At 64.9% G+C, this 111,502-nt stretch carries 107 protein-coding genes and 1 tRNA gene (1 of these 108 cut by a window edge); 55 read left to right on the plus strand and 53 right to left on the minus strand.

Translation table 11 applies throughout. The features are described 5' to 3' along the window. Positions 1–192 precede the first annotated feature (192 nt). The 8 genes from AC3A6F_RS18840 to AC3A6F_RS18875 all read right to left on the minus strand — a co-directional run bounded on the left by AC3A6F_RS18840 (position 193) and on the right by AC3A6F_RS18875 (position 8,024). Positions 193–2,199: a helicase-related protein gene (locus tag AC3A6F_RS18840; RefSeq protein ID WP_487683414.1), complete on the minus strand. Its 2,007-nt coding sequence runs from the start codon at positions 2,197–2,199 to the stop codon at positions 193–195. Between the two features lie 225 nt (positions 2,200–2,424). Beyond that, positions 2,425–3,417: a lipoyl synthase gene (lipA, locus tag AC3A6F_RS18845; protein WP_487683416.1), complete on the minus strand. Its 993-nt coding sequence runs from the start codon at positions 3,415–3,417 to the stop codon at positions 2,425–2,427. A gap of 24 nt (positions 3,418–3,441) precedes the next feature. After that, positions 3,442–4,149: a lipoyl(octanoyl) transferase LipB gene (lipB, locus tag AC3A6F_RS18850; protein WP_487683418.1), complete on the minus strand. Its 708-nt coding sequence runs from the start codon at positions 4,147–4,149 to the stop codon at positions 3,442–3,444. A gap of 121 nt (positions 4,150–4,270) precedes the next feature. Next, positions 4,271–4,537 carry a DUF493 family protein gene (locus AC3A6F_RS18855; RefSeq protein WP_123068407.1) on the minus strand — a complete coding sequence of 89 codons (267 nt, stop codon included), beginning with the start codon at positions 4,535–4,537 and terminating at the stop codon, positions 4,271–4,273. Between the two features lie 48 nt (positions 4,538–4,585). Then, complete coding sequence (locus AC3A6F_RS18860; RefSeq protein ID WP_487683421.1) at positions 4,586–6,523, minus strand: DUF6600 domain-containing protein; 1,938 nt, start codon at positions 6,521–6,523, stop codon at positions 4,586–4,588. A 135-nt stretch (positions 6,524–6,658) separates the two neighbouring features. Continuing rightward, the gene (locus AC3A6F_RS18865) at positions 6,659–7,297 is read right to left on the minus strand and encodes a LysE family transporter (protein ID WP_147933631.1); all 639 of its coding nucleotides are present in this window, start codon (positions 7,295–7,297) and stop codon (positions 6,659–6,661) included. 128 nt (positions 7,298–7,425) lie between these two features. Beyond that, positions 7,426–7,713: an HU family DNA-binding protein gene (locus AC3A6F_RS18870; RefSeq protein WP_005664253.1), complete on the minus strand. Its 288-nt coding sequence runs from the start codon at positions 7,711–7,713 to the stop codon at positions 7,426–7,428. An 89-nt stretch (positions 7,714–7,802) separates the two neighbouring features. Then, a complete protein-coding gene (locus AC3A6F_RS18875) occupies positions 7,803–8,024 on the minus strand; it encodes a BrnA antitoxin family protein (RefSeq protein WP_487683424.1) in 222 nt (73 codons plus the stop codon). Positions 8,025–8,242: 218 nt separating this feature from the next. Here AC3A6F_RS18875 and AC3A6F_RS18880 point away from each other — a divergent pair, with 218 nt between their 5' ends. Beyond that, positions 8,243–9,184 carry a DUF808 domain-containing protein gene (locus tag AC3A6F_RS18880; RefSeq protein WP_487683426.1) on the plus strand — a complete coding sequence of 314 codons (942 nt, stop codon included), beginning with the start codon at positions 8,243–8,245 and terminating at the stop codon, positions 9,182–9,184. A 48-nt stretch (positions 9,185–9,232) separates the two neighbouring features. On the opposite strand, the gene AC3A6F_RS18885 is transcribed toward AC3A6F_RS18880, so the two are convergent. Beyond that, a complete protein-coding gene (locus AC3A6F_RS18885) occupies positions 9,233–9,706 on the minus strand; it encodes a hypothetical protein (protein WP_487683428.1) in 474 nt (157 codons plus the stop codon). A gap of 36 nt (positions 9,707–9,742) precedes the next feature. On the opposite strand from AC3A6F_RS18885, the gene AC3A6F_RS18890 reads away from it, so the two are divergent. The 3 genes from AC3A6F_RS18890 to AC3A6F_RS18900 all read left to right on the plus strand — a co-directional run bounded on the left by AC3A6F_RS18890 (position 9,743) and on the right by AC3A6F_RS18900 (position 12,804). Continuing rightward, positions 9,743–11,035, plus strand: coding sequence for an SDR family oxidoreductase (locus tag AC3A6F_RS18890; RefSeq protein ID WP_487683430.1), 1,293 nt, complete (start codon positions 9,743–9,745; stop codon positions 11,033–11,035). Further along, positions 11,035–11,499 carry a DUF2269 family protein gene (locus tag AC3A6F_RS18895; RefSeq protein WP_487683433.1) on the plus strand — a complete coding sequence of 155 codons (465 nt, stop codon included), beginning with the start codon at positions 11,035–11,037 and terminating at the stop codon, positions 11,497–11,499. Before AC3A6F_RS18890 ends, AC3A6F_RS18895 begins: the two co-directional genes overlap by 1 nt. Positions 11,500–11,778: 279 nt before the next feature. Beyond that, positions 11,779–12,804 carry a zinc-dependent alcohol dehydrogenase family protein gene (locus tag AC3A6F_RS18900; protein WP_487683436.1) on the plus strand — a complete coding sequence of 342 codons (1,026 nt, stop codon included), beginning with the start codon at positions 11,779–11,781 and terminating at the stop codon, positions 12,802–12,804. Here AC3A6F_RS18900 and AC3A6F_RS18905 read toward each other — a convergent pair whose 3' ends face one another. Beyond that, entirely contained in the window at positions 12,805–13,590 is a 786-nt protein-coding gene (locus AC3A6F_RS18905) for a glutaminyl-peptide cyclotransferase (RefSeq protein ID WP_487683439.1), read from the minus strand. It lies immediately after the preceding gene. A gap of 67 nt (positions 13,591–13,657) precedes the next feature. Further along, positions 13,658–13,999, minus strand: a complete 342-nt coding sequence (locus tag AC3A6F_RS18910) for a DUF6644 family protein (RefSeq protein ID WP_487683442.1) — start codon at positions 13,997–13,999, stop codon at positions 13,658–13,660. Between the two features lie 34 nt (positions 14,000–14,033). Here AC3A6F_RS18910 and AC3A6F_RS18915 point away from each other — a divergent pair, with 34 nt between their 5' ends. Beyond that, positions 14,034–14,162 carry a hypothetical protein gene (locus AC3A6F_RS18915; protein ID WP_487683445.1) on the plus strand — a complete coding sequence of 43 codons (129 nt, stop codon included), beginning with the start codon at positions 14,034–14,036 and terminating at the stop codon, positions 14,160–14,162. On the opposite strand, the gene AC3A6F_RS18920 is transcribed toward AC3A6F_RS18915, so the two are convergent. Continuing rightward, positions 14,146–14,490, minus strand: coding sequence for a DUF6152 family protein (locus AC3A6F_RS18920; RefSeq protein WP_487683447.1), 345 nt, complete (start codon positions 14,488–14,490; stop codon positions 14,146–14,148). The genes AC3A6F_RS18915 and AC3A6F_RS18920 overlap by 17 nt on opposite strands. A 146-nt stretch (positions 14,491–14,636) precedes the next feature. Here AC3A6F_RS18920 and AC3A6F_RS18925 point away from each other — a divergent pair, with 146 nt between their 5' ends. After that, entirely contained in the window at positions 14,637–15,161 is a 525-nt protein-coding gene (locus tag AC3A6F_RS18925) for a GNAT family N-acetyltransferase (protein WP_487683450.1), read from the plus strand. On the opposite strand, the gene AC3A6F_RS18930 is transcribed toward AC3A6F_RS18925, so the two are convergent. After that, positions 15,118–16,491 carry an MFS transporter gene (locus tag AC3A6F_RS18930; RefSeq protein ID WP_487683453.1) on the minus strand — a complete coding sequence of 458 codons (1,374 nt, stop codon included), beginning with the start codon at positions 16,489–16,491 and terminating at the stop codon, positions 15,118–15,120. The genes AC3A6F_RS18925 and AC3A6F_RS18930 overlap by 44 nt on opposite strands. 49 nt (positions 16,492–16,540) lie before the next feature. After that, a complete protein-coding gene (locus AC3A6F_RS18935; protein ID WP_487683456.1) occupies positions 16,541–17,662 on the minus strand; it encodes an ROK family transcriptional regulator in 1,122 nt (373 codons plus the stop codon). 111 nt (positions 17,663–17,773) lie between these two features. Between AC3A6F_RS18935 and AC3A6F_RS18940 the strand changes: the two genes are divergently transcribed. After that, a complete protein-coding gene (locus tag AC3A6F_RS18940) occupies positions 17,774–20,290 on the plus strand; it encodes a TonB-dependent receptor (protein WP_487683459.1) in 2,517 nt (838 codons plus the stop codon). Positions 20,291–20,294: 4 nt separating this feature from the next. Next, entirely contained in the window at positions 20,295–21,434 is a 1,140-nt protein-coding gene (locus AC3A6F_RS18945; protein ID WP_487683462.1) for a YdcF family protein, read from the plus strand. Between the two features lie 7 nt (positions 21,435–21,441). Here the strand turns inward: AC3A6F_RS18945 and AC3A6F_RS18950 are convergent, their stop codons facing one another. The 4 genes from AC3A6F_RS18950 to AC3A6F_RS18965 form a co-directional block, all read right to left on the minus strand. After that, on the minus strand, positions 21,442–22,203 hold the full coding sequence (locus AC3A6F_RS18950; RefSeq protein WP_487683465.1) for an SDR family oxidoreductase: 762 nt from the start codon (positions 22,201–22,203) through the stop codon (positions 21,442–21,444). 28 nt (positions 22,204–22,231) lie between these two features. After that, positions 22,232–23,047, minus strand: a complete 816-nt coding sequence (locus AC3A6F_RS18955) for an SDR family NAD(P)-dependent oxidoreductase (protein WP_487684169.1) — start codon at positions 23,045–23,047, stop codon at positions 22,232–22,234. Positions 23,048–23,239: 192 nt separating this feature from the next. After that, entirely contained in the window at positions 23,240–23,893 is a 654-nt protein-coding gene (nfsB, locus tag AC3A6F_RS18960; protein WP_487683469.1) for an oxygen-insensitive NAD(P)H nitroreductase, read from the minus strand. A 47-nt stretch (positions 23,894–23,940) separates the two neighbouring features. Beyond that, positions 23,941–24,948, minus strand: a complete 1,008-nt coding sequence (locus AC3A6F_RS18965) for a zinc-binding alcohol dehydrogenase family protein (RefSeq protein WP_487683471.1) — start codon at positions 24,946–24,948, stop codon at positions 23,941–23,943. A gap of 110 nt (positions 24,949–25,058) precedes the next feature. Between AC3A6F_RS18965 and AC3A6F_RS18970 the strand changes: the two genes are divergently transcribed. Continuing rightward, entirely contained in the window at positions 25,059–25,982 is a 924-nt protein-coding gene (locus AC3A6F_RS18970) for a LysR family transcriptional regulator (RefSeq protein ID WP_487683474.1), read from the plus strand. Here AC3A6F_RS18970 and AC3A6F_RS18975 read toward each other — a convergent pair. Both AC3A6F_RS18975 and AC3A6F_RS18980 read right to left on the minus strand, forming a co-directional pair. After that, positions 25,979–27,271 (minus strand): Xaa-Pro dipeptidase, encoded by a 1,293-nt coding sequence (locus tag AC3A6F_RS18975; RefSeq protein ID WP_487683477.1) that lies wholly within the window; start codon positions 27,269–27,271, stop codon positions 25,979–25,981. The two genes, AC3A6F_RS18970 and AC3A6F_RS18975, sit on opposite strands and share 4 nt — an antisense overlap. Positions 27,272–27,343: 72 nt before the next feature. Next, entirely contained in the window at positions 27,344–27,961 is a 618-nt protein-coding gene (locus AC3A6F_RS18980) for a LysE/ArgO family amino acid transporter (protein WP_487683480.1), read from the minus strand. Between the two features lie 95 nt (positions 27,962–28,056). On the opposite strand from AC3A6F_RS18980, the gene AC3A6F_RS18985 reads away from it, so the two are divergent. After that, complete coding sequence (locus AC3A6F_RS18985; protein WP_487683483.1) at positions 28,057–28,950, plus strand: LysR family transcriptional regulator ArgP; 894 nt, start codon at positions 28,057–28,059, stop codon at positions 28,948–28,950. On the opposite strand, the gene AC3A6F_RS18990 is transcribed toward AC3A6F_RS18985, so the two are convergent. The 6 genes from AC3A6F_RS18990 to tssE form a co-directional block, all read right to left on the minus strand. After that, on the minus strand, positions 28,875–29,342 hold the full coding sequence (locus tag AC3A6F_RS18990) for a hypothetical protein (RefSeq protein WP_487683486.1): 468 nt from the start codon (positions 29,340–29,342) through the stop codon (positions 28,875–28,877). The two genes, AC3A6F_RS18985 and AC3A6F_RS18990, sit on opposite strands and share 76 nt — an antisense overlap. A gap of 121 nt (positions 29,343–29,463) precedes the next feature. Then, positions 29,464–31,725 carry a PhoX family protein gene (locus tag AC3A6F_RS18995; RefSeq protein WP_487683489.1) on the minus strand — a complete coding sequence of 754 codons (2,262 nt, stop codon included), beginning with the start codon at positions 31,723–31,725 and terminating at the stop codon, positions 29,464–29,466. A gap of 247 nt (positions 31,726–31,972) precedes the next feature. Beyond that, positions 31,973–32,380, minus strand: coding sequence for a DUF2750 domain-containing protein (locus tag AC3A6F_RS19000; RefSeq protein WP_005664212.1), 408 nt, complete (start codon positions 32,378–32,380; stop codon positions 31,973–31,975). Between the two features lie 117 nt (positions 32,381–32,497). After that, positions 32,498–33,616, minus strand: coding sequence for a type VI secretion system baseplate subunit TssG (gene tssG / locus AC3A6F_RS19005; protein WP_487683492.1), 1,119 nt, complete (start codon positions 33,614–33,616; stop codon positions 32,498–32,500). Then, complete coding sequence (tssF, locus tag AC3A6F_RS19010; protein ID WP_487683495.1) at positions 33,580–35,421, minus strand: type VI secretion system baseplate subunit TssF; 1,842 nt, start codon at positions 35,419–35,421, stop codon at positions 33,580–33,582. The genes tssG and tssF overlap by 37 nt, the downstream gene beginning before the upstream one ends. Before the next feature lies 1 nt (position 35,422). Further along, complete coding sequence (gene tssE / locus AC3A6F_RS19015; RefSeq protein ID WP_487683498.1) at positions 35,423–35,962, minus strand: type VI secretion system baseplate subunit TssE; 540 nt, start codon at positions 35,960–35,962, stop codon at positions 35,423–35,425. A gap of 158 nt (positions 35,963–36,120) precedes the next feature. Between tssE and tssK the strand changes: the two genes are divergently transcribed. The 5 genes from tssK (at position 36,121) to AC3A6F_RS19040 (ending at position 41,370) form a co-directional block, all read left to right on the plus strand. Then, positions 36,121–37,473, plus strand: coding sequence for a type VI secretion system baseplate subunit TssK (gene tssK / locus AC3A6F_RS19020; RefSeq protein ID WP_487683501.1), 1,353 nt, complete (start codon positions 36,121–36,123; stop codon positions 37,471–37,473). Positions 37,474–37,503: 30 nt separating this feature from the next. Further along, positions 37,504–37,767, plus strand: a complete 264-nt coding sequence (locus tag AC3A6F_RS19025; protein ID WP_487683504.1) for a PAAR domain-containing protein — start codon at positions 37,504–37,506, stop codon at positions 37,765–37,767. A 4-nt stretch (positions 37,768–37,771) separates the two neighbouring features. Further along, positions 37,772–39,010 (plus strand): hypothetical protein, encoded by a 1,239-nt coding sequence (locus tag AC3A6F_RS19030; protein WP_487683507.1) that lies wholly within the window; start codon positions 37,772–37,774, stop codon positions 39,008–39,010. Next, positions 39,007–40,506, plus strand: coding sequence for a hypothetical protein (locus AC3A6F_RS19035; RefSeq protein ID WP_487683510.1), 1,500 nt, complete (start codon positions 39,007–39,009; stop codon positions 40,504–40,506). The genes AC3A6F_RS19030 and AC3A6F_RS19035 overlap by 4 nt, the downstream gene beginning before the upstream one ends. Positions 40,507–40,632: 126 nt before the next feature. Continuing rightward, positions 40,633–41,370: a DNA-binding protein gene (locus AC3A6F_RS19040; protein WP_487683513.1), complete on the plus strand. Its 738-nt coding sequence runs from the start codon at positions 40,633–40,635 to the stop codon at positions 41,368–41,370. 171 nt (positions 41,371–41,541) lie between these two features. On the opposite strand, the gene mqo is transcribed toward AC3A6F_RS19040, so the two are convergent. The 7 genes from mqo to AC3A6F_RS19075 form a co-directional block, all read right to left on the minus strand. Then, entirely contained in the window at positions 41,542–43,131 is a 1,590-nt protein-coding gene (gene mqo / locus AC3A6F_RS19045) for a malate dehydrogenase (quinone) (RefSeq protein WP_487683516.1), read from the minus strand. Positions 43,132–43,632: 501 nt separating this feature from the next. Beyond that, entirely contained in the window at positions 43,633–45,729 is a 2,097-nt protein-coding gene (locus AC3A6F_RS19050) for a putative bifunctional diguanylate cyclase/phosphodiesterase (protein WP_487683519.1), read from the minus strand. Between the two features lie 147 nt (positions 45,730–45,876). Next, positions 45,877–47,283, minus strand: coding sequence for a flavin-dependent monooxygenase QhpG (gene qhpG / locus AC3A6F_RS19055; protein WP_487684172.1), 1,407 nt, complete (start codon positions 47,281–47,283; stop codon positions 45,877–45,879). Positions 47,284–47,288: 5 nt separating this feature from the next. Next, the gene (locus AC3A6F_RS19060) at positions 47,289–48,689 is read right to left on the minus strand and encodes a radical SAM protein (protein WP_487683521.1); all 1,401 of its coding nucleotides are present in this window, start codon (positions 48,687–48,689) and stop codon (positions 47,289–47,291) included. Continuing rightward, a complete protein-coding gene (locus AC3A6F_RS19065; protein ID WP_487683524.1) occupies positions 48,686–49,495 on the minus strand; it encodes a hypothetical protein in 810 nt (269 codons plus the stop codon). The genes AC3A6F_RS19060 and AC3A6F_RS19065 overlap by 4 nt, the downstream gene beginning before the upstream one ends. Further along, positions 49,488–50,909 (minus strand): hypothetical protein, encoded by a 1,422-nt coding sequence (locus AC3A6F_RS19070; protein ID WP_487683527.1) that lies wholly within the window; start codon positions 50,907–50,909, stop codon positions 49,488–49,490. The genes AC3A6F_RS19065 and AC3A6F_RS19070 overlap by 8 nt, the downstream gene beginning before the upstream one ends. Before the next feature lie 13 nt (positions 50,910–50,922). Next, positions 50,923–52,290 carry a ferritin-like domain-containing protein gene (locus AC3A6F_RS19075; RefSeq protein WP_487684175.1) on the minus strand — a complete coding sequence of 456 codons (1,368 nt, stop codon included), beginning with the start codon at positions 52,288–52,290 and terminating at the stop codon, positions 50,923–50,925. Positions 52,291–52,648: 358 nt separating this feature from the next. Here AC3A6F_RS19075 and AC3A6F_RS19080 point away from each other — a divergent pair, with 358 nt between their 5' ends. Beyond that, the gene (locus AC3A6F_RS19080; protein WP_487683530.1) at positions 52,649–53,488 is read left to right on the plus strand and encodes a heme-binding protein; all 840 of its coding nucleotides are present in this window, start codon (positions 52,649–52,651) and stop codon (positions 53,486–53,488) included. Here AC3A6F_RS19080 and AC3A6F_RS19085 read toward each other — a convergent pair. The 5 genes from AC3A6F_RS19085 to AC3A6F_RS19105 form a co-directional block, all read right to left on the minus strand. Beyond that, positions 53,478–54,356: a pirin family protein gene (locus AC3A6F_RS19085; RefSeq protein ID WP_487683532.1), complete on the minus strand. Its 879-nt coding sequence runs from the start codon at positions 54,354–54,356 to the stop codon at positions 53,478–53,480. The genes AC3A6F_RS19080 and AC3A6F_RS19085 overlap by 11 nt on opposite strands. A 103-nt stretch (positions 54,357–54,459) precedes the next feature. Next, positions 54,460–55,335: a helix-turn-helix domain-containing protein gene (locus AC3A6F_RS19090; protein WP_487683535.1), complete on the minus strand. Its 876-nt coding sequence runs from the start codon at positions 55,333–55,335 to the stop codon at positions 54,460–54,462. 5 nt (positions 55,336–55,340) lie between these two features. Further along, positions 55,341–56,705 carry an alginate export family protein gene (locus AC3A6F_RS19095; protein ID WP_487683538.1) on the minus strand — a complete coding sequence of 455 codons (1,365 nt, stop codon included), beginning with the start codon at positions 56,703–56,705 and terminating at the stop codon, positions 55,341–55,343. A 1-nt stretch (position 56,706) separates the two neighbouring features. Next, the gene (locus AC3A6F_RS19100; protein ID WP_487683540.1) at positions 56,707–58,473 is read right to left on the minus strand and encodes an amidohydrolase; all 1,767 of its coding nucleotides are present in this window, start codon (positions 58,471–58,473) and stop codon (positions 56,707–56,709) included. Positions 58,474–58,620: 147 nt separating this feature from the next. Then, a complete protein-coding gene (locus AC3A6F_RS19105; protein ID WP_487683543.1) occupies positions 58,621–59,490 on the minus strand; it encodes a LysR family transcriptional regulator in 870 nt (289 codons plus the stop codon). A gap of 127 nt (positions 59,491–59,617) precedes the next feature. Here AC3A6F_RS19105 and AC3A6F_RS19110 point away from each other — a divergent pair, with 127 nt between their 5' ends. Beyond that, positions 59,618–60,364, plus strand: coding sequence for a glucose 1-dehydrogenase (locus tag AC3A6F_RS19110; RefSeq protein WP_487683546.1), 747 nt, complete (start codon positions 59,618–59,620; stop codon positions 60,362–60,364). Further along, a complete protein-coding gene (locus tag AC3A6F_RS19115; protein WP_487683549.1) occupies positions 60,364–61,212 on the plus strand; it encodes an NAD(P)-dependent oxidoreductase in 849 nt (282 codons plus the stop codon). The genes AC3A6F_RS19110 and AC3A6F_RS19115 overlap by 1 nt, the downstream gene beginning before the upstream one ends. Positions 61,213–61,275: 63 nt before the next feature. Here the strand turns inward: AC3A6F_RS19115 and glmS are convergent, their stop codons facing one another. Beyond that, positions 61,276–63,105 (minus strand): glutamine--fructose-6-phosphate transaminase (isomerizing), encoded by a 1,830-nt coding sequence (glmS, locus tag AC3A6F_RS19120; RefSeq protein ID WP_487683552.1) that lies wholly within the window; start codon positions 63,103–63,105, stop codon positions 61,276–61,278. A gap of 162 nt (positions 63,106–63,267) precedes the next feature. Here glmS and AC3A6F_RS19125 point away from each other — a divergent pair, with 162 nt between their 5' ends. Next, positions 63,268–63,738 carry an Lrp/AsnC family transcriptional regulator gene (locus AC3A6F_RS19125; RefSeq protein WP_487683556.1) on the plus strand — a complete coding sequence of 157 codons (471 nt, stop codon included), beginning with the start codon at positions 63,268–63,270 and terminating at the stop codon, positions 63,736–63,738. A gap of 124 nt (positions 63,739–63,862) precedes the next feature. Here AC3A6F_RS19125 and glmU read toward each other — a convergent pair whose 3' ends face one another. Next, complete coding sequence (gene glmU, locus AC3A6F_RS19130) at positions 63,863–65,239, minus strand: bifunctional UDP-N-acetylglucosamine diphosphorylase/glucosamine-1-phosphate N-acetyltransferase GlmU (RefSeq protein WP_487683557.1); 1,377 nt, start codon at positions 65,237–65,239, stop codon at positions 63,863–63,865. Between the two features lie 40 nt (positions 65,240–65,279). On the opposite strand from glmU, the gene AC3A6F_RS19135 reads away from it, so the two are divergent. The 4 genes from AC3A6F_RS19135 (at position 65,280) to AC3A6F_RS19150 (ending at position 67,769) form a co-directional block, all read left to right on the plus strand. Further along, complete coding sequence (locus AC3A6F_RS19135; protein WP_487683559.1) at positions 65,280–66,158, plus strand: DUF6279 family lipoprotein; 879 nt, start codon at positions 65,280–65,282, stop codon at positions 66,156–66,158. 69 nt (positions 66,159–66,227) lie between these two features. Continuing rightward, positions 66,228–66,869 (plus strand): 16S rRNA (guanine(966)-N(2))-methyltransferase RsmD, encoded by a 642-nt coding sequence (gene rsmD, locus AC3A6F_RS19140; RefSeq protein WP_487683561.1) that lies wholly within the window; start codon positions 66,228–66,230, stop codon positions 66,867–66,869. A 122-nt stretch (positions 66,870–66,991) separates the two neighbouring features. After that, a complete protein-coding gene (coaD, locus tag AC3A6F_RS19145) occupies positions 66,992–67,492 on the plus strand; it encodes a pantetheine-phosphate adenylyltransferase (protein WP_487683564.1) in 501 nt (166 codons plus the stop codon). Between the two features lie 16 nt (positions 67,493–67,508). Further along, positions 67,509–67,769 carry a YfhL family 4Fe-4S dicluster ferredoxin gene (locus tag AC3A6F_RS19150; protein WP_123067682.1) on the plus strand — a complete coding sequence of 87 codons (261 nt, stop codon included), beginning with the start codon at positions 67,509–67,511 and terminating at the stop codon, positions 67,767–67,769. Positions 67,770–68,421: 652 nt separating this feature from the next. Here the strand turns inward: AC3A6F_RS19150 and AC3A6F_RS19155 are convergent. Further along, positions 68,422–68,706 (minus strand): hypothetical protein, encoded by a 285-nt coding sequence (locus AC3A6F_RS19155; RefSeq protein WP_123067681.1) that lies wholly within the window; start codon positions 68,704–68,706, stop codon positions 68,422–68,424. Between the two features lie 149 nt (positions 68,707–68,855). Here AC3A6F_RS19155 and AC3A6F_RS19160 point away from each other — a divergent pair, with 149 nt between their 5' ends. Next, a complete protein-coding gene (locus AC3A6F_RS19160) occupies positions 68,856–69,809 on the plus strand; it encodes a LysR family transcriptional regulator (protein WP_487683568.1) in 954 nt (317 codons plus the stop codon). A gap of 100 nt (positions 69,810–69,909) precedes the next feature. Here the strand turns inward: AC3A6F_RS19160 and AC3A6F_RS19165 are convergent, their stop codons facing one another. Further along, complete coding sequence (locus AC3A6F_RS19165; RefSeq protein WP_005664065.1) at positions 69,910–70,365, minus strand: Lrp/AsnC ligand binding domain-containing protein; 456 nt, start codon at positions 70,363–70,365, stop codon at positions 69,910–69,912. Positions 70,366–70,577: 212 nt separating this feature from the next. On the opposite strand from AC3A6F_RS19165, the gene putA reads away from it, so the two are divergent. Together putA and ald are read left to right on the plus strand one after the other, a co-directional pair. Next, positions 70,578–74,225: a trifunctional transcriptional regulator/proline dehydrogenase/L-glutamate gamma-semialdehyde dehydrogenase gene (gene putA / locus AC3A6F_RS19170; protein WP_487683573.1), complete on the plus strand. Its 3,648-nt coding sequence runs from the start codon at positions 70,578–70,580 to the stop codon at positions 74,223–74,225. Between the two features lie 98 nt (positions 74,226–74,323). Further along, the gene (ald, locus tag AC3A6F_RS19175) at positions 74,324–75,439 is read left to right on the plus strand and encodes an alanine dehydrogenase (protein WP_487683576.1); all 1,116 of its coding nucleotides are present in this window, start codon (positions 74,324–74,326) and stop codon (positions 75,437–75,439) included. On the opposite strand, the gene AC3A6F_RS19180 is transcribed toward ald, so the two are convergent. Further along, on the minus strand, positions 75,409–76,203 hold the full coding sequence (locus tag AC3A6F_RS19180) for a 5'-methylthioadenosine/adenosylhomocysteine nucleosidase (RefSeq protein WP_487683579.1): 795 nt from the start codon (positions 76,201–76,203) through the stop codon (positions 75,409–75,411). The two genes, ald and AC3A6F_RS19180, sit on opposite strands and share 31 nt — an antisense overlap. A 1,277-nt stretch (positions 76,204–77,480) precedes the next feature. Between AC3A6F_RS19180 and AC3A6F_RS19185 the strand changes: the two genes are divergently transcribed. From AC3A6F_RS19185 to AC3A6F_RS19265, 17 genes are all read left to right on the plus strand, one after another. After that, positions 77,481–78,320: an alpha/beta fold hydrolase gene (locus AC3A6F_RS19185; protein ID WP_487683582.1), complete on the plus strand. Its 840-nt coding sequence runs from the start codon at positions 77,481–77,483 to the stop codon at positions 78,318–78,320. A gap of 87 nt (positions 78,321–78,407) precedes the next feature. Beyond that, positions 78,408–79,178, plus strand: coding sequence for a sulfite exporter TauE/SafE family protein (locus tag AC3A6F_RS19190; protein WP_487683585.1), 771 nt, complete (start codon positions 78,408–78,410; stop codon positions 79,176–79,178). 209 nt (positions 79,179–79,387) lie between these two features. Then, positions 79,388–81,319: a tRNA uridine-5-carboxymethylaminomethyl(34) synthesis enzyme MnmG gene (mnmG, locus tag AC3A6F_RS19195; protein ID WP_487683587.1), complete on the plus strand. Its 1,932-nt coding sequence runs from the start codon at positions 79,388–79,390 to the stop codon at positions 81,317–81,319. Next, positions 81,316–81,966: a 16S rRNA (guanine(527)-N(7))-methyltransferase RsmG gene (rsmG, locus tag AC3A6F_RS19200; RefSeq protein WP_487683590.1), complete on the plus strand. Its 651-nt coding sequence runs from the start codon at positions 81,316–81,318 to the stop codon at positions 81,964–81,966. Before mnmG ends, rsmG begins: the two co-directional genes overlap by 4 nt. 122 nt (positions 81,967–82,088) lie before the next feature. Further along, positions 82,089–82,859: a ParA family protein gene (locus AC3A6F_RS19205; RefSeq protein ID WP_147934952.1), complete on the plus strand. Its 771-nt coding sequence runs from the start codon at positions 82,089–82,091 to the stop codon at positions 82,857–82,859. Positions 82,860–82,882: 23 nt separating this feature from the next. Further along, positions 82,883–83,761: a ParB/RepB/Spo0J family partition protein gene (locus AC3A6F_RS19210; RefSeq protein WP_487683593.1), complete on the plus strand. Its 879-nt coding sequence runs from the start codon at positions 82,883–82,885 to the stop codon at positions 83,759–83,761. A 375-nt stretch (positions 83,762–84,136) separates the two neighbouring features. Then, complete coding sequence (locus AC3A6F_RS19215) at positions 84,137–84,472, plus strand: ATP synthase subunit I (protein ID WP_487683596.1); 336 nt, start codon at positions 84,137–84,139, stop codon at positions 84,470–84,472. Between the two features lie 4 nt (positions 84,473–84,476). Continuing rightward, positions 84,477–85,310, plus strand: coding sequence for a F0F1 ATP synthase subunit A (gene atpB / locus AC3A6F_RS19220; RefSeq protein ID WP_123068508.1), 834 nt, complete (start codon positions 84,477–84,479; stop codon positions 85,308–85,310). Positions 85,311–85,395: 85 nt separating this feature from the next. Next, positions 85,396–85,641: a F0F1 ATP synthase subunit C gene (gene atpE, locus AC3A6F_RS19225; protein WP_005664041.1), complete on the plus strand. Its 246-nt coding sequence runs from the start codon at positions 85,396–85,398 to the stop codon at positions 85,639–85,641. 77 nt (positions 85,642–85,718) lie between these two features. Further along, positions 85,719–86,189, plus strand: a complete 471-nt coding sequence (locus AC3A6F_RS19230) for a F0F1 ATP synthase subunit B (RefSeq protein ID WP_123068509.1) — start codon at positions 85,719–85,721, stop codon at positions 86,187–86,189. 2 nt (positions 86,190–86,191) lie between these two features. After that, on the plus strand, positions 86,192–86,725 hold the full coding sequence (locus AC3A6F_RS19235; RefSeq protein ID WP_487683600.1) for a F0F1 ATP synthase subunit delta: 534 nt from the start codon (positions 86,192–86,194) through the stop codon (positions 86,723–86,725). Between the two features lie 68 nt (positions 86,726–86,793). After that, positions 86,794–88,335 carry a F0F1 ATP synthase subunit alpha gene (gene atpA / locus AC3A6F_RS19240; RefSeq protein WP_487683603.1) on the plus strand — a complete coding sequence of 514 codons (1,542 nt, stop codon included), beginning with the start codon at positions 86,794–86,796 and terminating at the stop codon, positions 88,333–88,335. Positions 88,336–88,391: 56 nt separating this feature from the next. Further along, on the plus strand, positions 88,392–89,267 hold the full coding sequence (gene atpG / locus AC3A6F_RS19245) for a F0F1 ATP synthase subunit gamma (RefSeq protein WP_320468512.1): 876 nt from the start codon (positions 88,392–88,394) through the stop codon (positions 89,265–89,267). 43 nt (positions 89,268–89,310) lie between these two features. Then, positions 89,311–90,714: a F0F1 ATP synthase subunit beta gene (gene atpD / locus AC3A6F_RS19250; protein ID WP_123068513.1), complete on the plus strand. Its 1,404-nt coding sequence runs from the start codon at positions 89,311–89,313 to the stop codon at positions 90,712–90,714. A 31-nt stretch (positions 90,715–90,745) separates the two neighbouring features. Continuing rightward, complete coding sequence (locus AC3A6F_RS19255; RefSeq protein WP_005664028.1) at positions 90,746–91,168, plus strand: F0F1 ATP synthase subunit epsilon; 423 nt, start codon at positions 90,746–90,748, stop codon at positions 91,166–91,168. 120 nt (positions 91,169–91,288) lie between these two features. Then, entirely contained in the window at positions 91,289–93,319 is a 2,031-nt protein-coding gene (locus AC3A6F_RS19260; RefSeq protein ID WP_487683607.1) for a DUF4214 domain-containing protein, read from the plus strand. Positions 93,320–93,398: 79 nt separating this feature from the next. After that, a complete protein-coding gene (locus AC3A6F_RS19265; protein WP_487683610.1) occupies positions 93,399–95,093 on the plus strand; it encodes a serine hydrolase in 1,695 nt (564 codons plus the stop codon). Between the two features lie 23 nt (positions 95,094–95,116). On the opposite strand, the gene AC3A6F_RS19270 is transcribed toward AC3A6F_RS19265, so the two are convergent. Continuing rightward, positions 95,117–95,743 (minus strand): peptidoglycan recognition protein family protein, encoded by a 627-nt coding sequence (locus tag AC3A6F_RS19270; RefSeq protein ID WP_487683613.1) that lies wholly within the window; start codon positions 95,741–95,743, stop codon positions 95,117–95,119. Positions 95,744–95,854: 111 nt separating this feature from the next. Here AC3A6F_RS19270 and AC3A6F_RS19275 point away from each other — a divergent pair, with 111 nt between their 5' ends. After that, positions 95,855–96,277: a CoA-binding protein gene (locus tag AC3A6F_RS19275; protein WP_487683615.1), complete on the plus strand. Its 423-nt coding sequence runs from the start codon at positions 95,855–95,857 to the stop codon at positions 96,275–96,277. Between the two features lie 71 nt (positions 96,278–96,348). Continuing rightward, entirely contained in the window at positions 96,349–96,933 is a 585-nt protein-coding gene (locus AC3A6F_RS19280; RefSeq protein ID WP_123068518.1) for a glutathione peroxidase, read from the plus strand. Positions 96,934–96,937: 4 nt separating this feature from the next. Here AC3A6F_RS19280 and AC3A6F_RS19285 read toward each other — a convergent pair whose 3' ends face one another. Then, the gene (locus AC3A6F_RS19285; protein WP_487683618.1) at positions 96,938–97,375 is read right to left on the minus strand and encodes an acetyltransferase; all 438 of its coding nucleotides are present in this window, start codon (positions 97,373–97,375) and stop codon (positions 96,938–96,940) included. A 173-nt stretch (positions 97,376–97,548) separates the two neighbouring features. Between AC3A6F_RS19285 and AC3A6F_RS19290 the strand changes: the two genes are divergently transcribed. Next, complete coding sequence (locus AC3A6F_RS19290; RefSeq protein ID WP_147934944.1) at positions 97,549–98,160, plus strand: OmpW/AlkL family protein; 612 nt, start codon at positions 97,549–97,551, stop codon at positions 98,158–98,160. 206 nt (positions 98,161–98,366) lie between these two features. Here the strand turns inward: AC3A6F_RS19290 and pabB are convergent, their stop codons facing one another. From pabB to argB, 5 genes are all read right to left on the minus strand, one after another. After that, on the minus strand, positions 98,367–100,184 hold the full coding sequence (gene pabB, locus AC3A6F_RS19295) for an aminodeoxychorismate synthase component I (RefSeq protein ID WP_487683621.1): 1,818 nt from the start codon (positions 100,182–100,184) through the stop codon (positions 98,367–98,369). Positions 100,185–100,194: 10 nt separating this feature from the next. Then, the gene (gene slmA / locus AC3A6F_RS19300) at positions 100,195–100,773 is read right to left on the minus strand and encodes a nucleoid occlusion factor SlmA (protein WP_487683624.1); all 579 of its coding nucleotides are present in this window, start codon (positions 100,771–100,773) and stop codon (positions 100,195–100,197) included. A gap of 7 nt (positions 100,774–100,780) precedes the next feature. After that, positions 100,781–101,527, minus strand: a complete 747-nt coding sequence (locus AC3A6F_RS19305) for a pyrimidine 5'-nucleotidase (protein ID WP_123068523.1) — start codon at positions 101,525–101,527, stop codon at positions 100,781–100,783. 104 nt (positions 101,528–101,631) lie between these two features. Then, positions 101,632–101,706: transfer RNA gene (locus tag AC3A6F_RS19310), tRNA-Thr, on the minus strand. A gap of 40 nt (positions 101,707–101,746) precedes the next feature. Continuing rightward, complete coding sequence (gene argB, locus AC3A6F_RS19315) at positions 101,747–102,676, minus strand: acetylglutamate kinase (RefSeq protein WP_123070878.1); 930 nt, start codon at positions 102,674–102,676, stop codon at positions 101,747–101,749. 121 nt (positions 102,677–102,797) lie between these two features. On the opposite strand from argB, the gene AC3A6F_RS19320 reads away from it, so the two are divergent. Then, on the plus strand, positions 102,798–102,989 hold the full coding sequence (locus tag AC3A6F_RS19320; RefSeq protein ID WP_487683629.1) for a cysteine-rich CWC family protein: 192 nt from the start codon (positions 102,798–102,800) through the stop codon (positions 102,987–102,989). Positions 102,990–102,993: 4 nt separating this feature from the next. Here AC3A6F_RS19320 and AC3A6F_RS19325 read toward each other — a convergent pair whose 3' ends face one another. Together AC3A6F_RS19325 and AC3A6F_RS19330 are read right to left on the minus strand one after the other, a co-directional pair. Continuing rightward, on the minus strand, positions 102,994–104,064 hold the full coding sequence (locus AC3A6F_RS19325; protein WP_487683631.1) for an extracellular catalytic domain type 1 short-chain-length polyhydroxyalkanoate depolymerase: 1,071 nt from the start codon (positions 104,062–104,064) through the stop codon (positions 102,994–102,996). 99 nt (positions 104,065–104,163) lie between these two features. After that, the gene (locus tag AC3A6F_RS19330; RefSeq protein ID WP_487683634.1) at positions 104,164–104,643 is read right to left on the minus strand and encodes a hypothetical protein; all 480 of its coding nucleotides are present in this window, start codon (positions 104,641–104,643) and stop codon (positions 104,164–104,166) included. Positions 104,644–104,794: 151 nt separating this feature from the next. On the opposite strand from AC3A6F_RS19330, the gene AC3A6F_RS19335 reads away from it, so the two are divergent. Both AC3A6F_RS19335 and AC3A6F_RS19340 read left to right on the plus strand, forming a co-directional pair. After that, positions 104,795–104,989, plus strand: coding sequence for a DUF1289 domain-containing protein (locus AC3A6F_RS19335; protein ID WP_487683637.1), 195 nt, complete (start codon positions 104,795–104,797; stop codon positions 104,987–104,989). A gap of 90 nt (positions 104,990–105,079) precedes the next feature. After that, positions 105,080–106,033, plus strand: a complete 954-nt coding sequence (locus tag AC3A6F_RS19340; protein WP_487683640.1) for an NAD(P)H-dependent flavin oxidoreductase — start codon at positions 105,080–105,082, stop codon at positions 106,031–106,033. Between the two features lie 72 nt (positions 106,034–106,105). On the opposite strand, the gene AC3A6F_RS19345 is transcribed toward AC3A6F_RS19340, so the two are convergent. After that, positions 106,106–106,690 carry a hypoxanthine-guanine phosphoribosyltransferase gene (locus AC3A6F_RS19345; RefSeq protein WP_487683643.1) on the minus strand — a complete coding sequence of 195 codons (585 nt, stop codon included), beginning with the start codon at positions 106,688–106,690 and terminating at the stop codon, positions 106,106–106,108. A gap of 128 nt (positions 106,691–106,818) precedes the next feature. Here AC3A6F_RS19345 and AC3A6F_RS19350 point away from each other — a divergent pair, with 128 nt between their 5' ends. From AC3A6F_RS19350 to AC3A6F_RS19375, 6 genes are all read left to right on the plus strand, one after another. Then, the gene (locus tag AC3A6F_RS19350; RefSeq protein WP_487683646.1) at positions 106,819–108,636 is read left to right on the plus strand and encodes an aminopeptidase P family protein; all 1,818 of its coding nucleotides are present in this window, start codon (positions 106,819–106,821) and stop codon (positions 108,634–108,636) included. Between the two features lies 1 nt (position 108,637). Then, complete coding sequence (locus tag AC3A6F_RS19355) at positions 108,638–108,898, plus strand: hypothetical protein (RefSeq protein ID WP_487683649.1); 261 nt, start codon at positions 108,638–108,640, stop codon at positions 108,896–108,898. 30 nt (positions 108,899–108,928) lie between these two features. Then, positions 108,929–109,672 carry an MgtC/SapB family protein gene (locus tag AC3A6F_RS19360; RefSeq protein WP_147934933.1) on the plus strand — a complete coding sequence of 248 codons (744 nt, stop codon included), beginning with the start codon at positions 108,929–108,931 and terminating at the stop codon, positions 109,670–109,672. Between the two features lie 81 nt (positions 109,673–109,753). Continuing rightward, positions 109,754–110,332: a DUF924 family protein gene (locus tag AC3A6F_RS19365; RefSeq protein WP_487683652.1), complete on the plus strand. Its 579-nt coding sequence runs from the start codon at positions 109,754–109,756 to the stop codon at positions 110,330–110,332. 1 nt (position 110,333) lies between these two features. Then, positions 110,334–111,164: a Rossmann-like and DUF2520 domain-containing protein gene (locus AC3A6F_RS19370; protein ID WP_487683654.1), complete on the plus strand. Its 831-nt coding sequence runs from the start codon at positions 110,334–110,336 to the stop codon at positions 111,162–111,164. A gap of 24 nt (positions 111,165–111,188) precedes the next feature. Next, positions 111,189–111,502, plus strand: the 5' portion of a protein-coding gene (locus AC3A6F_RS19375; protein WP_123070890.1) for an MAPEG family protein. 64 nt of this gene lie beyond the right edge of the window; the window shows 314 of its 378 coding nt (coding positions 1–314); the start codon lies at positions 111,189–111,191; the stop codon falls past the right edge of the window.

A 111,502-nucleotide genomic window follows, 5' to 3' on the forward strand; every position in this document is an offset into this window, starting at 1 on the left:
CTTGACCCCGGTGCAGTACAGGGTCAAGCACACAGGCAGCGCTTAGAACTAGTGTCCGACTTTCGTGTAGCAGTTCACTGCGCGGGAACGACGGTCTTGAGGCTGGCTGAAAAGCATACACAGCTACTGTTCACACACTGCCCCGGCACGTCGTTCCCGCGCAGGCGGGAACCTAAGTTCTGAGCGCCGCCATCAACGCCTACGCCCCTCCTGACGCTTCCCACCACCCTGCTTTCCACCCTGCCGTTTGCGTGCCGCCGAATTCTGCTGCTGCAGCACCGCATCGACCCGCTCCGCCGCCTCGCGCGCCAGCTCCTGGGCCAGCTCGATGCTCGGGAAATACTCCGGCTCGCGGTAGCCCAGCCAGGCATAGGCCGAATACACGCGGCAGGTATCCTCGACTTCCTGCAGGTTCATGTAGAACAGGTGCTGCGGATTCGGATTCGGCTGCAGCTTGACTACCTTCTTCTTGGCCAGCGACAGCGCCCAGTGTTCCCAGGCGCTTTGCAGCACCGGCACGCGGCTCGAGATCGGCACCAGCGACAGCATGAACTTTTCCGCCACCGACAGCGGCAGCGTGTCCAGCCATTCGGCGCGCTCGTTCTGTTCCTCGGTGATGCGCGGATAGAAGAAGCCGTCCGGCACGTCGATATTGTGCACGAAGCGTTTCAGGAGCTTGACCAGCGAGGTCTCGCCGGTCACCGCCGCGATGCGGTGCAGCTGCTCGAGCGAAGGCGCGACCGCAAAGCCAGTGGCGGCCACCGGCGGGATCTTTTCCTTCATGAGCGCGCGCATCACCTGGTGGGTGTCGTCGTCGTAGCCGGCGACAAAGCCCTCCTCATGCACGCCATAGCGCCCTGCCCGGCCCGCGATCTGCCTGGCCAGCGCCGCCGAAATCTCTTCTTCCTCGACGCCGTTGTACTTGACCGCGGTGGTCATCACGATGCGCGCGATCGGCATGTTCAGGCCCATCGCCAGCGCGTCGGTGCCCACCACGATATCGGCCTGCCCTTCGCGGAAGCGCTCGGCCTGGGCCCGGCGCACCTCGGGCGACAGGTTGCCGTACACGGTCGCCACCGACAGGCCCTTCTCGGTGATCATGTCGCGCCACATCAGGACCTCGCGCCGCGAGAAGCAGATCACAGCGTCGCCCCGGCGCAGGTTCGAGAGCTTGCGCACGCTGGTCGGCTCCATCGACAGCGGCCCCATGCGCTTGAGCACGTGGACTTCGAGCGGCACCTCCAGGCGCTCGGCCAGCGCCTCGATCGCGCGCCGTGCTTCCACCGCGCCGACCAGGTACACGACGTTCGCCGGCGCGCCGCACACGGCGGTGGTCCAGGCCGCGCCGCGGTCGCGGTCGGCCAGCATCTGGATCTCGTCGATCACGGCCACTTCCACCGGCGTCTTCGTGTCGAGCATCTCGACCGTGCTGGCGACGTGGGTCGAGCCCTCCACCAGGCGCCGCTCCTCGCCCGTGATCAGGCTGACCTTGACCGGCTCTCCATGCGGACGCGCGGCCTGCAGGCGCTCGTAGTTTTCCAGCGCCAAGAGGCGCAGCGGCGCGAGATAGACGCCGCTGCCGGCCTTGGCCAGCGCTTCCATCGCGCGATGGGTCTTGCCCGAGTTGGTGGGCCCCAGCAGCGCGATGAACTTGCGCTGCATGCGGCTGGCCACCTCGAACGAGCGCGGATACTCGGCCAGGTTGATGCTTTCCTTGGTGCGCGCAGCATGGCGTTCCTCGGACTCACGCTCGGCGGCGTGGGTCAGGCGCTGCGAGATGCGCTGGAACACGTACTCGGCCGGCTCGGAGGTTTCCAGTTCATCGAGCACGTCGAGGAAGGTCATCGGATCCCAGCCGAATTCGTCAGCGTCCTCAGCGATGTCGCGCACGAATTCCTCGGTCTCGGCGTGCAGGCGCTGCAGGTCCGCTTGGTCCGTGCGTTCTTCGATCAGCTCGCGCCGCGCCAGCAAATCCATCTTGCGCCACTTGCTCGGCTTGGCCAGTACGCCGCGTCCCGGCACCAGGCGGTAGGGCACGCGCAAACCTTCGTACCTCACCTCGCCCGAAAAGCGCAGGAAGACGCGGCCTTCCATCTTGACCAGTTCGATGCCGCGCGCGGCCAGGCCGAGTTCGCGCTCGAGAAAGGCGTCGTCGGGTTCAGGGTTGTCAGCGGGAGGTATAACTGGGTGATCGCTCATGGCTGGAAGCTGGATATCTGGTTGGCCTTACTATATCGCGCTGGCGCCGGAGACATCGTTCGGATGCCATCGACCGTTAGCGCAAAAACGTCGTCCCCGCGAAGGCGGGGACCCAAGTGCTTCGAGCAGCCACTGACATCTGTCCAGGTGGTTTGCTCGAGACTTGGGTCTCCGCCTGCGCGGGGACGACGTGCGTACTGAAACTTTACTGCTGCGACGAGGTGCTTAAGCAGCCACGCCCGCGTTATGCGCCTGCTGGTCGGCGTGATACGACGAACGCACCATCGCGCCCACGGCCGCGTGCACGAAGCCCATCTCGTACGCCTTCTCTTCGAACATCTTGAAGACGTCCGGGTGCACGTAGCGGCGCACCGGCAGGTGCGAGTTGGTCGGCGCCAGGTACTGGCCGATGGTGAGCATGTCGATGTCGTGCTCGCGCATATCGCGCATCACTTGCAGGATCTCTTCGTCGGTCTCGCCCAGGCCGACCATCAGGCCCGACTTGGTAACCGCGTTCGGGTACATCTTCTTGAAGTCGCGCAGCAGCACCAGCGAGTGCGTGTAGTCGGCGCCCGGACGCGCTTCCTTGTACAGGCGCGGCACGGTTTCCAGGTTGTGGTTCATCACGTCAGGCAAGCCGTCGGCGAAGATGTTCAATGCTTTTTCGAGGCGGCCGCGGAAGTCCGGCACCAGCACTTCGATCTTGGTGTTCGGCGAGGACGCGCGGGTCTTCTGGATGCACTCGACGAAATGGCCGGCGCCGCCATCGCGCAGGTCGTCGCGGTCGACTGAGGTGATCACGACGTAGGACAGGCGCAGGTCGGCGATGGTCTTGGCCAGGTTGCCCGGCTCATTCACATCCAGCGGATCCGGGCGGCCGTGGCCGACGTCGCAGAACGGGCAGCGGCGGGTGCACTTGTCGCCCATGATCATGAAGGTCGCGGTGCCCTTGCCGAAGCATTCGCCGATGTTCGGGCAGGACGCTTCCTCGCACACCGTCACCAGGTTGTTGGCGCGCAAGATGTCCTTGATCTCGTAGAAGCGCGACGAGGCGGTGGCGGCCTTGACGCGGATCCAGTCCGGCTTTTTCAGGCGCTCGACGTCCGCGATCGGCACGATCTTGATCGGGATGCGCGACGTCTTGCTGGCGCCTTTCTGCTTTTCGCTGGCGTTGTAGGCGGATGCGGAGGCGATGCCGGTGTCGATTTCGGAAGTCATTTGGCTCGTTGCCCCAGAAGGGCGTCAGTTGGTTTGTTCGGTTCGGACTTGGCTGGGTTCGATCTGCGGGCTGACCTGCTGTCCGAGATGCAGGGTCAGGGCCTGGGCCAGCGCCTGCTGGACATCCGCCAGCGGCGCCTCGACGCCCATGGTGCGCATGTCGACCGTAGCCAGTCCCGAATAGCCGCACGGGTTGATCCAGGTGAACGGGGCCAGGTCCATGCCCACGTTCAGCGATACGCCGTGATAGGTGCAGCCGTTGCCGCGCACCTTGAGGCCGAGCGCGGCGATCTTGGCGCCCTTGCGCGGGCCTTCGGCGATATAGATGCCGGGCGCGCCGGCGATGCGCTCACCGGCCAGATTATACGCCCCTAATACATCGATCACTGCCTGTTCGATTTTTTCCACAAACTGGCGCGCGTACAGCTTGCCGCCTGGCTTGTTGCGGCGCAAGTCCATCAACAGGTAGATCACGACCTGGCCCGGGCCGTGGTAGGTGACTTCGCCGCCGCGGTCGGTCTGGACCACCGGCACGCCCTGCGGCGCCAACACGTGGCCCGGATCGGCGCCCAGGCCCAGCGTGAACACGGGCGGGTGCTCGACGATCCACAATTCGTCGCGGGTCTCGGGCATGCGCGCGTCGGTGAAGGCGCGCATGGCGGCGAAGGTGGGTTCGTAGTCGGCACGGCCGAGTTCACGGACGAGCGGCGCGGCGGGGTGGGTCGAAGACATGGAATCGGGGCGAGGCATCAAACCATAGTATGGACAGCCCCGTCATTATAAGCCAGCACGATGGGGCGTGCCTGCTGAACAGGCAGCCCGGCCCGCCGCTTATCGATATGGCAATGCGCCCTTACAGGACCATCTTGACCATCGGGTGGGTCGACAGGGTGCGGTACACCTCGTCCAGCATCTCGCGGCTGGTGGCGGTGATGGTGACGGTCAGGCCGGTGTAGTTGCCCTTGGCCGAAGGACGGGTTTCCAGCTTGCCTTCGTGGAAAGTCGGATCGAGCTGGGTCACCAGCGCGAGAATGGTGGGAGCGAAATCGATGTGGGTCGCGCCCATCACCTTGATCGGGAATTCGCTCGGGTATTCGATGAGGGATTCTTTCGGGTCCATGACTTAATCCTGTGTAAATGCGCATTGTAGCCAATGCCGGCGTTTTCCTCAGCGTTCCTGCACGCGCTGGCCGCGCGCATCGGTATGGCCGCGCTGTTCGGCGTTGCCGCGCGGGGTGAACGCGGGCGTGGAAGGTTGCGGACGCGGCGCGGGCGGGGCGACCATCTGCGGCGGCGGAGCGGGACGCGGCGGCGGGGCGGCCACCATCTGCGGCGGCGGACGCACGTCGGGCCGCGGCATCGGGCGTGGCTCGGGACGCGACTCGGGACGAGAAAACGCCGGCGCCGGATTGGTCGTCATGGCCGGCGGCCGCTGCTGCTGCTGCTGCTGCAATTGCTGGCTGCGTTCGGCCCGCTCGCGCATGCGGTCGCGCTGCTCGCGTTCGCGTTCGGCGTGGCGCCCGAAGCTCATGCGGTCGGCCTGCATGCGGTTGTCCAGGTCGCGCTGCATGCGGTCGCGTTCTTCCTGCTGGCGCACGACGCGCTCCTGCTGCTGCAGGCGCTCGCGCGACAGGCGCTCGTTGCTCTCGCGCTGGCGCGCCATCGGGTCCGGCTCGGGACGGCCGCGATCCTGCACGAAGCCGTCGCGCGTCACCCTTTCGGTCTCCAGGCGCTGGCGCACCTCGCGCCGCTCGATCAGGTCGCGCCGCGCGTCGTTCCCGCGGTTCCAGTCGGCGCGCGCCACCAGCGGCGGCGGCGGGGCGCTGCCCTGTCCGCGCGGCAGCGCGAAGTTCGGGCGGTCGGGACGCGGCGCGCGCGGCACGACCACCGGCCCACGGCCGCCGAAGTGCTCGCGCGGCACCACGGTCAGGCCGTGGTGTCCCGGCCGTTGCTGGGCCGCGCGGCGGGTGGCGTGGCGCCAGTCGTTCAGGCGCCGCAGGCGCTCGTTGGACAGGCGGTAGCCGGGCACGTAGCGGTCGTAGGGGCTGAGCGGATACCAGCCATGCGCGTGCAGGTTGTGCGAGGCGAAGCCGACGCTCCAGTTGCCGCCGCCGACCCAGCCGACCAGCGCCGGCGACCATACCGGCCGCCGCTCGAGGCGGCCCGGGGCCCAGGCCCAGCGGTTGTGCACCTGCACCCAGCGGCCGTAGTGGAAGGGCGCATAGCCCCATGGTGCGTTGTCGACCCAGGTCCAGCCCCAGGGAGCGATATAGCTCCACTGGCCGTCGCGGTAGGGCGTCCAGTCGGATGCCACCACGGTCGGCGTCCACAGGCTGCCGTAGTCTGAATGGGTGCTCCAGCTGCCATGGCGGTCGAGTTCCTCGTAGCCGGTCATTTCGGTGCCGATGTAGCGCGAGGACTGCTCGGCCACCAGGGTCTGGTCGCGCGTGAGGGCCCAGTCGTCGAATTCGTCGCGCCGCGCCTGCAGGGTGCGCACGTCCTCGTCGCGTACCTCGGCGCTGCGGCCGGCGCGCACGGTCAGGCTGGCGCCGGCGCCGTCGACCTGCGCCTCGCCATCGAGCACGCTCACCACGCTGGTATCGGGCACGCGGTCGGCATCCACGCGCAGGCGGCCCGGCTGGGTCAGGCGCACGGTCGCCTGCGCCGTGCGCAGTTCGAACTCGGGCGCCACCTCGCTGTTCATGACGCGGATGCTGGCGCTGCCGAAGTGCAGGCGCAGGCGCAGGCTGTCGTCGTCCAGTTCGGTGAGCTCGAGCGAGCTGTCGCCGTCCAGGCGGATCGAGGTGGAACCGATGCGGATCTCGGTACGGGCGCCGGGCGAGGTCGTGATGAGGTTGCGGGTGGTGACCGGCCAGTTGACCACGGCGGCGCTGCTCTCGGTGCCGACGTCGCCTCCAATTTCGACCTTGCCCTGGACCAGCGAAACGCGGCCCACCCGGCCCGGCGGCTCGGTCTCGATGACACCATTGCCAGCCGCCTCGACCTGGCCCGGCGGGTCGGTCTGGATCACGGTCTGCGCGGACGCGCAGGTGGAAAACGCGGCCAGAGCGAGCAGGGCGGCGGTATGAAAGCGGCGGTGGGTCATGACATGCTCCAGGATGGAACGCGGACGGGGTGGCTCAGCCTCATTACAACGCTCGAGCTCCCGCATGGACAACGCGGGTTACACAAAGTTGCATCTGCCGGCGTAACAGAAATAGTAGCCGGCCTCATGGCGCATTCAGGCCGGCTGGCGCTTGACGAAGAATAGCATCGAGCCAATCAGGACCAGCACTGCGCCGAACACGCGGTTCTGCAGGCGCATATGACGCGGATCGCGCATGAAGCGCTGCATCGAGGCGGCCAGGGCTGCGTAGCCGTGCATCACGATCGAGTCGATCGCCACCATGGTCACGCCCAGGATTGCCAGCTGGGTGAGCAGCGGCGCATCCTTGGAAATGAACTGCGGCAGCACGGCGACCATGAAGATGATGCCCTTCGGGTTCGTGGTATTGGTGAGAAAACCGGTCAGCACGCGCTTGCCGAAGGACGGATGCGCTTCCAGGCCGGCGGTCGACGCCGTCGGTCCCGGCGCCGGGGCGGCGCGCCACTGGCTCACGCCAAGGTAGATCAGGTACAGCGCGCCGATCACCTTGACCGCCGTGAAGGCGACCGAGGATGCCAGCAGCAGCGAACCGACGCCGGCGCCGGCGATGACCAGCACCAGGACCAGGCCCAGTTGCAGGCCGAGGACGGTTGCGCTGGCCTTCTTGAGGCCGTAGGCCAGGCCATGCGACATCGACAGGACCGCGCCGGAACCGGGCGAAATGGCGATCAGCGAACCGGCGATGACGAAGGCGATCCAGGTGGCGAAGCTCATGGCGGCGAAAAAATGAAAAGGTACTGCGGAGGAGGAGCGGGGAACTACGGCGGAGACGACAGACAAACGGCAAATTCAGCCAGCGCGTGCGACCCGCGAACGGGCCGCGACGCGAGGCCGGGTACTGATTACTTCTTCTTGGTCGGGTTGACCGCTGCCTTCAGGGTCGCGCCAGCCGAGAAACGCGGGCTCTTCGATGCCGCGATCTTGATCACTTCGCCGGTGGCAGGGTTGCGGCCCTTGCGTGCGGCGCGCTTGGTCACCGAGAAGGTGCCGAAGCCGGTGATGCCCACCGTGTCGCCTTTTTTCAGGCGCTCGGTGATGATCTCGATGATGGTGTTCACGGCGTCGCCAGCGGCAGCGCCCGACATCTCGGTGCGCTTCGCGAATTCTGCGATCAGTTCGCCTTTTTTCATAAATCCCTCCGGGGTTAAAAGAGCGGGAAGATTAGCATAAATATTGCTATATGTAATGCCGCGCCCCGAGGGAAATTTGAAAGGAAGCCTTATGCGACGCCAGATTCGATGACCGGACCGTTCAAACGGTTGCGCAACGCGGCGTTGATCAGGGTCTGGTAACCGGTGCCGCAACGCTCGGACAGGTTGCGGAATTCCTTCAGCACCTCGTCGTCGAGGTAGATCGTGATGCGGGTCTTGCGCTTCGGCGGGCGGGCGCGGCGAACCGGAGCGGAAGTAGAAGCGGCAGGCTGGATCGACTCGGTATTCATTGGATGATCTCCTTCGTTGGGGGGACGAGGCTGCAGTGCCGCAACCTTCAGCGTTGCACTATACGTATGCAGACCGCCGGTTACCCGCCAAAAGCGACGAGATGCAGATTTCCAGGCATGAAACGCAAAAAGCCGCGCCGAACGGTGGCGCGAACCGTGTAGCCGCCGATTTGCGGCTCGGTTAATATCGTGTCAACTATATGTGAAGGAGCACTGTCATGGCTGGAGCAAGCTTACTTACCTTGTTGGACGATATTGCCACCATCCTCGACGACGTGGCCGCGATGAGCAAGATCGCGGCCAAGAAGACCGCGGGTGTGCTGGGCGACGACCTGGCGCTCAATGCGCAGCAGGTCACCGGCGTGAAGGCCGATCGAGAACTGCCGGTGGTGTGGGCGGTGGCCAAGGGATCGATGGTCAACAAGGCGATCCTGGTGCCGGCCGCACTGGCGATCTCGGTCTTCGTACCCTGGCTGATCACGCCGCTCCTGATGATCGGCGGCGCCTTCCTGTGCTATGAGGGCTTCGAGAAACTGGCCCATAAATACCTGCACGGCGCGCAGGAAGAAGAGCAGGCCAAGGCCCAGCACAAGGCGGCGATCGCCAATCCCCAGGTCGACATCGTCCAAATGGAGAAGGAAAAGATCAAGGGCGCGGTGCGCACCGACTTCATCCTGTCGGCCGAGATCATCGTCATTTCGCTGGGCACCGTGGCCGGCGTGGCGCTCGGCCAGCAGGCGGCGGTGCTGGTCACCATCGCGGTGGCGATGACGATCGGCGTCTACGGCCTGGTGGCGGCCATCGTCAAGATGGACGACGCCGGCCTGTACCTGAGCCAGAGCCAGAGCGGCGCCGCGCGCAGCCTGGGCAAGGGCTTGCTGGCGACCGCGCCGCGCCTGATGAAGGTGCTGTCGGTGGTCGGCACCGCCGCCATGTTCATGGTCGGCGGCGGCATCATCGCGCACGCGATCGAAGCCGTGCACCACTTCTCGCAAGGCATTGCCGCCTCGCTCACCGACATCCCGGCAGTGGGTCCGGTGCTGGCTTTCCTGGCGCCGATCCTGGTCGACGCCCTGGTCGGCGTGCTGGTGGGCGCCATCGTGCTGGCGGCCGTGATGCTGGTGCAGCGACTGCGCGGCAAGAAACTGGCAGCACACTAAGCCTCATGCGTGGGGTCGGCCTCGCTGACCCCACGCTCGTCGCCGCCACTACCGTGGCGGCTGATCCTTGCGCGTCAGGATCGCCCCGATCGCCAGGCCAATCGCAAACCCCACATACACCACGCCCAGCGCGTTGCGCGACATGCGCTTTTCATACCCCGGCTGCAAGGCCCTTGGGGTCAGCTTGTAGTCGGTAAACGCGGCGAATGCCGACGTTGCCGCCGAGGACGCGGCGATGGCCATTGGATTCTTCCCGTCCATTACGCCTCCCAGCGCGCGTTCGAACACGAAGGACCAGAAAGTCGCGCTGGCATGGTGGATCAGGTAGCCGGGCACCGTGTAGCGCAGCGAGAAACGGTCGCGATAGCCTGCTTTCTGACCATGGACATAGTGACTGACGGCATTGGTTGGTGCAAAGGAGCTGCCGGACTGGATCTTGCCGACGAGGGCCATTGCCACCGTCGAGAGCACGCTCGAGGTCGCGCCAGAAATGAGTGCGCGCTGTAATGCCGTATTTTCCATACAATCCTCTTTTACTTGATGTGAAGGGAAGCACGGATGCGGATTTTGCTGACGGGCGCAAGCGGTTTCATTGGGCAACATCTGCTACAGGCCTTGCTCACCGAAGGGCACCACGTCGTGTGTGCGCTGAGAGCACCCGAAGCGAAGCTGCCGAAAAGCGATGACCCACGCCTGAGCTATATCCACGCCGATTTTTCTAAAGATACCGATAAAGCGGCCTGGCTGGCGCGCCTGTCGCACGTCGACGCCGTGATCAACACAGTGGGCATTTTCCGCGAAAGCGGACGCCAGGATTTCGCCCGCCTGCACCGCGACACGCCGCGCGCGCTGTTCGCCGCCTGCGCCGAATCGCACGACGTACAGATGGTGATCCAGCTGTCGGCACTCGGCGCTGACCGCGATGCGGCGTCGCCCTACCACCTGTTCAAGCGCGACGCCGACGACTACCTGGCCAGCTTGCCGCTGCGCTCCTACATCGTCCAGCCATCGCTCGTCTACGGCCGCGACGGCGCCAGCGCGCGCACCTTCCGCAGCCTGGCCAGCATGCCGCTCACCCTGCGCTTCGGCAGCAAGCCACAACTGGTGCAACCGATCCACGTCGATGACCTGGTACTGGCCATCGTCGGCCTGCTCAAGCACCGCCTGCCGATGACGCCGGGCGCCGGAACCTCGATGCGGGTGCCGCTGGTGGGGCCGCAGGCGATGCCGTTCACCAACTATCTCGGCCTGCTGAGATCAACCATGGGCATGGGGCGCCAGCGCGTGCTGCCCCTGCCAGGACCGGTGGCGCGGCTGGCGGCCGCCATCCTGCCAGGTTCGCTGATCAGCCGCGATGCGCTGAGCATGCTGGACCGCGACAACACGGCCGACGTCATACAGACGGCGGTGCTGCTCGGCCATCTGCCCCGCGCGCCGGATGAATTCATCGGCGACCCGGACGGCGAACGTGCGCGCGCCAAGCTCGGCTGGCTGCTGCCGATGCTCCGCTACAGCATCGCGGCGGTATGGATCCTGACCGCGATCGTGTCGTTCGGCCTGTATCCGGTCGAGGCCAGCTACGCGCTGCTGGCGCGCACCGGCATCTCTCCCGACCTGCAGCCATGGATGCTGTATGGCGCCGCCACTTTCGACCTGCTGCTGGGGCTGGGCATCCTGTTCCTGGCGCGGCGGCGCTGGCTGTGGCTGGCGCAACTGGGCCTGATCGGGTTTTATACGATCGTGATCGCGGTCAAGCTGCCCGAATTCTTGCTTCACCCCTACGGGCCGCTGACCAAGAACCTGCCGATGCTGGCCGCGATCTGGCTGCTGTACCAACTCGAGGAAGAATAATGGATTACGTGGTGCTGAAATGGCTGCACATCGTCTCGTCGACGCTGCTGTTCGGCACCGGGATCGGGTCGGCCTGGTACATGCTGTTCGCGACCGTCAGCCGCGACGTGCGCGCGATCGCGGTGGTGGCGAAATACGTCGTCATCGCCGACTGGCTGTTCACGGCCACCACCGCCATCCTGCAGCCGCTAACCGGTTTCTATATGGTTTATCTGGCCGGCTATCCGCTGCACAGCAAGTGGCTCATGTGGTCGATCGTCCTGTACGCGATCGCCGGCGCCTGCTGGCTGCCGGTGGTGTGGCTGCAGATCCGCATGCGCGATATGGCGGCGGAGGCGGCGCGGCGCGATACGCCCTTGCCGGCGCTGTACTGGCGTTACTTCAGGATCTGGGTGACGCTGGGTGTGCCGGCGTTTGCGGCGTTCATCGTGATTTTCTGGCTGATGGTGGCCAAGCCGATGTAGCGGGAGCCGTCTGCATTTTCCTTATAAAAATATCTTTTGCGCCATCGCCCATCCTCCCCAGGCGCCCATGCCGAAAGCGATTAGCCCGGATACCACGAGTACAGTTTTAAGCAATTTCCAAGCTGCTTGTTCTTCCATTTTCTACCTCTGCGAGTTGCAACCAAGAATCTAAATTTATCATCAAAGCGTGCGCCCGGCAAACACGACTAGCGAGCGTCCCGGCCTCGGACAGCCGCGTACAATGGCCCGCGTACCGTTCAACCAGAAGGGGATTTACGCATGCAGGCTTACCAGATTCTTCACGGCGCAAACATCGACGGCCTCCAGTGCATCGACTACCCTGAGCGCGACCTCGGACTGGGCGAGGTACGCATCCGCGTGCATGCCGTCTCGCTCAACTACCGCGACCTGATGGTCGCCAGCGGCAACTACCTGGTCTCGGTCGAGGATCCCATCATCCCGTGCTCGGACGGCGCCGGCGAAGTGCTGGCGGTCGGTCCCGGCGTGACGCGGGTGCAGGTGGGCGACCGCGTGGCCGGTTCCTTCTTCCCGCACTGGCTGGAAGGCGGACCGACGCCTGACAAGGTGCGTCACGGCCTGGGCGGCGATATCGACGGCATGCTGGCCGAAGAAGTCATCCTGCACGAGGACGCGCTGGCCATCGTCCCGGCCAGCCTGTCCTTCATCGAGGCGTCCACCATGCCGTGCGCCGCGGTCACCGCCTGGAACGCGATCTTCGTCTCCAGCAACCACGTCAAGCCGGGCGATACCGTGCTGCTGCTGGGCACCGGCGGCGTCTCGATCCTGGGCCTGCAACTGGCGCGCGCGGCGGGCCTGCGCACCATCGTCACGTCGTCCAGCGACGACAAGCTGGCGCGGGCGCGCGCGCTTGGCGCCCATCACACGATCAATTACCAGGCGATTCCCGAGTGGCACGACGAAGTGCTGCACCTCACCCATGGCGCCGGCGCCCAGGTGGTGCTGGAAGTAGGGGGCAAGGGGACGGTGAACAAATCGGTGTCGAGCGCCGCGATGGGCGGGACGGTCGCCGTCATCGGCGGCGTCAGCGGCTTCGGCGGCGAAGTCAATCCGGCCTCGCTGCTGGCCAGCGCCAAGCGCCTGGTGGGCATCTATGTCGGCAGCCGCGCCATGCTGGAAGACGTGATGCGCTTCGTGGACGTGGGCGGCGTCAAGCCGGTGATCGACCGCGTGTTCCCGTTCGGCCAGGCGCGGGAGGCATATCGCCACATGGCGTCCGGCGCGCACTTCGGCAAGGTGGTGATCGACGTCACCGACCGACCATAGTTATTTCCTGAGCTTGGGCACCAGCTCGATCTCGAACAGCTTGGGCCACAGCTTGCCGGTGACGAACAGGCGCTTGCCCTTGCTGTCCCAGGCGATGCCGTTGAGGACGGCGTCGACTTCCCTGGTGCCGCGCTGGTCTGGCGGCAGCAGGCCGGTCAGGTCGATCACCCCCAGCACCTTGCCGCTGTCAGGGTCGATGCGGGCGATCAGTTCGCTGCCCCAGATGTTCGAATACAGCTCGCCATCGACCAATTCCAGCTCGTTCAGGCGGTCTACCGGGCGGCCCTCGGCCATCACCTGCACCCGGCGCAGCTCCTTCATCGTCTTCGGATCGAGGATGCGGATGAAGGAACTGCCGTCGCTCATGTACAGCTGCTTGGCATCGCTGGCCAGGCCCCAGCCTTCTCCCTCGTACTTGAAACTCTGCTTGAGCTTGAAGGTCTTGAGGTCGAACACATAGCCGACCTGCGAGGTCCAGGTCAGGCCGATCAGGTGGTTGCCCACCGCGGTCGATCCTTCGCCAAACACCTCCTTCGGCAAGTCGGCCTTCTGCACCACCTTGCCGGTCTTGAGCTCTACCTTGCGGATCGTCGAACGGCCATACTGGCCGGTGCTTTCGTACAGGTGGCCGTCGCGGTAGAACAGGCCTTGGGTAAAGGCCTGGGGATCGTGGGGGTAGGTATTCTTGACGACAAAGCCATAGACCGGCAGCGCGGCCTGGGCGGCGCCGGCGCTCACGCAGGCGATGGAGCAGGCGACAGCGAAGGTGGAGAACTGTTTGAGCATCGTGATTGGCTGAAAAAGCGGCAACAGACTGTAGCACGATAGCCGCCGGTTCGCGGTCGAATGCGCATCAGACATAGGCCAGCAAGCGCCCGCAGGCGATCACGGCGATCCAGAGCAGCAGTGACAGCGCCGCATGCAGCCTGGCCCAGGCCGGCACGGCATCCGCCCAGCGGGCCGCCCCGCGCCAGGGACCGGCGTGGAAGATGAGAGCATTCACGCCGGCCGCGACGACCAACGCCAGCTTGAGCAAGAAGACCTCGTTGTCCAGCAGCTCGGGCTGGGTCGAGAACATCAGCGAACCACTCGGCACGATCAGCAGCAGGCCGAACCAGGACCAGGGAAGCAGGTGGCGCGCCAGCGCCTGCACCGGCAGGCTGCGGCCGAAGCCGAGCAGGCGCAGATCGAACATCGCCGCCGCCCCCACCAGCACGGTGAAGCCGACGATGTGGACGATCTCGACGATCGGATACAGCCAGGCGTCGTCGCGCAGGGCCTGGGCCAGCGGCGTCGAGGCGGCCCAGGCGGCCGCATCGTGGACAACACCCGACGCGCCGCTCAGCGCAGCTCCGTGACCTTGTCGCCGACGGTGATGCGCTCGGCGCGCAGCTCGTTCGGCTTGCTGCGGTTGGGATAACCATAAACGGTGACTTCGCCGCCGACCGCCAGCATGTCCTTGGCCAGCCCGCGGGCTTCCATGCGGCCCGGCGGGGCCAGCACTACAACCCAGGTCTTGTCCGGCGTTTTGAGGCGCACATAGCCGTGGGGCTGCTGGTAAGCGGATTGCTCGATCGTGCCCGTCAATCGCTTGGGCTGCTTGGCATCGTATTCGCTCCAGCCGTGATGGGCGGAAGCGGTGGCGGCCACAACGGATAATACGGTGGCCAAGAGTGTGCGTTTCATTGTTCTCCTCCGGGGTGAAGAAATCCATGATGCATATGGCAAGCATATCCTTGAACAAGGAAAGACGCGCGCACGGCTGTTCGCCAGAAGCGACCCGGACTGCCGGGTGTAGTATGCATTTATTGCCATTGATCAAGGAGACGCCCATGCCATCGCGCCGCCCGGCTACCCAGGCCGACCTGTCGACATTATGGGAATTGCGCACCCGAGCGGTGCGCGCCGGTTGCGCCGCCCATTACCCGGCCGCGGTGATCGACCTGTGGTGCGCCGCCCCGGCGCCCGCCTCGCTGCCGCTGCTGGTCCAGGCCGGTGGGGCCGTCGTGGCAGAGCAAGACGGGCGTATCGTGGGCTACGCCGTGCTGAACCTGGATACCGGCGAACTCAATGCCGCCTTTGTCGAGCCGAGCCACCAGGGCCGCGGCATCGCCCTGCAACTGCTGCAGCAGCTGGAATCGATGGCGTGCCAGCGGGGCCTGCCCCGCATGTTCCTGTCGGCCTCGCTCAATGCCGTGCCGTTCTACGAACGCGCCGGCTTCCTGTCGCTGCGCGAAGAATTGTATCGGCACCGTTGCGGGGTCGACCTCAAGTCGGTGTTCATGGAAAAGCTGCTGAGCCGTGCCGGGCCGACTACATCGCCTGGCCTTGGCGCGCCAGGCGGCGCAGGCCGTTGACGCGGCGTACCCGCGCATGCATCGCGTGGCCGATGTCCAGCCGCAGCAACACCAGGATCGCGATGCATGAACCCAGCACGGGCACGCCGAACGCCAGTGCCTTGAGTCCCAGCACGACAGCCGGCGCCTGGACGGCGCCCGGCACGTAGCCCAGTTGCCCGAGCGTCCAGCCGATCGTCGCCAGCGCGGCCATGCCGCCAGCCTTGAGCAGGACCAGAATGGCGGCGAACGCCGCCGTCTCGCTGCGCTCGCGGTAACGGAACTCCGAAAAGTCGACGATGTCCGCCAGGATCCCCCAGGGCAGCATCGCTACACCGGCCACACCGACGCCGGCCAGTGCCGCGCATGCCAGCAGCAGCGCCTGGTGTTCGCCGGCGCATGCGAACAGGACGATGCCGGTGGCGGCCACGCCATGGCTCAGCGCCAGCAGCGTGGTCTTGTCGTGGCGCGGCACCAGCGAAATCCACAGGGTGGCGCCGGCGATGCCGCTCAGGGCCAGCGTCAGGAGCACCCGGCTGGCGAAGCCGGCATCGTGCAGCACATAGGTGCACAGGTAGAGCAGGGTCTTGCCGAACATCGGGATCGCGAAGCCGGTCACCACCGCCACCACTGCGATCGCGCCGAACAGGCGGTCGTGCCTCGGCCACCATCCGCTGGCCACGGCCTGCCGCGCAAGCGCACCGCGCGGCTGGCCGGCGGCGCGCGACGACCATGCCGCCAGCAGCAGCGTCGCGCAAAACAGTATGCCCGCCCACAGGCCCAGCCATGCCATGCGCACCGGGGCCGCCGGTCCCGCCGCGGCATTCATCGACGGCGCGATCACGGTGGCCACCACCACGCTGGCGGCGGCGCTGAACAGGGTGCGATAACCGGAAGCCCGGCCGCGCGCGTGGCTGTCCACGGTCACCCGCGCCAGCAGGGCGTTGTGCGGCACGTCGATCAGGGCGTAGCTGCCGCGCAGCAGCAGCAACAGCGTGGCGATGAGGAGGAAGCCTTGCGCCTGCAAGAACGGCAAGGCGTACAGCGCGCCGAATGCACAGGCGCAGGGCAGGACGCACAGGGCGATCAGGCGCGGGTAGCCGATGCCATGCCGGTCGGCGTGCGATGCCAGCATGCCGGCGCCGATATCGAACGCCAGGTCGCCCAGGAAGACGATCAGCATGAGCAGGCTGACCTCTGCCGCGGGCATGCCGATGATGTCGGTCAGCAGGAACAGCAGCGTGACATCGATGCTGCCGAGGAAAATCGCCTTGCCGAAATTACCCGATGCGTAGCCGACGACGTGGCGGTCGCGGTTCAGCTGGGCGGCGCATGCGCGAAGGTCTGGCATCCTGCGAGGATAGCCGGCTCAGATGACAGCCTGATGTCAGCGCACGGCGCTAACCCGCTACCAGCGTCGTCGCCGCATGGATCGGCAGCAGCGCGGCGCCCAGTGCGATGGCGCTGCCGCCCAGCGCCGAGATGCGGATCTGCCCCGGCCGCTCGGCGGGCCAGCATAGCGGCATGGCATTCAGGCGCTCGGCCAGGCGCGCCACCACCGAGGCCGGCAAAGGACTCGAAAACACGATGTCTTCGGGATCGAACCAGGCGATCGCACTGTTGACCAGCACTTCCAGCTGACTGGCGGCGCGGTCGAGCCAGCCCTCGACGACCGCCTCGAAACCTGCCGTGATCTCGTCGAAACGGGCAACCGACTCGATGCCGCAGCCGGCTTCGCGCAGCACCGCCAGCAGGTCCAGCGTGCTCGGACGCGGCAGGTGGCCTGGATAGAGCATCCCGATTTCACCTGCGCCGCCGAAACCGCCCTTGACCAGTCGCCCATCCTCGATCACACCGGCGCCGATGCCGTAGCCGAGCAGGATCACGACCACGGTAGCCGCCTTGCGCCCGGCGCTGCTCAGGTAGTACTCGGCCATGGCAGCTGCGTTGGCGTCGTTCTCCAGCAAGACCACCGTGCCGAGCGCCTCGCCCAGCATCTGCCCCAGCGGCACGTCGTTCCAACCGGGCAGCTCCTTGACCGTATGCCACGAGTCGCCCGTGCGTGAGCGCGGCGAACCGGGCAGGCCTACGCCGATGCCGAAGAAGCGCTGGCCCAGCAGGCGATGGCGCACGCCGAGTACGTCCAGGTGTCGTTGCACGATGGCGGAAAATTCGGCCGGGTTCGGCGTGCCGATCTGTTCGCTGACGAGCGCGATGATCTCGCCCGAGAAGTCCACCAGGGCGATCTCCAGCACGCCCTTGTGCACCGTCGCGCCCGCGGCGAAACCACCCTGGGGCGAGATGCCGAGCGGGATGGTCGGTCGGCCGCGCGTGGGCGCTTCAAGCGCTTCCCGTTCTTCCACCAGGCCCAGGCTGATCAGGTTGTGCGACAGCTTGGTCAGTGCGGAGTTGCTGACCTGCAGGGACAGCGCCAGTTCCGTGCGCGGCATCGGGCCTTTCATGCGCAGGTGCCAGAGCAGGCGTTTCTCTTCCGAGGGCAAATGCAGGCGCGCAGCTTTCATCGTCCAGTCCTCGTCTTTATGGATTTTATTTATTTTACGAGTAATAAATAATCCGGTCAAAAACGCTCCGTATTCTGCTCATGTTGACTTTATCCCATCCAGGACGACTCCATGATCAAGACAAGAATGACCCTCGCGCTGCATTGCGCACTCGGCGCCCTCGCGGTGCTCGGCCCCTGCGCAGCAGCCCAGGAAGCCCCTGCGGCGGCAACCCCGGCGCCGGCCGCCAGCCAGGATGCCGATGCCGTCAGCGATGCCCAGGTGGTGGTGGTCACCGGTTCGGCGCGCCCGCAGCGCCGCTTCGACGTGTCGTATGCGGTGAACTCCCTGTCGCAGGGCGACATCCAGAAACTGGCGCCGCTGAACATGGCCGACCTGCTGGGCAAGATGCCCGGCATCCAGGTCGAGGCCACCGGCGGCGAAGTGCAGAACGTGACCCGGGTGCGCGGCATCCCGACCGACGACGGCTACGCCCTGTTCCAGCAGGACGGGCTGCCCCTGATGACCGAGATTAACGGCTTCTTCTTCCGCGGCGACAGCATGAACCGCTACGACCTGATGACCAGGAACGTGGAAATCGTGCGCGGTGGCCCGGCGCCGATCTATGCCAGCCAGGCCGCCGCCATCGTCAACAACACCACCGTCACCGGCTCCGAGAAAACCATGGGCAAGGCCCGGGTCACGGTCGGCACGACGGGCCTCAAGCGCCTGGACGCCTACCAGTCGGGCAAGATCGACGACAAGACCTATTACGCCGTCGGCGGTTTCATTCGCGAGGACGATGGCCACCGCGACAATGGCTTCCCGAACGACCGCGGCGGCCAGATCCGCGCCAACATCAAGCACGTAACGGACACCGGCACCTGGAAGCTGAGCGCCAACTACCTGAACGACCACAACACCTTCTACCTGCCGATCCCGGTCTCGGATCCGCGCAACCCGGCGGTCTCGCTCGACCGCTACATCGATTATTTCGACGGCACGATGAATTCGCCGTCCCTGCGCAGCGTGCCGCAGCAATACCTGAACGGCGCCGGCGCCTTGCAGACCGAAACGCGCGACCTGGCCGACGGCCGCCACCTCGAATTCGGCAACCTAGGCCTGCAGTACGAGGGCGACCTCGGCGCCTGGCAGCTGTCGGCCAAGGCTGGCGCCACCCGCGGCAAGCTCAATTTCGACGCCTTCTATTCGACCTCGAACCCGGCCGACCCGACCACCTTCGCCAACGGCTTCATGAACTCCGCCAGGGCCGCCTTCGGGCCGGTCGCGCGCCTGGGCTATGCGGTCGCCGGCAGCAAAGGCGCACAAGCCTATGACCCGGCGAGCGACTCGGGCCTGGTGATGCAGGGCCAGTACCGCGCGATGGGCGCCACCTTCTATTCGCACCAGGCCGACGTCAACCTGACGCGCACCTTCGAGACCGGCATCGGCAGCCATGACGTGAAGGCCGGCTTCTATGCCAGCGCCTACGGCACCACCACCAAGTCGGTGTACAACGACATGCTGATCGAGGTGAAGGGCCGGCCGCGCACCCTCGACCTGGTGGCGTATTCGGATTCCGGCGCGGTGCTCGGCTCGGTCACCGACAACGGCGTGCTGCGCTACACGACGACCCTGAACCAGGGCGACGTCGAAGCGCGCATGGGGGCGCTGTACCTGAACGACACCTGGACCGTGAACGACCAGCTGCGCCTGGATGCCGGCGTGCGCACCGAGCGTTACCGCTACGACGGCTACGCGCTGCTGACCGCGCAGGCCAACCTGGGCGACGGCACGACCCTGGCCGACGACACCACGCGCCGCTTCACCGGCGAGCGCCAGTCACACGTCTACAAGCCGCGCACCACCAACTGGACCCTGGGCGCCAACTACGACTTCACCGCGAACCTGGGCGGCTACGCGCGCGTGTCGCACCTGGAAGTGCCGCCGACGATGAACGTGGCCTCGTCGGTCGACCCGCTGGTGCTGACCACCAAGGCCGACCAGTACGAGGTCGGCGTCAAGGCCAACTTCGGGCGCTCCTACCTGTACGTGACCGCCTTCCGCACCAACTTCGATCCGCTCAACGCCTCGTTCGTGGCCTTCAACCCGATCACCGGCCGCAACGACCAGACCGTGCCGTTCTACGGCAAGGCCGTGGTGCAGGGCGCCGAGGCCGACGGCGCCTGGTACCTGACCGACCGCTTCGTGGTGAACGCCTCGCTGACGGTGCAGGAACCCGAATACCGCGACTTCGCCAGCGCCACCGGCGCCGACCCGTCGAAGATCATCGGCAACCAGCTGATCCGCCAGCCCAAGGTGTTCGGCAACATCCGCCCCAGCTACAGCTTCGGCATCGCCGGCAACCAGGTCGACGTCTACGGCAGCGTGGCCTATATGGGCAAGCGCTACGTCGACTTCTTCAACGCGACCGAGCTGCCTTCCTTCCACACGATCGGCGCGGGCGTGACCGTCACGCGCGGCGACTGGCAGTTCCAGCTCACCGGCGACAACCTGACGAACGAAAAAGGCCTCACCGAGGGCAATACCCGCACCGACGCCCTGGCGGGCCAGGGCACTAGCGTGGCGATCTATGGCCGTCCGGTGTTCGGACGCAGCGCACGCTTCTCCATCAGCAAGGCTTGGTAACACGATGATCAAACATCTCATGCTCACGGCAGCGCTGGCTGCCGCACTCCCCCTGCACGCCGCACCGGCGGTCGACCGCCACTGGTCGCTGATGGCGGGCCGCATGTTCCCGCTGGTGACCTCGATCCAGCCCGAGCGCGCGCCGGCCGCCCTGGCCGCCGTGCTGGAGCAACGCAGAAAGCGCATCGACGCCTGCGAGCTGGCGCCCAAGTGCCTGCTGCTGGCGGCCACCTGGACCGATGCCGACATGGATGCGGTGGCGGCTGCCGTGCCGGCATCCGGCAAGCCGCCGGGCATGGCCGACGACGGCGCCCGGGCCCAGGTGGTGCGCGAACTGCGCGGCCTGAACGCCGTGCTGCAGACCTATGGCTTCGGCACGCAATCGCGCTATCCGATGATCGACGGCCCCGTCGAGAAGGTCGACGGCGCCGGCTTCAAGGCATCGGTGGCGGATGCCATCTGGCTGGCCGACGCCGGCAAGCACGACCCTGCGGTGCGGCTGGACCCCAGCATCGCGCTGGCCATCGCCCTGATCGACGCCAACGAGCGGCGCGACGCCGTGCTGTTCGAGCCGCTCGACCAGGCCCACAACGCGGCGCCCTTCGCGCTGGCCAAGAAGACCGACTGGCAGCGCTACCGCTACTCGGCGATCATCATCCCCGGCGTCGGCCCCGAGAATCCGGCGCTCTCGATCAGTGCGCGCAGCAAGCTGCACCTGCAACTGGCGGCGCGCCGCTTCGCGCAGGGCGACGTGGCCTTCATCATCACCAGCGGCGCCGCCGTGCACCCGAAGGGATCGACTTATGTCGAGGCGGTGGAGATGCGCAGGACGCTGGTCGAGCGCTTCGGGATTCCCGCCGAGCGCATCGTGATCGAACCCTATGCGCGCCACACCACGACCAATCTGCGCAACGCCACCCGACGCCTGCACGCGATGGGCGCGCCGCTGGACAAGCCGACGCTGGTCGTCGCCAATTCAAGCCAGAGCCGCTACATCTCGAGCCCCGAGTTCGCGGCCCGCAATCCGGCGGAACTCGGCTACGATCCGGGCGCCGTCGGGCAGCGCCACTCGCCGTACGAGGTGGAGTTCACGCCGTCGGTGCGCTCGCTGCGCGTCGATCCGTGGGATCCGCTCGATCCTTGACCGGTCCTCAGTGCGTCGGAATCGGGTTCGCCGCCAGGTAAGCATTGAACTCGTTCACCAGCTTGTGTTCGCCCGGCCCCGCGTTATCCCGCATCGGCTGGGCTGACTCCACCACCACTTCTTCCTTGCCGGTCGCAAGACCCGCCATGGTCTGGGCGATGAAATCTGCCAGCGGCATGGCGCGCGGATCGTCGCCCTTGTGGATCAGATCGGTGTTCACCCATGGCGGGGCGATCTCCTGCAAGGTCACCGAGGTATCGCGCAGCATGAAGCGCTGCGACAGCGTGTACGAGTGCAGGGCCGCCTTGGTGGCCGAATACACGGCGGTCGAGGCCAGCGGCACATAGGCCAGCACCGAGGTGTTATTAATGATGGTGGCGCGCGGCTGTCGTTTGAGGTGGCCCAGCAGCGCGGAACTCATGCGGATCGGACCGAGCAGGTTGGTGGTGACGGTGGACAGCATCACGTCTTCGTCGACCGCCCCGGCCGCATCGTCGAAGGGCATGATGCCGGCGTTGTTGACCAGGACGTTGAGGTTCGGGAAGTCCTGCGTGAGCTGGGCCGCGACCTGTTTGATGCTGGCGGGGTCCGCGATGTCCAGCTCGACCGCGTGCATGCCCGGATTGGCCTTCACCACCTCGTCCAGCAGCGCCTTGCGGCGGCCCGCGACGATCACGGTATTACCCAGCTTGTGGAAGGCTTCCGCCAGGCCGCGGCCGATGCCCGAGGTGCCGCCGGTGATGAGGATGGTGTTGTCGTTCATTTGCATGGTGTTCTCCTTGAATTGATGATGACGTTCAGGCGGCTTCAGTCAGGGCAACGCTGTAGCGCGGCGCCGGCCTGGTGTGCGACAGGTTCGGCCCCAGTGCGCGGCGGGCGTTCTCGAAGGCGTCCCAGTCGGCGCTGTCCGGCAGCGCCGGGATGGTGATCACTTCTCCCTGATCCAGGCCGGCGAGGGCGGCGTCGACCATGTCATTCACGGGCATCACGATCTCTTGCGGCAGGTGCGCGACCGGCACGCCGGCGTGGTCCCAGAATTCGGTGGCGGTGGCGCCCGGCAGCACGGCCTGGACCCGGATGCCCTTGGCGCCGACTTCGTGCTGCAGCGACTGGGTGAGTGCCAGCACGAAGGCCTTGCTGCCGCCGTAGGTGCCGTTGAGCACCTCGGGAGCGACGGCGGCGATCGACGAGATATTGATGATGGTGCCCTGGCCGCGCGCCACCAGGCGCGGCACGACGGCGCGCGTCAGGCGGGTCAGCGCCGTCACGTTCAGGGCGATCATGCGATCGAGGTCTTCGACGCTCGAATCGAGCATGCTGGCGGTGGCGCCCAGGCCGGCATTGTTCAGCAACAGGGTGATCGCGGCATCGCTTGCCAGGCGTTCTTCCACGCGGCGCAGGTCGGCGCCTTGGGTGAGGTCGGCGGCCAGGATGTCGACCTTGCGGCCGGTCTCGGCGCGCAGCCGGGCGGCGACCTGCTCGAGGCGCTGCTGGTTGCGCGCCACAAGCACCAGGTCGTAGCCGCGTTCGGCCAGGCGTTGGGCGTAGCGGGCGCCGATGCCGGTCGAGGCGCCGGTGATCAGGGCGGTGGTAGCTTGTGCGGTCGTGGCAATGTCGTTCTCCTTGTTGGTGTTTCCTTGTCGATGAAAACAGTCTACGGAGTTGGAGCATGGCCCGTTGGCCGTATATCCCTCTATTTAAGCCATCATGCGTGCTACTGAATCCGGGAGCAGGACGCAAAAAAACGGCGTGCATCGCTGCACGCCGTTTTCACAAGCCACCCGCAGGTGGCAGAGGTCACACAATCAGATGAAGGTGAAGGTCGCTTCCTGCGTCAGGCGCGATTTCGGCAGGCCGGCATTGAAGTCGCTTTCCGACGAATAGCCGAAGCTCACCAGCACCAGGCTGGTCAGGCCTTTCGCATTCAGGCCGAACTCCTCGTCCAGGATCTTCTGGTCGAAGCCTTCCATCGGGGTCGCGTTGATCTCGAGCGTGGCCGCGCCGAGGAGCGCCGTGCCCAGCGCCAGGTAGACCTGCTTTTCGAGCCACTGCGCCACGTCCTTGCCGCCGAAGCGGTGCTGGTGGACGTAACCACGGCGACCGGCGTCCTGGCCGGCACGTGCGGCGGCGTCGCGGAAGCGCCCATCGCGCTGTTCCTGGTCCAGCAGGGCTTCCAGGTGCGCGTCGTCCATGTCGATGCGCGAGCACAGCACGATCACGTGTGACGCATCAAGGATCTTGGCCGCGTTATAGGAATAGCCGCCCTGGGCCGCCTTGGCGATGCGCGCACGGCCTTCCGGCGTGTTGGCCACGACGAAGTGCCACGGCTGCGAATTCACCGACGACGGGCTGCTGCGCAGCAGGTCGTACACTTGCTGCATCACTTCTTCGGGGATGCGGCGCTCTGCATCGTAGGCTTTGGCGGTATGGCGTTTCTGTGCGGCCGACAGGATATTCATGGTGCTCCTTCTGATGGTCAATCCAACGATCTTAAGCGATCTGAAACTTAAAAGTTTTCGAGCACGATTTTGCCGATCGCGCGGTTGCTCTCGATGAGAGCATGGGCGCGACGCAGGTTGGCGGCATTGATCGTGCCGAAGTGCTCGCCCAGCGTGGTGGTCAGGGTGCCGTCCTCGATCATCGCGGCCACCCGGTTCAAGAGCTTGTGCTGGCGCACCATATCGGCCGTTTCGAACATCGAGCGGGTGAACATCAGCTCCCAGTGCAGCGAGATCGACTTGCGCTTGAGCGGCACCGCGTCGAGCGTGGCCGGATCGTCGATCAGCGCCAGCTGGCCCTGCGGCGCCAGCGCTTCGATGATGTCCTGGTAATGGCGGTCGGTGTGGGTCAGGCTGATCACGATATCGACGTTGGCAAAGCCCAGTTCTTCGAGCTGCGGCTGCATCCGGCGGGTGTGGTCGACCGTATGGTGGGCGCCGAGTTTGGTCACCCATTCGCGGGTGGCGTCGCGCGAAGCGCTGCCGATCACGGTGAGCTTGGTGAGCCGGCGCGCGAGCTGGGTCAGGATCGAACCGACGCCGCCGCTGGCGCCGATGATCAGCAGCGACTTGCCTTCACCGCCGCCTTCCGGCACGCGCAAACGGTCGAACAACAACTCCCAGGCCGTGATCGAGGTCAGGGGCAGGGCGGCCGCTTCGGCGAAGCCGAGATTGGCGGGCTTCTTGCCGACGATGCGCTCGTCGACCGTCTGGAACTGGCTGTTGGAGCCGGGGCGGACGATCGAGCCGGCATAGAACACCTCATCGCCAGGCGCGAACAGGGTCACGCTGGCGCCGACGGCGCGCACGATGCCGCTGGCGTCCCAGCCCAGCACGCGCGGCTCGCTCACGGCGGAACCCTGGCGGATCTTGGTGTCGACCGGGTTGACCGAGACCGCGCGCACTTCGACCAGCAGATCGTGCGGGCCGGTCAGCGGCATGGGCAGTTCGGTGTCGACCAGGGCCTGCGGGTCGTCAATGGGCAGGCCGTGTTGGGTATAGACTATCGCTTTCATTTTCTTCTCCAGGAATAAAGTGGGGGCAATACAGTGACAACGATTCTAGAGAAGAGCCGCGCCGCGAAACAGCGCCACCGCAGGGTTTCACTTTCACTGTGGGAGAGAAAATGATCCGCCTCGACGACCTGTCGCTGTTCGTGCGCGCCGCCGCCCTGGGCAGCTTTTCGCAGGCCGCACGCGAAGTGAACCTGCTGCCCGGCCAGGCCAGCGCGGCGATCCAGAGGCTGGAGCGCGAACTCGACGTGCGCCTGTTCGCGCGCTCGACGCGCAGCCTGCGCCTGACCGACGAGGGCAAGCGCTACCTGCCGTTTGCCCAGGATGCGCTGCAGGCGCTGCGCGACGGCCATGAGGGCATGCGCGGCGAGAACGCGTCCCTGACCGGCACCTTGCAGGTGGCGGCGCCGTCCGACTTCGGCCGCAACGTGCTGCTGCCGTGGATCGCACAGTTCCGGCGCGCGCACCCGGGCCTGGACATCCAGCTCCTGGTGTCGGACCAGGTGGCGGACGTGTTTCGCGATCCGGTCGACATCGCGCTGCGCTACGGCCAGATCGACGACGCCAGCTTCATCGCGCTGCCGGTGGCGCCAGAGAACCGGCGCGTGCTGATCGCTTCTCCCGCTTACCTGGAACAGCATGGCCGCCCGCAAACGCTGGCCGACCTGGCCTCGCACTGCTGCCTGGCCTACCGCCTGCGCGGTCGCATCTATGATCGCTGGTGCTTTCCACTGCCTGAAGGAGACCAGGTGGTGCAGGTCAAGGGGTCGCTGGTGAGCGACGACGCCGACGTGGTGCGGCGCTGGGCCGTCGCCGGCGAAGGCATCGCCTATAAATCCTGGCTCGACGTCTGCGCCGACGTGGCGGCGGGCAGGCTCGAGGTGGTCTTGCCGGAAGTTCCCGGCGAAGCCACCCCCTTGAACCTGGTGTGCCCGCACCGCAAGCAGTTCTCGTTTGCGGTGAAGCTGCTGCACGCGCTGGTGAAGGACCGCTGCGCTCCGCTGTTGGAACCCCTGGAGCGCCTGGGCAGTCTTTAGATCGCGCCGCCCTTGACGACGGCGCCGCCCTGGATCACGACCGCCGGGGCTTCCAGCAGGGTGACGTCGACCGTCGGATCGCCCTTCACCGCCACGATGTCGGCATAGCGGCCTGGTTCGACGACGCCGACGTCCTTGCGCGCCAGCGCCTCGGCCGCGTTGACGGTGGCGGTCTGGATCGCCTGCAGCGGCGTCATCCCGTACTGGACCATGACGGCGAACTGCTTGGCGTTGCCGCCGTGCGGGTGCACGCCGGCGTCGGTGCTGAACACCATCTTGACCCCGGCCGCATGCGCCTTCCTGAAGTTCTGGCGCTGCAGCTCCGTCACTTCGCGGTCCTTGCGCAGATTATCTTCCAGCACGCCGTTCTTCTTGCCCTCGGCCGCCGTGTAGCTGCCGTTATAGATGTCCATGGCCAGCCAGGCGCCGTGTTTCTTGGCGAGAAGGATGCCTTCGTCGTCGATCAGGCTCGCGTGCTCGATCGTATTGATGCCGGCGCGGATTGCATCCTTGATGCCGGCCGCGCCGTGGGCGTGGGCCGCCACCTGCAGGCCCCACTGGTGCGCTTCTTCCGCAGCGGCGCGCAGCTCGGCCAGGGTCATCTGCTGCTGGCCCGGTTCGGTATTGCGCGAGAAGACGCCGCCGGTGGCGCAGACCTTGATCACCTGGGCGCCGTACTTGCGCAGTTCGCGCACCGACTTGCGGACTTCGTCCGGGCTGTCGGCGTTGTACTTGTTCTTCTCTTCCATCGACGGCGGGAAGTAGGTGCTGTCGCAATGGCCGCCGGTCGCGCCGAACGACCAGGCGGCCGGCACGATGCGCGGACCGCGCACCTTGCCGGCGGCGATCGCCTGGCCCAGGCCGACGTCGTTCCAGTCCGAGGCGCCGAGATTGCGCACCGTGGTGAAGCCCGCATCCAGCGTCTTGCCCGCATGGGCCACGGCCAGCGCCGACCAGAAGCGGTCGTTGTATTCCAGGCCCTTGTAGCCGCCGTAGGTCGGGTCGGAATCGAGGTGCACGTGCATGTCGATCAGGCCGGGCAGCAGGGTCATGCCGGGCAGGGCGATGCGGGTCGCGTCGGCGGCGGCCGGCGTGGCGGCATCCGGCTTGAGGCTGACGACCTTCCCGTCGCGCACCAGGATCTCGGGGTTCTGGATCATGCGGCCGCTCTTGACGTCGAGCAGGCGGTCGGCGGTGATGATCACATCCGCAGCATGGGCGGCATGGACGGAACAAAGGCCGGCGGCGGCCAGGCACAGGGAGAGGACGTTCAGGGTCAAGCGGTTCAAGCAGCCTCCGGGCGGTGGATGGGTAAATGGCAACTTTACACCGATAAGCTTGCCGTCCATCCACTATTTTGCTCAACTGTCTATCAGCAGCAACGCCGCCAGCACCAGCATCATGGCGCCGGTCAGCGCCTCGAACACCCGCCACACCGTCGGCCGTGCCAGCACCGGGGCGAAGCGCTGGGCGCCGACGCCGATCGCCGTGAACCACAGGATCGAGGCCGTGATGGCGCCGAGCGCGAAGGAGCTGCGTTGCTCGGCCGCCAGGCTGCTGCCGACGGCGCCCAGCAACACCACGGTGTCGAGATAGACGTGCGGATTGAGCAGCGACAGCGCCAGCACGCTCGCCAGCGCCGCGCCGAGGGTCTGCGCCTGCGCCGACGGGTCGGCCGCCAGCGAGGCGCCGCCGCGCAGGCTGCTGCGCCAGCAGCGCAAGCCATACCAGATCAGGAAGGCGGCGCCGCCATAGCGCGCCACCGCCATCAGGAGCGGCGACGCTTCGATCAGGGCGCCCAGGCCGGCGGTGCCGGCAGCGATCAGGATCACGTCGACCACGATGCAGGTGAGCACTGTCGGCAGCACGTGCCGGCCGCGCACCGCCGTGCGCAGCACATGGGCGTTCTGGGCGCCGATGCCCATGATGAGGCCGGCGCCCAGGACCAGCCCCTGTAGATAAACCTGATGCGAGAACATGGCCGCCTCCTTCGTGAAAGCGCCACTATCCCAGCCCGGCGGGCTTACTTCAATTATATTCATGATTATTCAGGTTACTTAAGAAAATCTAATTCATGACCATCGATCCCCGCCGCAGCGCCGCCTTCCTGGCCGCCATCGATTGCGGCAGCCTCGAAGGCGCCGCCGCCCAGCTCAAGGTGACGCCGTCGGCGATCTCGCAACGCATCGCGGCGCTCGAGCAAGAGCTGGGCACGCCGCTGCTGGTGCGCAGCCGTCCCTGCCGTCCGACCGCGCCCGGCACGCGGCTGCTGCAATACCTGCGCCGCTCCACGCTGCTCGAATCGGAATTTTTGGCCGGGATGAAGGATGACCCCGGCCCGGCGCGGGTCACGCTGGCCGTCAACAACGACACGCTGGCTACCTGGCTGCTGCCGGTGCTGGCGCCCATCCTGGATGCGGAAGGCTTACTGGCCGAATTCGTCCTCGACAACCAGGGCCATACCTTCGCGCTGCTGGAGGGCGGCCACGCGGTGGCCTGCATCTCGGGAGAGACCGAGCCGATGCGCGGCTGCAGCGCCAGCCCGCTCGGCGTGATGCGCTACCGGATGGTGGCATCGAGCGACTTCGCGCGGCGCTGGTTCCCGGACGGGATGACGCGCACGGCGGCCCAGCGCGCCCCGTTGGTGGTGTTCGACCGCAAGGATGCGATGCAGTCTTCTTTCTTGCTCACCCACTTCGGCCTGCCGGACGGCGCCTATCCATTCCACTACGTGCCGGCCAGCGATCCCTTCGTGCACGCGGTACGTTACGGCATGGGCTACGGCATGCTGCCGGAGGAGCAATGCGGCGCGTTTCTCGAAAATGGAGAACTGGTCGACCTGGCCCCGGACTTGTTCCACGACGTGCCACTGTACTGGCACGCCTGGCGCATTCAGCCGCCGCGGCTGGAGCGCATGGGGATGTCGCTGGTGAAGGCGGCGCGCGGCGTGCTGCTGCCGCTCGCCTGAGCGACCGGCCACCACTCTGCCACGCCCCACAGCAGCTCGGGGACCAGGAACAGCCACAGCACCGGCAGATCCGCATTCAGCATCGCCCAGCCGATCCAGAACGCGAACAGCAGCCGTCCGAGGCCGTCGAAGCGGCCCAGGCGCAGGCTCGGTTCCTTCAGGCGCACGGCGCACCACAGCAGCACCAGGGTGCCTAAGAGAGAGGACAACAACAGGTGCAGCGGCGCGAACGGCGGCAGCGGCGCGCCGCCCAGCCACACGTTCAACGCCGACAGCCGGTCGAGCAGCAGGGCAAAGGTCCAGGGCGTGGCGAAGGGCAGGATCTGGATGACGTCGTAGGCGGCGCTGGCGCGCGCCAGGCGCAGGTAGGTCGATAGCGGCAGGGCAGGCATGGCGGCTCCTCGTTGGTCGGTCCGCTCGATGCTGACATGGCGCGGCCCATCGCGTCTTGCGCGCCATAAAAGGAAAGGGCCGGCTGCTTGCGCAACCGGCCCAATCCGGCCTTACGTCAGATTACGAACCGATGCGGCCACCGTCGTTCTTGGTGATGACCAGGGTCGCCGAGCGCGGACGCTTGCCGGCGCCGTAGCCCGCGTTCGCCGGCCACTGGCTGGTGTACTTGCTGGCATCGCCGATGTTCGCGGCGGCGGTGGTCTCGCCCGGGTGCTGGATGTTGACGAACAGCGCCTTGCCGTCCGGGGTCTCGGTGATGCCGGTCAGTTCGCAGCCGACCGGGCCGACCAGGAAGCGCTTGAGCGTATCGGCGCTGGCGGCCTTGCCCACGAAGGTGTCGACGTTCAGGGTCGAGCCGTCGGTCTTCGGATAGCTCAGGGAAACCTTCTTGCCATCGCCCACCTTGCCCGGCAGGCCGGCCACCATCATGCAGTTGGTGACGTCGGTGTAGGCGCCATCGTCGGTCTGGAACCAGCAGATGCCGGTCGAGGTGCTGAAGGCCAGGCCGTCCGGGCTCGAGAAGTCCTGGTCGTTGGTCAGGCCCGACAGGTTGATGCGGGACGCATCGGCGGCGGCTTCGGCGCCGAACAGGTAGACGTCCCAGGCGAAGCTGGTGGCGGTCGAACCGGCGGCGTCTTCACGCACGCGGATGATGTGGCCGTTCGAGTTGCCCAGCTGGGCGGTGGTGCCCTTCATGTCGGTGTACGAACGCGGGTTGGCGGCATCCGGGGCGACCTGGCTCGAGCTGCTCGGCTCGACGCGGCGGTTGCTGTTGTTGGTCAGCGTGTAGTAGATCTCGCCGTTGGCCGGGTTCACCGCGCACCATTCCGGACGGTCCATCTTGGTCGCGCCGACGGCGTCGGCGGCCAGGCGGGCGTTGACCAGCACGTCGGCCTGGTCGGCGAACTTGTAGGTCGCGTAGCCGGCGATGGCGGCGTTGGCGATGGTCAGCTCGATCCACTGGCCCTTGCCGTCGGCGTTGAACTTGGCCACGTACAGCTTGCCGCTGTCGAGGTATTTGTCGCCGGTGGCGATACGGTCGGCGGCGACCGAGTCGGCCGGGTTCCACGGTGCGGTGGAGACGAATTTATAGATGTATTCGCCGCGCGAATCGTCGCCCATGTAGACGGCCAGGGGCTTGCCGGCTTCCAGGCGGCCGAACGAGGCGCTTTCGTGGGCAAAGCGGCCCAGCGCAGTGCGCTTCTTGATCGCGCGGGTCTTGTCGTAGGCGTCCATCTCGACGATATAGCCTTCGCCATTCAGTTCATTGCGATAATCGTCGCTGCCGTCCGTCGAGGTGCCCTTCTTGCTCAGGTCCCAGCGCTGGTACTTGTCGTCGGCGCCGCCGGTTTCCCAGCCGTGACGCGAGGCTGCGCCCTGCGACATGCCGTAGCGGTTGAGCGAAACGACGCTCTTGTCGCCGCGCGCGGCATTGTCGGTCGCCGAACGGGTGAAGTAGCCGGCCCAGTTTTCTTCGCCCGACAGATAGGTGTTCCATGGGGTGCGGCCAGTGCCGCAGTTGTTGATCGTGCCGCGGAACTTGGTGCCGTCCGGCGAGTATTTGGTCTTGACCAGGGCATTGCCGCGCACAGGGCCCGACAGCTGGACTTCGGTCTGCTGGTGCACGCGGCGGTTGAAGGTCGAACCCGACAGGTATTCCCATTTGCCGCTGTTGCTGCGCACTTCGAGGACCGACAGGCCGTGCAGGGCCATTTCCTTGTCCACCTCGGCGGCCGGGCGTGGCAGCGCATTGGTGCCGCCGTTGGCGTGCACGAAGTACGACGGCAGGCCTTCGTTGGTGGTGGCTTCGTGGTTCATCGCCAGCAGGCCGCGGGTGGCGCCGCTGGTCGAGACGCCGCCGGTGTCGGACAGCGAGAAGAATTCCATGCCGTCGTGGTGGTCGCCCGCGCGGTTTTCGAAATCGGTGTCGGTGCCGTCGTTCTTGAAGGCCGGGGTGCTGCTGGTGAGCGGATCGCCCAGCGCGTACAGGACGGTGGCGGTATAGCCGGCCGGGACGACCACTTTATCGGCCAGGCTCTTGCCGACGGCGGTGAAGCCGAGCAGCTTTTCGACCGGCGCCGGCGGCGGGTTGGTGCCGGTAGGTGGCGGCGGGGTGACAGGATCGTCGTCCGAACCGCCGCAGGCGGTCAGGCCGAAGCTGCCGAGCAGGGCGGTCGCAGCCGTTGCGGCGCCGCCGCGCAACATGCTGCGGCGGCTCAGGCGTTTCTGGAGAACGTCGCTGAAGTGTTCGTTCGACGAGTTGTTCGAATCGACATCATCATGTTCGGCAGGGATGCGGGCGAAATCGGTCGGCTTGTTCACGGAAGTGGATCCTGTTTTTTAGTGTGGGAAAGGAAAGCCACTGCATAGTAGTAAGGCAAGATGACGACTCCGTGACAGTTTGGTCACAGTTTGATGACACTGGGGCGGCGCGAGGGCCAGGAGGCGGTGGACAGCGTCAGCAACGCCGGGCTCGGGGTCGGGATCGCCGGCAACGCGCTGGAAGTGGTGGTGTTGTTGCTGGGGGGGAGAAGGTGAGGACGATACGGTATCCGGTCCGCATGCGCAATCAGGTCCGGCGCAGCTCGTCCTCCAGGTCGCCGATCAGCTGGACCACGCTGGGCGTGATGCCCTTGTCGCCCGGGGTGTAGAACACACCTGGCAAGACCCGGTCTTCTTCCAGCTGCGGCAGCAGTTCGTCGATCAGTTCCTCGAGCGAGAAGGCCTGGGCGTCATAGCCGTCCCATTCGTATTCGGCGCACAGGCTGGCGTAGTCGCTCGCCGGCCACATCGGAAACACCAGGGTGCCGTCGTCGGTCTTGGCCAGGGCCCAGCCGTCCTGGTACAGCCCCCACACCTCGCGCGCGTCGGCGACGCGCTTGATGAAGTACTCGTAGCGTTCCGGCCCCGGCAGCGTGACCACGGCGGCCAGCTGCTGGCCGCCCAGCTTGATCGCCGAGATGATACGTTCGCTCATCACCATTCCCGTTCATTGAGGCGCAAAGCCTGACATCATCAGGATACGCCATCGGGCGCCGGTGGGTGCGTTCGACAGGAGCTCAAGGGGAGCGGGATGCCCGACCGGCCTGGGTGTTCAGGCCGCGTTCAGCTCATAGCGCACGTCGTGGCGGTCGCCCGGCGGGGCGTCCAGCACCAGGAAGGCGTCCCAGCCGAGGCGGCCGGGATGCAGGTCGTCCAGCGTGGTGTTGTGGACGTCGGCGGCGCGCAGGACCACCTCGACTTCGTATTCGAGCGCGACGCCCGTGAACAGCGCCAGCACGCTCCCGAGGGCCCGCGCCGCCAGGCCGCCCGGCAGGAAGCCCTGGAAGCCGGCATGCCCCAGCGGCCCCACCACCAGGCGCAGGCGCAAGCTGCGCTGCCAGACGCGCGCGCCGGCGATCGCGCGCGTGCCGAGGACGGCGCTGTCCTGGCCCAGCGTGGTCTGCTGCGCCGGCGGCACGTCGTACCAGGAACCGATGAACTGCTCGGCCTCGACCTGCTCGCCGAAGTATTCCGACAGCACCCGCGCCAGCTGCACGGCGGACACCGATTGATGCCGGATCGCGGCCGCGAAATACCCGATCGATTCGTCCAGCACGGCGCCGTCGGCTTCGCCGGCCAGGCGCCGGCGCAGCGCGGCGTCGCCCAGGCCGGCCAGGGACAGGAGCAGGGGCAGGAAGGCATCCTGGCCGTTCAGCTGGTACTTGAACGGCAAGCGGTACTTGCGCCAGGCGCCGTAGAACAGCGCCAGCGAGCGGTTCGAGAACGCGTCCAGGAAGGCGCGCGGGCCGTCGTCCTCGTCTTCGTTCTTGTGGCGCGCCCCGTGTTCGGCGATGCGCTCGGTGTAGTGGGCCGGCAGCACGCCATGCCCGCCCAGCAGGCCCATGAAGGCGGGAGTCAGGTGCACATGGCGCAAGGTTCCTTCGCGCACCGCCTCGCCCAGCGCGGCGGCGTCGATCGGCAGCTCGAAGGGCATGCCGACCTCGAGGTCGCGCAGCTCGGGCTCGATGGCTTCGATCTGGCTGGCCGGGAAACCCAGGGAGAGGGTGTTCCGGAACCGCAGCATGTCCGCCACCAGGCCATGCGGCCCCCGCCCGCGGCGCTTGAGCCACAGCTCGAGCACGCGCACCGCCTGGAAGAACTCGAAGCGCCACGGCTCGCGCAGCAGGCGTTCGATTACAGGAGACTCAGTTCTCCGCTTCTCGGCCCGCATCGCAGCAGCTCCTCTCCGGATTGGTGGGACACGATCACCAGCTGGGTGAAGCTGTTGGCGTGCACGTACAGCGCCAGGAAGCGCTCGACGATGTGGGCGAAGGCATGGATGCCGCTCCCCACGAACGCCTCTTCATCGATCGCGATGCGCACTTCGACCCCGCGCACCAGGCAGTTGAAGGGGTTCCCGGACAGCCAGGCGCTGGTGGGCGTATAGGCGATCGCATTGACGCCGCCGACCTGGCGCGTCGACGCCGCCGAGCGTGGCAAGTCGTGCAGGGCCAGCATCTCGCGGAAGGCGTCGACGCCGCCGTCTGCCAGCGACAGGTGGTTGAGCGAGAGCAGCGAGATCAGGCGCCAGTGCGCGCTGCGTCCGCGCGAGAAGCGCCAGGTGGGGCTGGGTTTGCGCAGGAAGGCAATCTCGCGCACGCCCGATCCGCCTTCGAGGAACAGGTCGCCGCCCGGCTGGCCGTAGCTGAGCAGCTGCGGCAGGTCGCGGTTGGTGCAGGTCAGCTCCAGGTTCAGGGTCGTGGTCTCGACGTCGGCCGGGTCGAAGTCGATGTCGACGATCGAGATCTGGGTCTCGAAACCCGGGCTGCGCTCGGCCATCGTGTCGTCGCGGCGCATGGCCCAGTAATGCCCGTTCTGCTCGGGCGTCTGCGCATGCTTGAGCGAATAGAAGGGCTGGAACCGCACCACGGTCTCGCCCTGCGGCGTCTGGCGCACCAGGTTGACTTCGTCGATCGCATTGACCTCGTAGGCATAGGCGCGGCGCGCATCGGCCAGCACCGGATAGCTGGCCGTGGCATGGGTCAGGCGGATCGGTTCGCCGCGCTGGGCGAACAGGTTGATCACCGGCGTGCAGCCCGCCACCAGGTTGTTGGTCGACAGGGTGGACAGCATGCGCGCCAGGTTCGCGTCGCTGCGGATCCCGTTCAGGGCCAGGTGCACGGTAAGGCGGCGCGTGCCCGCGGGCAGGCTGCGCGCCAGCAGCGCCAGGTCGAGGTCGACGAAGTTGAACTTCTCGGGAAAGCAGAAATATTCGGTCAGCAGGCGGTAGGCGGTGTGGGAGCGGGCCGGGAAGTCGATCAGGGCGTCGTCCTCGACGAAGCCGGCGGCGCGCACCGGCAGCGCTGGCAGGGCGATCCAGTGGCCGCCCTCGGGCTGCACGTAGGCCGCGACCGTGCGCGCCAGCAGCGCGTCGCGCAGGGCCGCGCAGAACGAGGGTTCGCCATCGAGGAACAGGCGCAGCGCCGGCAGGTCGATCGCCTCGAGGCCGCCCCCATCGCAGACGACGTTCAGGGACAGGCTGATGCTCGCGCTGGCGCCGGGCGGCAGGCGCACCGCATCCGGCGCGTGAATGATCGGCGAGAACACCGCACGGTTCAGGACCAGCGGCGCCATCGCGACCGGGTACACGGTGCGGAAGATGCAAGCCACGCCGCGCACCGGGCGCGTGGTCAGCTTGGTGCCGCGCGGGATGGTGTTGACCGTGGTCTGCTGCCTGGCCGCGGCGGCGACATCCAGGTGCGCGATGGAGCACGATGGAAAGGGCCGCAGGTAGTGCGGATACAGCACGTCGAACAGCGCCTCGGTGAACTCGGGATAGTCGTCGTCCAGGCGCTTGGCGATGCGGGCGTTCAGGAAGGCGAACGACTCGATCATGCGTTCGGTATGCGGGTCTTCGCATACCTCGCCGCTGATCAACAAGCGGCCGGCGATGCGCGGATAGCGCTCGGCGAATTCGCGCAGGTTGCGCCGCAGGTAGGCCAGTTCGCTTTCATAATAGGGAAGCAGCTGGTCCAACTCAGGCTCCCGCCGCCGTGGATGATGCCGATGATGCCGCGCCGGCGGCATTGCCCGCGCCCGCGCGGCCGGCCTTGCGGATGCTGTACTGGAGCGTGGACGGCTGCAGCACGGCGTCGAAATTGACCGGCTCCTGCGACATGCTCCCCACCAGCACCGCCGTGATCGAGAAACTCAGGCGATTGACCGAGGGCGCGCCGCCATCGCCCTGCATCTCGAGCAGCGCCTTCACGTTCTGCAGCCGCGGCTCATGGCGCGCGATGGTCTTTTCGATGCAGGTGCAGATGTGGGCGCGGTCAGTGGGACTGGACAGCGAACGGTCGGCGAAATCGCACAGCCCATAGCCGACCATCGACTGGCCGCATTCGGCAAAACCGACCAGCGCGCCGTCCTGGATGGTCGAGCGCGTGTTGAGCAGCGCTTCGAGGTCGCGCGCCACCGCATCCTTCAGTTCCTCGACGTTCAGGCGCGCGACCACCACGCCATTGCGCAGCGGCTGGCCGAGCAGGCGGTCGAACAGGTCCGGCGTGAATCCTTTCATCGATCCCCCCTCGTTGGCACACGCTGGTGTTGCGAACTGAAAACCAATCGCATGTTGCCACGATGTTCAGCGCCAACCTTTGATCAAGTTCACATGCGCAACAGCATCTCGTCGTTATCGTTTCCTTTCGCACAGAACAAGGTGAAGGAACGACAGCCATGACCAGCAAAGTTCTCTGGGGCGAAGGTCTGCTGCTGCGCCCGCAGCACTTCCAGCGCCAGGACGCCTATCACGAGCATTGCCTGTACAAGGGCGTCAAGGCGGCGCATCCGTATGCATGGGGGGTCGACGGGCTCGAGATCGACCGCGAAGCCCTGGCCAGCGGCATGCTGCGCGTGCTGGGACTATCGCTGCGCTTCCAGGACGGCGAGCTGTATGAGGCGCCCGGCCTCGACGAGCTGCCCGGCACCGTCGACCTGAGCGGCCTGCAGCAGTCGGTGCAGGCCGTGACGTATTACGCGGCGCTGCCGGGACTGAAGCCCTTCAACGCCAACTTCGTCCAGCCGGGGCAAGTCGCCACGCAGTCCGCCGGCACGACACGCTTCATCCAGGCCAACGAGGAGACGCCCGACCTCTACACGCAGGCGGCGCCGGTGCAGCTGGCCTACCTGAAGCGCGCGCTGCGCCTGGTGTCCGAATTCGAGCCGCGCGACGCCTACATCCACTTTCCCCTGCTGCGCGTGCGAAGAAGCGCCACCGGCGGCTTCGAGCTCGATCCGGCGCTGGTGCCGCCGTCGATGTCGCTGGGCGCCGCCCCGGCCCTGTTCCAGCAGCTGCGCCGCCTGCTCGACGCGCTGCAGGCCAAGGTCGGCGCGCTGTACGGCCACCACCGCGAGCCGACCCGCAACGTGATCGAATTCCGCTCGGGCGACATGTCGTCGTTCTGGCTGCTGCACACGGCCAGTTCGGCCTACGCGACGCTGTCGCACCACTTCAACCAGCCGGCGCTGCATCCCGAACGCGTGTTCGAGGCGCTGCTGGACGTGGCCGGCGGCCTGATGACCTTTTCCAAGAACTGGACGCTGTCCGACCTGCCTTCCTACCAGCACCACGATCCCGGTCCCGCCTTCGCCAAGCTGCACCAGATCATCCGCGAGCTGCTCGACACGGTCATCTCGGCCAAGTACTTCGGCATCGCCCTCAACGAGGTGCGGCCCTGCTACCACATCGGCATGCTCGACTCGGGCAAGATCGACGACGACACCACCTTCTACATCGCCGTCTCGGCCGACATCCCGGCGGTGGAACTGGTCGACGTGGCGCCGCTGCGCTTCAAGGTCGGCGCACCGGACGACGTCGAGAAATTCGTGCTCTCGGCCATGCCCGGCGTGCGCCTGCAGTACACGCCGCAACCGCCGGCGGCGATCCCCGTACGGCCCGATACCTGTTACTTCATCCTCGAGGCGAAGGGGCCGATGTACGAGCGCATGCTCAAGACGCAGTCGATCTCGATCTACGTCCCGGCCGGCATGAAGGAGCTCAGGCTCGAGCTGCTGGCGGTGATGTCCTGAGCGATGTCGTGAATAAAAGGGAGAACAAGCATGGCAGGAGCACTGATCAGACTCGGCGACAAGACCTCGCACGGCGGCGTCGTGCCGGAAGCCTCGCCCAACAGCGATATCGACGGCGTCGGCATCGCCCGCATGGGCGACAGGACGAGCTGCCCCAAGCACGGCCCCGGGCCGATCGTCGAAGGCGATGCGACCCTGATCGTCGACGGCAAGGCGGCGGCGCGGCATGGCGACAAGACCGCCTGCGGCGCGACGTTGATCGCCGGCCAGCAAACCACCATCGACCAGGTCTGAGCCCATGTCAACCACCACGACCACGGCAGCGCCGTCCCCAGGATGGTTCACCCGCATCGGCGGCAGGCTGCTCGCGCGCCAGCCTGTCGCGCAGGCCGCCGCCGCGCAGGCAGTGCAGCAGGATGCCGTCCAGAAACGACCTTGCCCGACCTTGTCCATCCTCGCCGGCGCGCTGCGCACGCCGCACGGCGCCTCCGCCGACGAACTGGGCGCCGCGCTTGCCGCCAACAAGGTCGATGCCGACCTTGACCGCGAACTGGTCGACGACGACGGCTTACCGGTCATGAGCGCACGCTGCGAACAGGCCGGGGATGCAGCGGTGCGTGAAGAGATAGCCGACTGGCTGGACAGCTACGCCACGCCGGCGCCGCGTTTCAGCGACGAGATGTGGCGCGCACTCGTCCTTGGCACGGCGGTGCTGCGCGAGCTGGCCGACCGCGCGACAGGGCTGCCGGTGCCAGACGAAGGCACGCCTTTCATGCTGCAACTGGCCCTGGCGCTGCCGGATGACTGGCAGATGGAACAGCGCCAGGCGGCGTCGATGTGGTGCAGGCAGGTGCTGGCGCAGGCTGGCTGGCCCGCAGCCCGCATCGACGTGACCGAGCTGGCAGCCCCGGCGCCGTTCATTGCTAGGCTTGGGCAGCAAGCGGAAAGAGCGTCGACACCCGCCGCGACGATCCTGCTCGCCTTCTGCTCCCACGTCGGCCAGGAGACGGTCGACCACTGGTCGGCCAACGGCACGCTGTTCACCTCCTTTCACCCACGCGGCCGTATCCCCGGCGAAGGCGCGGCCGGTCTGCTGCTGGCGCCGGCCGCGGACGGGGCCGGCATCGCGCACGTCAGCCTGGAAGCCGACGCCTGCGATCCCGCATCCACCAGCCTCAAACGCCTGTCGGCACAGCGCCTGAACACGCTCGCCGGGCGCCTGCTGCAGGGCACGGCGATCGCACCGGCCGCCATCGCGATGGTCGTGGCCGACACCGGCGCCGACACGCGCCACACGCTCGAACTGATGGAGTTCGGCGGCGCCACCACGCCGCACCTCGACAACGCCAGCGACATCGTCCGCCTCGGCCCGGCCTGCGGCGCATGCGGCGCCGTGCCCTTCGTCGCCGCGCTGGCGCTGGCCGCGCATGCCGCGCTCGAACACGATGCGCCGCTGCTCTGCGTGGGCAACGCTACGCCTGACTTGCGGGCGCTGGCCCTGGTCCGCCCCGCACCCAAGCCGGAGGACACGCCATGAGCTCAGCCTATTACGTGCCGTCGGGCCGCCTGCCGGCGCAGGCGATCGTCGCGACGGCCGCCTGCGCGCTGTTGGTCGTGATCCCGGCCTGGCTGTATGCCTGGCTGACGATCCACTCGCCGCTCGTCCTGCTCAACTGGTTCGCCATGGGCGTCTTCGCGGTCGTCATGGGCGTGTCCGCGCGCCAGGTGGCGCGCCAGGCGAAGGCGCGCCACCCCATATGGATGGGCCGATTGGGCCTGGCGATCGGCGTCGCGGGCTGGTACGCCCACTGGGCCGCCTGGCTTGCCATCGCCGACGCCGGCAGCTTCGCGTCGCTGCTCGCGGCTCCCCTGGACATGTGGCGCTTCGGGATGCTGCTGGCCGAGAACGAAGTGCGCCACGTCGCGGGAATGCGGATCGAGGGCAGCGCGCTCGTCGCCAGCTGGATCGTCGAATTCATCCTGTTGGCCACCTTGCCCCGCTCGCTGGCGCGCGGCGCGGCCGAAGAACCGTTCTGCGAGCTGACCGGCGGCTGGGCGACGCCGTTCGAGCTGCCGCGCAGATTCGCCTGGATCGACGAACCCGACGTCGCCGTGCACCGGTTTGAGACCGAGCCCGGTGAACTGTTTTCGATCCTCGGCGCCGGCGTCGAGGCGGACGCCGCACGCTACAGCGCGGTGACGCTGTACCGCACCGAAGGCGACCCGTTCGTCTCGATCGACAATGTGCAGGTCGAACGTGGGGAAAAAAAGGACAAGAAGACCACGCGACCGGTCATCGCCTACCTGCGCCTGCCGGGCATGGATGCCGAACGGATCGTTGAAGAATGCAGCGCACCGGCCGCGATGGAAACCGGACAGGCGCCGGCCGACCCGCCGGAACTGGTCGACGCCATCGACCATCTCGGCGCCGGCCGCCTGGAGGAAGCGCTGGCCGGCGCCATGCCCCATGTCGCGGCCGCCCGGGACGGCTTGCGCATCGATGCGATCCGCCTGTGCGGGATGGCCAGCGCGCGCCTGGAGCGCTGGACCGAATCGCAGCGCTACTGGGATGCCTTGTGCGACGAAGAGCCGAGCGCCTTCAATGCCATGCAAACCGGATGCTGCTGCGCCATGACGGGCGACACTGCGCGCGGCGAAGAATGGATCGCCTGGGCGCGCGAACGCAATGCCACGTCGCGCGAGATGCCGGACCCGCAGATCGTGACCAGCTTCATCTCGGCCCTGACCCAGTCCGGCCAGGCGGCGCGGGCGATGCCGTATCTCGAGCAGATACGCGCGCTCTACACGGGCCTGGGCTGCCTTGACGCGACCTTGCTGTTCGTGCGCCGGGTGCCGCTGTTCGGCACCTTCCTGCAGAACAGCCTGCCCATCGTCCGCGCCGTGCTGGGCCAGGAGGACGGGCGTGCCTGGTACGCGGCGATGCTGCCGCATCTCGACGGCCCGGGAAACGAGACACTGGGCGCCTGGCTTGACGAGAATTTTGCCACCATGACATCTACAAATCCGGCCTAGGCCTCGGATAGCGGCAAATCCGCGACACTCGGCCGCATCGTGCGATGCTTTCGAGCAACTAAACCACCGTCTAGCGTATGATGGACAGCCCTACAACGAACATCCTCACGCGGTATGAAAACGGATATGGCACACCTGGACGTGACGCTCGGCGACGTCATCGAGGCGGCCGACACGCTCCAGAACGACAAGCGGCAAGTCACGATCGAGGCGGTGCGCGGCCTGATCGGCGCTGGCTCGACCAAGACCATCCACCAGCACCTGGCCACCTGGCGCGCCAGCCATGCGAAACCGGTCGAGACGCCCAGGGCCGAGATGCCGCCCGAGCTGCTGGCCGAACTGGGCCGCTGGGCCCAGCAGTATGCGCAGGATGCCGGCGCCGGCATGCGCGATGCGCTGGCACGCGCCGAAAGCGATATGGATGCGCTGCTCGAGGCGGGTAATGAACTCGAATCCGAACGCGACGGCCTGAACGCCGAACTGAGCGATGCGCGGGTCGCGCGCGAGCAGGCCCAGCTGATCGCGGACGAGCGTAACGAAGAGATCGAGCGCCTGACGGCCGAGCTGCGCAATGCGCGCCAGATCGCGGCCGACGCGCTGGTCGGCAAGGCCAAGGATCAACTGGCGATCGACGGCAAGGATGCCCAGCTGGCCGACCTGCGCCAGCAGCTCGAGCGCAATGTGGCGGCCACCGCGGGCGAATCGGATGCGCGCCTGCGCGCACAGATGGAGCTGATTGGCGTCACGACCGAACGCGACAACCTGGCGGCCGAGGTCAAGGAATTGCGCACCACGCTCGACAACTCGCGCACCGAACGCAGCAATCTGCGCGCTGAACTCGAGACCCTGCGCGCACGCAAATAAGAAAAACCAGTTGGCATAAAAAAGTCGTCCCCGCGAAGGCGGGGACCCAAGTTTGCAAGAGCTGTCGAAATGCTTGCAGAACTTGGGTCCCCGCCTTCGCGGGGAGTCGTTACTGCCAGTGGCAGTAACGACGTGTTTACTGCAGCGAAAACTCAATCGCTGCCTACACCATTACTCCTGCGTTGCCGCCGGCACATCCAGCGTAATCGCCTTCAGGCCCAGCGCAGCGCTGCTCTGCTGGCGGATCTGGTTGGCGAAGGCCGGGTCGTCGTTCAGGTGACGGCCGTACGAAGGAATCATTTCGTGCATCTTCGCTTGCCATGCAGGCGTTTCCAGCTTGTCGCGGAAGGCCGATGCCTTGAGCACCTTGAGCATGATCGGCGCGGCGGTCGAAGCGCCGGGCGAGGCGCCCAGCAGGGCGGTCACGGAACCATCAGCCGAGGAAACGACTTCGGTGCCGAACTGCAGCAGGCCACCTTTCTTCGGGTCGTCCTTGACGATCTGGACGCGCTGGCCGGCGTTGACCAGTTCCCAGTCTTCCAGCTTGGCTTCCGGCAGGTACTCACGCAGGGTGGCCACGCGGTCTTCCTGCGAGTTCATCACCTGCTCGACCAAGTACTTGGTCAGCGGGATGTTGTCGATGCCAGCCTGCACCATCGGACGCACGTTACCGGTGCCGATCGAGGCCGGCAGGTCGACCCACGAACCGTTCTTGAGGAACTTGGTCGAGAAGGTCGCGAACGGTCCGAACAGCAGGGCTTTCTTGCCGTCGATGATGCGGGTGTCGAGGTGAGGCACCGACATCGGCGGCGAACCGACCGAAGCCTTGCCGTACACCTTGGCGTGGTGCGCTTCGATCAGCGCCTGGTTGGTGGTCACCAGCCATTGGCCGCCGACCGGGACGCCGCCGTAGCCCTTGGCTTCAGGAATGCCGGTCTTTTCCAGCAGCGGCAGCGCGCCGCCGCCGGCGCCGATGAACACGAACTTCGCGCTCACGGTCTTGAGCTGGTTGTCCGCCAGGTTCTTGACGGTCACGTTCCACAGGCCATCCTTGCCACGCTTGATGTCTTCGACCTGGCTGCGCAGGTTCAGGGTCATGCCATGGGTGCCGGTCAGGTGCTTGACCATGCTGCGGGTCAGGGTGCCGTAGTTGACGTCGGTACCGATGTCCATGCGGGTCGCGGCCACTTTCTGGTTCGCGTCACGGCCATTCATGACCAGCGGCGCCCACTTGCGGATCGTCTCGTGGTCTTCGGTGTACAGCATGCCCTTGAACAGGTTTTCCTTTTGCAGCGCGGCGTAGCGCTTGCGCAGGTAGTTGATGTTGTCGTCACCCCAGACAAAGGCCATGTGCGGCACATTGTTGATGAAGGTGTTTGGCGCGCCCAGGTATTCCTTCTTGACCTGGTAGGCCCAGAACTGCTTCGAGATCTCGAACTGTTCGTTGATGTCGACGGCCTTCTTGGTCTCGATGGTGCCGTCCGGCATTTCGGGCGTGTAGTTCAGCTCGGCGAAACCGGAGTGACCGGTGCCGGCATTGTTCATCGCGTCGGAGCTTTCGGCCGAGACCGAATCCATGCGCTCGAACATCTCGATCGTCAGTTCGGGATCGAGTTCCTTGAGCATGGTGCCGAGGGTGGCGCTCATGACGCCGGCGCCGATCAGGACGACATCGACCGGCTTGTCATTGGAAGGAGCGGGCGCTTTGCTGCAAGATGCAACGATAAAGCAAGAAAGGACAACTAGAAGCGAGGTACGCATACGAGTATCACCTGAAAAATGTTTGCGATGGCCTGGCATGCAATCAGATTTAAAAAGTTCAACGGCTCGGTAAAGGAACGTTTCCACACCGCCTGCTGGCGGTATCGATGCACCGATAAGGAACGGGTTGTCGGGACCTGTCGCGATCCTGGAGAACAGCAACAAAACTCGGCAACCGACGCATAGCGAAGGCGAGGCAACGGTGAACTGGATGACAGTCAAACCGGCCTTGCAGGCAACACGGATATGACGCGCTGACATGGATTGTCAGGCAGGCCAGTCGATATCCCTGGCGTCCATTGAGCGGGAAGTCCTATAGAGGACTGAGCGGAGTATAGCCCAAACAAATCAGGCTTGCGCGGACCACTGTCGGTAAACGTGGCCGTCTCAGTATTCGACCTGTGGCGAACTCAGTAGTAGTACCGAGTTCGCCTTGGCGGAACGGCATCATGTGGCGCCGGCATGGCGTGACGACGAGCGCAACCGGCCCGCGCCGTCCAGTCAGACCACCGGCCAGTCGAGCCGCTGCATCCGGTTCTCGGCCGCTTCCGGACGCCCGAACAGATAGCCCTGGAAGTGCGAGCAACCTTCTTCCATCAGGCGCCGCAATTGCTCCTCGGTCTCCACGCCCTCGGCCGTCGTCTCGATCAGCAGGCTGCTCGAGAGGCCGGTGATGGCGCGGATGATCGCCATCGCTTCCCGGCTCTGTCCGATCTCTTGCACGAAGGACTTGTCGATCTTGATCTTGTCGAAGGGGAAGGAGCGCAGATAGCTCAGCGAGGAATAGCCGGTGCCGAAGTCGTCGAGCGAAATGCGCACGCCCAGCTTCTTCAAGGCCTTCAGGGTGCGGATATTGCCGTCGCTATTGTCGAGCAACACCGACTCGGTGATCTCCAGTTCCAGCCGCTCGGCCGCGAGGCCCGAATCGGCCAGCGCCAGCGCCACCATGCTGACCAGTTCGCTGCTCTTGAACTGGATCGGCGACAGGTTGACGGCGATCGTTTCGCCATTGGTCCAGGTCGCCGCTTCCTGGCAAGCGAGGTTGAGCGCGCGGGCGCCGAGTTCGTGGATCAGGCCGGTTTCTTCGGCGATCGGAATGAAGTCGATCGGTGCGATCGGACCGCGTTCCGGGTGGTGCCAGCGCATCAACGCCTCATAGCCCGAGATGCGGTTGCCCGCCTTCTCGACGATCGGCTGGTAGTGCATCTGCAGCTCGCCGCGGTGCAGCGCGCGGCGCAGGTCGATCTCGATCTGGCGCCGCACCCGCGCCGCCGCCTCCATCTCGGGCCGGAACACCTCATGGCGGTTGCGGCCGTTGCGCTTGGCTTCATACAAGGCCATGTCTGAGTACTGCAGCAATTGCTCGGCCGTGTTGCCGGCGGGCGTGGACAGCGCGATGCCGACGCTGATGCCGACCGCGAAGCTGTGGCCGTCGATCGAGAACGCCGGCGCCACCGCCTCGATCAGGCGCTGCGCGGCCTGCTGCGCTTCTTCCAGGCGCTTGATGCGCGGCAGGACCACGGCGAATTCGTCGCCGCCCAGGCGCGCCAGCGTGTCCTGGTCGCGCAGGCATTTGCGCAGGCGGCTGGCCAGCATCAGCAGGATCTTGTCGCCAAAGCCATGGCCGTAGGCGTCGTTGATGTTCTTAAAATTGTCCAGGTCGAGGCACAGGATGCCCACGCCGGAGCCATCCTCCGCGCTGGACGCGAGCGCATTGTTGAGGCGTTCGTTGAACAGGTTGCGGTTGGGCAGATTGGTCAGGCCGTCGTGCTGCGCCATGTGGTGGATTTGCGCATAGGCGGCCAGTTCGTCGGTCACGTCCTCGGTGATGATCAGGACGTAATCGCCCTCGCCATTGGGCTGCTTGCCCGGCACCGTGCGGCTACGCAGGCTGCGCGGGCCGACCGAGGTCTCCACCAGCACGGCGTCGTCCAGCCCGACCCTGGTGGGCGCCGCATGCGCCGTCTGGCGCTCGACGTAGTCGGCCACGCTCGGGCTCAGGCAATCGCCGACGGGCAGGCCCTTCAGGTCGACATAGGCCTGGGCGAACAGGCGCTGCGCCTGCTGGTTGGCCAGCAGGATGGTGCGCGATGCGACGTCCAGCACCAGCACGCTGGCCGGGATGTTGGCGATCACCGAATCGAGGAAGTCCGACAGCGACGCCATCTGGCGGCTATAGGCTTCGGCCAGCTCCTTGGCCTCGACCAGCTTGCGCTGCTGCTGGTGGCGTTCGGTGATGTCGCGCGTGATCTTGGCAAAGCCGACCAGGGCGCCGTCGTCGCCGCGGATGGCGTCGATCACGACGTGGGCCCAGAACGCGCTGCCATCCTTGCGCACGCGCCAGCCCTGGTCTTCGAAGCGGCCGGTGCGGGTGGCGATCTCGAGGTTGATGTCGGGCAGGCCGGCGTCGCGGTCCTCGGCGCCGTAGAAGCAGGCATAGTGGCGGCCGACGATCTCGCCGGCGCTATAGCCCTTGGCGCGTTGGGCGCCGGCGTTCCAGCTGGAGACGACGCCGGCGGGCGTGAGCATGTAGATGGCGTAGTCGACCACCCCCTGGACGAGCAGGCGGTACATCAGGTCGGGGTTCTCGGTGTGCATGGCGTGACGATGAAATCGGAGCACCGGGCAGGCGCGGTGCGGCGCCCCTGGTGACGTGGACGCGAAGGCGGTCAATCAGGAAGCCTGACTATACAGGATTTAGTTCTTTAAAGAACTATCCAGGGTGCGCGAGCAACACAGAACGGCTCAGGTTTCGTGCACCAGGCGATGCGCGCACAGCCAGCCTGCGATGCGCGCCGCTGTCGCGGGCGGCATCGTGGCCGACCAGATCGCCATGGCGCTGCTTAGCCAGGGCGTGGCGCGCAACACGTCGAGCAGCGGCGCAACTTCGGCGCCGTCAAGAAAGGCCACCGGCCGCGCCAGGCTGGGATGGACGAGGGCGCGCCGCAACTGGACCCGGTCGTCCACCACGCAGGGATGGTCGACGATGGCGAGTTGTTCGCACAGGCGGATCCGGCCCGGCGGCAGCGCGCTGACGGCGGCCAATGGGGGCTCAGTCTCGCGTTCGGGCGCGTGCCCGGAAGGCGCACGCCGCACGCGCCAGAACGCATGACCGTCGTCGGGCCAGGCCAGCGCGTAATAACGCCGTGCCCAGGCCGCGTGCATCGACACCGCCTCGGCCAGGCGCTCGTCATGAAAGCGCCGGGCCAGGCTTTCGGCATTGGCGTCATCCAGCACGGTATGGGCGGCCACCGCGCTCTGCAGGGCGAAGCGCATCGCCTTCTCGACGCCGCTGGACGACAGCGGATCGATCGAGAACGCCGCATCGCCGGTCTTGATGAAACCCGGCTGCCAGCTCGCCGCGTCCTGCCCCGGCGTCGCGGCGCAGGCGCACACCGCCTCTGGACGCAGCACGCGGGCGGCGGCCGCGAACAGGCGGCTGGACGCCAGTTGCGCATGCAGCCAGTGCGCCGGCCCCAAGGCGCGCACCGCGCGCGGATCGGTGAACGCCATCACCCGGAAGCGTCCGTCGGGCCGGCGTGCGCCCCATAGCCAGCCATCGGGACGCGCTTCCACCAGGTTGGCGCGCGGCCCGTCTTCGAGGTCGCTCCAAAGCGCCAGCATGGCCGGCGCGGTGGCGCTGCGCGCGCCGCCCTGGCGCCCGCGCGCATCGACCACCAGGCGCGCCCGCACGATCGTGGTCCCGTGCGGCGCCGCCACGCTTGCCCGCCAGGCGCCGGGCGCTCCATCCAGCCGTTCGAGGCGTTCCAACTGCGCCGGCGCCAGGCAGCGGCCGCCGCGCGCGGAAACAGTCTCGAACAACAGGCGGTCGAAGTCCGCGCGGTCGACCATGGCGTTGCCGTGGGCGGCATCGCGCACCTCGGGCCGCTCGCTTTCCCAGGCGATGAAGGCCGGCGCGCGCGCGTGCGCCAATGCCTCGACCTGGGGGCCGACACCGAGCAGCGCGACGATATTGGCGATGCCCGGGGTCAGCGATTCGCCCACATGCGGGCGCGGCGGCGGCGCCCGTTCGAGCAGCGTGACGCGGTGGCCCAGCTGCAGCAGGCGCAGGGCGGAGCAGCAGCCGGCCGGGCCGGCGCCCAGCACCAGCGCATCCGTCTCGATCGCCTGCGCATCCACGCTGCCGTCCACGATCGTCAATCGAAGGCGCCGGGCGCAAGGCGGCCCAGCCGCCCGTGGGCCCCGATCGTGTAATGCAGCCAGCCGCGGATGTAGTCGCAGGCCTGGCGGCCGCGCGCCAGCACCTCATGGTGACAGCCGCCGCCGCACAGATAGCGCGCCCAGCAACCGCCGCAAGGCTGCTGCGTGTGGACGTGGCGCTGGGCCAGCCAGATCGCCTGGCGCCCGCGGTCGATACCGTCCGCCAGCGTGCCGAACTGGCCATCGGGGTCGCCCACGAAGCGGTGGCAGGCCGATATCGCGCCGTCGGCCGCCACGCCGAAATACCCGGCGCCGGCGCCGCAGGGATAGGGGCGGTGGGTGCCGCGCTGCAGCTCGCGCAGGGCGGTGACCATGTTCAGGAAGGGATAGCGTTCGCCGCGCAGCACGTGGCGCTCGAAGGCCAGGCCGCAGGCGATCATCGCTTCGAGCATCTGCTCCAGGCGTTCCGGACCCAGCTCGTCCTCGCCATTCGGCGCGCGCAGCAGCGGAGAAAAGCCGACGCTATGGAAACCCATGCCGATGAAGGCGTCCAGGCTCGCGGCCAGGTCGAGGTTGAACGGGGTGACCGTGACCCGCGCCGACACCTGCATGCGGCGCTGGCGCGCCAGCAGTGGCGCCACGCCGGCCATCACGCGCTCGAACGACCCCTTGCCGTTCTTGAACGGGCGCAGCCGGTCGTGCTGGGCCGGCAGGCCATCCAGGCTGACGGTGACGGCAAAGCCGTGCTGTTCGAAGAAGTCGGCATCGTCGGGGCGCAGCAGGGTGCCGTTGGTGGTGACCGAAAAGCCGATGGCGACGCCGCGCTGGGCGGCCCTGGCAGCCGCATAGGTGGTGGTGGCGCGCAGCACCGGGCGGTTGCTGAGCGGCTCGCCGCCCATGAAGGCGAGATTCACCCGCGCGCCCGGCGCCGCCCCGTCCAGCAGGCGATCCACCGCCAGCGTGGCGACGTCCTGCGTCATGGCGGTGGCGGCGCCGCCGAAGCTGCCCTGCTGGGCATAGCAGTAGGTGCAACCGAGATTGCACTTCTGGGCGATCGCCAGCGACAGCGCGTGCGGCGCCATCGGCGCCAGCGGCGTGTCGTCGATCGCGGGCGGCGCCTGCAGGCCGGCGGCCGCCAGCTGGCGCGCGAGCGCCGCCTCGTCGCCCCGCGCCAGCGCCGCCTGCAGCGCATCGCGCTGGGCCGCGCCGAGCGCATACAGGCGGCTGCCGTTGGCGACCAGCAGCTGGGCCCCGTCCTCGTGCTCGAGCAGGTGCAGCTGCGGGCTGCGCGGCCGCGATTCGCGCATGCTGCGCGCGGCCAGCAGGCGCGCCAGCGCGGGCTCGGCGAGATGCGGGGCGCCCGCGCCGACGTCCGCCTCGATATCGACCGCACTCACGATACGTCGGCGTCGCGGCCGCCGATGATGAAGCGCAGCGCGCGCTGCCAGTCCGCGAACAGGTCGTCGTAGGACAGCAGGCGCGAGTCTGTCCGATTGTCCGGCACGTATTCGCCGCTGCGCTCGCGCGACATCCACATATCGCCGCGGCTGGTGCCATTGGCGGTCGGCTCCACGTTCACGTAGTCGGGCCGGCTGGCGGCCCAGTAATAGCAGGCGCACTCGCGGTAGTCGTTCTGCCACGGCGCGCACAGGCCCTGGGTCAGTTCGCCCGGCTGCAGCAGGGCGGGCGAAAACGCCGCGCTGTCGCCCTCGAAGAAGGTGCGCAGCTTCATCCGCACTTCCAGCTGGTCCTGGGCTTCATGCGCCAGCACCTCGGCCGGCGACGGCGTGCCGGTGAAGCGGCAGACGACTTCCTGCCCCTGCTTGTGGACCAGGCGCGCGATGGAATTCGACCACTCCATGAACGACACCGCGTTCGGGTTGTTCGGGGTGTCCAGCCGCTGCGGCTCGCCGCTGGGGCCGACCGGACCCAGCGTCTCGACCATGGTCGGCAAGTCGTCGATGCTCAGCAGGCGATGGCCCACCAGGTGGGCATAGGCCGGATCTTCCGCCGCCACCACGTAGTTGTTGTTCTCGACCAGCACGATGCCCTCGATGGCGCGCCGCCAGACGTTGCGAAAGTCGAACTCGAGGCCCGGGAAGCAGTTGGAGATGGCGCTGCGCGGCAGCACCGAATAGGGATTGCCGGCGCCGCGGTAATGTAGCTGAGCGGCCAGGTTGGCCGGCGCGATCGTGTCACTCATCGTGTTCTCTCCTGTCGGTTGCGACCGCGTCGCGGTCGGCGAACATGGCTTGCGCCGCGGCCTTGACGACCATGTCGATCTGGCGCCGGGTTAGCGTCAGCGCGCGGCCGTCGGCGCCGCGCATCAGCGCCGGCATCTTGCGCCGCGCGCCGTCGCTCAGGTCGCCGATTTCCTCGGGCTGGCGCAGGGCCTCGGCGAACCAGGGCGCGCCACCGCCGGCCAGGCTGCCGAACACGCGCTCGTGCAGTGCGCGCAGCGCCAGGTTATCCACCAGCGACGGCGCCATGATCGGCGCGAAGTAGCGTCCGAAGTCGCCGTTATCCTGGCGCACCATGGTGCTGGCGACGTCCAGCCGCCCGTTGATGGGGTTGCCGTTCATGACCGCCGTGTTCATCAGGCGGATCGTTTCGAGCGCGCGCCGCACGATGTCCTCGGCCTCGTCGATCGACACCGCGTCGCCGTCCACCTCGGGGCCGTACAGGAGCTGTTCCAGCTCGTCGGACACGACCCGGATCGGCAAGGTGTCGGGCGCGAAGGCGGGCGGACCGGCGCCGATCGTGGCGTGCGCCGTCAGTTCGCTGCCGTCCTGGCGCCGCAGCACGACCCGCACATGGCCGTCGCATTCGTCGTCCAGGTAGCCCCAGCTGATACGCTGATTGTTGTCGTCGTTGTAGCCGGCGAAGATCTGGGCCGGATTGGTGAGCGTCGGGCCGCTGCCTTCGGCGTAGCCGCGCCAGCCGCCACGGGCGGTGTCGTACAGCACCAGGGCGTCGTCGTCGATGATCGGATCGGGCACCTCGTGTCCCGTGGCCTGGTCGTGGCGGGTGCGGCTCGCGCCATACACCTTGCCGGCGGCCGGCGTGAAGCGCAGGCGGATCTGCGGGAAGGCGGCATTCGGACGGATGAACTGCACGCTGCCGAGCGGCAGGCTGCGGCCGGCCAGGAAATTCGGGCAGTTGCCCGTCAAGGCGTGGCGAGCGTGGTCGCGCAGCCGCGTGGCGGTGGCGACGATGCGATCGCCCGCGTCGCCGGTGCGCCGGAACAGCTTGATGTTGGCCACTTCGACGTCCCAGTGCAGCTGGTCGACGGTGAGTCCTTCGGCCGCCAGCAACTCGAGGGTGAGCGGCTGCAGCGCGCCGGGCGCTTCGCTGGTGATGGCGAACACTTCGAGGAAGGGCGCCACCGGGCGGATCGATCCGTCGTCGTCTTTAAAGCGGATTCGTTCGGGCTTGTAGGCGCGCACGATTTCGCCACTGCCGGCGTCGATCTCGAAGCTGGTCTGCGGCGCGATGATGCGAAAGTCGAGCGGCCGCTCGGGCGCGACCTGCAGGTCGAAGGCCTCGAGCGGGGTGGCGGATGCGCCGAGGCGGCCGATCGCCAGCGGCGGCAGGATGCGTAGTTCTCGGATGGTCATGCGCGGCTCCCGGTCAGGTGGCGAAGGAAAGATTGCCGCGCGCGGCCAGGATGCGCAGCGCGGTGGCGCGCATCTGCGCATCACTCTCGGCCATCGCCGCGAGGTAGCGCTGGCGCGCGGGGGCAGCATGGCGGCCGAGGGCGTCGACCAGGCTGGCGGCGGCATCGAGCAGGTCGAGGTGCAGGCGCCATCGGTCGGCCTCGCCGTATGGCAGGTCGACCGTGTACGGCATCTGGAACGGCGGCCCGGCATTGCCGGCCTCGGGATGGCGCGCATCGAGCGGCATCTGCATCAGGAGTTCGGACAGCGCGCGCAGGTTGTACATCTCGCCGAAGGTGGCGTTGATGATGGCGCCGCGCGGCGAGGACGCGCCAGTGGCGACGGCGCCGCCGTCGAGCAGGAAGCTGTGGTGCAGGTAGCTGAGGAGCATCCGGTAGCGCACATTGTGCAGGCGCGCCCATTGCGCCGCTTCGCGGTCGACGATCAGCGAGGCCTGCGCGACGCCCGCGGTGACGGCGTCGCCCGGCTGGTCGAGTTCCGGGTCGAGCGACACATAGGGATTGACCGCCACCGGCCGCGCCGGCAACCAGCCTTCGGCCTCGGCCCGTTTCATGCCATGGTAGATCTCGAGGAAGCGGGTGAAGTGCGAACGCCCCATGTCTTGCGAAGCGTCGGGCGCTTCGCCCTGTTCGGCCACCTGGGTCAAGGCGTTGACGGCGTCGTCGCGCGAGGCCAGCGGCATCACCAGCACATCGGGGGTCCTGGGCGCCTTGCCTGGCGCGTGGTCCGGGCGCCGCACGGCGTTGCCGCGCTGGCCCTGGACATAGCCGCGGCCCCATTCGTCGAAGTTGGCCTGGCACGGCACGGTGCAGGCCTGGAACACGCTGTCGGGCAGCAGCTTGTGGTCGCGCAGCAGCGGCAGCAGCTGGGCGAACAGCTCGGACACCTTGTGCGGGCTACTCACCTGTTCATCGACCAGCTTGCCGATCTCGTCGGCGTCCTTGCCTTGCCAGTCGATCGACGATTCGGCATACACGTACTTGGCGACCGACTTCACCGTCAGCGGCTCGAGAGTGAAGGGGAAGGGATAGAACGGCACGTCCCAGGGAAAATCCTCGCGCCCGAAGTTGAGCGGGGCGCCGATCAGGCGTAGCGCATTCTGCACCGTCACCATATGGCCCATCTCTTCCTTGGCGATGCCGAGGATGGTTTCCTGCCAGCCGCGCACGGTATCGCGGTGCTGCTCCGGCACCTGCGGCCCGCCCAGCGAATAGGCCGCGTACAGGTATTGCACCATCAGGCAGTGCTCGATTTCGGCGTCGACGTGGAGCAGGAAGGCGGCCCGGTCGCGCGGCGACAGCTCGTCGCCTTCAGGGCCCATTTGCAACAAGGATTTCTCTGCCTTTGCAGGACTGAAAAGGCGGCGCATCTGTGCAGATCGCATGGTGTCTCCCGGTAGATCGTTAAGAATCGTGACCGCAGAACCCTTGCAAGCCTACTCGCGCTGTTTTGTGGATAAAACCTCGTATTGTAACTAGTGGTTTTTATTCGATGATTGAGGCAGAAATGAAATTTCCGGTAATAGCCTTCATCCATCTGGCGTAAATTTGATGTGAATCAGCAAATATAGCAATAACATTGCGCTGTTCTATTGACTTTCAGTAGCATTGGCTGGCCGCAACATCGGCGTCCTCTCCACGTATTTCCTTGACTACTACTCCAACAAAAAGGACTTTCCCATGCTTGCCAATCTTCCCCTGCGCGCTTCTCCACCAAATGCCGAAAAGGATGCCTTACTCGGCCCGCTTGCCGAACTCGAAGGTTCCTGGAGCGGTCGCGGCTTCGACCTAATCGCCCTGCCGGACAAGCAGAACAACGGCATCTTCCGCCTGATGCTCAATGCGACGATGGAGAGGATGGACTTCACCGCGATCGGCAGCCCGGTGCCGAACCGCGGCTTTGCGCAGGACGACATCCTGATCTACGGCCTGACCTATACCCAGCAGGTCAACGATGCCGAGACGCTGGGCACCCTGCACATCGAAAACGGCATGTGGCTCAACGTGCCGGCCACGACGGCGCCGCCGGCCCCGCCCAGCATCGTGCGCCAGGCCTCGGTCCCGCATGGCAATGCGCTGCTGGTGCAGGGCACCGGAAAGACGGTGCAGGGCAAGCCGGACATCTCGCCGATCAGCACCAAGCCGAGCGGGCCGGGGATGGCGAACGTGGGCCTGGGTTACCTGGATCCTTATTCACATTCGAATTTGCCGGCGGGGATGAAGCAGGGCTATGTGACCGATATGAGCCTGCCGCTGAAGGAAGCGATGGAAGGACAGAAGGTCGTCAGCAACGTGCTGCTGGACGTGGCTTCCAGCCCGACCGACAGCGGCGTGGTGAGCATTCCCTTCGCCGGTCCGAATGCGGAACCGGTCAGCATCAAGGCCACGTTCTGGATCGAGACCGTGCAGCGGCCGGATGGCAGCCAGTTCCTGCAACTGCAGTACAGCCAGACGGTGATGCTCAGGTTCTTCGATATCGACTGGCCGCACGTGTCGGTGGGGACCCTGATCAAGACCTGAACGAGCTTGCCTGCGGGGCGATGGGCCGCATCGACCCCGCATGAGGGAACTTGCCGTGGCGGTAAGCGGCGTAATAGCCGGCCAGTTCTTCGGTGGAGCCGGCGATGAAGGGGCCTTTCGCCACCACCGCGATGTTCTGCGGCTGACCCGCATACAGCAGCAGGCGCGCGCCATCGTCCCCTGCGCGCAAGTCGAGAGCGCTGTCGCCGTCGCCCATCGGGCCGGTCCAGCCGACCATGCCTTTGGCGAGTTTCTCGGCCGTCGCGCCGGCCTTTAAATCTCCCTCGAGCGCCACCACGAAGGCGTTATACGAGGCAGGAACATGCGCCGCGAAGACCGCCCCCGGCGCCAGCCGGATGTCGATCAGGGTCACCGGAACCGCATTCAATGTCGGCGCCGCCGCATCCCCCGACTTGCCGCTGTAGACCGTCGCCACGACGCCGGGCTCGGTGTGCACGGGCATCTCCGCGCGCCGCAGGACCTGCACCCGCGGCGGCATATTGCGCTGCGCCTCGGGCAGGATCAGCCACAGCTGGAACAGGCGCATGCCGCTGGAAACCATCGTGTCTTCGGCATGGACGATGCCGCTGCCGGACGTCATCCATTCGACGTCGCCTTCCTCCAGCCGCCCACCGGTATCTTCCATCGTGCCGTTCAACATGAAGGTGACGGTCTCGAGGCCGGCATGGGGGTGCGCCTCGCCGAACGCTCCGCCCTGCGTGATATTGTCATCGGCCATCAGGAAGAACGGATCGGTGGCTGGCAGGTCGCCGGGCGCCACCACCAGGGCGGCCTTGTGCCGCTCGCCGTCAAAGCCCGGGCCCAGTGGGGGAATGCGGGTGACACGATCGATTGTTCGTTCGAACATTGGGCTATCCTCCTTGTAGTTCAGGGCCATTATCCTTGCCTGCCTGAGCGCGATCTAGCCACGAAAGTGGCGATGTCGTGTCGCGCGATGCGGAACGCGGCAGCTATGAGAGCTTGTCCAGCCGCCACGCCGCTGGCGTCGCGCCGGTCATCTTGCGAAAGGTCCGGCCGAAGTGCACCGCATCCGCGAAACCGGTGGCGACAGCGACGTCCTCCAGGCAGCCATTGGTGTTCAACATCAGGTTCTTGGCGCGCTCGACGCGCTTCTGCAACTGCCACTGATACGGCGCCAGCCCGGTCGACGCCTTGAAGGCGCGGCAGTAATGCGACTGCGACAAGCCGGCCAGTTGCGCGAGTGCCGCGAGCTCGACCCGCGCCGGCATCTTGACCTCGAGATAGCCGATCGCATCCTTGAGCTGGATTGCCGAGAGCCCGGGCTGGCTGCCTTTGGCCTCCCTGGGCCGTTCGAACAGCGTTGCCGCAATCGCCGCGGTGAGCGAGTCGCCGTACAGCTGGGCGGTGGGATCGGGGTCGCCGATCGCATTCGTCAGCAAGCCGATCAAGGTCCACAAGCGGTCATCCGAAAAGCGGAACCGGGGAACGTCGATCACGCGCAGCGAATCGGCTATTCCCAGGCGCTCCTGGAGCAGGTTGGCATCGAAGCTGAACGTCGCACACTTCAGATAGCGCGCATCCGAGGAATGCGCCCATAGCGCCATGTCCGCCGGTGCGATATACAGGGGCCGCGGCTTGTAGGCATGTGGATTGGGGGTGTCGGGCGCCAGCCTGGCCTCGATGTAGTCTCGTCCGACTTCCTCGAGCTGGGCGCCAAGCCAGGTCAGTGCCTGATTGCGCTCTACCGGAAACAGGACCCTGCCCGTGCAGGTGTACTCGTGCCGCTCGACATAAACGCCATTCCAGCAATGGTTGGAGGACGTCAGCCCGGCCACATTCTCGGGAAGGTTATGTGTGTTCGACATATGGGTCACCACCGGTATTGTAAGCCGATGCTGACGAAGCTCAGCGCATCGTCGGCGCCGGTCTCGCGCAGGAAGCTGCCTGGCTGTCCGTAGGCGAGAACCGCCGTCGACGACCACCCCGGGGCCGGCGTCCAGGTGGCGCCGAGCGATGCGATGGTCGCCACGTAGCGCGCACGGCTATCGCCAGCCGGCCCGATCAGCATGCCATTGGGAGCATACACGCCGTCGCGGGTGCTGTGGCGCCAGAAGAAGTCGAGGCTGGCGTTCAGCTGGACCCGTGGCGCCAGTTGCACCGTCAGCGCCGGATGGATGTTGAAGAAGTTACGCGGGCCGAGCGTCGCTTCGTCGCCAAAATAATTACCGCGCGGGTAAATGGGATTGAGGGTGCCGAGGCGGTCGTCGCCGGGGTCCTTGTCGCCGCTGGCGACGGCCAGGAGCAGCGCGGCCCGCGGCCGGCCGGCCACGCCATCGAAGGTGTAACCGGTGTCGGTGGCGAGCGACCAGGCGCGGATATCGGCGTCGCCGAAATGTCCGCCCTGCGCGGCGAGTTCCCAATTCCAGTCCCAGGCTTCGCGGCCGCCGAACAGGCGGGCGCCGACCGTCCAGCGGCGCTCGTGCGCCTCGCCCTGGACGTAGCGGGCAGCGGTGTCTTCATACTGCAGCGCGTAGAGGTCCCAGGAAGTGGGACCGCCGATGCGGGTCGCGTACACGCCGCGCAGCTTCTGCGTCGGCGAGCGCGTGTCATCGAAACTGCCCGGAAGGTTCTGGCGCGGCGCCGCGGCGAAGGCGTCCACACGCCAGGCGCCGCCCGCCGCATAGGCGCGGACGGCTTCGAAGCTGCGCCGCACATTGGGCCCCTCGCGGGCGTCGATGACGCGCCCCGTTCCGAACTGCAGCTCCTGGATGCCGGCCCGAATGCCGACGCGGCCTGCGCCTTCCCCGCTCGACTGCCACTCGACGAATAGATTGGTCGGGTCGAGCCGGTTCTCGTCCACCGGGGACGGGCCTGCGGCGCGGCCGTTGGTGGTCGAGCTGGACAGCTGGGCGAAGCCGCGCCAGTGTTTGCCCAGGCGCAGGTCGGCGAAGATGGAACTGCGATGCATCAGCACACCCCATCGATCCTGGGCTTGCAGCCCGTAGCGCGGATTGCCGGTGTGCTCGTAGCGCAGGCGCAGGTCGCCGCCCATCGTCAGGCGCACGTGATCGGCGAGCGGGCGGTCCTTCCAGCATGCGGCGCGGCTGCCGCCTTCGGCGCATCCCTGGCGCTGGGCCTTGACATCGTCGTCGAAGCGCAACGGCCGGAACTGCGCCAGCGCGGCATCGGCCGCCAGCAGCAAGGGGAGGCCGAGCCACGCCGCGCGCAGGTTCACCTCACCGAGCCTGGTAATAGCCGCCGAAGTGCTTGATCGGCGACCAGGCGGGCAGGATCTCGGGCAATACCGGCGTCAGCGAACCGTAATCCTGGGCGCCGTACACCACCCGGCCATCCATCACGGTCAGGACCGAGGAAACGGACTTGATCTGGGATTCCGGCACCGCAAAGTAATCCCGGTCCAGCAGCACGAAGTCGGCGAGGTGGCCGGGGGCGACCATGCCCATCTCGGACTCGGTGCTGATGAACCACGCCGCATTACGCGTGAACAGCCTCAGTGCTTCTTCACGTGTGAGGCGATTGTCCTTGGCCAGGATTTCGGCGCCGGAGATCGACTTCCCGGACACCATCCAGCTGATGCCGATCCACGGATTGAACGAGGCGGCGCGGAATGCGTCGGTGGTCATGGCCAGCGGGATCCCGCTATCGACGAGATGGCGCAGGCGCGGGGTCTGCAAAGCCTTTTCGCGGCCATGGGTCTTGACGAAGCTGTCGCCGTGCAGCGCCATCTTGGTGTCCAGCGCGATGCCGCCGCCCAGTGCCTTCACCCGTGCGATATTGGCCGGACTGATGGTCTCGGCGTGTTCGAGGCTCCAGCGCAGGCCGTCGAGCGGCATCTTCTGGTTGAGCTTCTCGAGCGCATCAAGGAAGGGCGTGATGTTCTCATCGTAGGTGATGTGCTCGCGGAAGGGAATGCGCCGCTGGACCAGCTTGGAGATGTCGCGCTCGACCAGTTGATGCATCTTGGCCGGCTCGATGATGAGCGCCGGACGATCGAAGTTCTCGTGGTCGTGCACCTCCACCGACAGCAGCTCGCCGGCGCCCTGGTAGGAGTGGCCATGGGCCAGGTGCGGGTGCAGGTTGTGGCCGGGAGCGATCGGCGCCGTCTTCGTGATCGCCGTGATCTGCGCATCCACCACGTTGAAGTCGGCGCCATCGCCGAACTGGATGTCCATGAAGGGCATGCGGATGTTGAGGCGGTTGTCGCGGGCCAGGGCATCCACGGTGCGCACGGCCTTGGGATAGCCGCGGAAGCCCGTGCCCGCATCGACGATGGACGTCACCCCGACGCGGTTGAGACTATGGACAATCTGGACCAGCGAGCTCACTTCCTCGTCCGGGGTGAGCTGGGGGACCATGGTTTCCATGGCGATGAAGGTGAAGGTGTAGCCGTGGACCACGCCGGTGTAGCGGCCTTGCGCATCCCTTTCCAGCTCGGTGCCGGGCAGGTTGGGGAACTTGTCGGTGCCCACGCCGAAGGCGTCCATCGCCAGCTGGTTCATGAAGCCGCGGTTGTAGGCGTACTGCACGATCAAGGGGTGGTTGGGGACGGCCTTGCGCAGTTCGTCCATGGTGGGGTAGCGGTTCTCCTCGAACTGGTAGGGAGACCAGCCGCCGACCACTTTTACCCATTGGCCTTTCGGGGTGCGCTTGGCCTGCTCGCTCAGCATTTGCAGGGCCCGGCGCAGCGTGGGCACGCCGTCCCAGCGCAGGGTGTAGTTGTAGCCGAGTTCGTTGAGCACGTGGGTGTGGGCGTCGATGATGCCGGGGATGAGGCGGCGGCCGCGCGAATCGATGATCTTCGTGTTGGCGTTCTTCAGGCCCAGCACCTCGGCATCGGTGCCGACCGAGTAGATGCGGCCGTTCTTGACGGCCACGGCAGAGGCGGCGGGTTGGGCCGGATTGCCGGTGTGGATCTTGGCGTTATGGACGATCAGGTCGGCGCCTGGCGTTTCTTGACTGGCTTGGGCGAGGGCGTTGGTCAAGCCACTTAATACCACGAGTCCGATGAATAAAATTGACTTCACTGCTGCTCCCCATTCGAAGGATTGAAAGTACATTGAATGAGGAGAGGTTACCTATACGGTCCAGTACGGTCACTGACCATTCTTGCTGTTTGCAGTACGATCCGATCATGTCGTTACGGTCGCGGCATTCGACAGCATCGTATCGGCGATATCCAGCATCGCCCGCAGGCGATCCATATGCCGCAGGTCGTGGTGGTAGCCCACCCAGATATCCCGGCTCGGGGGTCGATCCGGCATGTCGATGCGCTGCAATCCGGGTAACGCATCGCCAAGCGGCCTTGGCAGCACTGCAATGCCCATGCCGCGCTGGCACATCTGCGCCTGGACGGCCCGGCTCGTGCTGGTGAAGACGCGCCGCGACGAAGGAAACCTGTCGAGCAGCCAGGCGACATCCGGAAAGTGGGACTGCGCGGTATTCATCAGGATCAGCCCTACCGAAGCCGGATCGGCCCGCAGAGCAGATGCGGTATCTGCCGAGCCATACAGGCCATATGGAATGCTCATCAGGCGGCGCTGGACGATGTCCGGTTCGCTGAAAGGAACGAGGCGAAACGCCACATCGGCCTCGCGCCGCGACAGATCGAGCAAGCGGTAGCTGGCGATGACTTCCGGCACGACGGCCGGGTGGCGGCGCGTCAATTCGGCCAGGACAGGCGCCAGGACATAGCCTGCAAACCACTCTGCAGAGGATATGCGCAACATGCCTTCGAGACGTTCGTGGTTGCCCGCCAAGCGTCTTTCCATGGCCAGCGCGGAATTTTCCATGGATTCCGCCAGCGCCAGCACGCCGTCCCCGGCGTCCGTGAACACCAGTCCATCCCTGGTGCGGCGAAACAGCGCCTGCTCGGCCTCGTCTTCCAGCGCCTTGATCCGGCGACCCACTGTCGGATGGCTCACACCCAGTGTCCGGGCGGCTTCGCCGAACGAGCCGCTGCGTACCACCGCCAGGAAGATGCGGACGTCGTTCCATTCCATGTCGTTGCTACCCGTTCAAAAATGTACTTGAAATATACATGGATGGCAGTTCTCAAACAATATTGTAGGGGTCACCATGGCGTCTCAACCTTGCTGGTCCAGGCCGGCCTTATTGGGATATCAAGACATGAACAAGTTGAAAGACAAGGTCGCCATCGTGACGGGAGCTTCAAAAGGAATTGGCGCGGGCATCGCCCGCCGGCTCGCGGCCGATGGCGCGAAGGTCGTCGTCAATTACGCCTCGAGCAGGAGCGGTGCGGACAAGGTGGTCGCCGACATCGAAGCCGCTGGCGGGCAAGCCATCGCGGTGGGCGCGGACGTCACCAGGAAGACGGAGGTCGACGCGCTGGTGAAGGCGGCAATCGACCATTTCGGGCGCCTGGACATCGTGGTGAACAACTCCGGCATCTACCAGTTCGCCAGAATCGAAGAGACCACCGAAGAACTCTATCGCAAGCAGTTCGATATCAACGTCCTCGGCCCGCTGCTGGTCGCCGCCGCCGCCGCGCCGCATCTGGGCGAGGGCGCCAGCATCATCAACATCAGTTCCAACGTCACGAGCGTTCTGCCGGCCGAGAGCGCCATCTACAGCGGCACGAAGGGCGCGATCGACACCATCACCGGTGTGCTGGCGCGCGAACTCGGCCCGCGCGGCATCCGTGTCAATGCCGTCAATCCCGGCCTGGTCGACACCGAAGGCACCCACACCGCAGGGGCGATCGGATCCGACTTCCAGGCCTGGAACGAGGAACGGACACCGCTCGGCCGCGTCGGCCAGGTGCAGGACATCGCGCCGATCGTTGCCTTTCTCGCGTCAAGCGATGCCGGCTGGGTGACGGGCGAAATCATCCTGGGTTCAGGGGGCATGCGCTGATGGAAATCGGCATCGTCGGGCTCGGTGCAATGGGCCGCGAGATTGCGCGCAATCTGGCTGCGGCTGGGCATGCGGTGAAGGCGTGGAATCGTTCTGGTGGGGACGTCGCAGGCGTGCGGATGGTGGAGACGCCGGCTCAGGCGCTGCAGGCGGACGTCGCCCTGACGATGCTGTCCGACGATGCGGCGATCCGCGGTGTTTTATTGGACAGCGGGGCCCTCTTGCAAGCGCGCAGAGGATTGGTGCATATCGTCGCGTCGACTATATCCGTCGTGTTCGCACAGGAACTCGTGGCGTATCACCGGGCTGCGGAGATCGACTACGTGGCCGCCCCGGTGCTGGGCCGGCCGGACGTTGCCGCCAGGGGCGAACTCCAGGTGCTGGCCGCCGGTCCGCCCGCGGCACTGGACACAGTACGGCCGGTGCTGGAGGTCATCGGCAAGCGGGTCTGGGATATGGGCATGGAACCGCCCACCGCATACGCTTGCAAGCTTGCCTGCAATATGATGATCACGATGGCGATCGAGGCCATGGCCGAAGCCGTCGTGCTGACCGAATCGCATGGACTGGTGCGAGAACGTTTCTTCGACCTGATCCTGAATACCCTGTTCGGCAGCCGCCCATACCAGGTCTATTCGGCCAATATCGCTCACGATCGCTACGAACCGGGATTCAAGGCATCGCTGGGCTTGAAGGATCTGCGGCTTGCGCATGCGGCGGCGGAACAGCTGGGGCGAAAGCTGCCGATGCTCGATGCCGTTCGTCATCGGATGGGCGAGGCCGTCAATGCCGGCGGTGGTGAAAGGGATTGGTCGGTGATGGCTGACTACACGATTCGATCGGCATAGCTATCTTATGCTGGAGGAACAGGAGCCAGCCATCTCTACCGAGACGTGCCGATGTGGAAAGCCTTACTCGACCGTCACCGACTTCGCCAGATTACGCGGCTTGTCCACATCGGTGCCACGCGCCAGCGCCGTGTGATACGCCAGCAACTGCAGCGCCGCCACGTGCAGGATCGGCGACAGCAGGCCGTAGTGTTCCGGCAGACGAATCACGTGCAGGCCATCGCCCGAGGTGATGCGCGAATCGACGTCGGCGAATACATACAGCTGGCCGCCGCGCGCGCGCACTTCCTGCATATTCGACTTCAGCTTTTCCAGCAGCGCATCGTTCGGCGCGATCGTTACCACTGGCATCTCTTCGGTCACCAGCGCCAGCGGGCCGTGCTTGAGTTCGCCGGCCGGGTAGGCCTCGGCGTGGATGTACGAGATTTCCTTGAGCTTCAGCGCGCCTTCCAGGGCGATCGGGTAGTGGATGCCGCGGCCCAGGAACAGGGCGTTCTCCTTGCGCGCGAATTCCTCGGCCCAGGCGATGATCTGCGGCTCGAGCGCCAGCACCGACGAGAGCGCGACCGGCAGGTGGCGCATCATTTTGAGGTGTTCGGCTTCCTCGGCGTCGGTCAGGCGGCCATTGACTTGCGCCAGGGTCAGGGTCAACAGGAACAGGGCCGCCAGCTGGGTGGTGAAGGCCTTGGTCGAGGCCACGCCGACTTCGACGCCGGCGCGTGTGATGTAGGCCAGCTGGCACTCGCGCACCATGGCGCTGGTCGAGACGTTGCAGATGGTCAGCGTGTGGTTCATGCCGAGGCTGCGTGCGTGCTTGAGTGCGGCCAGGGTGTCGGCCGTCTCGCCGCTCTGCGAGATGGTCACCACCAGGGTGTCGGGGTGCGGCACGCTGTCGCGGTAGCGGTATTCGCTGGCGATCTCGACGTTCACCGGCACCTTGGCCACCGATTCGATCCAGTACTTGGCCGTCAGGCCCGCGTAGTAGCTGGTGCCGCAGGCCAGGATCAGCACGCGGTCGATCTTCTTGAACACGGCATAGGCGCCGTCGCCGAAGAGTTCCGGCATCACGCCGGTCACGCCCTCGAGGGTGTCGCCGATGACGCGCGGCTGCTCGAAGATCTCTTTCTGCATATAGTGGCGGTATGGGCCGAGCTCGGCCGCGCCGGTGTGGGCGTGCACGGTTTTTACTTCGCGCTCGACCGGACGGCCATCGACGTCGACGATCCAGTAGCGGGCCAGTTGCAGGTCGACCACGTCGCCTTCTTCCAGGTAGATGATCTGGTCGGTGGTGCCGGCCAGCGCCATCGCGTCGGAAGCGACGAAGTTCTCGTCCTTGCCCACGCCGACGATCAGCGGCGAGCCCTGGCGCGCGGCGATCACGCGGTGCGGTTCTTCGCGGCAGAACACGGCAATGGCGTAGGCGCCGTGCAGGCGCTTGACGGCTTGCTGCACGGTCTCGAACAGGTCGCCGGTGTACAGGTGGTCGACCAGGTGGGCGATGACTTCGGTGTCGGTCTGGCTCGTGAACTTGTAGCCCAGCTTGGTGAGTTCGTCGCGCAGCTCGTCGTGGTTTTCGATGATGCCGTTGTGGACAAGTGCGATGCGCGCATTGTCTTCGGTCGGCGAGAAATGCGGGTGGGCATTGTGCGACGCCGGGGCGCCGTGGGTGGCCCAGCGGGTGTGGGCGATGCCGGTGAAGCCGTCGAGGCGTGCTTCCTTGACCTGCGATTCGAGGTCGGCCACGCGCGAGGTGGAGCGCGAGCGGGTCAGGCGGCCATCGAGGTGGATAGCCACGCCACAGGAGTCGTAACCCCGGTATTCGAGGCGTTTCAGGCCCTCGATCAGGACGGGGGTGATATTACGTTTTGCGACTGCTCCGACGATACCGCACATGGCTAACCTCTCGAATGGATAAACTGTTGAGTCTTATCGTAGAGCAATCTGAATGAAATAAGCTTACAGTGCGCGCCAGATTTTGTTAGATTATTTCATCTACACATGAACAAGAAATCTTGATTCATATAAATCAGAAAATTTATCGAATATTTCATCAAGATGACAGAGCCACCTGATCTCGACGACCTCGATCGTCGCATCCTGACTATTTTGCAAACTGACGCATCGCATACGAACGCCGAACTGGCGGCCCTCGTGCATGTGTCGCCGCCGACTTGCCTGCGCCGCGTGAAGCAGCTGACGGAAAGTGGCGTCATCGAGCGCCAGGTGGCGATCGTGGCGCCCGACAAGGTCGGCAGCCGCCTGTCCGCCATCGTCGAGATCACGCTCGACGTGCAGGCCGCCGAGCGCATGGAAGAGTTCGAGAAGCTGGCCGCCAGGGAAGCGGCCGTGCTGCAGTGCTACCGGGTGTCGCCAGGACCCGATTTCGTGCTGGTCGTGCAGGTCGCCGACATGCCGGCCTATCATGCGCTGGCGCACCGGCTGTTCACCTCGCACGCCAATGTGCGCAACGTCAAAGCCTATTTTTCGACCCACCGCAGCAAATTCGACACCCGGATCGCCGTCTAGATCACAGGCCGCAGCCTGTGGATAATATTGTGGAAGACCAGGTGAATGAACAGTGGGCAAGCACGGTAAAACCCTGTGTTTATCTTGTTTGTTTCCTGTGATTACCCTGTCGACAGCCGGTGGATTACTTCTTCACTTTCACCGGACGCTTCCATCCTTCGATCGTGACTTGCTTGGGCCGCGAGATGGTCAGCTTGCCGGCCGGCGCATCCTTGGTGAGCGTGGTGCCGGCGCCCAGGGTGGCGCCCTTGCCGATCGTCACCGGCGCCACCAGTTGGCTGTCGCTGCCCACGAATACTTCGTCCTCGATCACGGTACGGAACTTGTTGGCGCCATCGTAGTTGCAGGTAATGACACCGGCGCCGATGTTGACGCGCGATCCGACGGTGGCGTCGCCGATATAGGCCAGGTGGTTGGCCTTGCTGTGCGCCGCCACGGTGCTGTTCTTGACCTCGACAAAGTTACCCACATGGACGTCCTCGCCCAGCTCGGTGCCTGGACGCAAGCGTGCATACGGTCCGATCTGCGAGGCGGCGCCAATGGTGGCGCCTTCGATATGGCAGAACGGCTTGATGTTGGCGCCAGCGCCGACCGTGGCGCCGACCAGCACGCAGTTGGCGCCGACCTTCACGCCGTCGGCCAGTTCGACTTTACCTTCGAACACGCAGCCGACGTCGATAAGGACATCGCGGCCGCAAATCAGTTCGCCGCGCACATCGATGCGCGCCGGATCCATCAAGGTCACGCCTTTTTCCAGCAGGGCATGGGCGATATTCAATTGATGACGACGCTCGAGCTCGGCCAACTGCACCTTGCTATTGACGCCAGCCACTTCCCATTCGCCCGACGGGTTCGCCGACACCACCGGCACGCCGTCCGCCACGGCCTGGGCCACGATATCGGTGAGGTAGTACTCGCCCTGGGCGTTATTGTTGGACAGCGCCGCCAGCCACTTCTTGAGGTGGCGGGTCGGGACCGCCATGATGCCGCTATTGATTTCGCGGATGGCGCGCTCGGCCTCGCTGGCATCCTTTTCTTCGACGATGCGCACGATCTTGCCGTTCTCGCGCACGATGCGGCCCAGGCCGAAGGGGTTGGCCTGTTCGACCGTCAGGATGCCCAGCTTGTCGCTTCCTGCGGCCTCGACCAGGCGGCGCAGTGAGTCGGCCGTCGTCAGCGGCACGTCGCCGTACAGCACCAGGGTGGCGCTGCCATCGTCCAGTTGCGGCACGGCCTGCATCACCGCATGGCCGGTGCCCAGCTGCGGCTGCTGCAGGGCGGTATCGATCGTAATGCCGGTCTCTTGCGCCAGCGCGGCCACCATCTCGGGCACCGCTGCGCCGCCGTGCCCGTAAATCACACATAATTTCTGCGGACTCAGGCTACGTGCCGTATCGATAACGTGGCGCAACAGCGGCTTACCAGCCAATGGATGCAGGACTTTCGGCAGGGCGGATTGCATGCGCTTTCCCATGCCGGCGGCGAGGATCACAACGTTCATAAGCCGTTCTCAAAAAGTTGAAAATATGAAAAATTCTAGCATGCGAGATACCTTCTTCCGGCGCACCTTTGCGCTATTGGCAATTGCCTTGATGGCGCTGGCGGCCGGTTGCAGCACCATTCGCTTCTCGTACAACCAGGGCGACACCTTACTGTACTGGTGGATGAATTCCTATGTCGATTTTGAAGGACAACAGGCCGACATCGCCAAGCGCGACATCAATGGCCTGTTCCAATGGCATCGCCAGACCCAGTTGCGCGACTATGCTGCTTTATTAGGCAATTTCCAGCAAAAAATGGCTGGCAACCCGAGCCAGGCCGACCTGCTCCAGGCCTACCGCGAGATCCGCGTGCGCGGCGAACGCCTGTCCCAGCGCGCGGTGCCGGAACTGACGACGCTGGCCATGTCGATCACCCCAGCGCAAATCGCCAATATCGACAAGAAGTTCAAGGACAAGAACGAGGAATACCGCCGCAAGTTCATGAGCGGCAGCGTCGAAAAGCGCCAGCGCGCGCGCTTCAAGAAATCGATGGAGCAGATGGAACTGTGGTTCGGCCGATTCAGCAGCGAGCAGGAGGCCGCCCTGCGCCACGCCTCCGACCTGCGCCCACTCGATAACCAGCAGTGGCTGGAGGAGCGCCAGTACCGCCAGCGCCGCATCCTGGCGCTGCTGCAAGAGGTGCAACAGAAAAAGCTCAACCGCGAGCAGACCACGGCCAGGGTGCAAGGCCTGATGCGCGAGTTATTCACACGCATGGAGTCGCCCGAGCGCAAAGCCTTCTATGACGCCAGCATCGACCACACGACGAAATACATCCTGACCGCGATCAAACTGGCGACGCCGCAGCAGAAGGCCCATGCACAGCAGCGCATGCAGGGCTGGATCAATGATTTCGAGGCCTTGGCAGCAGGTAAATAAGAAGGCAAGGGCGGCCCCCGCAGGCACGGAAAACCGCATGCTATAGTGCCGCCCATGCAAAGAAAGTCCATGAAATCAAGGCCCCAGGCCGCCAAACCCCACGGCGCGCCGCGCATGGCCCAGCACCAGGTCCGCATCATCGGCGGCGCCTGGAAACGCACCCTGCTGCCGGTGGTCGACGCCCTCGGCCTGCGTCCCACGCCGGACCGCGTGCGCGAAACCGTCTTCAACTGGATCAACCACCAGCTCGGCAGCGACTGGGACCAGGCCACTTTCCTCGACCTGTACGCCGGTTCCGGCGTGCTCGGCTTCGAGGCTGCCAGCCGCGGCGCGGCGAAGGTGACCATGGTCGACAACCACGCCCCGGCGGTGCGCCAGCTCGAAGCCAACCGCGACAAGCTCAAGGCCGACAATATCACCGTGCTGCGCGCCGACGCCCTGACCCTGGCGCAAGACCTGGCCACCCGCGGCCAGCGCTTCGACGTGATCTTCCTCGACCCGCCTTATCAACAGGATCTGCTGGCCAAGACCCTGCCGCTGTGCGCGGCGCTGCTGCCTGATGGCGGCATGGTGTATGCCGAGGCCGAGGCGCCGTTGCCGACCGACGGCGACGACGTTCCCGACTGGCTGAACGGATGGGAAGTGGTGCGCGCGGACAAGGCAGGCATGGTCTACTACCATTTGCTGAAGCTGCAAGAAAAGGCGGCCTGACTCCCGCCAAGGGCATGGAAACCGCACAGCCATTGGGCAAACCATGCCCCAGGCTGGGGCGAATGCCGTGTTTTCAGGCATAATGCGCGTTCTAATAGGGTGTTAATTTTCAGGGAGCCGCAATGGTTGTAGCCGTTTATCCAGGTACGTTCGATCCGCTGACCCGCGGCCACGAGGATTTGGTACGCCGCGCATCCGGGCTGTTCGACCGACTGGTGGTCGGCGTCGCCGACAGCCGCAACAAACGTCCGTTCTTCACGCTCGAAGAACGCCTGGATATCGCCAACGAAGTGCTTGGCCATTACCCCAATGTGCAGGTCGAGAGCTTCTCGGGCCTGCTCAAGGACTTCGTGCGCAAGCACGACGCCCGCGTGATCGTGCGCGGCCTGCGCGCGGTGTCCGATTTCGAATACGAGTTCCAGATGGCGGGCATGAACCGCTACCTGCTGCCCGACGTCGAAACCATGTTCCTGACCCCGTCCGACCAGTACCAGTTCATTTCGGGCACCATCGTGCGCGAGATCGCCATGCTGGGCGGCGACGTCTCCAAATTCGTATTCCCTTCGGTCGACCGCTGGCTGCAGCAGAAAATCGCCAGCCTGGCGCAAGCGCCGAAGGCCTGATTCTCCAGGACGTATCATGGCTTTATTGATTACCGACGACTGCATCAACTGCGACGTCTGCGAACCCGAATGCCCCAACGATGCCATTTCGATGGGCGAAGAGTATTACCAGATCGATCCGCACAAGTGCACCGAGTGCGTCGGCCATTTCGATGAACCGCAATGCGTGCAACTGTGCCCGGTTGCCTGCATTCCGCTCAATCCGGAGTGGCGCGAATCGCGCGAAGAACTTCTCATCAAGTACGAGCGGCTAACGGCCGACAAGGCCCCAGCCTAATCCGTTCCCCAAGCCGGCAACCCTGCCGGCTTTTTTGTTTCCTCTCCCAGCTTTCCTGAGCGCGTACCGGCTTGTCCGGCATGCGGCATCCGCACGTCCCTGAACGCCATCCTTTCATCCAGCCCCATTCTGCCATCCTGACTCGCTACTCCCGGTTAACGTTGACGGGCGCTTTTTTGCGCTTATTAGTCTGCTGGTTTCGCTTGCTCGTCCCGTTACCATAAGTATGTTTTTATGCGATCTAGAATGTGAACTTTGTTTAACCTCTTTGATTTACTATCTAAGTTATCTTAATATGTCATAAATTTGTTGCAATCATTGATAATATGCTGCCCAATCGTAGCAAGAACACAGCTCATCCATATTCTCCCAAAATTGCTCTAACTTACGATTAAATATACTCATCATTATTACAAGTCATGCCTGAGTGCTTTTCCCGAGAATTCGTCTTTTTGACTCTTTGTGAACTTTGTTAAATAAAAGAGACGCGAAAATCCCGGTAACGTAAAGTCACCAGGCGTAAAGCGACATCTGGGCGTTTTTGAGGGGGAAAAGAAGATTGCAGCCGTGGCGGCGTGCTACAGAAAGCAGGGACGAAAAAAAACGCGGTGTCCGTTGCCGGAGACCGCGTCAGGGGAGAATTCGGTAATAATCAGTGGCGAATGCCCATCGCGCGCACTTCAGCGGCGTCTACTGGGTCCAGGCTGGCCAGCTTGCGCTTGAGCGCCAGCGCTTCGTCCAGGGCGCGGCGCGCGGCCAGTTCGGCCTTGCTGCGGCGTGGACGCACGGTCAGGTACAGGGCGCGGCCGATGCCGACCAGCAGTGGGCGGAAGAACAAGACAAAGCCAGCCAGCAAAGCAAGATACACAGTGGTGCTGAACACCTGGCCGTAAGGCACGGCGGCGGCGGCTTGGACTAGGGAGGCGGTAGAAGACATGATAGGCTCGATCTGTTATTGTTGAGAACTATAGTGCGTCGCAACATATAAATCTAATTTTGTTCCCTGATGGCCCTTATACAGTTTGTGAATGATTTGGAGTACACTATCCGTACTCCTGTCTTCACAACAGTTTTCTCCTGAATCCCATGAGCTTTCTGACGCTTGACCTGAATCTGCTGCGCGTATTCGACGCGGTGATGACCGAGCAAAACCTGACCCGTGCCGCCGGCCACCTGGCCATGACCCAGCCCGCAGTGTCGAATGCGATCAAGCGACTACGAGAAAGCCTGGGCGACGAGCTCCTGATCCGCACCGCCTACGGCGTCAAGCCGACCCCGCGCGCGGAAGCCCTGTGGCCGGCCGTGCGCCAGGCCCTGGCGGCGCTGGAAGCGGCGGTGATGCCGGAAACCTTCGACGTCTCCAAGGCGCAAGCGACCTTCCGCATGGCGATGGCCGACGCCACCGCCGCGCTGTGGCTGCCTTCCCTGATGCGCTCGATCGAAAGCGAGGCGCCGGGCGTGAACATCCGCATGGTGCCGCTGACGACGCGCGAGCCGCGTCCGATGTTGTTGCGCGGCGATATCGACCTGGCGGTCGGCTTCTTCCCCGGCGTCGCGGCCCAGCTCTCGTACGAAACCGGTTCGCCGATCCGCCACGAGCGCCTGTATTCCGGCGTTTATGTGTGCGTAATGCGCAAGGACCACCCGCTAGCCAAGGAAAAGCTCGATCTCGACACCTATTGCAAGGCCAATCACTTGCTGGTGAGCTTCTCGGGCCGTGCCCACGGCCTGGTCGACGAGGCGCTGGCCCAGATCGGCCGCGAACGCCGCATCCTCTTGACCGTGAACCAGTTCTTCACGGCGGGCAGGGTGGTGGCGAACTCGGACCTGATCACTGTGTTGCCGAAGCACTTGATGGTCTCGACCGGCATGACCGACGTACTGATCTGGAAGGAATTGCCCTTGCAGCTGCCGGCCGTCCACCTGGACATGCTGTGGCACGAACGCGATGGCCGCAGTCCGGCCCATCGCTGGCTGCGCAAGAATCTGGAATCGATGGCCGAAAGCGCCTCAAAAAGCGGCGTGCGCAAGATCGTCTGACAGCGCCAGCGCTGGTATCGACGCCAGCAAAATGTTTCACGTGAAACAAACCGGCCAGGCAAATGCCTGGCCGTTTTACTTTGATGCCGCTGGCTAAAGTTCAGCGGATCGGCAGCTTGGTCGTATTCTTGACTTCCTCCATCACCGCATAGGTGTGGGTTTCGCGCACGCCCTTTTGCAACAGGGTCTTGCCCAGGAACTCGCGGTAGGCCGCCATATCCTTTACGCGCGCCTTGACGAGGTAGTCGAAGCCGCCGGCCACCATATGGCATTCCAGCACCTCAGGAATCATCTGCACGCTCTGCTTGAACGCATCGAACACTTCGGGCGTAGTGCGATCGAGCACGACTTCGATAAAGACCAGCAGCGACACGTCGAGCAGTTGCGGATTGAGCTGGGCCGTGTAGCCCATGATATAGCCCGATTCATGCAGTTTGCGCACGCGCTCGAGGCAGGCCGCCGGCGACAGGTTCACCCGGGCGGCGAGCTCCACATTGCTGATGCGGCCGTCATTCTGCAGCTCGGCGAGAATCTTCTTGCTGATCTTGTCCAACATCGGATGTCTCCCGTTAATTTTATTCGGTCAGATTGTCGCATCAAAAACTATCTATTGCTAGTAACGATTAAAAGCAGAATTAATCCAGAAGAAATCCTTCTACAATCGAATCATTTCCACCGAGTTCCAAACTGCGCCGGCCACGTGATGTGGCACGGCGCTTTTGCTGTGCGGTGGCCCTCGTTGTGTATTTTTCTTTTGACTAGATAGCCATGCAGATCGCTGCTTCCCCGGCCTCCACCTTCGTTCCCTTCGACGCCCTCCACGCTGAAACCAGGCGCGAGCAAACGCCCCTGCGCGCCGCCATCACCGCCGCCTACCGCCGCGATGAATCCGAGGCCGTGCAATGGCTGCTGGCCCAGGGCGCCACGCCCGGCGCCGACGCCCAGCCGCTGGCGCATCGCCTGGTCTCCGCCGTGCGCGAAAAACGTACCCGCGCCTCGGGCGTGGACGCGCTGATGCACGAGTTCTCGCTGTCGTCGGAAGAAGGCGTGGCGTTGATGTGCCTGGCCGAAGCGCTGCTGCGCATCCCGGACAGCGAGACCGCCGACCGTCTCATCGCCGACAAGATCAGCCGCGGCGACTGGAAGAAGCACCTGGGCGAATCGCCATCGCTGTTCGTCAATGCCGCGACCTGGGGCCTGCTCATCACCGGCAAGCTGGTCTCGCCCAATAGCGAGCAGGGACTTGGCTCGGCGCTCACGCGCCTGATCGCGAAGGGCGGCGAACCGCTGATCCGCAAGGGCGTCGACATGGCGATGCGCATGCTGGGCAACCAGTTCGTCACCGGCCAGACGATCGACGAAGCGCTCAAGAACAGCCGCGACAACGAGACGCGCGGCTATCGCTACTCCTACGACATGCTGGGCGAGGCAGCGCTGACCGAAAGCGATGCGAAGAACTACTACGCCTCGTACGAAGCGGCCATCCACGCGATCGGCAAGGCCTCCAATGGCCGCGGCATCAAGGATGGCCCGGGCATCTCGATCAAGCTGTCGGCGCTGCATCCGCGCTACAGCCGTGCGCAATATGCGCGCGTGATCGGCGAATTGCTGCCGCGCGTGCGCAGCCTGGTCCTGCTGGCCAAGACCTATAACATCGGCATCAATATCGACGCCGAGGAAGCCGACCGCCTCGAGATCTCGCTCGACATGCTCGAAGCACTCGCGTTCGATCCCGACCTGGCCGGCTTCGAAGGCATCGGCCTGGTGGTGCAGGCCTATCAGAAGCGTTGCCCGTTCGTGATCGATTACCTGGTCGACCTGGCCAAGCGCAGCGGTCAGAAATTCATGGTGCGCCTGGTGAAGGGCGCCTACTGGGACGCGGAGATCAAGCGCGCCCAGGTCGATGGCATGCCCGGTTATCCGGTCTATACGCGCAAGGTGTACACCGACGTCTCCTACCTGACGTGCGCGCGCAAGCTGCTGGCGGCGGCTGACGTGCTGTATCCGCAGTTCGCCACCCACAATGCCCACACGCTGTCGGTGATCTACACCTGGGCCAAAGAGGACCAGGTCAGCAACTACGAATTCCAGTGCCTGCACGGCATGGGCGAGACGCTGTACGACCAGGTCGTGGGCAGCAAGAACCTGGACAAGGCTTGCCGCATCTACGCGCCGGTCGGTTCGCACGAAACCCTGCTGGCCTATCTCGTGCGCCGCCTGCTGGAAAACGGCGCCAACTCCTCGTTCGTCAACCAGATCGTCGACGAGAACGTCGCGATCGACACACTGCTCACCGATCCCTTCGACGTCGCGCGCGCCAGTGCTGGCCGTCCGCATCCGGCCATCGCGCTGCCGGTCGACATGTTCGGTAATGGGCGCAAGAATTCGGCAGGCATGGACCTGGTCAATGAAGACGTCCTGGCCAAGCTGGTGATTGGCCTCGCGCAGCAGCGCCAGCACCTCGCCGGCCCGCTGATCGCCGGCTTGGTCGATGCCGGCGTGCCCGCCAACGTGGTCAATCCCGCGATGTTGAGCGATATCGTCGGCCAGGTGAGCGAAGCCTCGCGCACCGACGTCGAGACCGCCCTGGCCGCTGCCAGCGCCTTCGCCGGCGAATGGGCCGCCAGCGCCACCCATGAACGCGCCGCGATCCTCGAGCGCACCGCCGACCTGTTCGAACAGAACGGCGTCGAGCTGATGGCCCTGGCCGTGCGCGAAGCCGGCAAATCGCTGCCGAACGCGATCGCCGAACTGCGCGAAGCGGTCGACTTCCTGCGCTACTACGCGGTGCAGATCCGGGGCTCGGCCAAGGCCGAGGCACTGGGACCGGTCAGCTGCATCAGCCCCTGGAACTTCCCCCTGGCGATCTTCACCGGCCAGGTGGCGGCCGCCCTCGCCGCCGGCAACGTGGTGCTGGCCAAGCCGGCCGAGCAAACCCCATTGATCGCCTGGCGCGCGGTGGAACTGTTCCTCGAGGCGGGCACGCCGCGCGCCGCGCTGCAGCTGCTGCCGGGCCGCGGCGAAGTGGTGGGCGCCGCACTGACGGCGGACAGCCGCATCAAGGGCGTGATCTTCACCGGTTCGACCGAAGTCGCCCAGCTGATCAACCGCACGCTGGCCAAGCGCGCGGAACAGGAAGGCATCGACATCCCGCTGGTGGCGGAAACCGGTGGCCAGAACGCGCTGATCGTCGACTCCTCGGCACTGCCGGAACAGGTGGTGCAGGATGTCCTCAGTTCGGCCTTCGACTCGGCCGGCCAGCGCTGCTCGGCGCTGCGCGTGCTGTTCCTGCAAGAAGACATCGCCGACAAGACCATCAAGATGCTCAAGGGCGCGATGCAGGAACTGCGCGTGGGCTGCCCGGACCGCCTGGCGACCGATATCGGCCCGGTGATCGACGCCGAAGCCCAGCGCAATCTGCTGGCCCACATCGAGCGCACCAAGGCCACCGCGCGCAGCCACTTCGCGCTCGAGCTGCCGGCGTCGGTCCTGGAGGCCGGCACCTTCGTGCCGCCGACCGTGCTCGAAATCGCCTCGCTGGCGGAACTCAAGCAGGAAGTCTTCGGCCCGGTGCTGCACATCGTGCGCTACCGCCGCGCAGAGCTGCCCTCGGTGATCGATGCGATCAACGCCACCGGCTACGGCCTGACCCTGGGCGTGCATTCGCGCATCGATGAAACCATCGACACCATCGTCAACCGTGCCCACGTCGGCAATATCTACGTCAACCGCAACATCGTCGGCGCGGTGGTCGGCGTGCAGCCGTTCGGCGGCGAAGGCAAGTCGGGCACCGGTCCGAAGGCCGGCGGCCCGCTCTACCTGAAACGCCTGCAGCGCGGCGCGGCGCCCCTGATGGAACACGTGCGCCAGCCAGAAGCGGCGCTGGAAGCCCTGATCGGCTGGCTGCGCACGGATGGCCAGCAGCCGGTGGCCGCGCTGGCCGAAGGTTATGCGCGCACCTCGCTCAACGGCGTCTCGATGGACCTGCCCGGCCCGACCGGCGAAAGCAATCGCCTGTCGTTCACGCCGCGCGGCGCCGTGCTGTGCGCGCCGGCTACCTCCGCCGGCCTGCTCAATCAACTGGCAGCGGCCCTCGCCACCGGCAACCGCGCGCTGGTGCTGGCGCCGACGCCTGAATCGATTCCGGCCAACCTGCCGGCGGCGGTGAAGGAACGCGTGCGCTTCGTGGGCAAGGAAGAAATCGACGCGGCCGACGTCGCGATCGCGCTGGTCGAAACCGGCCTGGCCGGCCTGCTGCGCACCCAGCTGGCGGCGCGTCCGGGTGCGATCGTCGGCATCGTCGACACCGACGCCCTGGTCCCGGTGGACCTGTGGCGCCTGGTCGCCGAGCGCGCGGTCTGCGTCAACACGACCGCCGCTGGCGGCAACGCAAGCCTGATGACCCTGGGCCTGTAAAAATCGTAGGGTGGACGGCTATGCCGTCCACGCGTTCAACCAACAGAAAACCAGCAGGAGAAGCACCAGCAAGAACATACCCACAACAGGAGACAACCATGCTTGTAGGCGTTCCAAAGGAAATCAAGAACCACGAGTACCGCGTCGGCCTCACGCCGCCGTCCGTCCACGAACTGATCACGCGCGGCCACCAGGTGATCGTCCAGCAAGGCGCTGGCAGCGAGATCGGCCTCGACGACGCCCACTACACCGCTGCCGGCGCCACTATCGCCGACAGCGCCCACGAAGTCTTCTCGCGCGCCGACATGATCGTCAAGGTCAAGGAGCCGCAACCGGCCGAATGCGCGATGCTGCGTGAAGGCCAGATACTCTACACCTACCTCCACCTGGCTCCGGATCCGGAGCAAACCGCAGCCCTGGTCAAATCGGGCGCCATCTGCATTGCCTACGAAACGATCACCGGCCCGGGCGGCGGCTTGCCCCTGCTTGCGCCGATGAGCGAAGTCGCGGGCCGCATGGCGATCCAGGCCGGCGCCGCCCACCTGGAGAAATCCCGGGGCGGCATGGGCCTGCTGCTGGGCGGTGTGCCGGGCGTGGCGGCCGGCCACGTCGTCATCATCGGCGCCGGCGTGGTCGGCGCCAATGCGCTACAGATGGCCGTTGGTACGGGCGCCCGCGTCACGGTGCTCGACAAGAACGTCGACCGGCTACGCCAGCTCGACCTGGTGTTCGGCAACCGCATCTCGACCCTGTATTCCACTGCCCATGCGCTCGAGGAAGCGGTCTTGAACGCCGACCTGGTGATCGGCGGCGTGCTGGTGCCGGGCGCGGCGGCGCCGAAACTGGTCACGCGCGACATGGTGTCACGCATGAAGAAGGGCGCGGTGGTTGTCGACGTGGCGATCGACCAGGGCGGCTGTTTCGAGACGTCGCACCCAACGACGCACGCCGATCCGACCTTCCTGGTCGATGGCGTGGTCCACTACTGCGTCGCGAACATGCCGGGCGCCGTGGCGCGTACCTCGACCTTCGCCCTGAACAACGCCACCATCGGCCATGCTTTGGCATTGGCGAACAAGGGCTGGCGGCGCGCGCTGGCAGACGACGTCCACCTGCGTCATGGCCTGAACGTCTGCCAGGGCAAGGTCACCTTCGAGGCCGTCGCCCAGGCCCTGGGCTACGACTACATCCCCGCCGACTCGCTCCTGGGCTGAAGCGGCGCTTCCACCAGTTGCCGGCACAGGCGCCGGGTGATGTGGAAAGCATATTGCGCGGCCACCGACTTCACGAAGCGCATGAAGTCGTGGGCCGCGTTTTCATTGGCATTGTCCGATACCGCGCGGATGACGGCGAACGGCACATCCAGCTCGTGACACACCTGCGCCACCGCGGCGCCTTCCATCTCCACCGCCACCAGTCCGGGCAGGGCGCCATTGAGCGCATCGATGCGCAGGCGGTCATTGACGAACTGGTCGCCGCTGGCGATCAGGCCGCGATGCACGCGCGGCTGTGCCAGGCCGAACGCCTGTCTTTCGGGCTCGGAAATCGTCTCCAGGAAGTCGCACTCCAGGAAGGCGTGGGCGGCGCTGGACAGGCGTAGCGACAGCTGCTGGTCTGGCTGGAAATGCGTCTGGCCCGTGAGCGGCACTTCGAAACGCGGAAACAAGGGGCTGGCATCCATATCGTGCTGGACCAGCGATTCGCCCACCACGATGTCGCCCACACGGATCGTTTTATCCCCGGCGCCGGCAACGCCCGTGAAGAGGATGTGCGTAACTCCGAACTTTTCCACAAGCGTTGTCGCAGTCATGGCGGCAGCAACCTTGCCAATACGCGATAAAACGCACACTGCGTCGATTTCCCACAGTCGCCCGACCCAGAACTCGCGCTTGCCGTGGATGAGCTTGGCGGGGCCTCTCATGGCTTCCACGAGCCCTGCCTGTTCTTCGTGCAAGGCGCTGATGATCCCTAGACGCATGTTTTTCTGGGTGAGTAAGTGTGTAGAGACGTTTGCACGGTACTAGCGATTCAGATCGGCAACTGTGCATAAGGGACGGATTGTACACAGCTTCCATCGCATTCAGTCCTTGAATTGCAAGGATCGTGGTTCTGGTTGGAAGCAGTGAATGACCTGTTCTGGGAGACGCTTTTTTTTGCTTGCGCAGTGTTTGCTTATTTAATTAAGAGATATGTATACAAGGTTGATAGTAGTAGGTAAACGCGAGGTTCTCTGTGGATAAGGCGAGTTTACTCCACAGTATCAATGGTTTACGAGGTCGTTTACGCGCTGGAAAAAGCTTGCGTTCGTCTTGCACGGTTCTTGGACAACAAATCGCCATCTGGAAAAAGCGCCTGTTCTGCACATCTGATGCTGTGGATATACAGCGGCTTTTCCACAGGCAGATATGGGTTGTCGCTGTTTTGCAGGCATTGCTGACAATGTTTTTCCTGTCTGGCCTGCAGTTTGGATGAGCTGGTGCGTTTGCCATGACCAGATCCTTGTGCGTACGACGGGGTTTTTCTGCTCGACTTTGATCGTTTTGCAGCCTGAAGGTGGCCGAAGTCGGTGGCAGTGGCGTTTCCTCATTTTGTTTTAGTTAAAGGCTTGTATACAAAATAATAGTAATAGTAAACGCCTGCCGCTTTGTGGATAAACCCGATTTTTTCCACAATATCAGAGGTTTACGGCTACGTTAACCTGCTGGAAAACGCCTGTGTCCGCGCTGTAGGAAAGGTGGATAGAAATTGCTCACCCGGACAAGATTGGGGTTTCTGCACATTCCATCCTGTGGATATTCATTCGGTTTTCCACAGAGGCTGTCTCTGCCCCTTCACCTGATGGCCCTGGTCAGCAAATGCGCAGCCGTGAATTCGAGATGACTGGCAGCGTCGGCTTGCGGGATATTGCTTCCCTGTTTTGCCACACGCGACAGAAATTTTTTTTTTCGCAGGCTCGTCAGGTTTACAACCAGGATCTGTATACAACATTGATAGTAGTAGTTAACGGTAGCCAGTCTCTGTGGACAACCCGATTAAAGGACGCGAAATCAGGGATTTATGTCACGTATAACTCCGTGCACTGCTAAGCAAACTGTCTGGTGGCAAATCTGGACAAGATTTTTGCCTGTGGAGAAAAGCCGAGTTCTGCACAAACGATACCTGTGGATATCAAGTAGCTTATCCACAGAGGGGGTCTGGACAGGCGTTTACGTTCTGGTAAGCTGTTTCCCATCGAACTGAAGTACAGGGAAACGCATGGACGTCGTGTCGCGGTACGCCAGGGTCAACGGTTTGAACATGCACTACGTGACTGCCGGTGAGGGCCCGCCAGTCGTGCTCCTGCATGGATTTCCAGATACCCATGCGGTCTGGCGGCGCCAGATCCAGGCCCTGGCTGCGGCTGGTTTCCAGGTCATCGCTCCCGACCTGCGTGGCTACGGCAAGACCGATATACCGGCCGACGTCAGCGCGTACGCAATCGACTTCGTGGCCGATGACGTGCTGCAGCTCATGGATGCACTGAGCATCGCCGAGGCGACGGTGGTGGGCCACGATTGGGGCGCGCAGGTCGGCTGGCATCTGGCCATGCATGCGCCGCAGCGTGTCAGCCGCTATGCGGCACTGTCGGTGGGCCACCCAAAGGCGCTGGCCAAGTCAGGTTTCACGCAAAAACTGCGCTTCTGGTACATGGCCGTATTCATGACGCCGGTCCTGGCCGAAACGCTGCTGAAGGCAGGTAATTGGGCGGCTCTGCGTGCGATGAATCGCAGCCGCGAACAGCAGCAACTCTGGATCGATGCGCTGGCGCCGCAGGGCCGGCTGACCGCAGCCCTGAATTATTACCGCGCCAATCTCAAAGGTCCGCGCGGCAAGCGCTGGAAGCCGGTCGACGTGCCGGTGCTGGGCGTCTGGAGCGAGCACGATCCTGCGCTGCGCGAACAGCAGATGCTGGACTCGCGCGAACAATGCCGCGCCGGTTTCGAGTATGCCCGCATCGATGGCGTGGGCCATTGGCTGCAGCTGTCGGGCGCAGAGCGGCTCAATGGCTTGCTCATCGATTTCGCACGATCGCCGGCGGCCGTCACGCCGGAATAAGTACCATGGGGAAGGGCGGGCGGCGCCGTGTCAGTACGGCTTGCTTGCCGTAAAATATCGGCTCTGCACTTCCCCTGAAAGTCTCCCATGATCGATGTAGTGTGGCTCGGCGGCGCCGCTTTTGCCGCCGGCCTGGTCGACGCCGTTGTCGGTGGCGGCGGCCTGATCCAGCTTCCCGCGATGTTTTCCCTGTTGCCGAAAGAAGCGCCGGCAACCATCCTCGGCACCAATAAACTCGCAGCGATCTTCGGCACCGGTTCGGCTACCGTCAGTTACGCGCGCCGGGTGCGGGTCGCATGGAGCACCGCGGCGCCGGCCGCCATCGCTGCATTTGCCTTGTCTTTTGTCGGCGCCTGGACCGTGACGCAGGTGCCGGCCGATTTCGTGCGCGCGCTGCTGCCGTTTGTCCTGGTCGCGGTTGCCGTCTATACGTTCATGAAGAAGGATCTGGGGGCAGTGCACGCGCCGCTGCACAGCGGGATGGCCGAGCGCTACTGGGCCATCGGCATCGGCGCCGCCATCGGTTTTTACGATGGTTTCTTTGGACCGGGCACCGGCAGCTTCCTGCTGTTCCTGTTCGTGCGCTTCTTCGGTTTCGACTTCCTGAGCGCCTCGGCCGCGGCAAAGGTCGTCAACGTCGCCTGCAATCTGTCGGCGCTGATGTGGTTCGGCTACAGCGGTCATTTGCTGTGGCAGCTGGGCTTGCTGATGGCCGGATGCCAGATCGTCGGCGCGGTGATCGGCACCAGGCTGGCGCTGAAGCATGGCAGTGGTTTTGTGCGGAAACTATTCCTTTTTGTTGTCTCGGCCCTGATTGTAAAGACAGCCTATGACTCGTTCACAAAGCTGGGCTGGTAAGCCTGTTCCACGTGAAACATAGGGCCACATCGGGCCGGGTTCGCAACCCGGCTTTTTTATTGCCAATTGTTCCACGTGAAACACCTTGGTAAGACCTGAAGAGTAAGGTTTCACGTGAAACAAAATATGTCGTTTTCGAACCGATGCAGAGTCCAGCAGGAAAAAAGAATCTATAATCGCGCATTAGTCCCCTCGCTCCACACCCCATCATGCTATTTCCTACTGAATTCGACGTTATCGTCGTCGGCGGCGGCCATGCCGGAACCGAAGCCGCACTCGCGTCCGCACGCACCGGTCAAAAGACCCTGCTGCTGACCCACAATATCGAAACCCTTGGCGCCATGTCTTGCAATCCGTCGATTGGCGGCATCGGCAAGGGTCACCTGGTCAAGGAAGTCGACGCCCTCGGCGGCGCCATGGCCATCGCCACCGACGAAGCCGGCATCCAGTTCCGCATCCTGAATTCGTCCAAGGGCCCGGCCGTGCGCGCCACCCGCGCCCAGGCCGACCGCGTCCTGTACAAGGCGGCGATCCGCTCGCGCCTGGAAAACCAGCCGAACCTGTGGCTGTTCCAGCAGGCAGTCGATGATCTGATGGTGGAGGGCGACCGCGTAGTCGGCGCCGTCACCCAGGTCGGCCTGAAGTTTCGTGCCCGCGCCGTGGTGCTCACCGCCGGTACTTTCCTGGACGGGAAGATCCACGTCGGCCTTCAAAACTATTCGGGCGGCCGCGCGGGCGACCCGCCGGCGACCTCGCTGTCGGCGCGCCTGAAGGAACTCAAGCTGCCGCAGGGCCGCCTCAAGACCGGCACGCCGCCGCGCATCGATGGCCGCAGCATCGACTTCTCGGTGTTGGCCGAGCAGCCAGGCGACCTCGATCCGGTGCCGGTATTCTCTTACATGGGCAATGTGGCGATGCACCCGCGCCAGGTCCCGTGCTGGGTGACGCATACCAATGAACGAACCCACGACATCATCCGCGCCGGCCTGGATCGCAGCCCGATGTACACCGGCGTGATCGAAGGCGTCGGCCCGCGCTACTGCCCGTCGATCGAGGACAAGATCCATCGTTTCGCTTCGAAGGAATCGCACCAGATCTTCCTCGAGCCGGAAGGCCTGACCACCAACGAGTTCTACCCCAACGGGATCTCGACCAGCCTGCCGTTCGACGTCCAGCTGGAGCTGGTGCGCTCGATGCGCGGCATGGAGAACGCCTTCATCCTGCGTCCCGGCTATGCGATCGAATACGATTACTTCGACCCGCGCGGCCTGAAAGCCTCGCTCGAGACCAAGTCGATCAAGGGCCTCTTCTTCGCCGGCCAGATCAACGGCACCACCGGCTACGAAGAAGCCGCGGCCCAGGGTCTGCTGGCCGGCCTGAACGCCGCGCTGCAAACCCAGGGCAAGGATACCTGGACGCCGGGCCGTTCCGAAGCCTACCTCGGCGTGCTGGTCGACGACCTCACCACGCAAGGGGTGGCCGAGCCATACCGCATGTTCACCAGCCGCGCCGAGTACCGCCTGTCGCTGCGTGAAGACAACGCTGACATGCGCCTGACCGAGATCGGCCGCCAGCTGGGCATCGTCGACGACGCGCGCTGGCAAGCCTTCGAGACCAAGCGCGAATCCGTCGCCCGTGAATTGGAACGACTGAAAGCGACCTGGGTCAACCCGCGCATCCTGGCTGCGGCCGAATCGGAACGCGTGGTGGGGCAGGCGCTCGAGCGCGAATACAACCTGGCCGACCTGCTGAGAAGGCCGGGCATCGAGTACGACACCCTGATGACGATGCAAGGTAATGAGGGCCAGCCGCTGGCAGGCCCCGGCGTCGAAGACCCGGCGGTGAAGGAACAGGTGGAGATCCAGCTGAAGTATTCGGGCTATATCGATCGCCAGGCGCGCGAGGTCGAGCGTCACGACCATTACGAAAACCTGAAGCTGCCCGAGAACCTGAACTACCTGGAGATCGCGGCGCTGTCGTTCGAGGTGCGCCAGAAGCTGGACAAGCAGCGTCCCGAAACGCTGGGCCAGGCTTCGCGCATCTCGGGCGTGACCCCGGCGGCGATCTCGCTGCTACTGGTGCACCTGAAAAAGCGTGGCGTCCCGGGCTTTGCCCCGACCACTTCGGAGGCGGCGCAATGAAATATGCGTTCGACCGCGATGCGCTGGCCAAGGTGCTGGCCGACGGTATTGCCGAAATGGGCCTGGATGTCACGCCAGAACAGCAGGGTAAGCTGATGGCCTACCTGCAGCTGATGCACAAGTGGAATGCGGTGTACAACCTGACCTCGCTGCGCGATCCCGTGCAGATGGTGACCCACCACCTGCTCGACTCGCTGGCCGCGGTGCCGGCATTCAAGGATGCGCGCAATGTGCTGGACGTGGGGGCAGGGGGCGGATTGCCAGGCACCGTGCTGGCGATCACCCGGCCCGACATGAAAGTGGCGATGATCGACACCGTGCACAAGAAAACGGCCTTCCTCACGCAAGTGAAGGCCGAATTGGGACTCACGAACGTCACTGTGTACACGATGAAGGTGCAAGACCTGGCGGTGAGCGACAAATTCGACGTCATCACCTCGCGCGCTTTCGCCGACCTGTCCGATTTCGTCAACTGGTCGGGACACCTGCTGCAAGAGGGCGGCGAATTCATCGCCCTGAAAGGGGTGGCGCCAAGCGAGGAACGCGAGCGGCTGCCGCAAGAGTGGAAAGTGAGCGGTTTGCAGCCGCTGCAGGTTCCAAGACTGGGCGCAGAGCGTCACCTGGTCTTCATTCAAAGAACCACCTAAACAATATTAATAGTAGAAACTGTATAAACCGTTTATATCGTTTATATAGTATGAATCATTCAAATGATTTGTACGGTATGAACGGTATGGCGTCTTGTAGCCGCTTTCGAGAAAGAGAATAGATGGCGAAGATATTTTGCGTAGCGAACCAGAAGGGTGGGGTAGGCAAGACCACCACCTCCGTCAACCTGGCGGCGGGCCTGGCTAAACTGGACCAGCGCGTGCTGCTGGTCGACCTCGACCCGCAGGGCAATGCGACCATGGGCGCCGGCATCAACAAGGCCGAACTCGAGTCGTCGATCTACCAGGTGCTGCTGGGCGAGTCGGACGTGGCCGGTGCGCGCGTGCGCTCCGAGGCGGGGCGCTTCGACGTGCTGCCCGCCAACCGCGAGCTGGCGGGCGCCGAAGTCGAGATGGTGTCGCTCGAGAACCGCGAGCGCCGCCTGAAGGATGCGCTGGCCGCGGTCGATGCCGACTACGACTTCATCCTGGTCGACTGCCCGCCCGCGCTGTCGCTGCTCACCTTGAACGGCCTGTGCGCCGCGCATGGCGTGATCATCCCGATGCAGTGCGAGTACTACGCACTGGAAGGCTTGTCCGACCTGGTCAACACGATCAAGAAGGTGCACGCCAACCTGAACACCGACCTCAAGATCATTGGCCTCTTGCGGGTGATGTTCGACCCGCGCATGACCTTGTCGCAGCAGGTCTCGAACCAGCTCGAGCAGCACTTTGGCGACAAGGTGTTCAAGACCATCATCCCGCGCAACGTCCGTCTGGCCGAAGCGCCGTCCTACGGCATCCCGGGCGTGACCTTCGATCCTTCGTCGAAAGGCGCGCAGGCGTACATCGCCTTTGGCGCGGAAATGGTTCAGCGCATCAAGACCATGTAATCACCAGGAAAGCTGACACGACAATGGCAACCAAAAAACTCAAGGGACTGGGCCGCGGGCTCGACGCCCTGCTCGGCGGCGACATGGACGCCGCGCCCGCCGCAAGCAATCTCCCTTCGGTCCTGGCCGTCACCCAGATCCAGGCCGGCAAGTATCAACCGCGTACCCGCATGGATGAAGTGAGCCTGTCCGAGCTGGCCGCCTCCATCAAGACCCAGGGCATCATGCAACCGGTGCTGGTGCGCCCGCTGCCGGCGGGCAGCGGCACGCCGTACGAGATCATCGCCGGCGAGCGGCGCTTCCGCGCGGCGCAGATGGCGGGCCTGGACGAGATCCCGGTGCTGGTGCGCGACGTCGACGACCAGGCCGCGGCGGCCATGGCCCTGATCGAGAACATGCAGCGCGAAGACCTGAATCCGCTGGAGGAAGCGCAGGGTATCCAGCGCCTGATCTCGGACTTCAATTTCACGCACGAGCAGGCGGCCGGTGCGGTCGGCCGCTCGCGCAGCGCGGTGTCGAACCTGCTGCGCCTGATTAACCTGGCGCAGCCGGTGCAGACCATGCTGATGGCAGGGGATATCGACATGGGCCATGCTAGAGCCTTGCTGGCGGTTGACAGCGCGCACCAGATTGCGCTGGCCAATCACGTGATTGCCAAACGCCTGTCGGTGCGCGAGACCGAGAAGCTGGTCGCGCGCGCGCTCGAAGAACAAAACGCTCCGGCCCAGTCGGCGCGCGCCAAGGACAAGCCGGGCGACATCGTGCGTCTTGAAGAAGAACTGTCCGACAAGCTGGCGACGCCGGTGCTGTTCAAGATGGGCACGAAAGGCAGGGGTCAGATGATCATCGACTTTGCCGACCTGGACATCCTCGAGGGTGTGCTCGCGCGTCTGCGCGCGTAGAAAACAGGGACGCCACCCGCTTGCATGGGGTGGCGTTGCAGCGGGCCCGGCTATCTCGCCGGCCACCTCGGAAGCGTTAGCGCTACCAACTTTCGCGCCGGCCAGACCAGCGCACTCACTGTCGTAGTAAGCACGCAGTAACTACGTAAAGCAGCGCAATTGTCACATCCCCCTCTATACACGATCTGAGGCTAAGTAGCTGAAAATATTGCGCTATCCGCCGGCATCGTGTCACATTTTCGCCATATATTCGTCCCAGTTATAAGTGTGGAATCGTTTGACTCACGTCCGTATAACCACTTATAATTCCGGCGATTCTTGTAATTATCACCTCGTAGTACGTCCAAAATGCGCTAGCGCAAGAGCTAAAAGAATATGCTACGCATCGTTTCCCTGCAGCTGATAGCAACGGTAGTCGTCGGCCTCATCGCCGCACTACTGGGGGGATGGGCTGCGATGTTTTCGGCGGTACTGGGCGGTTTGTGTTGTGTCGTGCCCAACGGGATCATGGCAGTGCGCTTGTTCGCCGCGTCCGCTTCGGGTACGGCGAGTCCCGCGACATTTTTCATCTGGGAATTTGTAAAGATTGCATTAACGCTGGCGCTTTTAGGCGCAACTGCGTGGCTGTATCACGATCTAAACTGGCTGGCACTGGTCGCCGGACTCATCGTGGCACTGAAAAGTTACATCATCTTATTATTTAGGCAATGACGACATGGCGACTCCAGTAGACGGCGCAGCGCACGCGCCCACCGCATCAGAATATATCATTCACCACCTGGGCCACCTGAAGAACCAGTACCAGGTGGGCCCGGTCGATTTCTCGGTCATCCACTACGACACCATGTTCTGGTCGATCGCGATGGGCCTGACCGCCTGCCTGTTGATGTGGGCCGCCGCGCGTAATGCGACCGCCGGCGTTCCTGGCCGTTTCCAGGCATTCGTCGAAATGATGTTCGAAATGGTCGACGACCAGGCCAAGACCATCGTGCACGGCGACCGCAGCTTCATCGCGCCGCTGGCACTGACCGTGTTCGTCTGGATCGTCCTGATGAACGCGCTGGACTTGCTGCCGGTCGACATGTGGGCATGGCTGTTCGCCGCCTTCGGCGTCGAGCACATTTTCCCGTATCACCGTGTGGTTCCAACCGCCGACCTGAACGGTCCGATCGGCATGTCGCTGGGCGTGCTGCTGCTGATGATCTACTACGGCATCAAGATCAAGGGCTTCGGCGGCTGGCTCCACGAGCTGTTCTCGGCACCGTTCGGCATCTGGATGGCGCCGTTCAACCTGCTCCTGAACGTCATCGAATACGCAGCAAAAATGGTGTCGCTCGGTATGCGACTGTTCGGTAACATGTTTGCCGGCGAACTGCTGTTCCTCTTGATCGCACTGCTGGGCGGTACCGCAACGATGTTCGGTTTCATCGGCCACGTGATTGCCGGTTCCATCTGGGCGATCTTCCACATCCTGATCGTGCTCCTGCAGGCATTCATCTTCATGATGCTGACGCTGGTTTACCTCGGTCAGGCTCACGAAGGCCACTGATCGAAGCCGCAAGCATCGAGTGAACGTGGTTGTAAAGAAGTTGTAGTTTTTAATTTAGTTTTTAATTTAACTTTTGGAGTTTTTCATGACTGACCTTTCTTTTGTTGCACTGGCTTGCGGTTTGATCATCGGTCTGGGCGCAATCGGCGCTTGTATCGGTATCGCCCTGATGGGTGGTAAATACCTGGAAGCTTCTGCACGTCAGCCAGAACTGATGAACACCCTGCAGACCAAGATGTTCCTGCTGGCTGGTCTGATCGACGCGGCATTCCTGATCGGCGTTGGTATCGCAATGCTGTTCGCGTTCGCTAACCCGTTCGTTCCAGTCTAAGACTCGCGTCTCGAGGTCTTGAAGGGCCGAACCAGTTTCTGGTTCGGCATCCGTGTTTCTGTAAGAAGGATAAAACCGTGAACCTTAATGCAACCCTGCTTGCACAGCTCGTGGTGTTCTTCATCCTGGCGCTGTTCACGATGAAATTCGTGTGGCCGCCGCTGATGAAAGCGCTCGACGAGCGCGCTGCGAAGATCGCGAGTGGCCTGGCCGCTGCCGACCGCGGCAAGGCCGACCTGGCTGCCGCCGAAAAGCGCGTCCAGACCGAACTGGCCGGCGCCCGTGACGAAGTCCAGAAGCGCATCAACGACGCTGAAAAGCGCGCTGCTGCGATCATCGAAGAAGCGAAGAAAACCGCCGTCGAAGAAGGCGCGCGCATCGTCGCTGCCGCCAAGGCAGACGCCGAGCAGCAAGTGACGCGCGCGCGCGAAGAACTGCGTGGCCAGGTTGCAGCCCTCGCGGTTGCCGGCGCCGAGCAGATCTTGAAGCGTGAAGTGAACGCAGCGGCGCACGCCGACCTGCTGTCGCAACTGTCGACCGAGCTCTGATCATGGCAGAACTCGCAACCGTCGCCCGCCCTTACGCCGAAGCGTTGTTCCGTGTCGCCCAAACCGGCGACCTGAACGCGTGGTCGGCCATCGCGTCGGAACTGGGCCAGATCGGCGCCAACTCCGATGTGCAGGCCTTCGCCAGCAACCCGCACGTCACGCATGCACAACTGGCGGACACGATTGCGTCGCTGGTCAAGGCTCCGCTGACTGCAGAAGCGAAGAATTTCATCGCGATGCTGGCAGAAAACGGCCGCATCAACCTGCTGCCGGAAATCAGCGCCCAGTTCGCGCTCCTGAAGAACGCCAGCGAAGGCGCAGCCGACGCGACGATCTTCAGCGCGTTCGCGCTTTCGGCCGACCAGCTGTCGCAGCTGGCCGCCACGCTGGAAACGAAATTTGGCCGCAAGCTGAACCCAACGGTGACAGTGGATCCCTCGCTGATCGGTGGTGTGCGCGTGGTCGTCGGTGACGAAGTGCTCGATACCTCGGTACGCGCCAAGCTGCAACGGATGCACGTTGCGCTCGCGTCCTGAGTCAATCGCACCGCCGACGACTCACCCTTGCCCTACGCATCAAGAAACTATAATTGGAGTTAGCTAGCATGCAACTTAACCCATCTGAAATCAGCGAGCTGATCAAGAGCCGGATCCAGGGCCTCGAAGCCACTGCCGACGTCCGCAACCAAGGCACCGTCATCTCGGTCGCCGACGGTATCTGCCGCATCCACGGTCTGTCGGACGTGATGCAGGGCGAGATGCTGGAATTCCCAGGCAACACCTTTGGCCTGGCGATGAACCTCGAGCGCGACTCGGTCGGTTCGGTCATCCTGGGTGCTTACGAGCACATCTCGGAAGGCGACATCGTCAAGACCACCGGCCGCATCCTGGAAGTGCCGATCGGTCCTGAACTGCGTGGCCGCGTGGTCAACGCCCTGGGCCAGCCGATCGACGGCAAAGGTCCGATCGCTGCCTCCCTGACCGCCCCGATCGAAAAGATCGCGCCAGGCGTCATCGCCCGCGAATCGGTGTCGCAGCCTATGCAGACCGGCATCAAGTCGATCGACGCGATGGTGCCGATCGGCCGTGGCCAGCGTGAGCTGATCATTGGCGACCGCCAGACCGGTAAATCGGCTGTCGCTGTCGACGCGATCATCAACCAGAAAGGTCAGGGCGTCACCTGCGTGTACGTCGCGATCGGTCAAAAAGCATCGACCATCAAGAACATCGTGCGCTCGCTGGAAACCCACGGCGCGATGGAATACACCATCGTCGTGGCAGCATCGGCGTCGGAATCGGCCGCCATGCAGTACATCTCGGCCTACTCGGGCTGCGCGATGGGCGAATACTTCCGCGACCGCGGCGAAGACGCACTGATCGTGTACGATGACCTGTCGAAGCAAGCAGTTGCCTACCGCCAGATTTCCCTGCTGCTGCGCCGCCCACCAGGCCGCGAAGCGTATCCAGGCGACGTGTTCTACCTGCACAGCCGTCTGCTCGAGCGCGCAGCCCGCGTGAACGCCGACTACGTCGAGAAGTTCACCAACGGCGCCGTCACCGGCAAGACCGGTTCGCTGACCGCACTGCCGATCATCGAAACGCAAGCTGGCGACGTCTCGGCCTTCGTGCCGACCAACGTGATTTCGATTACCGACGGCCAGATCTTCCTGGAGACCTCGCTGTTCAACGCCGGTATCCGTCCTGCGATCAACGCCGGTATCTCGGTGTCGCGCGTCGGTGGCGCTGCCCAGACCAAGGTCATCAAGGGCCTGTCGGGCGGTATCCGTACCGACCTGGCGCAGTACCGTGAACTGGCTGCGTTCGCGCAGTTCGCATCGGACCTGGACGAATCGACCCGCAAGCAGCTGGACCGCGGCGCGCGCGTGACCGAACTGCTGAAGCAGCCGCAGTTCTCGCCACTGTCGACCTCGCTGATGGCCGCCTCGCTGTTCGCCGTCAACAAGGGCTACCTGGACGATATCGAAGTCAAGAAAGTGCTGCCATTCGAACACGGCCTGCACGCCTTCCTGAAGTCGGGTCACGCTGCCCTGCTGTCGAAGATCGACGAAACCAAGCAACTGGACAAGGACAGCGAAGCACTGCTGGCCGCCGCTGTTGCTGATTTCAAGAAATCCGGCGCATATTAATTGATGGACCGGCGCCGCCCGCGGGCGGCGCCGGTGCCCGGAAGGAGTAAGGACTCATGGCAGCAGGCAAAGAGATTCGTGGCAAGATCAAGAGCGTAGAGAATACGAAGAAGATCACCAAGGCGATGGAAATGGTCGCCGCATCGAAAATGCGCAAGGCGCAGGATCGCATGCGCGCCGCCCGTCCCTACAGTGACAAGGTTCGTAATATCACCGCCAACCTGGCGGGCGCAAACCCGGAGTACACGCACGCATTCATGGCGCAAGCCAAGGGTGTGTCGGCAAAGGCAGTGGGTTTCATCGTCATCACGACCGACAAGGGTCTGTGCGGCGGCATGAACACCAACATCCTGCGCCAGGTAACGCAGAAGGCGCGTGAGCAGGAACAAGCGGGCAACCGTGTCGAGGCAGTCGCCATCGGCAACAAGGGCCTGGGCTTCCTGAACCGCGTCGGCATGAAGCTGGTGTCGCAAGCGACCCAGCTGGGCGATGCCCCGCAACTGGACAAGCTGATCGGACCGGTCAAAGTGATGCTGGACGCGTACCAGGAAGGCAAGCTCGATGCTGTCTACCTGTGCTACACCAAGTTCATCAACACGATGAAGCAGGAAGCAATGGTCGAGCAACTGCTCCCGCTGCCAGCCAAGGCGCTGGAAGCCGACGCAGGCGCCCACGGCTGGGACTACATCTACGAACCGGAAGCACAGGTCGTCATCGACGAGCTGCTGGTGCGTTACGTGGAAGCGCTGGTGTACCAGGCGGTGGCAGAAAACCTGGCGTCCGAGCAATCGGCGCGCATGGTCGCGATGAAGGCCGCGAGCGATAACGCCGGCAGTGTCATCAGCGACCTGAAACTGGTCTACAACAAGACCCGCCAGGCTGCGATTACCAAAGAACTCTCCGAGATCGTGTCCGGCGCAGCAGCCGTCTAACGATCAAGTAAAAGAATCTAACTATATATCTGAAGGAACGAACATGGCTGATGGCAAAATCGTTCAGTGTATCGGCGCAGTGGTTGACGTGGAATTCCCACGTAACGCCATGCCGAAAGTGTACGACGCACTGAAAATGGAAGGCTCCGACCTGACCCTGGAAGTGCAACAGCAGCTGGGCGACGGCATTGTCCGTACCATTGCGCTGGGCAGCTCGGACGGCATGCGTCGTGGCATGATCATCCAGAACACCGGCAACCCGATCATGGTTCCGGTCGGCACCCCGACCCTGGGCCGCATCATGGACGTGCTGGGCAACCCGATCGACGAATGCGGTCCGGTCAGCCACGAGCGCATGGCGTCGATCCACCGTGACGCGCCGGCCTACGACGAACTGTCGCCATCGACCGACCTGCTGGAAACCGGCATCAAGGTCATCGACCTGGTCTGCCCGTTCGCCAAAGGCGGTAAAGTCGGCCTGTTCGGCGGCGCCGGCGTCGGCAAGACCGTCAACATGATGGAACTGATCAACAACATCGCCAAGGCACACTCGGGTCTGTCCGTGTTCGCCGGCGTGGGTGAGCGTACCCGTGAAGGTAACGACTTCTACCACGAGATGGCCGATGCGAAGGTCGTCGACCTGGAAAACCCTGCCAACTCGAAAGTGGCAATGGTCTACGGTCAGATGAACGAACCACCAGGCAACCGTCTGCGCGTCGCGCTGACCGGCCTGACCATGGCTGAAGCGTTCCGTGATGAAGGCAAGGACGTCCTGTTCTTCGTCGACAACATCTACCGCTACACCCTGGCCGGTACCGAAGTCTCGGCACTGCTGGGCCGTATGCCATCGGCAGTGGGCTACCAGCCTACCCTGGCCGAAGAGATGGGCCGCCTGCAAGAGCGCATCACCTCGACCAAGACCGGTTCGATCACCTCGATCCAGGCCGTCTACGTCCCTGCGGATGACTTGACCGACCCGTCGCCTGCCACCACCTTCGCCCACCTGGACTCGACCGTCGTTCTGTCGCGTGACATCGCATCGCTCGGTATCTACCCTGCGGTCGACCCACTCGATTCGACCTCGCGCCAGCTGGATCCGCTGGTCGTCGGTGAAGAGCACTACGCCACCGCGCGCGCCGTGCAGAACACCCTGCAGCGCTACAAGGAACTGCGTGACATTATCGCGATTCTGGGCATGGACGAACTGGCGCCAGAAGACAAGCTGGTCGTCGCACGCGCTCGCAAGATGCAGCGTTTCCTGTCGCAGCCGTTCCACGTCGCTGAAGTCTTCACCGGCGCACCAGGCAAATACGTTTCGCTGAAAGACACGATCAAGGGCTTCAAGATGATCGCATCGGGCGAACTGGATCACCTGCCGGAGCAAGCGTTCTACATGGTCGGCACGATCGAAGAGGCTATCGAGAAAGCCAAGAAACTGGCTGCCTAAGTCGGCTTCTTCGTCTAACTGAAGGACACACATGGCAAACACATTTCTCGTTGACGTAGTCTCGGCCGAAGAGCAGATCTTCTCCGGCCAGGCCGAATTCGTCGCGTTGCCGGGTGAAGCGGGTGAGCTGGGTATCTACCCGAAGCACACCCCGCTGATCACGCGCATCCGCCCGGGCGCCGTGCGCATCCAGGTGGCCGGCGGCGGCGAAGAGTTCGTCTTCGTAGCCGGCGGTATCCTCGAAGTGCAGCCGAACGGCGTGACCGTGCTGGCCGACACCGCGATCCGCGGTGGCGACCTGGACGAAGCGAAAGCAACCGCAGCCAAGAAACAGGCTGAAGAGCTGATGCTGAACAAGGATTCGAACATCGACTACGCGAAAGCCCAGGCCGAAATGGCCGCAGCGGTCGCGCAGCTGGCGGCGATCCAGAAGCTGCGGTCGAAAGGCCGTTGAGCTGAACAAGCTCGGCAATAAAAGGGGCAGCCTTCGGGCTGCCTTTTTTTATTGCTAAATGAAAATTTAGCTTGTCTGTTTGGTATATTTACGTCCTTTCATTCAGCCGAGCCTTTTCCTATGGCGATCACCTCGCTCACCCATGTCCTCACCGTTCCCCAGTACGCCACGCGGCCCTATCTGTCGCCCGATGGCCGCTGGCTAGTGGTCTGGGTCGAGGGCGCCACCGAATTCATCGGCGGCAGCGACTACACCGAGGGCATGGTCGTGCTCGACCTCGCCGATGGCAGCGTGGTGCCGCTGCGCCCACCCGCGGGCGGTGGCAATGAATATCCGCACTTCCTCGGCGCCAACTGGGACACGGGCCAGGTGTTCTTCGAGGCCAGGGACGAGGCTGCCGTCTATACCGCGTACGCGACGAATCTCGTGACCGGCCAGACCTCGCTCGCGCCGCCGCTGGGCACGGGCGCGGCGGGAAACCCGACTCCGTACGTTGGGGCCGTTTCCAGCAATGGCCGCTATATTCTGGCCGATACCGAAGCGCTTCCAGGGGCGTATTTCGGCACCCTGCAATTGCGCGACCGGCTCACCGGGGAAACACGCACCGTCGATGCGCTGAACAAGACCCTGAACGAGGGCAAGCCCAATGCCTGGGGGGTGTCGGACAATGGCCGCATGGTCATGTTCGAGAGCTATGCATCAAACGTCATTCCCGGCGATACCAACGAAAGGTCGGACCACTTCGTTCACGATATGCTGACCGGCAAAACCGTGGCCGTGCAATCGAATACCGCCGGTGTCATCGGCGATGGCTATATCTTCAGGTCGGCGCTGTCGGCCAACGGTCGCTACGTGGCTTTCGAATCGAACGCGACCAACCTGGTGCCCGATGGCGCCACCACTATTTCAGCCGTCTACGTCAAGGACCTGGTCACCGGCGCGATCGTGCGCGTATCCGAGGATGCCGCGGGCCGGCCGCTCAATTACGCCACGATGTACAGCATCTCGGCGGATGGCCGCTACGTAACGCTGGAGACCAGCGCCGACATGGACCTCGACGGTGTCCAGCCCTATATGGCCAACCTCTACGTGAAAGACGTGCAGACGGGCGGCGTAGGCCTGGTCACCCGCGCGCCGGAGGTCGACCTCATCGGCTACTCATCGGCCGAAATCTCGGCCGATGGCTCCATGGTGGCCTACATGGGTGCGAAGATGGAAGACCTGCCGACGCTGCACCCCGTATTCCACACCTTCGTGGCGCCGCGTCCCGAGTTCACCACCGTTGCCGTCGACGGACGCCACGTCGGCAGCACCGGCGCCGATACGCTGGCCGGCGCCCTGGGCAACGACACCTATGAGGTGAACCATCGCGGCGACATCGTCGTCGAATATGCAGGGCAGGGAATCGATACCGTCATCACGTCGCTCGACAACTACACGCTTGCCGATCACGTGGAAAACCTGCAGCTGACCGGCACGGCGCGCAACGCCACCGGCAACGCGCTGGATAACCTGATCCGCGGCACGGCGGGGAGCAATGTGCTGCGCGGCGGCGACGGCAACGACATCCTCGACGGCGCCGGCGGCGCCGACACACTGTATGGCGACGCCGGCTTCGACATCGCCCGCTTCGCCGGTTCGGTGAAGGACTACACCCTCAACAAGACCACCTGGCGCCACGAAGTGAAGGCCAAGGACGGAAGCGTCAGCTACCTGCACGACATCGAACACCTGCAATTCGCCGATGCCGACGTCACCTTCGACACCGATGGCATCGCGGCGCGCGCCTACCGCATCTACCAGGCCGCCTTCGATCGCAAGCCCGACCTGGAAGGCCTGGGCTACTGGATCTCGCGCATGTCGGCCGGGATGGCGCTGGACCAGGTGGCGCGGCACTTCGTCGACTCGCTGGAATTCAAGACCGTGTTCGGCGCCAATCCGGACAACGCCCAGCTGGTCGACAAGATGTACCAGCACGTGCTGCACCGCGCACCCGACGCCGCGGGGCGCGACTACTGGATCGCGGCAATGGAGAAGGACGGATTATCGCGCGCCCAGGTGCTGGAGAGCTTCAGCGAATCGCCGGAAAACCAGGACGCGCTGATCGTCACCATCGGACACGGCATCGCCTACACGCCGTACGTCGGCTGAATTTTCACCGGAGCTGGCCGCAGTCGGTCCAGTGAGGTTACAGTAGCAGAATCACAACTCGTCAAGAAGGGTAGCCGTCATGCTGAAACTCTCCGCCGTCGCTGTTGCTGTCATACTGCTGTCGACTCCCGTGCTCGCGCAAGCGCAGCAGCCGGCCACCAAGGCTTCCGCGGCGCAGCCGCTGGCCGTCAGGCTCGACGCGCTGTTCAAGCCCCAGTACAAGGCGGACGACCCCGGCGCCACGGTCATCGTGGTCAAAAACGGCAAGACGGTGTTCAGGAAGGCCTATGGCGCCGCCGACGTGGCCGCGAAGACGCCGCTGACACCCGGCACCGTGCTGCGCCTCGGGTCGATCACCAAGCAGTTCACGGCGGTGGCGATCCTGATGCTGGCCGAGGAGGGCAAGCTGGCCCTGAACGATCCGATCACGCGCTTCTTCCCCGACTATCCGACCCAGGGCAAGGTCATCACGGTCGAGCACCTGCTGACCCATACCTCGGGCATCGTCAGCTATACCGGCAAGTCGGGCTATGTGTCGACGATGGGGAAGGACTTCACCGTCGCCCAGATGATCGACGGCTTCAGGAACGACCCGCTCGAGTTCGAACCCGGCACCCAGTTCCGCTACAACAACAGCGGCTACTTCCTGCTGGGCGCGATCATCGAGCGGGTGTCGGGGACGAGCTACGCGAGCTTTCTCGAGCAGCGCATCTTTACGCCGCTGGGCATGAAGGACACCGCGTATGAAGGTGTCGAGCGTTCGAGCGCGCCGCGCGCGGCCGGCTACAGCGCGCAAGAGAAGGGGTTCGCGCCGGCGCAGCCCTTGTCCATGAGCCAGCCGTATGCGGCCGGCGCGCTGGTGTCGACCGTGGACGACCTGGCCAAATGGGATGCCGCCATCGCCTCCGGCAAGCTGCTCAAGCCCGCGAGCTGGAAGATGGCCTTCACCTCGTACAAGCTGAGTCCCGAGAAGTCGACCGATTATGGTTACGGCTGGGGCGTCGGCACCCTGCAAGGCACGCCGATGATCGATCACGGCGGCGGCATCAATGGCTTCCGCACCCATGCGCTGCGGCTGCCGGAGCAGAAGGTGTTCGTGGCGGTGCTGAGCAATGCCGACAGCGGCAACGCCAATCCCGAAGTGCTGGCCAAGAAGGCGGCGGCACTGGCAATCGGCAAGCCGTTCATGGAGCCGAAGGAATTCAAGCTCGATGCCAAGGCCCTCGATGCATTCACAGGCGTCTACGATATCGGCAATGAACAGCGCGACGGCAAGGAAAAGCGCACCTTCACCAGCCGCGACGGCAAGCTCATGATGGCGCGCGGCGACCGGTCGCCGGCCGCGCTGACACCTTATTCGAAGGACGGTTTCTTCTTCCCGGGGACGCTGGCGCGCTTCGAGTTCGAATGGGATGCGCAGGGCAAGGTCACCCACGTCACGGTCGACAACGCCGGCGAGCGCACGCGCAACGAGCGCATTGGCGATGCGCCCGCCGAACGCGAGGCGGTCAAGATCGACAACGCCGGCTTTGATGCGCGCGCCGGCGCCTACCAGCTCGCGCCGCAGTTTTCGATTACGGTCAGCCGCGAGGGCGAGCGCTATTACGCGCAGGCGACCGGACAGCGGAAGATCGAGATCTTCCCGGCCAGCCAGGACGTGTTCTTCTCGCGCGACGTGAATGCCGAACTCCGGTTCGGGAAAGCCGCCGATGGTTCGCCGGAGGTCGTGTTGCACCAGAACGGCCAGGCTACGCCAGGCACGCGCGTGCAGTGAGCACTAACTGATCAGGCCGCAGCCTACTTCGCGGCCTGCTCCTGCGCCAGGCGCAAGGCCACTTTGTGCCTGAAATAATCGTCCTTCACGTAACGGTACAGGTTCTCGCCCGGGCACACGGTCTTGTCCGAGTAATCGCGGTGGCTCTGGATGTCGTCGAGCGAGACCTGGTATTTATTCGCCAGCATGGCCATCAGGCTGACCACCGCATCGAGCTGCCGCTGGTTCGGCTCCACCTCTTCGAAATTGCCGACCACTTCGATCAGCGCATGGCCCTTCGGATCGTAGTCGGTATTGGTGTCGCCGGCATAGGCGATGTCGCGCGCGCCGTAGATGCGGCCTTCCAGGTCGATCACGTAGTGGTAGGGGATGTCGAGCCAGCCTTTTTCAGCGCGCGACCAGGTCTGCAGGCGGCGCAGGTAGGCTTGCGGATCGGTGCCAGGCTTGAACGGCTCGCCCTGGTGGTGCAAGGTGATGTGGGTGATGCGGTGGCGACGCGCCTTCGCATCAATGGACGGCGTGCCGCCCCAGCTGGCGACCGGTACGATGGCGCGTTCGACGTCCGGCAGGGATTCGGCGCCGTGTGCGCTGCCTATCGAGAGGGCCAGTGCAAGCAAGGCGCCGATACGCGAAACAGGTCCGAGGTTCATGGGCACATATTCAGGAAGGATGAGCCGCCATCTTTCCACGTTTGACCGTGCAACGCCAGAGCATACAAACCTGATAAGCTGATCCCAACGATAACAACGTCCTGAGACAGCATGAGAACCATTGCCCAGATCCTCCGCGACAGCAAGACCATCGCCATCGTCGGCATGTCGAATAAAGAAGACCGCGCCAGCAACGAAGTGGGCGCCTACTTGCAGCACAATGGTTACCGCATCCTGCCGGTCAACCCGAGCTATGCCGGCCAGACCATCCACGGCGAGACCGTGTACGCGACCTTGCAAGAGGCCGCCGACGCCCTCGCCAGCAGCGGCCAGCGCATCGACATCGTCGACTGCTTCCGCAAATCCGAAGACATCGGGCCGATCGCGCGCGACGCGATCGCCGTGCGCGCCGGTTGCCTGTGGATGCAGCTCGACATCGAGAACCAGCCCGCCGCCGACCTGGCGCGCGCCGCCGGGCTGGACGTGGTCATGAACCATTGCATCAAGATCGAGCACCGCAACCTGGAAGAGTGAGAACGGCATGGTTGCCGGGGACCTGGCTTGCGCTACAATCGACGCACCTTAACCGTCGTCAATACCACGCCATGATCAAGACCATCGCCCTGCTGCTCGCCGCCACGGCCGCTGTCAGTGTCACCCAGCCGGCACGCGCTCAGGCCGCGCCGGTCGCCGCCCTGACCAAGAGCCCGGCCGCCTGCCCGGCCGTGCTCAAGCACAGCTTCAAGCGCCTGCAGGACGAAGCGCCGCAAGACCTTTGCCAGTACGCCGGCAAGGTGGTGCTGGTGGTGAACACGGCCAGCTACTGCGGCTTCACCAAGCAGTACGAAGGTCTGGAAAAAATCTACGCCAAGTACGGCGGCCGCGGCCTCGTGATCCTGGGCTTCCCGTCGAACGACTTCGGCCAGCAGGAACCGGGCAGCGCCAAGGAAATCGCCGACCTGTGCTTCAACACCTATGGCGTCAAGTTCCCGATGTTCGCCAAGAGTTCGGTGAAAGGCCCGCAAGCCAATCCGCTGCATGCGCAGCTGATCAAGGCCACCGGCCAGGAACCTAAGTGGAATTTCACCAAATACCTGATCGGCCGCGACGGCAAGGTGCTCGACTACTTCCCGAGCAAGGTCACGCCGGAAGATCCGCAGCTGACCGGGAAGATCGAAGCGGCGCTGTAATCGTCTAACGCAGTGCGAGGTGCAGGATCGGGTAGGGCTTGCCGAACGGGTCCTGCTCGGACCGTCCCGCCACCGCGAAGCCCATACGCTCGTAGAAGCCGAGCGCCTGCCGGTTCTGCTCATTGACGTCCACCTGCGTGGCGCCAAGGTGCGCGATTGAGAATTCCACCAGAGCCCGTCCGGCGCCCTGGCCGCGGTGGCGCGGATCCACGAACAGCATCTCGATCATTCCCTCGCTTACGCCGATGAAGGCGCAGGGCTGGCCGGCCTCGTCGCGCACGCAATGCAGCGGCGCGAACTCGCGCAAGGTGCGCTCCACGATCGGCACCAGCAACAGGAAATCGTCCGGATGCAGGAAGTCGTGGGTCGCCTTCACGGACGCTTCCCAGATGTCGAACAGGCGCGGGAGGTCGTCGTTCGCGGCGATGGTGATGCTTGGCATGGCTTTCCTTCCGAATGATTTTTTCGTCTCAGAGATATAACCTAGGAGATAGGTGTTTTATAAACCACACTAATAGCATGGTCATTTTGATGTACATCATAGTTTGTTTTTCCTCACATCAATAAGCTTACCTTCGTCGCAGATGACATAAAACGAAGAAAGGTAAGAAAAAGATGAAAACGACGATGAAAACCGTGCTGGTGGCCCTGATTGCCGTGACCGCTTCGCAAGCGATGGCCCAGGAATCCCCATGGCTGGTGCGCGCCCGCGCCGTGCACGTCGACCCGGACAACAAATCGACGCCCGTCGGCGGCGTCGGCGCGGCGGACCGCCTCGAGGTGAGCAGCAAGACCATTCCCGAACTGGACATCAGCTATTTCTTCACCCCGCACATCGCGGCCGAACTGATCCTGACTTATCCACAGAAGCACAAGGCCCGCCTGGACGGCGCCGAGATCGGCACATTCAAGCACTTGCCGCCAACCCTGAACCTGCAATACCACTTCACCCCCGGCGCGGCCATCAGCCCTTATATCGGCGCCGGCGTGAACTACACCCGCATGTCGAGCGTCAAGCTGCTCGACGGCGCCGGCGACCTGGAAAACGATAGCTGGGGCCTGTCGCTGCAGGCCGGCGTCGACTTCCGCCTGAACGAACACTGGTCGATCAACGCCGACGTCAAGAAAGTCAACCTGCGCAGCGATGTGTACGTCGGCGGCGCCAAGGCCAGCCACCTGAAGGTCGATCCGGTGCTGTTCGGCCTGGGTGTCGGCTACCGCTTCTAAGTGTCAGCTCACGCCGGTTCGCGACTGGCGGACCGGCGCGACAGAGGACCATGCATATGCCGTCAAGCAGTATGAGCCTCTCCACCTCTTGCGCGTGATCGCGTCCTGCCCGTCTTCCATGGGCGAGCTTCCAGCAAAAGTATCGAATATGGGAACGGGCGGGGCGCGACCCACGCCTTATATTCAGCGCGGCCGACTATGCTGCGTTATGCTGCGAGCACCGCGCGCAGTGGCCCGCGCAGGGCATTGCAGACGACGATGTCGTCGGCCTGCGCCAGCATCGCGCGCTGAATCACGGCTTCGCGCGCATGCCACGCGGGCGCGGCCAGCATCACGCCGCGCATCACGCCCGGCAGCACGCCGGCCGTCAGCGGCGGCGTGAGCCATTCTTCGCCGAAGCGCAGGAACACGCTGCTGCGTCCTCCTTCCGTCAACTCGTCACGCTCATTGAAGAACAGCATATCGAAGGCGCCTTGCGCCTCCGCTGCCTTCCACGCCGCGTCGTAGCGGCCGCGGATGCTCGTCTTGTGGCGCAGGAAGACGTCGCCGCTGTGCGTCGGCTCCTGGGCCAGCAGCAAGGTCACCGGTTCGTGCAAGGGCGTCAGCTCGCCCGACGTGAGCGTGAGCGCGCCGGCATGGTCCACCGCCAGGCGCAGGCGGTGCAGCGCATCGGAGGGCAGGGCCTGGCTGGCTTCCAGCAGCGCCACGTGCGCCGCGCCGCGGTCAAAGGCGAAACCGAAATAGGCGCACGATGCGCTCAGGCGATCGAGATGCTGCTCCAGGTGGCGGCAGCCATGCTCGCGCGAGGCGCGGATGGTCTCGAAGATGGTGAACTCGTTGGAGAGGCCCGTGAGGAAACGCGCCTTCAGCTGGCACTCGGCGTATTCGGATTGCGCATCGCTGTCGTACACGATGCCGGCGCCGACGCCCAGTTCGCCGCGCCGAATACCGTCCCTAGGTGCGCCCAGCGCCAGCGTCCGGATCGGCACCGACAGGCAGAAGTCGCCATAGGCACGGCCCGGTGGCGCCGGATCGAACCAGCCGATCGCACCGGTATAGATGCCGCGCGCATCGGGTTCGAGTTCGTGGATGATCTCCATCGTACGCCGTTTCGGCGCGCCGGTGATCGAGCCGCACGGGTACAGGGCCTTGAAGATCTCTTCCAGCCCGGCATCCGCGCGCAGGCGCGCCTGCACGGTCGACGTCATCTGCAGCACGGCGCCATAGCGCTGCACTTCGAACAGGGCCGGCGCCTCGACGCTGCCGGTCTGCGCCACGCGGCCCAGGTCGTTGCGCAGCAGGTCGACGATCATCAGGTTTTCGGCGCGGTTCTTGGGGTCTTGCGCGAGGGCCTGCGCGCGCGTGGCGTCAACGTCAGGGTCGCCGCTGGCCGGCGCCGTGCCCTTCATCGGCCGCGCCACCAGCATGCCCGCTTCATGGCGCACGAACAGCTCGGGCGAGAACGACAGCACGGCGCCGCCGTCCGGCAGCGTCACCAGCGCCCCGTACGGCACCGGCTGGCGCGCGCGCAGGCGCGTGTACAGGGCGAGCAGCGGACCGAAGGCGTCGAAGCGCAGCCGCCAGGTGTAGTTGACCTGGTAAGTGTCGCCGGCGGCGATGTAGTCGCGGATGCGGTCGATAGCCCCGGTGAACTGCACTTCATCGACATTGGCGGACATGCCGGCGACGCCGGCCGGCTCGAGGTCCATGCTGCGCGTTGCCAGCCACGACGCCACCTGTTCGCCCGTCATGGACTCGCAGTGGGAAAACAGCAGCACCTGCGCCAGCGGGCCGGCAAGGGGCCAGGCCGGCAAGCCTTCCAGGTGTGCGCCCAGTTCATAGCTCAGCAGCGGCACGGCGTGCAGGCCGTCCTGCAGCGCCTGCGACAGCGCCGCCACCAGCTGCGGCCAGCCGGCCGCGTCCTCGCACCTCAGCGTGCCCGCATGGCCGCTGTACAGGCGCGAACGGGCCTCCTGCGTGGCGCGGGCATCGTCCAGCAACGCGAAGACTTCGCCGGTATCCATCCTTCGGATTTTACGCCGCCAGCAGCAGGGACAGCTGCAGCGACGTGCCCTCCATCGGATTGAGCTTGAAGCCGGTCTTTGCGAAGCGGTGCCAGCGGCCGGTGACATAGTTCACCAGCAGACTGGCGCGCGCGGCAACGTCGGCTTCTTGGCCGTGTCCCTGCGTGACGGCCAGGCGCAGCGCTCCCTTGAAGGCCAGTTCGACCTTGTCGTAGAACTGATTCATGCGGTGCTGCAGGCGCTCGTCTTCATTGACCAGCGCGTCGCCGATCAGCACCCGGGTCATGCCCGGGTTGTTGGCCGCGAAGCCGAGCAGCATCTGCAGCATCGCGTGCGCCTGCTCGATGCCGCCTTCTTCTTTCTCGGTGATCTGGTTGATGACGCCAAACACCGACGACTCGATGAACTCGATCAGTCCCTCGTACATCTGCGCTTTGCTGGCGAAGTGGCGGTACAGCGCCGCTTCGGACACCGACAGGCGCGCCGCGAGCGCGGCGGTCGTGATTTTCTCGCCCTTGGGCTGCTCGAGCATCGAGGCCAGGGCCTGGAGGATTTGCAGCTTGCGCTGGCCTGGCTTCGTGCTTGCCATGGGATCCCTAGGAGTTGTTATTGGAGCGGCGCAGTCCGGAGAGCCGCGTCGGAAGTTGCCGCACGGATTTTACTTTGACATTGACGTAACCGGGGCATTTCAGGGTCCTCGGGAGGGGTGCTTTTCCAATCGGATCGCTCATACGGAGGTATTGTGTGACCCAGACGGTACGCAACCCCAGCTGGCGCGCGGTGCGCAGGTTGGCCAGCGTGTCTTCGACCAGGATGCAGCGCTGGGCCGCGATGCCGTGTTTGCGCAACAGGCGGCGCAGCATCAGCTTCGACGGTTTCGGCCGCAACTGCCCGTGCACGTGCATGTGCTCGATCGCCACATGATGCGAAAAGTGGTTGTGCAGCTTCAGGCGGCGCACGATCTCGGTCGAATAGCTGTTTGGCGCATTGGTCAGCAAGATCTTGCGGCCCGGCAGGCGACGCAGCAGGCGCGCCAGGCCGCGCTCGGCGCGCAGCAGGGCGTCAAGTGGGCCGATGTCGTGGGTCTGGTGCAGGAAATCTTTTGCGCACACCTGGTGGTGGCGCATCATGCCGAGCAGGGTGGCGCCGTAGCGCTTCCAGTAGCCCAGGCGCGCGGCATCGACCATCTCTTGCGTGGCCGCCACGCCATCGATGCTCAGCACGCGCGCGATATACGTGTTCATATTGGCGCTGATCGCCGGGAAGATCGCGTGCGAAGCGTCGTGCAGGGTGTTATCGAGGTCGAACAGCCAGACCGGGGCTTGGAGGGATGAGGTGGACACGGAAAATCGAATCGCAGTGATGGCAACACGCGATTATGCCAGCGGCGCATGACAACGTCATGGAACGAGGTGAAAACAGAGGGGAGGGGTACTGCAGGAAGAAATGGTGCCCTTGACGTGGATTGAACACGTGGCCTCTCCCTTACCAAGGGAGTGCTCTACCACTGAGCTACAAGGGCAACTTGGTTTTCCGTGGCGACAGTTGCCGCCACAAAAAATTTAGTGAGACCGGATCATAGTGCCAAAAGCCTGTTCGGTCAAGACTTCCAGCAGTAAAGAGTGCTCGATGCGGCCATCGATGATGTGTACGGTGTTCACGCCCGACTTCGCGGCGTCCAGCGCCGACGAGATTTTCGGCAGCATGCCGCCCGAGATCGTGCCGTCGGCGAACATCTCGTCGATCTCGCGCGCCGACAGGTCGGTCACCAGATTGCCCGCTTTATCTTGCACGCCGGCGATGTTGGTCATCATGATCAGCTTTTCGGCTTTCAGGATTTCCGCGATCTTGCCGGCGACGACGTCGGCATTGATGTTGTAGGCCTGGCCGTCCTGGCCGAAACCGATCGGCGAGATGATCGGGATGAAGGCGTCGTCCTGCAGCGCTTTGACGACGGCCGGGTTGATCGCCTCGATCTCGCCGACGAAACCGATGTCGAGGAACTCGCCCGGTTTTTCCTTGTCGGGCATCGCCATGCGGCGTGCGCGGATCAGGCCGCCGTCTTTGCCGGTCAGGCCGACTGCCTGGCCACCGTAGTGGTTAATCAGCATCACGATGTCTTGCTGAACTTCGCCGCCCAGCACCCACTCCACCACTTCCATGGTTTCTTCGTCGGTAATGCGCATGCCTTGCACGAAGGTACCCTGCTTGCCGATTTTCTTCAGCGCATTGTCGATCTGCGGGCCGCCGCCGTGGACCACGACCGGGTTCATGCCCACCAGCTTGAGCAGGATGACGTCGCGCGCGAAGCCGTGTTTCAGGCGTTCTTCGGTCATGGCATTGCCGCCGTATTTGATGACGATGGTCTTGCCGTGGAAGTTGCGGATGTAGGGAAGCGCTTCGGCCAGGATCTGTGCTTTCAGCGCCGTCGAAACGGCGGTCAAGTCGTCAGGTTGGTCGTCGGTGTTCAGGCTGGTCACTTGAGCGTTCATGGAGGGTCCGAAATAAATGTCGCGAGATTTTACAGCCAATGTCGTAAAGGCAGCGTAAACCTTGCGGGGAAAGGGCGGCGTCCTGTTGTATTTTATGGCAGCAATCGTTACTTTATCAGGTATGAGTATTTGTACGCGCTGCGGCGCCGAATTTGGATGCGCGATGACGGATGGCGCACAAGAGCCGTGCTGGTGCACGGCCCTGCCGCCGGCCGTCGCCGTGCCGCAAGAGGCGCTCGGCTGCTGGTGTCCGGACTGCCTGCGCGCGCATATTGCCGCGCAGCCCATGCCGATTGCGCCGAAGGCCGGCTGACACCTCAGCGCCGCGTGCGAAAGAAGCGCATCATCTCGCGGCTGGCATCCGGGCCCTTGCCGTCCGTATAGCTGCCGCGCGCATTGCCACCGAACCAGGCGTGGCCGGCGCCATGCACCACCCAGTGTTCCGCCCGCACCGTGCCGTCGTCGTCCGGATACAGGGTGCGCGTGTAGGCATGGCCGTCCGGCACGTGGCCGGGTTCGGCCATGCCGGGACGGGCCAGGTGGCGCGCGCCCTGGGCGACCAGTTCCTCGCCATTGGCCGGATGCACGGTGGTGTCGCGGTCGCCGTGGAAGACGATGATCGGCAAGGGCTGTCCGCTCGTTGTGCCGCGGCGGAACTCGCCCTTCATCGCCGCCAGCGCCGACGACAGATCGTTGGCCGAGGCGAAGGGCAGGCCGGAATGCACGCCCACCGCCGCATACAGGTCCGGATACAGCGTGCCCATGATGGTCGCCATCGCGCCGCCGGCGGACAGGCCGGCGACATACACCTGGCTTGGGTCGACCGCATGGGTGTCCATGATCGCGCGCGTCATGCCGGCGATGATCGAGGGTTCGCCTTCGTCGCGGCGCTGGTCGACCGCATTGAACCAGTTCCAGCAGCGCGAGGGATTGGCGCCCTTGCTCTGCGCGGGATACAGCACCAGGCAGCCGATCTCTTCGGCCAGCACGTTCATCCGGGTGCCGGTGGCGAAGTCGTCCGGATCCTGGGTGCAGCCATGCAGCATCACCAGCAGCGGCGCCGGCGTGCCGGCGTCCGCGCTCGCCACGCTGCCGGGCACGTACAGCTTGTAGTCGCGGCGGCCGGCGGCGTTGGCGTGGTGACCGTCGACGAAGGTTCCGGGTCGGGCTTCGCGCGGCGGCTGCGCCTGCGCCGGTGCTGGCGTTGGTGTTGGTGTTGGTGTTGGTGGCGGAGCGAAGTCGCGCATCTGGCGCTGGGCCACGCGCTGCATGACCGCAGCATTCTTGAGGGCTTGCTGTACCGCGGCGCCAGGCGCGGCCGGTCCAGCCCGCCACAGCGATCGGGTGGCGGCGCGCATCTGGGCCAACATTAGTCGGTGGAGTTTCATGGCATTCCTTTTTGTGCACTGCACAATTTCACGCCATGAGCTTACACTAACCTGTCAATCGTTGCCGATTGGCTGTTGCTGCAGTATTTATGCGACGGTTTACCCACACCCTTCCACGTAGTCGACGGCCGGCTTGATGCCGGCGCGCATGGTTGTCAGTTTTCCTTTGCTGGCTTCGAAGATCAGCGCCTTGTTTTCGCCTTTGGGCAGGACCAGGACCTGGCCTTGCTCGTCGTATTTGTGGAGTTCGCTGCGCAGCGCGGGTGCGTGGCGCAGGGCCTCCTTGGCCGACATGCGCGCCGTGATGCCGGCGCTGTTGCGCACCACCGCTTTGGCGTCGGCGCGCACGATCACGCCGTTCTCGACCATGAAGCTCACCTGTGGATAACGCTTGAAGCGGACGATGGGGCAGGATGGATCAAGCGGCCGCGGCGTGGCGCGCTGGCCCAGCTTGCGCTCGACCTGGTCGAGCCGCTGGCCGAACTGGATCTTGCCATAGCCATCGGGCGACATTACCTGGCTCGAGGCCGTGGCGGATACGCCCAGCAGGGCGGTCATGACGATGAAACGAATTTTCATGGGCAACCTCATGCAGCAAATTAATCGATGCGGCACTGTTCCAGGGACAGTGCGTATTGACGAGTATAGTGACTCACAGGCAAAAACGGCGCTGGCCTGCCGGACGCGCGATAATGCCGCCTCCGACATATATACGCTTAGGCTTCAGGCAATGGATCCAGAACTGCAAACCCCCGTCCCTTCGCCCTGCATCAATATCTGCAAGATGGTCCCGGAAACCGGCCTGTGCCAGGGCTGCATGCGCACCATCGACGAGATCCGCGCCTGGCGCAATGCCAGCGAGGACGAGAAGCGCGCGATCTGGGCCGAGATCCGGCGCCGTGAAGCTGGGATGTTCGGCGACTGAGGCAGGTAGACCTTTAGAGGGAGAAATCTAGCACGATCGTTCTTTTTTCGAGGCTATAATGCCTCGTCAACTAACCACCGAGAGCTGCCCATGACGATGCCCGCCGTGCTGCAAGACCTGTCCCTTCCCGTCATCGCTTCGCCGATGTTCATCGCCAGCGGTCCCGCCCTGGTGGCGGCCCAGTGCAAGGCCGGCATCGTCGGTTCCTTCCCGGCGCTCAATGCCCGTCCGGCCGAGCTGCTCGACACCTGGCTGACCGATCTGCAGCGCGAGCTGGCCGGGTACGCGACCGCTAATCCGGGCGCGAAAGTGGGTCCGATCGCGGTCAACCAGATCGTCCATCAATCGAACGACCGCCTGGCGCACGACGTCGAGGTGTGCGTGAAGCACCAGGTGCCGATCATCATCTCGTCGCTGCGCGCGCCGCCGCGCGAGATGATGGATGCCGTGCATTCGTATGGCGGCATCGTGCTGCACGACGTGGTCTCGATCCGCCACGCCGAGAAGGCGCTGGAAGCGGGCGTCGATGGCCTGATCCTGGTGGCGGCCGGCGCCGGCGGCCATGCCGGCGCGCTGTCGCCGTTCGCGCTGGTGGGAGAAGTGCGCAAGTTCTTCAAGGGGCCGATCGCCCTGTCCGGATCGATCGCGACCGGCGACGCGATCCTGGCGACGCAGGCGATGGGCGCCGATTTCGCCTACATCGGTTCGCGCTGGCTGGCCACGAAGGAATCGAACGTCAGCGACAGCTACCGCGACGCGATCGTCGAATCGCGCGCGGCGGATGTGGTGTACACGAACCTGTTCACCGGCGTGCACGGCAACTACCTGAAAAAATCGATCGTGGCGGCCGGGCTGGATCCGGACAATCTGCCGGAATCGGACAAGAGCAAGATGAGCTTCGGCTCGGGCGCAGCCAAGGCCTGGCGCGACATCTGGGGCGCGGGCCAGGGCGTGGGCCTGATGGACGACGTGCCGACGGTGGCCGAGATGGTCGAGCGGCTCAAGCGCGAGTATGACGCGGCGCGGGCGCGGCTTGCGCTGTAAGAGCGTGACTGCAAGCTCGATTTGAACGCGTCGGCGGCGAAGCCGGCTGCGCGCCCCGGCCAACCCTACGCCTCAATCCGCCGGCTTCAGGTCTTCCGGACGAATGGTCCACAGCCCCGGCAGGTTGCGCCAGTAGCCGTACACGTCCATGCCGAAGCCGACCACGAACTTGTTGGGCAAGGTCAGGCCCACCAGGTCGGCCTGGATCGGCTTGGCGCGGCCCAGGTCCTTGTCGGCGAACACCACGACGATCACTTCGGCGGCGCCCATGTCGAGCAGGCGCTGCTTGACGTGGGCCAGGGTCTCGCCTTCGTCCAGGATGTCGTCCACCACCACGATCTTGCGGCCGACGACGTTCTGGCGCGGGATCACCTTCCACACGATCTCGCCGCCGCGGTCTTCGTCGCCATAGCGGCTGACGTGGATGTAGTCGAAGTCGAGCGGGAAGCTCAGTTGCGGCAGCAGGTGGCCGGTAAACACCACCGCGCCGCCCATCACGCCCAGCACCAGCGGGAATTCGGCGACGCCTTCGGCGCCGAAGCGGGCATTGAGTTCGTCGGCGACGCGCCGCACGGCGGCGTTCACTTCGACGGGGTCGACGATCTGGGTGGCATTCGCCAGTAGCGCTCGCGCGCGCTCATGGTGGAAATCGTGCATGGTCTTCAGTTCAGTTGAGTGCGGGACCATTATGCGTCATCCGCCAGAGCCATGCGTTCCGGTTGGCCATTCAAGAGGATTGCGGCGTATGATACGTGGCTTGGAAAACCAAACCGACGCATCCAGCCATGTCCCATAACGAATTCCAGGCCGCACGTGCAGGCCGCCTCGCGCAACTGCGCGCCGCCATGGCGCGCCACGGCATCGACGCCTATATCGTCCCGTCAAGCGATCCGCATCTGTCGGAATACCTGCCCGGCCACTGGAAGGGCCGCGAATGGCTGTCCGGCTTCACCGGCTCGGTCGGCACCTTCATCGCCACCGCCGGTTTCGCCGGCGTCTGGACCGATGGCCGCTACTTCACGCAGGCCGAGACCGAACTGGCCGGCTCCGAGATCGCGCTGATGAAGATCCCGGGCGCCGCGAGCCAGTTGCACGTCGACTGGCTGGCCGCCAACCTGGCCGCAGGCCAGACCGCCGCCGTCGATGCGCGCGTGCTAGGCCTGGCCGGCGCCCGCCTGTTGAAAGACGCCCTGGCCGCCAAGGGCGTGACCCTGCGTACCGACATCGACCTGCTGGACGAGGTGTGGAGCGAGCGTCCGTCGCTGCCGCTCGAACCCGTGTTCGAACATTTGCCGCCATACGCCACCGCCACCCGCGCCGACAAGCTGCATGCCACGCGGGCCGCGATGGAGGCGCACGGCGCGGGCTTTCATTTCATCTCGACGCTGGACGATATCGCCTACCTGTTCAACCTGCGCGGCGCCGATGTCAGCTTCAACCCGGTGTTCCTGGCGCATGCGCTGATCGGCCGCGGCGACGCGACCCTGTTCGTCCTCGAGGGCAAGGTGCCGGAAGACGTGCGCGCCCGCCTCGAAGCCGACGACGTGCACCTGGCGCCGTACGCCAACGCCGTGCATGCGCTCGAATCGCTGCCGGAAGGCGCGACCCTGCTGCTCGATCCGCGCCGCGTCACCGCCGGCATGCGCGCCGCCGTGGCTCAGGGCGTGAACGTGGTCGAGGCGATCAACCCGACCACCTTCGCCAAGTCGCGCAAGCTGGAAAGCGAGACCGTCAACGTGCGCGCCGCGATGGAGCAGGATGGCGCGGCGCTTTGCGAATTCTTCGCCGCGCTCGAGCCGTTGCTGGCGGATCCGAACCGCGCGCCGCTGAATGAAGTCGACATCGACACCCGCATCACCGCAAGCCGTGCGCGCCGCCCCAACTTCGTCAGCGCCAGCTTCTCGACCATCGCCGGCTTCAACAGCAATGGCGCGATCATGCACTACCGCGCCGAGAGCGCCACCTGCGCCGTCATCGAAGGCGACGGCCTGCTGCTGATCGATTCGGGCGGCCAGTACCTGGGCGGCACCACCGACATCACGCGCGTGATCCCGGTCGGCACGGCTAGCAGCGCGCAGATGCGCGACTACACGCTGGTGCTGAAAGGCCTGATCAACCTGTCGGCCGCGCGCTTCCCGCGCGGCACCCGCGCGCCGATGCTGGACGCGATCGCGCGCGCCCCGATCTGGGCCGCCGGCATCGACTACGGCCACGGCACCGGCCACGGCGTCGGCTACTTCCTCAATGTGCACGAAGGCCCGCAGACGATTTCGCCGGCGGTGCCGCCGGAGCCGCATACCGCGATGGAGACGGGCATGATCACCTCGATCGAGCCGGGCATCTATCGTCCGGGACGCTGGGGCATCCGCATCGAGAACCTGGTGCTGAACCAGCACGTCGAGACGTCCGAGTTCGGCGAGTATCTCGGCTTCGAGACCCTGACCCTGTGCCCGATCGATACGCGCCCGATCGACCGCAGCCTGCTGCGGCCTGACGAAATCGCGTGGCTGAACGACTACCACGCCACCGTGCGCGCGCGCCTGACGCCGCACGTCGAAGGCCCGGCATTCGAATGGCTGATGCAGCGCACGGAGGCGATCTGATATGGCCAGCTCACGTTCCACCCGCGCCAGCACCGCCGTCGAGCGCCTGAAGCAGCGTACCGGGAACAATCTGTACTCGATGGCGCGCACCGGCGACGGCCACTTCTACCTGTCCGAAGCGCCCGGCAGTCCGCCGCTGTGCGCGCCGATGGAGCTCGACGACTTCGTCGTCTTCGTCAAGGGTCTCGGTCCGCAGGAGCAGCCGCGCATCAGCAAGAACGACGTGGCCTTCGAGAAGCAGCTGGTCAAGAAAAAACCCTGACCGCCCGCCGACCATGAACACGATGCGCGCATGACGGAAACCAACCTGTTCGCGGCCTACTGGTCGAAGCACGAGCTGTTTGCCAATGGCCTGATCCTGTTGCACCTGGTCGGGGCTTTGCTGCTGGGCCTCCTGGTCGGCTACGAGCGCGCCTATCACGGGCGCGCCGCCGGCATGCGCACCTATGGCCTGGTATGCATGGCCTCGGCCGCGCTGACCATCCTCGCCGGCTATCCGGACCTGTGGTACGGCGGCCATGCGGGCCTGCTGGCGCCGATCGATCCGACCCGCATCATCCAGGGCGTGGTCACCGGTATCGGCTTTCTCGGCGCCGGCGTCATCATGCGCGACGGCTTCAATATCAGCGGCCTGACCACGGCGGCCTCGATCTGGGCCTCGTCGGCGATCGGCATCCTGATCGGCATCGGCTTTTATCTCGCCGCGATGGGCCTGGCCTTCCTGTCGGCGATGATCATGATCTACCTGAACCGCCTGGAGACCTTCCTGCCGTCGCGCCACGCGGTGGCGGTGCGGATGCGCTTCCGGCCCGAGTTCATGCCGCGCGAAGATGCGATCCGCAAGGTGGCGCTCGAGCGCGGCTACGAGATCGCCGGCAGCTCGCTGACCATCAGCAGCGACGAAGGCCGCCAGGAATGGCGCTTCGTGGCGCTGGCGCTGTCGCGCAAGACCGGCGCGCCGCTGTCGGAACTGGCGCGCGAACTGGCCGCCTTCGACGGCGTCGACTCGTTCCAGCTGTCGCACGCGCGTAATTGATGCACCGCGTGACGCGTCACTGACACGAAGCCGCGCTTTCAATCTCGCAACACCAATAACAACGCCAAACGGGGTTTTCCAATGGACGCACAAGAAGTTCTCGATTTCTGGTTCCTGCCACCTTCCGATCCAGGCCATGGCAAGCAGCGCGCCGAATGGTTCCGCAAGGACGACGCTTTCGACGCCGCCGTCCGCGAACGCTTCGGCGCCGCGATCGACCACGCCATTGCCGGCGGCCTGCGCGAGTGGGACCAACAAGGCCCGCGCGGCGTGTTGGCGCGCATCCTCGTGCTCGACCAGTTCACCCGCAATGCCTACCGCGGCACGCCGGAGTCCTTCGCCGGCGACGCCCTGGCGCTGAACGCCGCGCGCCAGCTGGTGGCGTCTGGCGGGCACCTGGACTTGTCGCCGCTCGAGCGGGTCTTCGTCTACATGCCGTTCGAGCACGCGGAAGACGCGCGCACCCAGGAGCAATCGGTCGAGCTGTTCACTGAACTCACCGCCAGCCACGAAGGCTTCAACGAGCAGCTCGACTATGCGCACCGTCACCGCGGCGTGATCGCGCGCTTCGGCCGCTTCCCGCACCGCAATCCGATCCTGGGCCGCGCCTCGACGCCCGAAGAACTCGATTACCTGGCCACGCCGGGTTCGGGTTTCTGAGGTGGCGCTGACCCTGAACCTGGTCGGCGCCGGCCACGTCGGCAAGGTGCTGGGGCGCCTGCTGTCGGCAAGCGGCGTCTGCGTGGTGCAGGACGTGCTGACCCGCTCGCCGGCCAGCGCCCGGGCGGCGGTCGATTTCATCGACGCCGGCCGCGCCTGCGCCGACATTGAGGAACTGCGTGCGGCCGACATCTGGCTGCTGGCCGTGAACGACGACCAGATCGCGCCCACGGCTGCCGCATTGGCAGAGGCGCATGACGTCAAGGGTGCGGTCGTGTTCCACTGCAGCGGCGCCAAGGCGTCGAGCCAGTTGCAGGCGCTGGCCGACCAGGGCGCGCTGGTCGCCAGCGTGCATCCGATCCGCAGCTTCGCCGATCCCGACGCCGTGGCGCGCGACTTCGCCGGCACCTTCTGCGGCATCGAGGGCGAGGCAGAAGCGCTGGCGCGGCTGGCGCCGGCGTTCGAGGCGATCGGCGCCCGCCTCGTGACCATCGATGCCGCGGCCAAGACGGTCTACCATGCGGCGGCGGTGTTCGCGTCGAATTACCTGACCACGGTGCTCGACGCCGCCCTGCGCGCCTACCAGGCGGCCGGGGTGCCGGAGGCGATCGCGCGCGAACTGGCGCGGCCGCTTGCCAGCGAGACCATGGCGAACGTGTTCCGCCTCGGCCCGGCGGCGGCCCTGAGCGGGCCGGTGGCGCGCGGCGACCACGCGACCGTGGCGCGCCAGCAGCAGGCCTTGCTCGACTGGGACGAGGCGACCGGCAGGCTGTACGAGGCGCTGGTGCCGCTGACGGCCGACCTGGCGCGGCGCAAGCACGCCGCTTCATGATTTCAAGACAATAAGGAAAGCACGATGTTCTTCACTGCCTGGGCCACCCTGGCCGTCCTCGGTGTGTATTTCTGGACCTGGGGCGTCGCCGGCTATGCCCGCGTGCGCTACAAGGTGCCGGCGCCATCGATGGATGGTCCCGAGGCTTTCCAGCGCGCCCACCGTGTCCAGATGAACACCCTGGAGATGCTGCCGCTGGTGCTGGTGCCGTTGTGGCTGTGCGCCACCTTCCTGGGTGACCTGTGGGCGGCCGCTGGCGGCCTGCTGTGGTGCCTGGGCCGCATCCTGTATGCGGTCGGCTATTACCGCGACCCGGCGAAGCGCGAAGCTGGCTTTAT

Source organism: Massilia sp. Soil_C_3, from assembly GCF_057657035.1.

Bases quoted from the DNA above. Each gene is read 5' to 3' on its own strand.
- AC3A6F_RS18985 (WP_487683483.1), top strand. From the start codon at position 28,057: ATGACCATCGATCCCCGCCGCAGCGCCGCCTTCCTGGCCGCCATCGAT.
- atpG (WP_320468512.1), top strand. From the start codon at position 88,392: ATGGCAGCAGGCAAAGAGATTCGTGGCAAGATCAAGAGCGTAGAGAAT.
- AC3A6F_RS18860 (WP_487683421.1), bottom strand. From the start codon at position 6,523: ATGACCCACCGCCGCTTTCATACCGCCGCCCTGCTCGCTCTGGCCGCG.
- lipA (WP_487683416.1), bottom strand. From the start codon at position 3,417: ATGACTTCCGAAATCGACACCGGCATCGCCTCCGCATCCGCCTACAAC.
- AC3A6F_RS19330 (WP_487683634.1), bottom strand. From the start codon at position 104,643: ATGAAAATTCGTTTCATCGTCATGACCGCCCTGCTGGGCGTATCCGCC.
- AC3A6F_RS19075 (WP_487684175.1), bottom strand. From the start codon at position 52,290: ATGGGCCCTGAAGGCGACGAGCTGTCGCCGCGCGACCGGGCCGCCTTC.
- AC3A6F_RS19150 (WP_123067682.1), top strand. From the start codon at position 67,509: ATGGCTTTATTGATTACCGACGACTGCATCAACTGCGACGTCTGCGAA.
- AC3A6F_RS19335 (WP_487683637.1), top strand. From the start codon at position 104,795: ATGGATCCAGAACTGCAAACCCCCGTCCCTTCGCCCTGCATCAATATC.
- tssE (WP_487683498.1), bottom strand. From the start codon at position 35,962: ATGAAAGGATTCACGCCGGACCTGTTCGACCGCCTGCTCGGCCAGCCG.
- AC3A6F_RS18905 (WP_487683439.1), bottom strand. From the start codon at position 13,590: ATGCTCAAACAGTTCTCCACCTTCGCTGTCGCCTGCTCCATCGCCTGC.
- AC3A6F_RS19355 (WP_487683649.1), top strand. From the start codon at position 108,638: ATGGCCAGCTCACGTTCCACCCGCGCCAGCACCGCCGTCGAGCGCCTG.
- AC3A6F_RS19135 (WP_487683559.1), top strand. From the start codon at position 65,280: ATGCGAGATACCTTCTTCCGGCGCACCTTTGCGCTATTGGCAATTGCC.
- AC3A6F_RS19325 (WP_487683631.1), bottom strand. From the start codon at position 104,064: ATGAAACTCCACCGACTAATGTTGGCCCAGATGCGCGCCGCCACCCGA.
- AC3A6F_RS19115 (WP_487683549.1), top strand. From the start codon at position 60,364: ATGGAAATCGGCATCGTCGGGCTCGGTGCAATGGGCCGCGAGATTGCG.
- AC3A6F_RS19320 (WP_487683629.1), top strand. From the start codon at position 102,798: ATGAGTATTTGTACGCGCTGCGGCGCCGAATTTGGATGCGCGATGACG.
- AC3A6F_RS18875 (WP_487683424.1), bottom strand. From the start codon at position 8,024: ATGAATACCGAGTCGATCCAGCCTGCCGCTTCTACTTCCGCTCCGGTT.
- AC3A6F_RS18920 (WP_487683447.1), bottom strand. From the start codon at position 14,490: ATGAAACGCACACTCTTGGCCACCGTATTATCCGTTGTGGCCGCCACC.
- AC3A6F_RS19210 (WP_487683593.1), top strand. From the start codon at position 82,883: ATGGCAACCAAAAAACTCAAGGGACTGGGCCGCGGGCTCGACGCCCTG.
- rsmD (WP_487683561.1), top strand. From the start codon at position 66,228: ATGAAATCAAGGCCCCAGGCCGCCAAACCCCACGGCGCGCCGCGCATG.
- AC3A6F_RS18915 (WP_487683445.1), top strand. From the start codon at position 14,034: ATGTGGACGATCTCGACGATCGGATACAGCCAGGCGTCGTCGCGCAGG.
- AC3A6F_RS19180 (WP_487683579.1), bottom strand. From the start codon at position 76,203: ATGCGTCTAGGGATCATCAGCGCCTTGCACGAAGAACAGGCAGGGCTC.
- AC3A6F_RS19025 (WP_487683504.1), top strand. From the start codon at position 37,504: ATGGCAGGAGCACTGATCAGACTCGGCGACAAGACCTCGCACGGCGGC.
- AC3A6F_RS19280 (WP_123068518.1), top strand. From the start codon at position 96,349: ATGATCAAGACCATCGCCCTGCTGCTCGCCGCCACGGCCGCTGTCAGT.
- glmS (WP_487683552.1), bottom strand. From the start codon at position 63,105: ATGTGCGGTATCGTCGGAGCAGTCGCAAAACGTAATATCACCCCCGTC.
- AC3A6F_RS18855 (WP_123068407.1), bottom strand. From the start codon at position 4,537: ATGGACCCGAAAGAATCCCTCATCGAATACCCGAGCGAATTCCCGATC.
- AC3A6F_RS19290 (WP_147934944.1), top strand. From the start codon at position 97,549: ATGAAAACGACGATGAAAACCGTGCTGGTGGCCCTGATTGCCGTGACC.
- AC3A6F_RS19090 (WP_487683535.1), bottom strand. From the start codon at position 55,335: ATGTCGAACACACATAACCTTCCCGAGAATGTGGCCGGGCTGACGTCC.
- coaD (WP_487683564.1), top strand. From the start codon at position 66,992: ATGGTTGTAGCCGTTTATCCAGGTACGTTCGATCCGCTGACCCGCGGC.
- AC3A6F_RS19085 (WP_487683532.1), bottom strand. From the start codon at position 54,356: ATGTTCGAACGAACAATCGATCGTGTCACCCGCATTCCCCCACTGGGC.
- AC3A6F_RS18910 (WP_487683442.1), bottom strand. From the start codon at position 13,999: ATGTTCGATCTGCGCCTGCTCGGCTTCGGCCGCAGCCTGCCGGTGCAG.
- AC3A6F_RS19260 (WP_487683607.1), top strand. From the start codon at position 91,289: ATGGCGATCACCTCGCTCACCCATGTCCTCACCGTTCCCCAGTACGCC.
- AC3A6F_RS19350 (WP_487683646.1), top strand. From the start codon at position 106,819: ATGTCCCATAACGAATTCCAGGCCGCACGTGCAGGCCGCCTCGCGCAA.
- AC3A6F_RS19035 (WP_487683510.1), top strand. From the start codon at position 39,007: ATGAGCTCAGCCTATTACGTGCCGTCGGGCCGCCTGCCGGCGCAGGCG.
- argB (WP_123070878.1), bottom strand. From the start codon at position 102,676: ATGAACGCTCAAGTGACCAGCCTGAACACCGACGACCAACCTGACGAC.
- AC3A6F_RS18840 (WP_487683414.1), bottom strand. From the start codon at position 2,199: ATGAGCGATCACCCAGTTATACCTCCCGCTGACAACCCTGAACCCGAC.
- pabB (WP_487683621.1), bottom strand. From the start codon at position 100,184: ATGGATACCGGCGAAGTCTTCGCGTTGCTGGACGATGCCCGCGCCACG.
- AC3A6F_RS18970 (WP_487683474.1), top strand. From the start codon at position 25,059: ATGATCCGCCTCGACGACCTGTCGCTGTTCGTGCGCGCCGCCGCCCTG.
- AC3A6F_RS19185 (WP_487683582.1), top strand. From the start codon at position 77,481: ATGGACGTCGTGTCGCGGTACGCCAGGGTCAACGGTTTGAACATGCAC.
- atpE (WP_005664041.1), top strand. From the start codon at position 85,396: ATGACTGACCTTTCTTTTGTTGCACTGGCTTGCGGTTTGATCATCGGT.
- AC3A6F_RS19365 (WP_487683652.1), top strand. From the start codon at position 109,754: ATGGACGCACAAGAAGTTCTCGATTTCTGGTTCCTGCCACCTTCCGAT.
- AC3A6F_RS19000 (WP_005664212.1), bottom strand. From the start codon at position 32,380: ATGAGCGAACGTATCATCTCGGCGATCAAGCTGGGCGGCCAGCAGCTG.
- AC3A6F_RS19030 (WP_487683507.1), top strand. From the start codon at position 37,772: ATGTCAACCACCACGACCACGGCAGCGCCGTCCCCAGGATGGTTCACC.
- glmU (WP_487683557.1), bottom strand. From the start codon at position 65,239: ATGAACGTTGTGATCCTCGCCGCCGGCATGGGAAAGCGCATGCAATCC.
- atpD (WP_123068513.1), top strand. From the start codon at position 89,311: ATGGCTGATGGCAAAATCGTTCAGTGTATCGGCGCAGTGGTTGACGTG.
- AC3A6F_RS19105 (WP_487683543.1), bottom strand. From the start codon at position 59,490: ATGGAATGGAACGACGTCCGCATCTTCCTGGCGGTGGTACGCAGCGGC.
- putA (WP_487683573.1), top strand. From the start codon at position 70,578: ATGCAGATCGCTGCTTCCCCGGCCTCCACCTTCGTTCCCTTCGACGCC.
- AC3A6F_RS19160 (WP_487683568.1), top strand. From the start codon at position 68,856: ATGAGCTTTCTGACGCTTGACCTGAATCTGCTGCGCGTATTCGACGCG.
- AC3A6F_RS18965 (WP_487683471.1), bottom strand. From the start codon at position 24,948: ATGAAAGCGATAGTCTATACCCAACACGGCCTGCCCATTGACGACCCG.
- AC3A6F_RS18895 (WP_487683433.1), top strand. From the start codon at position 11,035: ATGGATTACGTGGTGCTGAAATGGCTGCACATCGTCTCGTCGACGCTG.
- AC3A6F_RS18870 (WP_005664253.1), bottom strand. From the start codon at position 7,713: ATGAAAAAAGGCGAACTGATCGCAGAATTCGCGAAGCGCACCGAGATG.
- AC3A6F_RS19345 (WP_487683643.1), bottom strand. From the start codon at position 106,690: ATGCACGATTTCCACCATGAGCGCGCGCGAGCGCTACTGGCGAATGCC.
- AC3A6F_RS19165 (WP_005664065.1), bottom strand. From the start codon at position 70,365: ATGTTGGACAAGATCAGCAAGAAGATTCTCGCCGAGCTGCAGAATGAC.
- AC3A6F_RS18945 (WP_487683462.1), top strand. From the start codon at position 20,295: ATGATCAAACATCTCATGCTCACGGCAGCGCTGGCTGCCGCACTCCCC.
- AC3A6F_RS19080 (WP_487683530.1), top strand. From the start codon at position 52,649: ATGCTTGCCAATCTTCCCCTGCGCGCTTCTCCACCAAATGCCGAAAAG.
- AC3A6F_RS18940 (WP_487683459.1), top strand. From the start codon at position 17,774: ATGATCAAGACAAGAATGACCCTCGCGCTGCATTGCGCACTCGGCGCC.
- AC3A6F_RS18885 (WP_487683428.1), bottom strand. From the start codon at position 9,706: ATGGAAAATACGGCATTACAGCGCGCACTCATTTCTGGCGCGACCTCG.
- AC3A6F_RS18900 (WP_487683436.1), top strand. From the start codon at position 11,779: ATGCAGGCTTACCAGATTCTTCACGGCGCAAACATCGACGGCCTCCAG.
- AC3A6F_RS19255 (WP_005664028.1), top strand. From the start codon at position 90,746: ATGGCAAACACATTTCTCGTTGACGTAGTCTCGGCCGAAGAGCAGATC.
- AC3A6F_RS19205 (WP_147934952.1), top strand. From the start codon at position 82,089: ATGGCGAAGATATTTTGCGTAGCGAACCAGAAGGGTGGGGTAGGCAAG.
- mqo (WP_487683516.1), bottom strand. From the start codon at position 43,131: ATGCGTACCTCGCTTCTAGTTGTCCTTTCTTGCTTTATCGTTGCATCT.
- AC3A6F_RS19050 (WP_487683519.1), bottom strand. From the start codon at position 45,729: ATGCACACCGAGAACCCCGACCTGATGTACCGCCTGCTCGTCCAGGGG.
- mnmG (WP_487683587.1), top strand. From the start codon at position 79,388: ATGCTATTTCCTACTGAATTCGACGTTATCGTCGTCGGCGGCGGCCAT.
- AC3A6F_RS18935 (WP_487683456.1), bottom strand. From the start codon at position 17,662: ATGAAAGCTGCGCGCCTGCATTTGCCCTCGGAAGAGAAACGCCTGCTC.
- AC3A6F_RS18980 (WP_487683480.1), bottom strand. From the start codon at position 27,961: ATGTTCTCGCATCAGGTTTATCTACAGGGGCTGGTCCTGGGCGCCGGC.
- AC3A6F_RS19040 (WP_487683513.1), top strand. From the start codon at position 40,633: ATGGCACACCTGGACGTGACGCTCGGCGACGTCATCGAGGCGGCCGAC.
- atpA (WP_487683603.1), top strand. From the start codon at position 86,794: ATGCAACTTAACCCATCTGAAATCAGCGAGCTGATCAAGAGCCGGATC.
- AC3A6F_RS19275 (WP_487683615.1), top strand. From the start codon at position 95,855: ATGAGAACCATTGCCCAGATCCTCCGCGACAGCAAGACCATCGCCATC.
- rsmG (WP_487683590.1), top strand. From the start codon at position 81,316: ATGAAATATGCGTTCGACCGCGATGCGCTGGCCAAGGTGCTGGCCGAC.
- AC3A6F_RS19215 (WP_487683596.1), top strand. From the start codon at position 84,137: ATGCTACGCATCGTTTCCCTGCAGCTGATAGCAACGGTAGTCGTCGGC.
- AC3A6F_RS19065 (WP_487683524.1), bottom strand. From the start codon at position 49,495: ATGAGTGACACGATCGCGCCGGCCAACCTGGCCGCTCAGCTACATTAC.
- AC3A6F_RS19340 (WP_487683640.1), top strand. From the start codon at position 105,080: ATGACGATGCCCGCCGTGCTGCAAGACCTGTCCCTTCCCGTCATCGCT.
- AC3A6F_RS19235 (WP_487683600.1), top strand. From the start codon at position 86,192: ATGGCAGAACTCGCAACCGTCGCCCGCCCTTACGCCGAAGCGTTGTTC.
- AC3A6F_RS18865 (WP_147933631.1), bottom strand. From the start codon at position 7,297: ATGAGCTTCGCCACCTGGATCGCCTTCGTCATCGCCGGTTCGCTGATC.
- tssG (WP_487683492.1), bottom strand. From the start codon at position 33,616: ATGCGGGCCGAGAAGCGGAGAACTGAGTCTCCTGTAATCGAACGCCTG.
- AC3A6F_RS18930 (WP_487683453.1), bottom strand. From the start codon at position 16,491: ATGCCAGACCTTCGCGCATGCGCCGCCCAGCTGAACCGCGACCGCCAC.
- AC3A6F_RS19125 (WP_487683556.1), top strand. From the start codon at position 63,268: ATGACAGAGCCACCTGATCTCGACGACCTCGATCGTCGCATCCTGACT.
- AC3A6F_RS18880 (WP_487683426.1), top strand. From the start codon at position 8,243: ATGGCTGGAGCAAGCTTACTTACCTTGTTGGACGATATTGCCACCATC.
- AC3A6F_RS19190 (WP_487683585.1), top strand. From the start codon at position 78,408: ATGATCGATGTAGTGTGGCTCGGCGGCGCCGCTTTTGCCGCCGGCCTG.
- tssK (WP_487683501.1), top strand. From the start codon at position 36,121: ATGACCAGCAAAGTTCTCTGGGGCGAAGGTCTGCTGCTGCGCCCGCAG.
- slmA (WP_487683624.1), bottom strand. From the start codon at position 100,773: ATGGCAAGCACGAAGCCAGGCCAGCGCAAGCTGCAAATCCTCCAGGCC.
- AC3A6F_RS19360 (WP_147934933.1), top strand. From the start codon at position 108,929: ATGACGGAAACCAACCTGTTCGCGGCCTACTGGTCGAAGCACGAGCTG.
- lipB (WP_487683418.1), bottom strand. From the start codon at position 4,149: ATGTCTTCGACCCACCCCGCCGCGCCGCTCGTCCGTGAACTCGGCCGT.
- AC3A6F_RS19285 (WP_487683618.1), bottom strand. From the start codon at position 97,375: ATGCCAAGCATCACCATCGCCGCGAACGACGACCTCCCGCGCCTGTTC.
- AC3A6F_RS19110 (WP_487683546.1), top strand. From the start codon at position 59,618: ATGAACAAGTTGAAAGACAAGGTCGCCATCGTGACGGGAGCTTCAAAA.
- AC3A6F_RS19265 (WP_487683610.1), top strand. From the start codon at position 93,399: ATGCTGAAACTCTCCGCCGTCGCTGTTGCTGTCATACTGCTGTCGACT.
- nfsB (WP_487683469.1), bottom strand. From the start codon at position 23,893: ATGAATATCCTGTCGGCCGCACAGAAACGCCATACCGCCAAAGCCTAC.
- AC3A6F_RS18990 (WP_487683486.1), bottom strand. From the start codon at position 29,342: ATGCCTGCCCTGCCGCTATCGACCTACCTGCGCCTGGCGCGCGCCAGC.
- AC3A6F_RS18890 (WP_487683430.1), top strand. From the start codon at position 9,743: ATGCGGATTTTGCTGACGGGCGCAAGCGGTTTCATTGGGCAACATCTG.
- ald (WP_487683576.1), top strand. From the start codon at position 74,324: ATGCTTGTAGGCGTTCCAAAGGAAATCAAGAACCACGAGTACCGCGTC.
- AC3A6F_RS19155 (WP_123067681.1), bottom strand. From the start codon at position 68,706: ATGTCTTCTACCGCCTCCCTAGTCCAAGCCGCCGCCGCCGTGCCTTAC.
- AC3A6F_RS18925 (WP_487683450.1), top strand. From the start codon at position 14,637: ATGCCATCGCGCCGCCCGGCTACCCAGGCCGACCTGTCGACATTATGG.
- AC3A6F_RS18950 (WP_487683465.1), bottom strand. From the start codon at position 22,203: ATGCAAATGAACGACAACACCATCCTCATCACCGGCGGCACCTCGGGC.
- AC3A6F_RS19270 (WP_487683613.1), bottom strand. From the start codon at position 95,743: ATGAACCTCGGACCTGTTTCGCGTATCGGCGCCTTGCTTGCACTGGCC.
- AC3A6F_RS19070 (WP_487683527.1), bottom strand. From the start codon at position 50,909: ATGACCATCCGAGAACTACGCATCCTGCCGCCGCTGGCGATCGGCCGC.
- atpB (WP_123068508.1), top strand. From the start codon at position 84,477: ATGGCGACTCCAGTAGACGGCGCAGCGCACGCGCCCACCGCATCAGAA.